Source organism: Emticicia agri (assembly GCF_004168285.1).
Lineage (GTDB): Bacteria > Bacteroidota > Bacteroidia > Cytophagales > Spirosomataceae > Emticicia > Emticicia agri.
The window spans coordinates 1-109908 of sequence record NZ_SEWF01000016.1 but is presented as its reverse complement, the minus strand read 5'-3'; the positions used below and the strand labels follow the sequence as shown (position 1 = coordinate 109908).

Sequence of the window (109908 nt, the reverse complement as noted above, 5' to 3'; positions counted from 1 at the left end):
AGATGCTACTTTAGCTGTATAAGGGTGTTTGGAAAGCATGATAGGCAATGAATCCACCAAAGATACATTATCATAGCAATCATTAAAATTCATTTGATTCATCAAATGGGAAATAATTACCTCAAAATGCCAGTATATTGCATTAATTCGTGCATTATAAGCTTGATATGACGGCAATTTTGGAAACCATGATGACCAATGATTGACCATATAATTATAAGTTGAGCGATGGCTATAATGGCCTTCGAAAATACCACATAGGTAAATCGTTATTGCCTCTTGGTCTGTAAATTCAGGACAATTATTATTGCTCTGTCTTTGGAAATGTAAACTCATGTGCGTATCATAGCACTCACAAACAAGGCTGTAAGTTTGTATTAATTGTAAAGGTCGCATTTTGCAATTTAACAAAATACTCCTTGTTTGTTTCTGATAATTTCAACCCTTGATTCACATTTATATTGGATAGCTAAAGGATGAGCTGTTTACATTCAGCATTGATTTTGAGTAGCAACTTCAAAATCAATGCTTTACAAACTGGTTCCGAATGTGGATATACCTTATGGTACATCAAAAGTTTCAACAAAGGTTGTTGATTATCTTTAACAAAGCAACTCAAGACTTTCAGACAATTGTGAACTTATAATGTCCAGCATAACGATTACCAAAGCTGGTTTTAAAGGATGGCGATAAGCTGACTTTTGCCGAAAGTCTTCTATCTTATCCGGCATGAAACTCATTAAGGATGATTCTATCTGAACTTTTTTGGCAATTTAGTCATATACAAAGACCTCATCAATTCTGCCTACTATTATAGTAGCCGCCGTACAGAGAGGGCGGGTGGATGTTGCACGAGGCGAAACCTTGTCAAATAATGTTTAGTACACTATTCTCTTAAGAAACGCTCTTTATCTTTTCTTTCAGAAACGCTGCTGTGTAGTTATTTTCGAGTTTTACCATGTCTTCGGGTGTGCCTTCAAAAGTCACATAACCACCTTTCTCGCCACCTTCTGGCCCTAAATCAATAATCCAGTCGGCTGATTTAATGATTTCCATATTATGTTCAATGATAATCACAGAATCTCCCTGGTCAACTAAAGCGTTGATGGCTTTCAGCAATTTCTTGATGTCATGAAAATGTAGCCCCGTGGTAGGTTCATCAAATACAAATAAAGTCTTACCCTTATCTGCATTGCCTTTGCTTAAAAAGAAAGCTAATTTCACTCGTTGTGCTTCTCCACCAGACAATGTACTTGACGATTGCCCCAGACCAATATAGCCCAAGCCTACGTCTTGCAGGGGTTGTAGTTTGTCGGCCAATTTAGGGTCGCTCTCTTTAAAGAATGCAATGGCTTCATCAACGGTCATTCCGAGAATATCAGCAATGTCTTTCTCTTTATATTTTACTTCTAATATCTCTTGTTTGAAACGTTTACCCCCACAGCTTTCGCATTTCAGGCGTACATCGGCCATGAATTGCATTTCGATGGTTTGTTCACCTTCTCCCTGACAAGCCTCACAACGTCCGCCATCTACATTAAAAGAGAAAAAAGCAGGTTTATAATCACGGGCTTTTGATAATTGCTGGTCGGCCATTAGTTGACGGATATAATCATAAGCCTTGATATAGGTTACCGGATTTGAACGGGAAGATTTACCAATAGGATTCTGGTCTACCATTTCAATCTGGGTGATTCTGTCTAATGAGCCTGTCAGGTCGCTATATTTTCCGGCTTCTTCGCTGTATTCTCCTTTTAACCGGGCAATAGCAGGGAACAGAATTTTACGTACCAACGTAGATTTGCCTGAACCACTAACCCCTGTAACTACCGTAAGCGTACCAATCGGAAACTTTACATCAACTTCTTTCAAATTATTCTCACGAGCACCTTTAATCTCAATAAAATCAGTAGGTTTTCGTCTTTGTAAAGGCACGGGTACTTGATCTTCTCCGGTCAGGAAGCGGATTGTGTGGCTGCCCTCCGCCTTTTCTGTTTTTTTAATATCCTCCCAACTCCCCTGAAAAATAAGATGCCCGCCTAAAGTTCCTGCTTCCGGGCCTATGTCCACAATTTCGTCGGCAGCTATCATTACTTCTTCTTCATGCTCTACTACTACTACACTGTTGCCCAAGTCTCTCAGCGATTCTAATACGCCTACTAATCGGCGGGTATCTCTTGGGTGCAGACCAATACTTGGTTCGTCAAGAATATACATAGAACCTACCAAAGCACTACCTAAAGAAGTAGCCAGTTTGATACGTTGAAATTCGCCACCTGATAAAGAAGAGGTTAATCGATTCAGGGTTAAATAACCTAAACCTACCCGTTCCATAAAATCAAGACGGCTGTTAATTTCTATCAATATTCTTTTAGAAACTCCTTGCTGATAGTCTGGGAGTTCTAATTTTTTGAAAAACTGTATTACGTCAGAAATAGGCATCAATACAATGTCTGTAATAGATACCCCGCCTATTTTTACATAAGCCGCATCTTTACGCAAACGAGAACCCCGACAATCAGGGCAATCAGTGCGCCCACGATAACGCGAAAGCATGACTCTGTACTGTACTTTATATACCTGACTTTCTACGTCTGCAAAAAAGGCATTCAAGCCCTGAAAATAAGAGTTACCTGTCCAGAGCAAATCTTTTTGTTCCTGAGTCAGGTCCCTGTAAGCCCGATGAATCGGGAAATCGAAGCGTATGCCGTTTCGCAGTAAAGGAGCCAGCCACTCACTCATCCGGTCAGTTCTCCACGGAACAATAGCTCCTTCAAAAATGGAAAGGTTTTTATCAGGAATCACCAGGTCAGGGTCTATGCCTAATATTTTACCAAAACCCTCACAACGCTTGCAGGCCCCGTATGGGTTATTAAATGTAAACAGATTGACACTTGGTTCTTCAAAGGTCATTCCGTCTAATTCAAATTTATCTGAAAAAGTGCGTTTTTCCACACCTACTACGTCTATAATACATTCGCCTTCTCCTTCCAGAAATGCTGTCTGAACTGAGTCTGAAAAACGGAACTGCGTATCTTCATCCTCATGTTTTACGGTATTTCTATCAATCAGAATCTCAATTTTATGTTGATTTTCATCAATCACGTACTCTGCCTCTACTATTTCTTCAATCTGCTTGATTTCTCCATCAATCAACACACGGGTATAGCCTTTTTGAAGCAAAAGGTCTAATTCTTTCTTGATTTTACGATTATCCTTGATTTTTAAGGGAGTCAGTACCATTACTCTGGTACCTTCTGCATGTGAGAGAATAAAATTAACTACATCGGTAACGGTATCTTTTTTTACCTCCCGTCCTGTCTGCGGCGAATAGGTAATACCGATACGGGCAAATAAAAGCTTGAGGTAATCGTAGATTTCGGTAGTAGTACCTACGGTTGAGCGAGGGTTTTTAGTAGCTACTTTTTGCTCAATGGCAATGGCAGGCGATACGCCCTTAATGTATTCAACATCGGGTTTTTCCATGCGCCCTAAAAACTGCCGGGCATACGAGCTCAAACTCTCTACATACATTCGTTGCCCTTCGGCAAAAAGTGTATCAAATGCCAATGATGATTTTCCACTGCCTGATAGTCCCGTTACTACCACTAATTTGTTGCGTGGAATAGCAACATCTATATTTTTTAAATTATTTACTTTTGCTCCTTTGATGATAATGAAATGCTTAGGGTCAAGGCCATCAACATCAGGGTATTTTATAAAGCTACGTGAAGAATTTTCCATGAAGAAAAAGCCTGTTTCCTTACCGGAAGGTCAGGTATTTATATTTGGAGTTTGATAAATGTTATAATAAAACCATACAGGAATTGAGAAGAATGGATTGATACTTATTTGAAGACTAAACATTTATTGAAGTGCAAAAATAATTGTTTTTCGTAGAGACGGGGTAACGACCCACCGAATGCGTTGTGTCTCCAAGGGGCTGTAAATAGCAAAAAACTATCTTTTTGGTTGGAAATATCTTCTTCAATCTGAATGTATTGATGCAGATATGCCCTCGGAGACGCAAAGCATTGGGTCTCTACCAAATTCGACAAATTTTTAAAAACAATTTTTAATCTTACTTAATGTTTAATAATCAATTTATTAACCTCTCAATTACTTAGATAAACCTCATCTATTGTAACCAAATATTGATAGAGATAGTTCTTTATTATTGAGTAATAATTATGCGCTCGGATTTCTCAAAATCGGCACCTTTTATTTTTACAATATAGCTGCCGTTTTCTACACTTCTTAAATCAAGTCCTTTGCGTTCGGTTGTATCAGTAATAGTAAATGTATACGCCAATTTGCCTGCATAAGTGTAAAATTCAAGTATTACATTCTTTAAATTTTCTTTGGTTTCAAGATAAATAAGATCCTGAGCAGGGTTCGGATATAAAGTAATATCGTCCGCCACTAATCTTACCAGTAAAGACTTTGATGAAACAGACTCGCACGTGAGTGTCCGGGTGCCTAACTGGTAAGTTCGCACGACAGAAACCTGATAATTGCCCGCCTCCTGCACCTTTAACGAAGATGCTTGAGTAGCAGTAAGCTTTGTATTCTCCCGAATCCATTGAAACTGGTCTGATGGGCCGAGCATTACATTTTGAGCCTGAAGCGTATAAATGCCGAGTTTATCTAAATCAGGTGTTTTCGGGGTTTCTCTGATATGTACAGTACGTGTATCGGATTCCTGAATACAGCCGAAAGAAGTAATAGCCTTTACCTTAAAGGCATAATCACCCACCGAATCTACTGAGATTTCTTTAGCAATGCTATTATTGCTCCAAAGAACGTTTTCATTCGAATCAGTACTTAATTTGATGGCAGTACCCTGGCATGAAACTGTATCTGGAGAAATAGTAATGCCGGGTTTGGCAGGGAGAGGGTTTATTCTTACACTCACATTATCTGATAATGTTTTACAGCCAAACACATTGGTGGCTTCTACATTAAAATCATAAATTCCTACCGCATCTATCGCAAAATCTTTGGCAGTAGAGGCATTATTCCAGAAGAGGTTATCGTCGCTGTTTACGCTCAGTTGAATAGAGGTGCCTTCACAGACCGAAGCATTGGGTGAAACAGCAATCTGAGGCTTAACAGGTGCAGGATTTATTTTGACTGCTGTGCTATCAGAATTAGCCGAATAACAACCAAATTCATTAAAGCCTTTTACAGAGAAGTGTCCGCTATTACTAACTGTTATTTGGGGTGCGGCCGCTCCTGTACTCCATAAGAAATTTTTAAACTCACTGCCTTCTGCTTTCAGATTAATGCTTGATTTGATATTGGCGCAAAACTCTAACTCTTCGTCATGCGTAATCTGAGGTTTGGTAACCGGATAAATAAAATTAGTGTTCACACTCGGTACCAATAACTGATTACCCTGCAGATCTCTCACTTTTACAGAGTAAGTACCTTTATCCACAGTTATCTGATTTGTGTGAGAACCGTTCGACCAGTTATAATTTGTCAGATTATCCGGCAAGGTCAGTACTGCCTTATTATTGCCATTGCAGGCGAGAGTAATATCTACCGCAGACCTTGCCATTACCGGGGTAGAGCTCACAAAAAAATTATTGTCTAAAGATTTATCCCAGGCTTCAGCCAGCATACTAAGCCCCATATTACCCGGCCCTGCATTATTAAAATGTACAAAATCAGGTCTGTTTGGCTGTAAATCATCAGTAAATGGTCCTGGAAATACATTATTCCCTGCCCGACCGATAACAATATTCTGCCCTTCGATAATTTCAGGATTTGATGGATGCAGATAGGTGACTGAGGTACGGGCCACCGCCCAGCTTAAATTACCACTGAATTGTGCACGGGTAATATCTATGACTGTCTGAAGATTGGAGGCATAATCGGCTGCTTTCAGGCCGAAGAGATTAGGGAAGTTATCTGTTTCACCCTGTAGCCACAATAAAGAGCGCACACCTAACAATGCTCCATAATATTGTAAAGTATTGCGCAGATTGGTATAGGGTAAGAGTTTAGGCAGTACCTGGCCAAATATATTGGTGGTAGGTTTGCCTTCCGCACTTTCGCGCCAGTTACCTACTGAAACGCTTAATTCTCCAGCATTAAAAAACATGATAGGTACATTCAGTCTTCTGGCTAATCTATCTCCCAATTCGCCGTAGCACCAGGCTGTATTTCCTGCAGGGGCTATGTTAACTTCTGCCTCTAAATGAACAAAATTGAGGTTTTCAGGCAGCGGGTCTAAAACAGGACTATTACTGAAATTAACGGCATTTACCCGGTCGTCAGTTGCGCTCAAAACCATGTTGCCAGGTAGTTCTGAAAGGGGAAGGCCTGAAGCATTCGACTGTCCTAAAGCTACAAATACCTCACCGATACCTACTTTGTCAACAGTAATGGTTTGGATGATAGTACCACTTTTTACGGCTCTCACTTCCATCTTGTACCAGCCACCAAAGCCCGGCATTCTTCCGGAAAAATAACCACCCTTTGGGTTTTCTTGTATCGAAATCCAATCCATAGGTGTGCCCAGGCCGTCTGCAACCGGAATCAACCTTGCTTCAATTTTATCAACAGGTTGCGAGTAATTACCTATAATATTAATAAAGCCCAGGTTATCGTTGTTTCTTTGAAAAACAGCCCGGTTGGTAGGAAAAGAAAGTGAAATCTGAGCAAAGGAATGAATAGAAAAAAGAAACACACATAAAGACAAAATATGTTTTCTTCTGAAAACTTTAAACACATTACAGAACATCTTAAACAGTTTTAGCAGGGTTTGGTGCAAATTTAAGATTTTTGAACGACATATTGTCAACCATGTATCATTATTAGTAAATAAATGAGTAGTAAACACAGACTAAATGCCCTAATTTTGCAAAAAAATGATTGAAGAGCATGTTTAAAATTTATGATTCGACCTGCAAAGGCATCTTTTTCAGACATACTGCGTTACATTTTTTCGATGTAGCTGCTGGCTACATCTGCAAAATCTGCCTTGTCTGTCTAAAAAATCTGCGCTTTTCGGTCAGAATAACAAAATTTAACATACTCTAATTGAATATTGGAAACACCATTTGCAGTAATATTTGATATGGACGGTGTCATCTGTGACACGAACCCTCACCACTCACTTGCCTGGAAAGCATTCTTGAAAAAATTTGAGATTGTTGCCACTGAAGACGAGTTTATTGCCCATATGTATGGCAAAAGCAATAGTTACATTCTGAAACACTTTCTTAAAAGAGACGTAATAGGTGATGAGTTTATTGCGATGGAGTTTGAAAAAGAAGCACTTTTCAGACAATTGTATGAACCGGAGGTAATACCAATTGCCGGTTTATTAGCATTTATAGACGACCTGAAAGCGAATGGGGTGAAAACAGGTATTGCTACGTCGGCACCTGTAGAGAACCTTGAGTTAATTCTGAGTAAACTGCCATTGGCAGACAAGATGCAGTCTTTATTATCAAGTTCTGATGTGATACATCATAAGCCTAACCCGGAAGTTTATCTGAAATCAGCGGCTAATCTGGGAGTATTGCCTGAAAACTGTGTTGTTTTTGAAGATTCACATTCGGGCGTATCGGCCGGAAAAGCCGCAGGGGCAAAAGTGGTAGGCGTATTGAGTACCTATAAAAAAGAAGAACTCCCTGTGTGCGATGATTACATTGTGAATTATAAGGAGATGAGTTATGAGAAAATTAAATCATTGTTTGAATCATGAAAATTGAGCATTTGGCCATCTGGGTAAGAGATTTAGAGTTAATGAGAAGTTTTTATGTGAAGTATTTTGAGGGAGAGTCGAACGGGAAGTATCGCAATGATAAGAAAAACTTTGAGTCTTATTTTATCTCTTTTGGTTCGGGAGCAAGATTGGAATTGATGCAAATGCCGGGTATTATAGACACAAAAAATGACGGACATCAACAATTGATAGGTATTACACACTTTGCTGTTTCGGTAGGTAGCAAAGAAAGAGTAGATGAACTGACCAAGGTTTTCAGAAAAGATGCTTTTGAGATTGTGGGCGAACCCAGATGGACAGGTGATGGCTATTATGAGAGTGTGGTATTAGACCCCGAAAAAAACAGAATTGAGATTACGGCTTAAATATCCGGAGAAAATTATTTGACCAAAGAAAGTGTATCATTCCTAAACATACGAGTATTGTATGTGTTTCGTTCATTTCCATTATTTATGTTTAAGCACTTATCCACCTTTTTCTTTCATCGTCAGAGTTTAGCTGTTGCTATGGTTTTTACAGCTATGGGAATTTTGTTTGGTAGTTGGGCCACGCTCATTCCTTTTGTGAAACAGAAATATGCCTTAGACGATGCACAATTGGGTCTCCTCTTATTATGTATGCCTTTAGGCGCAGCAGGCATGAATCCTTTCACTACTGTGCTGATTAACCGCTTTGGTATGCGCAATATGACCTTAGCAGGCCTGGTTTTTATGTCTGTGATATATGCTATGCCCGTAAGCATGGATTACCTGCCCCTGGTAGCTATTAGTTTGTTTCTGGTAGGTATCAGTATTTCTACTACCAATGTGTCTATGAATACCTGCGTTACCAGTTTAGAGCATCAGTATAGTATCAATATTATGTCAACGTGCCACGGCATGTTCAGTGCAGGCTTAATGTTTGGGTCTATTTTAGCCAGTTTTACACAGGGTATGAAAATACCACCTGCCTACCATATGTGGCTATTGGCTATCAGTTTTATCTTTTTGGCGTTTTTTATCCGCCCCACAGTTATCAGTATTCATGAAGAAAAAATAGAAAAAAGCGAAGGCGCAAAGTTTGTGTTTCCGAAAGGAGCTTTATTATTAATGATATTGATAAGCCTGTGTACCAATATTACAGAGGGAACTATGGCCGACTGGACAGCCGTGTATATGAGAGACGTGGTACAAACCCCTGATTATTTCATTGGCTGGGGTCTGGCAGGTTACTCGTTGTGTATGTCAGTCGGGCGTTTTGCCGGAGATGCACTTATTCCTCGTTATGGTGGTAATACAGTATTAAGGGTCGGTGGTATTATTGCTGTAAGCGGTATTATACTGGCTATTCTCTTACCTTATACTATAACAGCCATTATAGGTTTTGCGTTGGTAGGAGCAGGGGTATCATGCGGAGCACCTATTTTATATGGCAGTTCGGCACGGGTGCCGGGTATGGCAAAAGGTGCCGGGTTGGCAACTATGAATACCTTTAGTATGGGAGGATTTCTGGCCGGGCCTGTACTAATCGGCTTTGTTTCCGAAAGTGTAAGCCTGCCATTTGCCTTTGGTTTAATAGCCACATTGGCATTAGTGTGGGTTTTCTTAGTAAATAAAGTGAAATTATATTAAAAAATACCAAATATTTTTTGGCACGCCTGCCTAATGGAATGATATTTGTTTACAAAAAAGTAATTAACAATACACGAAGAGTCTTAGACTAAATTGCACACAAACGTCGACCTGCCCATATAATTTGTAATTACCATTAAATAAAATTTAGAAGATTTCTTTTTTTTTCTAAATTACACTCATTAATTTTATAATCGGAAAACAGAAAAAATAAAGCAGGATTATATGAAAAAAATTATTTACTCTCTGGGAGTATGCCTTGTCGCTACTCAACTACACGCACAGGTATTTAACGGCACTGATTTTTATGTAAGCGAAGGCGCAGTGGTTAGTTTCAATACTGATGTAGTAAATGAAGGGAAACTTACAAACAATGGTAAGATACACTTCCAAAAAAACTTTGACAATTTTAGTTCGGTAAAATCGACAGGTACTGTTGTTTTTGATGGCAGCACACCTCAGGTTTTAAAAAGCTCAAAAGAACTGTCGTTCGGTCAATTGCTATTAGACAACGATTTAAAATTAGAAGCACCTGTTCGTATCGACGAATCGCTTTCATTCCGTAGAGGTATTATTGAGTCTTCTGCACAAAATCCTTTAGTATTTGGCCAGACAGGTAAATACAGTGGTGCTTCAGATTTCTCGCACGTAAAAGGAGTAGTAAGCAAAGAAGGAAATGAAGGTTTTGAATTCCCATTAGGTGATGGTACTAACTTCCGCTCTTTCAAAGTAGCCAGAAGCAACGAAAGCCAAACCCTTACAGCTGCTTACTTATTCAAAAGCCCATTAAATGTATCAGATCAGGTATCAGAAGGTGTTGATGCCCTGAACCAAAGCGAATACTGGTCGTTAAAATCAGAATCTTCAAGAAGTTCTGCACAGGTTTCAGTAAACAGCAAAGCTGATTTAGACGGAATTGCTTTCTTAGATAAAGGCACATGGTCTATGACTGAAGATGCTAACCTTTCGTCAGCAACAAATCTGAAAGACGGTACTCTTTTCACTTTAGCAAAAAGTCGTAACATTCAACCGGGCATTGGTGTATATCCAAACCCAACAGAAGGTGAGTTCTTCCTGAAACTTTCAGGTATGAACGAAAACGAAATGGTTACTGTGGACATCACTAACCAGGACGGTTCTAAAATTATGCACAAAGAAGGTTTTGTAAAAGACCTACGTAAAGCATACTTATTACCTGAAAACCTTCCTGCTACTGAATTAACCGTAAGAGTTATCAGAGAAGGTTCTAAAAAAGCATTATACCAAAAAATGATTTTGAACAAATAATCTGTTCCAGATAATCTGTTCCAGATAATCTGTTCCACAAAATCATTGCATTGAAAATATTTACAGAAAAGCTGCCTTTATTCAAAGGTGGCTTTTTTGTTTTACAAGCAAAGAGTCACAGTAATATCTCCATAAAGCCAATCAACAGCTTTATGCTTGAATATCAACGGAAAAAAACTCCATCAATATCCAACGGAATGACTCCTATCCCGGAAATCTTTTTAGTAAGAATAATTGTTATAGTTTATGGCCGAAAGCTGATTTACGAAAAACACACAAACAAAGCAGTGTAGATATCGGAAAAGCAAGGATTATACAAATGAAAAATATTTGGGGTAATATGCAACCTTTTCAAATTTTTCTCATCTTATTTTAGTACATACATAAACTATACCAAAATCATGAAAAGACTATTCATTTTACTCATCTTTTTTTCGACTACTGTTTTTGCACAAGAATCTAAACGAACTTTTAACGTATCAGGCTTCGATAAGTTAGATATGGGAAGTGCTTTTGTGATTACGGTTACACAAGCCAGCGATTATAAAGTAGATGTAGCAGGACGTGAACAAGACCTGAAAGACTTGGTTGTAAAAGTTTCAAATGGCAAACTAACTATTGGTTATCCGAATAACTGGGGCGGCTGGAAAAACCGTAAAGAGGTATATATTACCATCACTATGCCTAAATTAGTAGAAGTTGATTTCTCAGGTGCCAGCAAATCTAAAGTTTCAGGGTTTACGAGCGAGAGCTTCGATATTAATGTTTCAGGTGCATCGCAGGCTACCTTTGCTATTGATGCTAAAAACCTTTCATTAGATTGTTCAGGCGCATCAGGTGTTACTATTACAGGTGATGGGCAAAAACTAAATGCAGATGTATCAGGCGCTTCAAGTATAAACGCGTATGATTTTAAAGTTTCTACAGCCAATATTGATGCATCGGGTGCGAGTGGAGCAAAGGTATATGTAACCAGTAAAATTGTAGCCGATGCCAGTGGGGCAAGTAATGTACGCTACAAAGGTGGTGCTACCAATGTAGTTACTAATACTTCAGGTGCAGGTTCGGTAAAATCAGCTAATTAATTTTATTTTTTGTAGAGACGCCAGCATGGCGTCTCTACAAAAATGGATTTATTATATTTTTTACATTACTACCTCTTTATCTGTCATAATGGTGAGTACTTCCGTATCCATCAGGCGAGTGGCCAGACCTTGCGTTTTTGGCAATTCATAATGGAAGAAATACTTCATTGTATGAATTTTGCTTTCGTAGAAGTCACTATCATCTGCCCCGATTAACAGTTTTTGTTGTGCTACATCGGCTTGTTTAAGCCACTGCCATGCTACTACATTCAGGCTGAATAACTCCATATAAAGCGTGGCATCAGCTAAGAATCTTTCTATATCTCCGGTTCCGGCAATGCCGAGCAGATGCATGGTTACCTCTTGTAATTGTTTACTGCTTTCTGTGAGCAAGGTTGCATACTTTTTCAGTTCGCTATGTTCCGAAGCCGCCTTAATGGTTTTGCCAACTTCCTGTGCTAACAGTTTCATTGTTTTTCCTCCCGCCATCATTACTTTTCTACCTAATAAATCCTGCGATTGGATTCCCGTTGTCCCTTCATAGATAGGGGTAATGCGCACATCTCTGTAATATTGTTCAACCGGAAAATCTTCTGTAAATCCATAACCACCAAAGCATTGAACCGCATCACTGATAGACTTTACACCATACTCGCAAGGGAAAGTTTTGGCAATAGGTGTCAGCAACTCTACCAGCAAGTGTGCATTTTCTTTTTCTTCGGGGTCATCGCTTGCTTCCGATAAATCGAAGTACTTGGCCGTCTCTAATAATAATGACAAACCACCCTCAACCACCGATTTCTGGAATAACAGCATCCGCTTTACATCAGGGTGTTGGATAATAGGTACCTGCGGCATATCCAAAGCTGTTTTAGCATTAAGCCTACGGCTTTGTGGGCGTTCCTTGGCATATTCTAAAGCCGCATAGTAAGCCGCAGAAGTAATAGAAACCCCAGTGAGTCCTACGCCAATACGAGCCTCATTCATCATCTGAAACATATAATTCAGGCCCTTATGAGGTTCGCCTAAAAGATAGCCGATACAATCGTCGTTTCTATCGCCAAAGCCTAAGTGCATAGCCGGAACACCCTTCTGACCCAATTTATGATAGATGCCCATTGAGGTAATATCATTATCGGTGCCATCAAGTCGGTATTTAGGCACTACAAACAGCGAAATTCCTTTAGTGCCTTTAGGAGCACCTTTGATTCGGGCTAAAAACAAGTGGATAATATTGTCGGTAGCATCGTGGTCGCCAGCCGAAATAAACACTTTCTGTCCTCTGATTTTATAGGTGCCGTCTTCTAAAGGTTCGGCAGAAGAAGTAATATCAGAAAGTGAACTTCCGGCTTGTGGCTCTGTCAGACACATGGTGCCTTGCCATTTACCCGAAATCATGTTTTCGATATAATTTTTCTTCAACTCATCAGAACCAAAGTTGGCAATGAGCCTGGCACCTCCAGCTGTTAAGCCAATATACATCATCCCGTTATTAGCCGACATCAGTATATACCCAACGGCACTTGTAATGGTAAAAGGTATTTGAGCACCACCGTTTTCATAATCGAAATCTGCACCAATAATGCCCGATTCTCCAACGGCCTTTAAGTAATTTTTGATAGACGGATGAACCTTTACTTTTCCATCATGCAGTTCAGGCTGATTTTTATCAACGTCTTTCACAAACGGAAACATTAAATTTTCGGCAATCTGGGTTGCCGCATCAATAGTCATATCAAATGTTTCTCTGTTGTGGTCAGCAAAGTAGCTATGCTGCACCAGTGTTTCTACCTCATGCACTTCATAAAGTAGAAAGTTCACATTTCGTTTACTGAAAAATTTCGTTGCCATGATACTGTTACTGAAAGGTTTTATGGTATTGAATAGAAAACAGGGGTAGGATTTTACATTAATCCTAACATTTTGGCATATTTCATCATAGCACCTGGGTTCGATAGTTTCAACTTACCCATCATCATGGCCATCATCGGGTTCATATCTCCGGTTGCAATTTTCACGAAATCATCAGCATCAGCCTTAATTACACACTCGGCATTGCCTACCAGGCCCTCTTCTAAGTTTGCTTTGCCATCGGCTACGTGCATAGAGTAGTTGGTACCTCCAAAATCAAAATGTAGTGTGGTGTTTACATCACCAATTTCCGATGCGTTTAGTCTTGCTGCGGTATTTTCTAAATATTCTTTTGCCGACATAGTTTGATAGATTTTATTGAAAGGATTTGAATGGCGAATTTAAAGAGAAGATGAATATTATGCAAGCATACTAATTTTTTTATGAAAAATTTGTCATTTTAAGTAAAAAATTAAATATTTGATACTTAAATATTGGTTGTTTCGTAATAGTTTCGTATATCCTTTTAATTGCGAAATAGCTGATAAAAAAGCAAAAATTTTTGCGTGCTAATAATAACCCAAGAAAAAAATCTTTCCATATCGTTACTTTTCCCTAATCATACTGTCAAAATTGAAAAACAAAGCTTTTAAGGTAGTTGCAGATGAGGAGTTGGTTCGCCTGTATATAGAAACCCAACGTAATTTGTATTTTGAAGAACTTTACGATCGCTATGTCGATAAGGTGTACCGGAAATGTCTGTCTTTTGTAAAAAATGAAGCTCAGGCCGAAGATTATACCCACGATATTTTTTTAAGAGTAGTATTAAAGTTAGGTTCATTTAAAGAACATGCCAAGTTTTCTACCTGGTTGTATTCTATCACTTACAATTATTGTATGGATCAGGTAAGGCAGGTAAAACGGCAGGCAGAAGTGGTCTTAGATGAAAACTTTGATTTAGAAGATGATGCCTATGACCTGGAATTGGTAGAAATGCAGACGCAGGGGCTTAAAAAAGCTTTGCAAAAGATTGATGCTGACGAGAAAGCCATTTTACTAATGAAATATCAGGACGATTTCAGTATCAAAGAAATCTCTGAAACTTTAAAAATAACCGAGAGTGCCGTAAAAATGCGCCTGATGCGTACCAAAGAGAAGTTAAAGAAGATTTATGCCGAGAATATTATTTTCTTCCTTATTGTAGTAATAAAAGTTATCTGGTTCTGGAGAAAATAACTACCGGACTATACATTTTAAGATTGTTAAACCTGCTGAAAGATACCATTAGAAGAGAGATTCTTGAAATGTGAAATACGATTTTCTGAAAAATATTTTTTTATGACTGACGATACATTTCAAGATTTTGATGATGATGCTCAAGCCCCCGCGCACCTGAAAGGGATGATTACGGCGGAAATTGACATTGTCAGAGATATAATGCAGGTCGTACAAATGTTTTTAGGAGAAACAATGGTTACGGGGGTAGTTTTATTGCAGGAGTTGGAGAAGAATAAAAAAGACGAAGATAAATAAGAGAAATTTTTGAATGAGATAGTTTATGGATAAAAGAGTACCAAGTTTTGTAGAGACCCTTATGGAGACTTTTAATAACCTTATTAAAAGCTTTATGAGTTTTATATATAATCTGATTGGAGCATTAGCTATATTGATAATAGGGTGGTTGGTAGCTAAAGCAGTAGCGGCTATTACGAAAAAAATGCTTCAGCAGATAGGTGCCGATAGAATAGGTGAAAAACTGACACAGATTGAGCCTATTAAAAGCATGAAGGTAGAAATAAAAATAAGTACCATCATCTCTAAAATTCTTTACTACTTTATTCTGATATTTATTCTGCGTCCGGCGGCAGATACTTTAGGGGTACCTGCTATTTCGGATATGGTGAAACTGCTGGTTGAGTTTATTCCGAAGATGATTTCGGCAGGTATTATGTTGTTTGTAGGGATATGGCTGGCTGATACGCTCCGCAATTTTGTGGTGTCGCTTTGTAAATCTTTTAATATTGCCGCCGGAAAACTGATAGGTACAGCCGTTTTCTTTTTCCTGCTTATCATATTTGTGATTCAGTCTGTAGCGCAGGTAGGTATTAATACAAGCCTGTTGGAGTCGAGTTTTAATCTGTTTATAGGTGGTATTATTTTAGCCTTTGCCATAGGTTACGGCTTTGCCTCTAAAGAAATATTATTGAATATTATCTCTTCATTTTATAGTAAAAACAAGTATAAAGAAGGACAGGTAATAGAAATAGACGGAGTAAAGGGTGAAATTATTGCTATGGATAATACCTCCTTAACCATACAAACACAAGAATCAAAAACAGTATTCCCTTTACAGGTGCTGCAATCAAAGAAAATTGTAATTTTTGACTGATACAAAAATTAAATCCGTGTTCTGTTACTCTTCTCCTATATAACCGTATATATTTGAAGAAATAAGGCTCTTCTTACGTAATTCAAACTGCGCTAATCGTATATGATAATGATTGGGCGTAACGCTTTTAACCTGAAATATCTAACCCGGATTAATCCAATGAGAAAATTTATTCTTATCGCAACACTTATTTTATCAGCTTCTGGCTTATGGGCGCAAAAAAATGATACCCTTAGTTTGAGAAATGCGAAAACACTGGCAGATTCTTTAAAAATCGGCTTCTGGAAACCCCGGAATACACAGTTTGGGATTAACTTTAGTCAGGCCGCTTTTAACAACTGGCAAGGTGGGGGTATCAATAGCTGGTCTATAGGCGCTTTGTTTAATAACAGGGCAGAATATAATAAAAATAAAGGAGCATTTGTAAGCGATATACAGTTTCAGATAGGAACTATCAATAATAAAGGACAAAGAAGAGCCAAGAGTATTGACCGTTTATTTATGGAGGTAAAATATGCGCATAGAATTAATCCTACCATCAACTGGTTTGCAGGGGCTAACTTTTTATCGCAATTTGCTTCGGGGGTGGTTTATGAAAACGATGGCTTGCCTACCGAGCGTAAAAGAACCATCTCAAGTTTTATGGCACCCGGCTATTTGTCAGAAGGAGTAGGGATTGAGTATAAACCGGTTCCTTATTTTGTACTGCAACTGGGAGGGGCTACACTGCGCCAGACATTTGTAGCAAGCGATAAAGTCTTTACCGATTTTACTGAATACAATAAAAAAGACGATGCTTACGGGGTAAAGAAAGGGAAGAAAGTACTATTTGAGACAGGGTTTCAGTTAGTGGCTGCTTTTGATAAAGATATTGCCAAAAATGTGAATCTGAAATTGCGTTACCAGGGTTTTTTAGCCTATACACCTAAACGGGTAGCACCTGAGAAAAATGCAATTGACCATAATATTAACCTGATTGCCACTGCTAAAGTAAATAAATATCTGAACCTGAACTTTACGCTTTTAGGAATCTACGACCGTGACCAGATTGATAAGTTTCAGATAAGTCAGGGATTTGCCGCAGGATTATTGTTTACGCTTTAACAATTTCTCAATAATTTATAAACCCTTTAAACGCCTGAAAATCAATGCTAAAAGAATTTAAAACCTTTATTGCTCAGGGCAATGTCCTTGACTTGGCTATTGGTGTGGTAATTGGTGCTGCCTTCGGCAAAATCACAACTTCTCTCGTAGATGACATCATCATGCCTATTGTAAATGTATTAACTGGTGGTGGCGTTACAGGTGGTATAGTATTAAAAGAAGCCACTGTTGACGCCGCAGGCAAAGCAGTGCCAGCTATTGCTATTAATTATGGCAATTTTCTGAGTGTAGTAATCAACTTTTTTATTATTGCTTTTGTGCTTTTCCTGGTTGTGAAAGCAGCCAATAAAATGAAGCTGACAGAAAATAATCAGATTGGTGTCTAATAATCCTCTTGTATGTGTTGATGCACTTGCAAGAGGTTTTTTAGTCGGCATCCGGCAAAAAACTGATGGTAAAAGAAAACAAACCATACATAATTTGGTTTATCAGAGAAAAATACAGTAAAAATCAGCAGATATAATAGGCAAATAGCCCTAAAATAAATTTTATTGTTTTTCTTTTTCTTTCAAGCATAATTAATTTACATTTGTTATCAGGTTTAATTTTGGGCATGCAAATACCCGATTTTAAATATTTCGTGCTTATATCCTATAATCTTTTTTGCGGTGTTCCGCACAATACGTCATGGAAACGTGGTTAAAAGACAAACTGCGTGGCGACTGGCAAATCTGGTTTATTATCGCCGTGCTTTCGTTATTCAGTGTACTGGTAGTTTATAGCGCCAGTTCTGCTCTTGCTTACAAAAGAGCCGGTGGCAACACCGAAAGTTATCTGCTCTCACATACAATCCATCTTTTATTAGGTCTGGGAGTAATCTGGTGTATGCACCGAATCAATTACACCAATTTTGCCGGTGTTTCAAGGTTATTGCTCTGGATTACGCCTGTCCTCTTGTTGTACACTTATTTCTTTGGTACAACTGTAGGGGGCACCAAACGCTGGATTAATATCTTTGGTATTTCGTTTCAGTCGTCAGACCTGGTGCGTTTAGTACTCATTACCAATCTGGCAGCTATGCTGGCACGCAGACAAAACGTAGAATATAACCCTAAAACCTTATTAGGGTTAATTTTCTGGTGTGGTTTGCTATGTGGTATGCTGGCAGTAACCAATTTCTCAACGGCTGTTATTCTGGGTCTTACCTGCTTCATTATTATGTGGGTTGGGCGTGTACCTGCACGTTATCTGTTTCGTATGGCTGGCTTTGTAATGGGGGCTATTATAATCGTATTAAGTACCAGTATCTTTCTTTATAACAGAGGTGTTGATTTTGGTCGTGGACAAGTGGTATTAGAACGTATAGAAGCGTTTACAAATACTGATTTAAACAGAGACAAAGTAGTTGGTAATGCTGACAGAGACGACACTTATCAGCGAGACCAGGCTATGATTGCCATTGCCAGAGGTGGAGCTATAGGGATAGGCCCCGGGAAAAGTTTTCAGCGTAACTACCTGCCTGAAGCATTTTCTGACTATATCTATGCTATTATTGTAGAAGAATATGGCTTTTTAGGGGCAATTGTTATCATGTTTATGTACCTTTGGCTCTTATACCGGGGACTGAAAAATGTCGAAAATACCAATAGGGCTTTTGGTGGCCTACTCTGTGTAGGGCTTACTTTCAGTATTGTATTTCAGGCATTTGTTCACATGTTTATCAATGTAGGTTTAGGCCCTGTAACCGGACAAACGCTACCCCTGATGAGTATGGGTGGAACCTCTATCTTGTTTACATCGGTAGCCATAGGTATTGTGTTGAGTGTAACCAAGGGCGAACACGACGAGGGTAAGGTAGCTGCTTTAAAATAATAAACCAATTTTCTATTAATAGCTGAATGAGTAAAGGTGCTAAAATAATTATTTCGGGTGGCGGTACAGGTGGGCATATTTATCCCGCAGTGGCAATTGCTAACGAACTGAAAGCAAAAAGCCCTGATACAGAAATCTTATTTGTAGGTGCCGAAGGTAAAATGGAAATGGAAAAAGTACCTAAAGCGGGTTATAAAATTATAGGATTACCCATCGCAGGTATCAATCGTTCTAATATGTTAGCCAATATAGGATTACCTTTTAAACTCATCAGAAGTTTATGGAAAACCTATACGGTTATCAAAAACTTTAAGCCTGATGTGGCTATTGGGGTTGGAGGATATGCCAGTGGACCAACGCTAATAATGGCTAATTTTTTAAAAGTACCAACGCTGATTCAGGAGCAAAACTCTTTTGCCGGAGTGACCAATAAAAATCTGGCAAAAAAAGCCAGAAAAATATGTGTGGCGTATCCGGGTATGGAAAAATTTTTTCCGGCAGAGAAAATTGTAATGACGGGTAATCCGGTAAGAAAAGATATACTCGAAACTGCTTCTAAACGTGAGCAGGCATTAAAGCATTTTGGACTAAGTGATGATAGAAAAGTATTGCTGATTATCGGCGGAAGCCAGGGGGCGAGAACCATTAATGAGTCGATACTGGCAGGCTTGAATGATTTAATTTCTAACGATTTACAAATTATCTGGCAAACTGGTAAATTGTTTATTGACCAGGCAAGGTCGGCAGTAGAGGCTTTACAAACCCAAAGGGTATTTGTAGCTGATTTTATCTATGAGATGGATTTAGCCTATGCCGCTGCTGATTTGGTAGTTTCAAGAGCCGGAGCTTTATCAGTATCTGAGTTATGCCTCACGGCCAAGCCGTCTATTTTAGTGCCTTTTCCGGCTGCTGCTGAAGACCATCAGACCCAGAATGCCCTGAGTCTGGTAAACGTCAATGCGGCTTGGCTGGTAAAAGATGCCGAAGCCAGAGAAAAACTGGTTGATAAAGCAATTGAATTGGCCGAGAATCCGAAAATCATGAACGAATTGAGTCAAAACATCAAGACTTTAGCAAAGCCCAATGCAGGGCAGGAGATTGCCGCAGAAGTCTTACGTTTAATATAGAATTATGAAAATTTTCTTTTCTGAAAACAGAGTTGATTATTCAAATTATACCTTTGATTATGCCATATATTGCTGGAAAGAATCACAGCAAGAGCTACCGGAGATTTATGAAAAAGGGTTTTTGCCTTACACAGGTGATTTGAGCATAGAGGGAGATATTTTTTATCTGGCCAGAAGTTTAAGGGTAGATTTAGACAATTTTGACGATACGTCAGAAAACCGCAGGGTCAATCGTTTAGTGGAACCGTTAAAGGTTGAATTAGAAGTAGTCAAAAAAGAAGACTTTGATTTAAACGACCCAACCTTTGTTGAGTTCTGTCAGGAATATATATCGCAGCGGATCGGTGATGATAACATGAGTATGGAGCGCTGGCAATATATCTTGTCGAGAGAAATAGGAACCCATATTTTTCGTTTTTCATCAGAGGGTAAGTTTTTAGGGTTTATTCTGACAGCCTTAGATAAAGATATATTACACTATTGGTTTGCGTTCTTTGATACTGAATATATGCGTACACATTCGCTGGGCAAATGGATGATGTGGAGAGCCATACGCTGGGCAAAAGATAATGGGCTGAAATATGTGTACCTGGGTACTGCCTATAAACCCGGTGCCTTATACAAAATCAGAGACCACAAAGGACTGGCGTACTATAACGGGTATGAGTGGAGCAAGGACATTGAAAAATTAAAAGAACTTTGCAAAACCGATTTAGAACCCAAAGAAGCCGACCATTTCAAGATGATGGGAGATAAGAATGGGTTTTTGAGGAATCTTTAATTGTGAATGGCGAATGGTGAATTAGCGAATAATTAGGAGTATGCACGCTAATTTCCCATTTATTGAACCAATTATTCGCTAATTCACCATTCACTAATTCACCATTAATCACTAAATCACCGCAGCGGCGGCCGCTCAATAAATTTTACGTGCTAAAGTAAATGGAAAAGAAAGTTAATTTTAAGAAAATAGGCAGATGGGTCATGGCAGGGAGTGCCTTGATTGGGGTTGTCGTATTAATAATATTTTCGAGTAATACCTTTTCGACTGACCGTTGCAAAAAGATCGAGGTGAAGATTAAGAATGCCAACGAGCAGTTTTTTATTGATGCAAAAGAAATTGAAAGCCTGGCTACCAGACAAGGCAGCGACCAGTTGACCGGAAGGCTTTTTGATAAAATAGATTTAAGAGAAATTGAAAAAAGAATACTGAAAAATAAACAAATTAAAAGTTGTCAGGTTTTCAGAGGTATAGAGGGTAATCTGAATATTGATGTTGAACAACATATTCCGGTAGCCCGAATCCTGATGTCAGATGGGCGAGAAGATGTATATACAGACAACGAAGGGTACTTTTTTCCGCTTTCTGAAAGATATTCCGCAAGAATTATATTGCTTTCGGGCGAATATTTCCGAAATTTGCCGAGTTTAAAGCAAAAAGGTCAGGAAAAATTATTAAATTTCATCAATTTAATAAACGAAGACCATTTCTTAAAAGCTCAGTTTACCCAATTAGACATTAACAAAGCCGGCAATATTACCATTGTACCTTTGTTAGGGAAACATATAATTGAGTTTGGAGAAGCTGAAAACATCCAGAATCGATTGAATCGCTTAAAAATATTTTACAAGCAGATTTTACCTGTAAAGGGTTGGGATGCGTTCTCACATATAAGTGTGAAGTATGACGGACAGGTAGTCTGTAAGTAAAGCAGAGGTCGGCATTTATATTTTATGAAAACCTCCATAAAATAATTGTCATGGATAAATGCCTTAAAAAATAACGAGAATGAGTAAAGGCGTAATAGTAGGTATTGACATTGGCAGCACGAAGATTTGTGCCGTTGCTGGCATAATGGACGAGGTCGGGAAAGTAAAAATTCTTGACATCGTGGAAGAACCTACCCAGAGAGGTCGGGTATCTAACGGTACCGTAGTAAATTTAGAGTTTACAGCAAAAGACATTGACCGTATTCTGAATGTTCTCTCTGATAAGGCTGAAATCAATATCCACAATGTTATTGTCAATATTTCAGGCGAGAATGTAGAGGGTAAAGCACATCAGAGTTTTCTGACCAGAGATGATAGCCGTAGTACTATTCGTAAAGAAGAAATAGAAAGATTAGCTGTTGACATTCGTAAGTCTTTTCGTCCGACTGCAGGGAACATTATTATTCATACTTTCCCACAAGAATTTATCGTTGACAGAGCACATGTACCCGATAATCCGATAGGTCGGTTCGGCATTACATTAGGCGGTAATTTCTTTCTGATTTCGACCCCTAATGACCCACATCTGGCACTACGCCGAACGATTGAAAGTGTAGGGGTAAAAGTACAGAATAATCATCGTTTTGTTCCGCTTAAAATCGTTCATACGTTATTTACACCATTGGCCGATGCGATGGCAGTGTTGAGCGAAATAGATAAAAAATTAGGTGTAGCTGTAGTAAATATCGGTGGCGATACTACCGAGATTGCTATTTTTCAGGAGAGTGGTTTACGCCATATTTCAGTAATTCCGTTTGCAGGTAAGAGCATTACCAATGATTTGGTGAAGGCTTTTCAGATATTGCCTGACCATGCTGAAAAACTGAAACTGATTATGGGTGCTATACCGCCAGATGAGGTAGGTAAGAACGACATCATCAAGATTCCGGGAGTTGAAGGCTTACCTGATAAAGAAATAGTGGCGCAAAACGTAAGCATCATTATTGAAGAACGTGTGAAAGAGATTGCCTCAATGGTAATGGCCGAAATCATGCACTCGGGCTATGATGGGCAATTGATAAGCGGCGTAGTACTGACAGGTGGCACGTCAAATATTGCCATGATAAAAGAAGTATTTACCAAAGTAACCAACGGTATGAATATCCGTGTTGGTAATACTATCAGAAATATCGGACAGACAGCTGTGGCTAAAATTGCAGATCCTAAATATGCTACAGTAGTGGGGCTTGTTTTATCAGGGTTTATGCCATTAGACGAGCGTGTACCGGAAGAAGTAATTTGGGGCGATATACCCGAAAGCCAGGTGAGTATCGGAAGCTATAACAATGGCTTTGATACACCTAATAGCAAATTGAACGGCAAAAAAGAAGAACCACCGCAAGAAGAAGAACAGAGTGGAGGAGGCATATTCGGCTGGTTTAAAAAAAAGGTTTCTTCGGCCGGAAAGATTGACATGGGAGATGATAAAAACTATACAAATTAATTAAGAAGTTGTTTGAGTTAATCTTATTGAATTAAAAAAGTCGTTTTTTGTTCAATACTGCGCTTTAAAAATCCCGCTACGGCGGACCGCTCTTTTTTACTTTCAAAATTTAACTCAAACAACTTCTAACAAAACAAGCGTGCAAAATTGAGTATATATTTAAACAATATTTCGTATTTTTGAGTATATATATTATAGTAAACCAAACCATAAAAACTGATAGTTAATAGACGTATTTGCTGCTAAACGATAATGCCAGACCTTTTAAGAATTTATATTCCGCACAGGATTAATCGTTGCGTTTACGCAAGTATTTATGTTGACTAATAACAAACTTTCCTAATCTACATAAATTCTTACTAAAATGTCTCCAGAGCCAGAATTCGAAATTGTTTCGAGCAAAAACAAATTTAAAAACATCATCAAGGTGATTGGTGTTGGGGGTGCAGGCTGTAATGCTGTTAAGCACATGCATCATTTGGGTGTTCGCGATATTGGTTTAGTAATCTGTAACACCGACCAGCAGGCACTGGAATCTGCTCCGTCGGAAATCCGTCGTTTACAGATAGGTATTGAGCTAACCAAGGGCTTAGGAGCAGGTACAGAGGCCAGTATGGGTAAAAAGGCTGCCGAAGAAAGCGAAAAAGCTATTCGGGAAGTACTGAAAGAACCTACAGAAATGGTATTTATTACAGCAGGTATGGGTGGTGGTACCGGTACAGGTGCTGCGCCGGTAATTGCACGTATAGCCAAAGATATGGGTCGCCTTACAGTAGCCGTTGTAACTGACCCTTTTACATTTGAAGGTGAAGAAAAAATCAGACAGGCAAGAGCCGGTATTGAAGAACTGAAGAAATATAGTGATACCGTATTGATTATCAAGAATGAGCGTCTTGAAATGCAATACGGTGATATGGATATTGAAGATGCTTACCATAAAGCCGATGATGTATTGGCCAATGGTGTAAAAAGTATCGCTGAACTCATTACCCGTCCCGGAATTATCAACCTTGACTTTGCCGATGTGAAGAAAGTTTTAGGCGGTGCCGGACAAGCCGTAATGGGTACCGCAGAAGCCGAAGGCGACAAAAGAGCAGAGGAAGCTATTAAGGCCGCCTTGTCTTCTCCTTTGTTAGAAAGCAATGGTATCAGTGGGGCACAAAGGGTATTAGTAAGTATTGCCTATAGTTCAGAGCATAAAATCAAACTCTCTGACCAGACATTGGTTACCAAGTTTATTGAGAGTCAGATTCAGGCAAAGGCTCAATTGTTTAAACATGGTTTTGCTGTGGACGACCAACTCGGCAAGAAAGTGAGGGTAACCATTGTAGCCGCAGGTTTTGACCTTGCCCCAGAGCCTGAAGTTGTAAAAGAAGTAGAGTTTGAAGTGGTAAGAACAAGCACTGTGAAAGGCGAAAAAGTTCAGCAACAGGCAGAGCCAGTTCAGGTTCCAACGCCAATTTCTGTGCCTGAACCTCCTAAAAGAGACGATATGGAGCAAATAAGAACCATGATTCAGCGGTTTATGAGAGAAGGATACCGGAATCCGGCATTAAATAACCCTACTTATTCCCGCAATAATGTTGAGTTACAGGACATCAGAAAACTAAAGCAAAATAGCAAGGTGCTTGAATATGAATTAGATTATTTGCTGAATATGATGGAATCTGCCCGATAATTTTTTTGTTATCATTCTGAATTATTAATATTATCTATTTGGAAGAATTGCTTTTATAGACTGAAATATAATTTCTTAAGAACTTTTAGAGACACCCCAATAGATTAAATATTTCACTATGTGAGAAAATAATCTATTTTTTGTTACAAGCTATTTGTCACTATGACAAATAGCTTGTAACTTGCTCTTTATGCCTTTAAATAAAAAAATAATGAAAAACATATTTATCACTATTATATTTCTGTTTTTTTTCTGTGCTGGATATAGTCAGGTAAAAAGTAAAACAACATCTTCTAAACAAGAAGTAGAGGTAAAGTCAGAAAAGTACGATTTGGGGAATATAGATTTAGTGGCAGTACTTAATTTATCTGTTTCATATGCTAAAGCAGCAATGCAAATCAAAAACTCTCAAGGAGTAATTGGTAAAAGTAATAGTGAAATAAATAGTAAAAGTAATAAAGATGTAATTGAAGAATTATCTGAAATAATTCAAAAACCAAAACCTGAAGACTATTTCCAGTCTACACAGTATCCTTATCTGGTTGATAATAAAGAATTTATAAATATGTTTCTTAACGATTGCTCAAGTTTTGGGAAGGTTCGTACCCAATTTTATTATCGACAAAACATGTTTCCAATAATTTTTACTAAAACAGAAAATTCGGAATTAACCTTTTTGGTAAATTGCATTGCCTACGATAAGATACTTAATACAGTAGAGACAACACCAAGAAAAAGAGCTTCACGTGTGCTTACAAGCATGATAATACCATCTTTAAAGAATTTTAAGTCTGTATTTGCAATTCCACCTATAAAAAACGTTGCTATTACTGTTGTTTATGAATGCAAGAACTTTTTAGAAGATAGGAAGTTCGCTCTTATAAATGATTCTGAATCTATTACTGCTGTTTTTCCCAAAAATCTTTGTGTTGAGTTTTTGTCCGCAAAAATTACAGAGGAAGAACTTATTAAAAAGTCTACTTTTTACATAATAGATAAAGATATGGAAGGCAATGTAAAAAAAGTAGACATTCCAATTGAATAGATGACATAATTGTATGATTTTTCAGTAAACTCTTGTATCAGACCTCTGTTAAAGTAAAATGAATAATGAACTTTTTATAGAACTGTTCGTTATTCATTTTACTTTTTCTGTATTACACCCAAGAGTATTGAATTTATCTTAATTAAACCTATGATATTAGACCGAACCATAGCACCTCCCTCACAGATAATAGAACAGGTGAGCATACCCAAAGCAGAGAAAGTGTTACTTAATAATCAGGTACCTGTGTATATGGTTAAGGCAGGAGAACAACCCGTAGTGCGTCTGGAATTGATTTTTGAAGCAGGAAGCCGCTACGAAAACCATACAGGCGAAGCACATTTTGCTTCTAAAATGCTTTCGGAAGGGACCTCGAGCCATACGGCTACCGAAATCAGTGAACACTTTGACCAGTATGGCGCTTTTTTAGAAATCGGCCATTCGGTTGAGCGGTTAAGTATTACTGTTCATGGGCTTACCAAGCATTTGCCCAAGCTACTACCTTTATTACAGGAAATGATTGCCGATTCGGTAATTCCTGAGAATGAACTACAGGTTCAGAAGAATATTACCTCACAAAACCTCAAAATCAGCCTTGAAAAAAGTTCTTATCTGGCAGGTCAGGTTTTCAGAGAGCAAATTTATGGACTGAATCACCCGTATGGAAAATCTTTAACGCTGGCTTTAATAGAAAGCATTAGCAGAGAAAATGTAAAAGATTTTTACGACAAAAATATCAGGGGTAAATCTTTCAGAGTATTTATTGCAGGTAAATTCGGAGATGAAGAAGTGAATGCTGTAAATCAATATTTAGGGCAAACGCCTTTAGAGCCGCAAAAAGAGAATACTATTACTGACAACCTGACAGAAATAAAGCACCCTGAAAGTGTATTACTGGAGCGTTTAGATAACTTACAATCATCTATTCGGTTGGGTAAACGGATGTTTGGTCGTACTCATCCTGATTTTTTTAAGTTTATTGTTACCAACACCATCTTCGGCGGGTATTTCGGTAGCCGTTTGATGAAAAACATTCGTGAAGATAAAGGCTTTACTTATGGTATTTCGTCGGGATTAGTGCCACAAAGGTATGGTGGGTATCTGGTAATGGGTACCGATGTAAAGAAAGAATTTACCCAACAAACCCTTGATGAAATTGCCAAGGAAATCAGCAGATTACAAACGATACCTGTAGAGCAGGATGAAATGGATACTGCCAAAAACTATATGATTGGTTCGTTGGTAGGTTCGTTGAATACTCCTTTTGAGGTAGCCGACAGACAAAAAATTATACTCTTAGATGAACTATCGCCTGATTTTTATGATAATTATATTCAGAAAGTAAGAGCAGTAACACCTTTAGATGTGATAGAAATGGCTAATACCTACTTCAGACAGGAAGACTTGTGTGAAGTGGTTGTGGGAGGGAAATAACTCCTCACCCTCTAAATCTCCCTCTCCCACGGGAGAGGGGTTGGGGTGAGGGTATTTTCCAAATAATATTTGGTGCAATTTCCTTTTGAGACACCCTCCCTCCCCATTGTTGGGTCGGGGCGACCGTCGTGCGGTTCTTTAGAATCCAACCCCAACAGTCTTGGTCTGAATCCGTAATAAATACATATCGGCTGTGATATACAGCATTGAGCCATCATTTCCCCAGGCGCAATTAGCAGTTGGTACACCTGTTTCTATTCTTCCTATTAATTTCCCTTGTGGGGTCAATATCAATACTCCTCCTGGCCCGGTGGTAAAAATATTTCCTTTTTTATCTACTTTCAAGCCGTCCGGTAAGCCAGGTAAACCTTCTTTTACCATTGGTGTAGCATCAAACAAAATTTTACCTTTACCTACTTTACCATCAGCCAAAACCGGATACGACATAATATATGCTCGATCAGGGTCAGATTGGGCAACATATAGCGTTTTTTCATCTGGTGAAAAAGCCAGTCCATTCGGGCGGGTCAGGTCTTTTATGAGTAATGTTACTGTGCCATTAGTAGCTCTGCGATAAACCCCAAACAATTCGGTTTCTCTCGTAGGGTCTTTGTCTTTTTTCATCAAGCCATAAGGTGGGTCAGTAAAATAGTAATCTCCGTTCGATTTCTGTACTACATCATTAGGGCTGTTGAAACGTTTGCCTGCATAGTTATCAGCTAATGTGCGTTTGCCGCCTACTGTCAGAGGCATCACTGAAATACGGCGGTCGCCATGCTCACAAGATACCAGCATACCCTCTTTATTGATAATCAATCCATTGCTACCCGGTTCATCGCTATATACGCCGACTCCTGTATAGCCCGATGGCTTCAGGAAAGGCTTGGCACCTTCACCCTCTTTCCATTGATAAACAGTATTGGCAGGCACATCAGAAAATAGCAGATAATTGCCATCTTTAACCCATGCCGGACCTTCCGACCAGTCGTATCCTTCACTCAGAATTTCTATTTTGGCATCTTTGTCTATCAGGTTATCTAAAGCGGGGTCAAGGCGATTTACCTTACCAAGGGTTTTTTGTTGGGCTGTTGCGGTATAGCTCATAGTAATGATTGAGGCGAATAATACTAATGTTTTCATACAATAGGCTTTGAATAGGTTCAGTAGCGAAATTAAGGGATTTTTATGAAAATAGTTATGTATCACGATTTTTTAAATCGTCTTTCAATATATATCGGGTATTCAAATAATTAAGTCATTCCCTTCGGGTAATTAAATGGATTGATAAAATTCTGCCGAATTTTGACGATTTGAAAAATCGTGATACAATAATATCTATCTTTGCCTATAAGTGGCTTCAACCACTCCCTATTTTCAACCATAATCTATCAATACTACCATGCGAACCATTTTTCGGATGCGCTACCTGCTCGTGGCAGCAGTAAGTGTATCTTTACTTTCTGCCTACAATTATGACGAAACCCCTGCCCCTGCTATCAAAGTTCCTGCCGGATTCACCACCACTATTATTGGAAGTGAATTAGGTGGGACAAGACATATGGCTGTAACCAGTAAAGGGGGTATTTATGCTAAAATATCTAAACCAAAAGAGGCGAAGGGTATGGTTTACCTCTATGATTCTAATGGTGATGGCAAAATAGATGCACGGAAAGACTTGTTGGATTATAAAGGCACGGGTATTGTCATTAAAGATAACTATCTATATTCGTCGTCTAATACGGGTGTATATCGCTATCAATTAGATGCCAACGGAGAGATTACCAATATTGACAGCCCCGAATTAATCGTAACCGGATTAGTTGCCAAAGGCCGTGACGAATCAAAATCTATCGCTTTAGATAATGCCGATAATATTTATGTAACTGTAGGCTCTTATGATGAAACCTGCAAAGAAAAAGGTACCAACAAAGGTATCTCACCTTGTGCATTACTTGATTCGGTAGGGGGCGTGTGGCGTTTTAAAACCAATAAATTGAACCAGACTTATGGTGATGGCGTAAGATATGCCACCGGATTGAAAAATATTGTGGGTTTAGACTGGAATACCAAATCTAACAAATTGTTTGTGATGATGCATGGTAGAGGCCAATTTCATGAGGCTTTTCCTAATTATTATACACCCGAAATGAGTACTAAACTGCCTGCCGAAACCATGTATGAATTGCATGAAGGCGCAGATGCAGGCTGGCCTTATGTGTATTATGACCAGTTTCAGAAAAAGAAAATCTTATGCCCTGAATACGGTGGTGATGGTAAAAAAACAGGTGGAGAAAAAGCACTGAATCCTTCTGCGGCTTTTCCGGCTCACTTAGGGCCAAATGGCTTGTTGTTTTATACAGGCACTCAGTTTCCTGCTAAATACAGAAATGGGGCTTTCATTGCCTTTCACGGACAATCACCTGAGTTGAAAAAAGGGTATATGGTAGGATTTGTACCTTTCAAAAATGGTAAACCATCCGGCCCCTGGGAGATTTTCGCTGATAACTTTGCAGGTATTGATTTAGCCAAACCAACAGGCCCGGTACAACACCGCCCATGTGGCCTGGCGCAAGGTCCTGACGGTTCAATATATGTTTCAGACGATTTAGGCGGGACTATTTATAAGATTAGTTATAAAGGGGCGAAGTAAGAAACAATCACAACTTTACCTCTTCCGCATCGTCAGAGTGCCTGATATGCGGAAGGGGATAAAACCAACAACAAAGAATATTCTGAAAAGTCTGATTTCGATATTTTATTCACTCCGATAAGCGCAAAAGCCCATTTCTAAAAATAGTCCTACTTTTTCATATCTTTTTTTGCCAAAACATCGGAATTGTGAAAAATGTGTCGTACTTTTGCACCCGAAAAATTAAGGTATAAACCTGTTTTTCAAATCTACATTTAAAAACTCATCAAAATATAATATGGCATCAGTCAGACCAGATGAAGTTTCGGCTATTCTACGTGAACAATTAGCAGGTTCAAAAACCGAAGCGGAACTTGAAGAAATAGGTACTGTGTTACAAATCGGAGACGGTGTAGCACGTATATATGGTTTATCAAAAGTACAAGCCGGGGAATTGCTGGCTTTCGAAAATGGCTTAAAAGCCCTTGCATTGAACCTGGAAGAAGATAACGTAGGTGCGGTACTTTTAGGAGATGCAACAGGTATCAAAGAAGGTGCAACTGTAAAGCGTACCGGCGAAATCGCATCTGTGAAAGTAGGTGACGGTATCGTAGGTCGTGTGGTTAACACACTTGCAGAGCCAATCGATGGTAATGGCCCGATTCAAGGTGAAACTTTTGAAATGCCTGTAGAACGTAAAGCGCCGGGTGTTATCTTCCGTCAGCCTGTAACAGAGCCTCTTCAAACAGGTATTAAAGCGATTGACGCAATGATTCCAATCGGTCGTGGTCAACGTGAGTTAGTAATCGGTGACCGTCAGACAGGTAAAACTGCGGTTTGTATCGATGCTATCATCAACCAGAAAGAATTCTACGATAAAGGTGAACCCGTTTATTGTATCTACGTAGCTTGTGGTCAGAAAGCATCTACCATCAAAGCGGTTGAGCAAACCTTGCGTAAATATGGTGCGATGGATTATACAGTAATCGTAGCTGCCGGTGCATCAGACCCTTCACCCATGCAATTCTTTGCACCATTTACAGGTGCTGCCATTGGTGAGTATTTCCGTGATACTGGTCGTCCTGCATTGGTTGTATATGATGACTTGTCAAAACAAGCGGTTGCTTACCGTGAGGTATCATTATTACTTCGTCGTCCTCCAGGACGTGAAGCGTATCCGGGAGACGTATTCTACTTACATAGCCGTTTGCTGGAGCGTGCCGCTAAAGTTACTGCCAATGATGCGATTGCGCAAAACATGAACGACCTTCCGCCTTCATTGAAAGGTAAAGTAAAAGGTGGTGGTTCGTTAACAGCCCTTCCAATCATTGAAACACAAGCGGGTGACGTTTCTGCTTATATCCCAACTAACGTAATCTCGATTACTGACGGTCAGATATTCCTTGAGTCGAACTTGTTCAATGCAGGTATCCGTCCGGCTATCAACGTAGGTATCTCGGTATCTCGTGTGGGTGGTAACGCTCAGATTAAATCAATGAAAAAAGTAGCAGGTACTCTGAAATTGGATCAGGCGCAGTTCCGTGAATTGGAAGCCTTCGCTAAATTCGGTTCAGACCTTGATGCTGCTACCAAATTGACTATCGAACGTGGTCGTCGTAACCAGGAGATTTTGAAACAAGCACAGTTCTCTCCGGCTGCAGTAGGTGAGCAGGTAGCTATCATTTATGCTTCTATTAATGGTGTACTTGACAAAGTTTCAGTAGCCAGAACGAAAGAGTTTGAAGTTGAATTTATTACCTTGTTGAAAGCACAATATCCTGATGTATTGAAAGGACTTGCTGCAGGTAAATTAGACGATTCAGCTACCGACACTATCAAGAAAGTAGGTAGAGAGTTAGCTCAAAAATATGCTTAATAACATAGAATGAAAAGCGTGTAAAAACGCTTTTTATTCTTAATTATATAGAAAAATGCCTTCATTAAAAGAAGTTAGAAATAGAATTGTCTCGGTAAACTCAACCACGCAGATTACAAAAGCCATGAAAATGGTATCGGCGGCGAAGTTGCGTAGAGCACAAGATGCTATCCTTCAGATGCGTCCGTATGCTACCAAGCTGAACGAACTGATTGCTACTGTATCTGCTAATACAGAAGTAGGTGCTACAAGCCCTTTTACAACGGTACGTCAGGTAGAGAAAGTTCTGGTAGTGGTAGTAACCTCAGACAGAGGACTTTGCGGTGCATTCAATGCAAATATCATTAAAGCAGCTCTGGCTGTGATTAATGAGAAATACCCTACACAGGCAGCTAAAGGCAATGTAGAAATTCTGGCGTTAGGAAAGAAAGGTGGAGAGGCATTACAACGTCGTAGTTTCAAAGTGAATGATACTTATATGAGTATTTTTCAGAACCTGAACTTTGCGCATGCCCGTTCGGCTGCTGAAGCCATCATGACTGCTTTTTCAGAAGGCAAGTATGATGTAGTTGAACTGGTTTACAACGAATTCAAAAACGTGGCTACACAGATTCTTCGTGTTGACCAGATGTTGCCATTAGTAGATAAGAAAGCAGATGCTTCAAAAGCCAGCAAAATCGATTATATTTTTGAGCCTTCGGAAGAGGAGATTGTATTGGAGTTGATACCAAAGGCCATTAAAATGCAATTGTATAAAGCGGTATTAGAATCGAATGCTTCTGAGCACGGCGCCCGTATGACAGCAATGGACAAAGCAACTGACAATGCCAATGAATTGCTTCGTGCATTGAAAATTGAATATAACCGTAGTCGTCAGGCCGCCATCACCAAAGAGATTCTGGAGATTGTAGGCGGTGCCGAGGCTTTGAAAGGAGATTAATCTCTTTCAATAGATATAAAAAAGGGGCGAATCGAAAGATTGGCCCCTTTTAATTGAGTGATTTAGTGAATGAGCGATTTAGTGATTATTGAATTGACTTAATTACAAATCTTCGCCTGTGCAAAGGATTTCTCTACATCTCCGTCACACTCATCACGCCAAGGCTTTCAAATAATTTTTGCCAGTAATGCGTAACAGTCGGGTTATTTTCTTTAGACGAACTCGTAGGTTCAAAAGGAAGAATCATTGATATTTCCGGGCTGCTTAGCTGGTAATTTTTCAACTTTTCAGCATCTGCTGTGGCCCATGCTTCTGCTTCGGCATCGTCTTTAGGCGGACGTATCTGAAAATCTCTGCCGTTTTTTACGCTCTCAACCATATCACTCAGGTAATAAACTCGTACATCACCAGGATTTTCTGATAATTTGGCTATTACAGGGATACTTGCTGTAATATTGGTTTCAAGGTTGGAGGCATTGTCATTCTGCGCTTGCAGACGATTCAATGATTGCTGGATAACAAAGTTTCTTTCTTTGCGGATAGATAAATCATAAGAGGTTTTAATAGCCTCTAAATCGGTAGCATTTACCCCTTCTGTATCTTCCATCTCGGTACGACAAACCAATGACAGGGTACGGGCTTTAGAGGTATTCTCGTGGATATAATATATCTGGTAAGTATCACCTGCTTTTCTGAAATTCTGCTCAATGATAGAAGTGAGCGCCTGTTGATACTTATTGGCAACAAACGGTTTCTGCACATCAACACTGGCAGTTTTATCAATAAAAATCAATGTATGGATGCTCGGACTATTGGCTTGATTATCAGTTTTTTGGGCTTCTTTTTCTCCGCAAGAGAAAAGTGCCGATGAGAGAAAAAAGGAAGTAGCGATTAAATAAACAAAATTGCTCTTTTTCATCAAAATTGAGTTATGTTCTTAGATAGGAACGGAATACAGAACCTTGAACGTAAATTTGAGAACAAAATTATGAAATCAATACTTCAATTGTAACTTTTTTCTATAAATGGTGTCGGCAGGCATATTTTTCTGCCAATAAGGATTTTGAATGGTGGCTTTTAACACTGCTCTTGATGTTAATGTCTTGTTATGCGCACGATAACTCTCTTCCCAGCCTACAATTTTATGTGGGAAATTCTTCTCAAATATGATTCTCAGACTTCTTTTACTTTCAATATAATTCACCCGATAGTCAAACAACGAGTCTCCTCTGAAAGTTGAATCGCCTTTATAGGGTTCCAATGTTACATCGGCAATAGCCGGAGCCGCTTTTTCTCGCCTTAAACGCAAAGAACCTAAACTGGGTATCAAAATAACTTTACCTATGGGCAGTTGCTGACAAGGTACTAAACGGATACGTGTCCATAACTCGTCTTCTAAAATAGCCTTATCTATGTGGTAATCGTCTTCAATCTCTTCTTCAAAATAAGATTTGCCCAATACTTGATAGCCATTATGACGAAAGTTTAGCTGCAAGAAAGTCTGTCCGCTCCAATCCTGATTGGTATTGGAAACCTTTAGCGTAGAGGTGATGTCTTGCGTCTGAACGGGCGTAAAAACAGAAGTGTACATAGAAAAATCGTGAACACCCGTTACGAATCGCTTGATGAAATTGAGTTTCAGTACTTTTACTGCTTTTTCTTTGGCGTCTGATTCCAGTTTTACATGCTTGTCTTTACGGAAATCTTCGGTATTGAATACCATGATAGCCTCACCATCATTCAGGTTGCCGAATTGTGCCTGTTTCAGACTATAACTGCTGATTTCGGCGATGTCAGCATGCCAGTATTTCTTAAAATTCTCATTATCGCAAAGCTGTGATTGTTTGTCTGATTCTTTTTTATTGCAAGAGGACCATAGGAAAACACCTGCAAGGAAGCACATATACTTCATAAATTGTAATTTTTGAAAGCATCTTTCAAATTTAATTAATACCCTGTATTGGCTTAATTAAATCTCGTATTTGAAAGATAGGGGTCGTTAACTGAGTTATATTATTTTTTGCCTTTCCAACTTACCAGAAATACTCCTGTCAGTACCAAAATCGTGCCTACGATTTGTTCCAGCCAGATAGGTTCTTGCAAAAATAGAGTTGCTAAAATTATGGTAAAAATAGGGCCTATACTTGCAATGATTGAAGCATTACCGGAACCGATACGCTTGATACCTGCCGAGAACATAAAGGTTGGCAAAACCGTAGAAAAGATAGCCATTGATAAAGCAATAACGTAAACCTGAGCTGGAAATTGAAAAATAGCTAATCTATTATAAAAAAAACTGTGTATCAGCGTAGGTACCAGTGCAGCTAACATAGCCCAGGAGGTGAAGCGGGTTATACCTAATTTATTGACTAACTTTTCGCTTCCGACCAGATAAAATGAATAAGTAAAACCGCTCAGAATCACAAGGAAAGCACCTAAAGCAATATTTTTCTGCTGATGTACCTCAAAGTGCTTCATAAAAGCTACAAAGATACCTGCATAGGTAATCAGAAGGGCTACCCATTGTAATCTGCTTACTTTTCTTTTAATTAAAAAAGCGTTAATTAATAATACAAAAGTAGGATATATAAATAATAAAATCCGCTCCAGACTGGCAGAAATATATTCAAGTCCTAAGAAATTAACATAAGCTGATACATAGTACCCAATAAAGCCGATAAAGGCTACATAGAGCCATCGCCTTTTGGCAAAGATAGGATGAGACTCTTCTTTATATCTTTTACGAAGAATAATAAACAAATAGAAAGGAGCAGAAAACAAAAACCTTAATGATAATAGCGAGATAGAATCAATGCCATATTGATAGGCAGACTTAATAAAAATACCTTTTAAAGCAAAACCAAAAGCCGCCCCAAAAATCAAAAATGCGCCAATCAAGTACTTTGTGCGGTCTGTCATAAAAAATAAATCCTCTTATGGTTTTCAAAAAGGTAAAAATGATAGCTTTGTTTTTATTTTTTACACACCGCTTACCCATTTAGTTCGTCAGTATTTGAAAAGTTAAATTTTTTATTGTTATTGTTAAAAATTATTGTATAATTCACTCATCGGAATAGATTAAATTAATTAACCCACATGGTAACGTCCAAAAAACTTAGAAAAGAATCAGAAGAAACTGTTAGTATTCAGCCCCGAGAGCAAAAGAAGCCTTTATTGATGGAAATAGCGTGGGAGGTGTGTAATCAGGTTGGTGGAATTTATACGGTTATTCGCTCAAAGGTGCCTTCAATGGTAGAAGAATGGGGTGAGAATTATTGTTTGATTGGTCCCTATTTTCAGAATACTGCTATGGTTGAATTTGAACCGATTGAAGATTTGGAAGAATCTTATTTTGGCAGAATTGTGAAAAGAATGCAGGAAATGGGCTATGAAGTACATTATGGCCGATGGCTCGTAACAGGCAAACCCAGAATTGTTTTATTGGACTTTAAGAACCTATTATATAAAAGCAATGACCTGAAACATAATTTATGGAACCGCCATCAGATTTCGACACTGAATGCAGAAGCGCTGGTTGACCAGGTAATTGTTTTGGGTGAAATGATAAGAGTATTTCTGACAGAGTTTGGCGAAACTTATGGGCATAAAAACGATGTAGTGGCGCATTTCCATGAGTGGATGGTAGCATCGGCTCTGATAGATATTCGTACAGATAACGTACCGATTTCAACGGTATTTACTACGCATGCTACCATGCTTGGGCGTTATATAGCAGGTAATGAACCTGATTTCTATGAAAAACTACGCTACTATAACTGGGAATATGAAGCACAACATTATGGGGTAGAAGCACAGGCTAAAATTGAGCGTTTTGCCGCTCAGAAATGCCATGTACTCACAACCGTAAGTGATGTAACAGCTAAAGAATGTGAAGTGTTTTTTGGTCGTACCTGTGATTTGATTTTACCAAATGGCCTGAATGTAACCCGTTTTGCAGCCACGCACGAGTTTCAGAACCTGCATTTAAAGTATAAAGAAAAAATCCATCAGTTTGTGATGGGACATTTTTTCCAGAGCTATTCATGGGATTTAGACAATACCCTTTATTTCTTTACTTCAGGACGTTACGAGTTCAGAAATAAAGGCTATGATTTGACTCTGGAGGCCTTAAAAAGGCTCAACTTCAAGATTGTGCAGGCAGGGCTTGATACAACCATTGTGATGTTTATTATCACTAAAAATCCTGTCTATTCTATTAATCCTGAAGTTCTGCAGTCAAGGGCGGTGATGGAAGAGATAAGAGAAACCTGTGAGGCCATAGAAAAGCAGGTAGGGGAGCATTTATTCCACTCGTCTGCTTCAGATGAAAACCATAATCTGCCTGACCTGAATGAGTTTGTAGATGAATACTGGCGATTAAGATTACGCCGCACGATTCAGACCTGGAAAACCAAGAAACTGCCACATACAGTTACCCATTTGCTGAAACAGGAAGATGATATTACGAATTATCTGAAATACACCAACTTGCTGAACCATCAGCAGGATCGTGTGAAATTTGTGTATCATCCCGACTTTATTTCGCCTACCAATCCATTATTCGGTATGGAATACAGCCAGTTTGTAAGAGGTTGTCACTTAGGTGTTTTCCCAAGTTATTATGAACCCTGGGGTTATACACCCTTAGAATGTGTTGTACGTGGGATTCCAACCGTTACAAGCGATTTATCAGGTTTTGGAGACTTTATGATTCAGTTGATGAAAGATTATGAAAGCGTAGGGGTATATGTGGTAGATCGTAAAGAAAAAAGCTATGATGAAGCCGCTGACCAATTGGCCGACATCATGTTCAATTTTGTAACCATGAATCGTCGTGATCGTATCATGCAACGGAATCGTGTAGAAAATATCTCTGAGATATTTGACTGGACAAACCTGCGTTCGTATTATGATACGGCACATGACCTGGCATTGAAACGCAAAGGTGTTACCAGATTATAAGTCATTAAAAAAGGGAAGACTTTAAAATCTTCCCTTTTTGCTTTTATACCTTATGTTCTATTATTTCACTGCTTCGTCTACCCACTTGGTCATTTCCTGTAGCACTAATTCGCTTGAACCCATAAAGCCGGTACTTTTGAATTTGATTTTCCCTTCTTTATCTATACAGAATTTGGCCGGAATTCCATTTACGCCATAGTTAAGGGCAACAACACCGCCCATATCCAGAATAACCGGGAAAGTATTGAAACCTCTCTGATTAACAAAGTTGCTAACCGTTGATTTCCATTGGCTTTGGTCAACTCTTTCAAAGGTGTTTACAAACAGGAATTGTACATTCGGATTGTTTTTGTATTTTTCCATTGCTTGTTTCATGCCCGGAAAAGACATAATACAAGGCCCACACCAGGTAGCCCAGAAATCAAGAATCACTACTTTTCCTTTCAGTTCTGATAGTTTTACATTTTTGCCGGATAAATCTACTAACGAAAAGTCAGGTGCTTCTGAACCTACTGAACCTGCGCTTCTGCGTTTTACATCTTCTATAAAGAGTTTAGCAAAAAAATGGTTCTGCCCTTCTTTTTGCAATTGCTCCGCAGTTTTGGCAAAAATTTCGTAATCTTTTTCAGGATTTAGAAAATTGTTGATAGCAATTAAACCCGCCAAAGAAGTACCTAAGTCTGCTATGATAGGTTTAATTGTATTATGATATTTTTCTTCAGCAGCCATATACTGGGCTTGCAGTTCTTTTTTCTTCTTGTCGTCTTTCTTAATAGCATCAAACTGCTCTTGCAAAGTAGTTTGTGTCTGACGGAATTTCTGTGCCTCGGCAACTATCTGATTAAATTTAGCCATGGCAGGTGAGCCATCAACACTGAATGTAGCCGCTTTGTCTGGCGTGCTTACACCATCTGCTATTACATTAAGATTTTCGCCACCATCTAAAATTAAACCAATTACCTGCTGATTGGCGATATTTACCTGATAAATTCCCGGTTCAGCAATATTACCTTTAAGCGAAAAAGTCTTGTCGGCAGCAATACTTACCGAATCTATTTTCATCGGAATATTTCTGTCGTTCATTTTTTCAAGGTAAACTTTACCCGATACCAGATTATTCAGTTTACCTTTTATAGTAAAAGGTTTTCCATCGGTAGCGGTTGCTTTTGTTTCAGTGCTTGCATTCTGTGGCTGAGACTGGCAAGCTAAGCCAAAGGCCAGAAAGCATATAGCAAAAAGAGATTGTTTCATATATGTGTTATTCAATTATTCAATAATTCAGGCAGAATGGCTTATTTTAAGGCTTCTATCAATAACTGATTGGTTAGTTTTGGGTCAGCAGTTCCTTTTGATTTTTTCATTACTTCCCCAACAAACATGCCAATCAAACCTTTTTTGCCACTCTTAAATTCTTTTACTTTATCAGGGTAAGCAGACAGAACCTCGTTGATTAACGTCTGCAAGGTGTCTGTATTGCTTTGCTGAATCAAATTGTTCGATTCAGCTAAAGATAACGCAGTTTGGTTCGGGTTATCTAATAATAACGGAAACAGTTTTTGTGCGGCCGTAGAACTGCTTATCTTGTTTTCATCAACCAGTTTAATCAACTCCGCTAACTGATTAGGCTTTAGGGGTAACTCATTGATTTCTATATTTTTTTCGTTCAGATATCCTTTAATAGTAGAGGTAAGCCAGTTGGCAATAGCTCTATGGTTTTGCGTAAACTTAGCTGTTTCCAGAAAATAACCGGCTATATCTTTGTTATCTGTAAGCACTACTGCATGCTCATCTAAAATACCGTATTCTTGTGTAAACTGTCTGAACAATTCGTGGGGCAAGGCAGGCATTTGTGCTTTTACAGCGTGTAGCCATTCATCAGAAATGCTGATAGGTGCTAAATCCGGTTCAGGAAAATAACGATAATCGTTCATGGTTTCTTTCACACGCATGCCGTACGTTTCACCATTATCAGCATCAAACATACGGGTTTCCTGAATAATCTCTTCGCCTGCTTCTACCATTCTCACTTGTCGCTTAAACTCAAACTCTACCGCCCTTTGCAGGTTACGGATAGAATTCATGTTTTTTACCTCTACTTTTGTTCCTAACTTCTCTGTACCTACCGGACGAATCGAAATATTCAAATCTGCCCGCATAGAGCCCTCTTCCATATTACCGTCGCAGATATCTAAATAACGAACTATCTTTCTTATTTCGGTCAGGTAAGCTCCGGCTTCTTCAGCACTTTTCATACAAGGCTCCGATACAATCTCAATCAGCGGCGTGCCTGCTCTGTTGTAATCGAGGCGTGTATAAGCACTTTCGCCCTCATGCACCGACTTCCCGGCGTCTTCTTCTAAATGTATATGGTGTAGTTCAAGAAATCTTTCTTTAAAGTGCTTGCCATCTTTCAGGCGTACAGTTACACCACCGCCTTTACAAATCGGGTATTTATCCTGCGATACCTGATACCCTTTCGGCAGGTCGGGATAAAAATAATTTTTGCGGTCAAAATAATTATTTCTGTTTATTTCACAGCCACAGGCAAGCCCCATTCTGATAGCATATTCTACGGCTTTTTTATTCAATTTTGGTAAAACACCAGGGTGTCCTAATGTAATAACACTAATATTGGTATTTGGCTCGCTGCCAAACTGGTTAGAATCTGAAGCAAAAATTTTACTTTCAGTAGAAAGCTGGCAATGTACTTCTAATCCTATAACAATTTCGTATTGCATGAAATGAGGTTAAAATATTAGGGGCTTTTACTTATCCAGGCCCGGTCTCACAAATTTACGAGCATTAGGGAAATCTTTTTCTATTTGTCGGCGTAGTTTTTCAAGCTGAAACAATATTCTGGTAATCTTATTTACTTTTTCCGGAAAATGCACTTGTAGCACCAGCCATGCCGCCAGACTCCTGTCTATACTCACAAGCGTTAGTTTGGCTTTGCCATTGTAATAATCTACCATAAAATCGCTCAGGTCTTCTTCAAAAAACAATTGGCAGGCATTGCGTATTTTAATATAAATAAGACTCTGATACCAGTTAATTACTTCAAAAGCATCTTCTATCTGTAATAATGCTTCTTCTGCCTCTTCAACCGAAATAATTCCTTTATTCAATTCATTCTGAAACTCAACACCTTTGCCACGCATAAAACCCTGTTCTTCTTTCAGAAACGAACCATATAAGTATGTATATTCTTTGGCTGCCCTTACATTCCAATGCTTATCGGCTTCTTTGTGTGGGTCAACTGTATGAGTTTCTTTATCTGCCTCACTTGCCACTTCTTCCCAACTCATGCCTTTGTCTTCAATAATCTGCTTAATCAAATCAGTTGTCTGTTGAAGAACCTCTGTCAGGTTATCGCCTGTATTTGTTTCACTTTTATCCTCTTCCTTGTACTTCCGCATCGCAAAATTCATACATTTATCAGTAAAGGCACAGCGCTCACACCAACTATCACAATAGTTGTAAATCCCGTCTATAAAATCAGGATTCTTCAGAAACTTCAGAAAATCTTTAGGCGTCTGACCGCTCATTTTCAAACCTTTATTTAACAACAAATGAAATTTACTTCAAACTTAAAGCTATTTTTCAAGAAGTTCAAACCCTAAAGTACTAAGTCTAAACTTCAATAAAACCGTTTATCCATTTCTTGTGGCAGGCATACAGGATTGTTTCGTAAGATTGTCTTATCAAAACTTGTATAAAGCCTTTTAAGTTTCATCGAATTGGTTCTTAGAAATGAAAAATATTTTCCTTATGAAATTTGCTAAAACCTTATTACCTACCCTATCGCTGCTATTACTGGTTAATGTTTTTGTTCAGGCACAACAGTCGTCTGCCGTTACCACAAGTGCCAATACTAACCCGGCAGATAAAATAGGCTTACAAGAGGCCGTAGATGTGGCCTTAAAGAACAACCTTTCTATCAAACAAAGTGGCCTGACAGTAGAAAGCAACCTGAATACTTATGAGCAATCTAAGTGGACAAGATACCCGAATCTGAACGGAAGTGCCAATCTGAACTTGTTTTCGGGACGTAACATTAACCCCTATACCAACGGTATCATTACCAACACGGTTGGGTCAAATGGTTTTGGTCTTTCATCAGGGGTTACTATTTTTGATGGTTACCAGACCCGTAACAACATAGCTTTAAACCAGACCAATGTTGAAATAGCAAAGTTAGATTTACAAGCTATGAAAAACACAATTACGCTGAATGTAGTAGTGGCATATCTGAATATACTCTCGCAGGAAGACCTTTTAGCTATTTCTCAAAGACAGGTAGAGGTGTCAAGAATACAACTGGAACGCACACAAAAAATGGTAAATGCAGGGTCTGTACCTGAAACCAACCTTTTTGATATTCAGGCACAGTTGGCTAATGATGAAGTACAGGTAGTAAATGCCGAGAATGCCATTATATCGGCTAAGTTGACTTTGAAACAATTGTTAAATATAGCTGCTGATAGAAATGTTGATGTAGTAAGAATAGAAGTGCCAAACCCAAACATAGCCGCTTATCCTAATTCTTCTAATGAAGTATATGAAGTAGCACAGAGTTTTCTGGCTGATGTGCAGGCGGCTGATATGCGTATAAAGGCGGCACAAAAAGCAGTGGATATTGCCAAAGGATTAAAATATCCGGTGGTTTCTGCTTTTGCCAATGCCAATACTTCTACGACTACTGCCGCAGAAAAAGTATTGGTAACACAAAAAATTGTTGAGACAGAAGCAGGGTACGTAGATGTAGGAGGGGTGCGTTATCCGGTTATTGCTTTACTGCCAACCTCCACGGCTACGAGCGAGAAAATTGGTTATTTCCGTCAGTTAGGGGGCAACGTAAACCTCTCAGCAGGGATAAGTGCCAGAATCCCGATTTTCAATGGCTATAACGCTAAATACCGTACAACCGGAGCAACTATCCAACAAAAACAGGCAGAAGTTCAGGCCGAAAACGTGCGTTTACGTTTGCGTCAGGATATTGAAACAGCGTATGTAAACATGAGCAATTCGGCAAAAAGATATTCGGCTTTAGGCAATCAGGTTCGTGCTTTAGAAGAATCTTACAGAGCCGCAGAGTCTAAGTTTAATGTAGGCTCACTCAACTCGTTAGATTATAGCATTTCTAAAACTAATCTGGACCGTGCCAGAGCCAATCAGATTCAGGCAAAGTATGACTATATTTTCAGAATCAAGATTTTAGATTATTATCAGAACAAACCACTTAATTTCTAAGCCTTTCACCTTTTAGTTGGCATAGAACTATTTACTTACCTTATTACTAATTGTATACAAATTTATTTTCTCAATGAAAAAATCAAATAGAATCTGGTGGATTTTGGGCGGTGTAGTAGCCCTACTTGTAATATTTCTATTCGTTGCAAAATCGGCAGGTTGGATAGGTAAAGAAAAACCTACTGAAGTTGAATTTGTAAAAGTAGGAAAAACAGATATTATTGAAACAGTTTCGGCTTCGGGTAAAATCCAACCGGAAGTTGAAGTAAAAATAACACCTGACGTACCCGGTGAGATTATTGGTTTATATGTAAAAGAGGGCGATTCTGTAAAAAAAGGACAATTATTGTTGAAAGTTCAACCTGAAAACTATATTTCAATCACACAACGGGCCGAAGCGGTTGTTAACCAATCAAAGGCAACTACAGAACAGGCAAAGTCTGCGATTGCACAGTCGGAAGCACGACAGATAAGAGCACAGGCTGAATATGACCGTCAGAAAAGACTATTTGATGATAAAGTAATTTCGGCTTCTGACTTAGAAATTGCCGAAACTAACCTTAAAGTAGCTAAACAAGATGTAGCTGCGGCTAAAGCTAACCTGGAGGCATCTACCTTTAGTATCAGAAGTGCAGAGGCCGGATTAAAAGATGCTTCTGAAAACCTGCGTAAAACAAGTATTTATGCACCAATGAACGGTATTGTATCCAAACTGGCGGTAGAATTAGGAGAAAGAGTGGTGGGTACCTCACAAATGGCAGGTACCGAAATGCTTCGCATTGCCAATCTGAACAATATGGAGGTAAGAATCAACGTAAACGAAAACGATATAGTAAGAGTAAGTTTAGGTGATACTGCCAATATTGATGTAGATTCATACTCATTAACAGGGAAGAAATTTAAAGGCATTGTAACTCAGATTGCCAATACAGCGAATGGCACTGGCGGAACGTTAGCTGCTGCATCGGCTGCTACTGATGCCGTAACAGAATTTGAAGTGAGAATCAGAATTCTACCTGAATCATACCGTGATTTGATAGACAGACAAGCAAAAAAAGTATATCCGTTTAAACCGGGTATGACTGCAACGGTTGATATTATTACCGAGAAAAAAGAGAGAGTGCTGAGTGTACCTATTGCGGCAGTAACTACGCGTGATGGTAGTAACGAAGAGAAAAAAGACCAGCAAGGCCCACCAAGTGAAGGCGTAGCCTCAACCGAAGAACCAAAAGCCAAGAAAAAAGAAGCACCTAAAGAAGTAGTATTTGTAGCCGGAGCCGACAGTAAAGTAAAAATACGTGAAGTAAAAACAGGTATAACAGATACCGCTGCCGGAACCATTGAAATTAAAGATGGCTTGAAAGAGGGTGAAGAAATTGTTTCAGGGCCGTTTATTGCCGTATCAAAAAAACTGAAAGAGGGTGATGTAGTTGCCAAAAAAATAGAGCCGAAAGACAAGGGTAAGAAGAATTAATTTTAGCTATAAACATCAGACAAAAGACTGCCGGAAAGCAGTCTTTTTGTTTTTTCAAGGCTTTTGGTTTATTTAGCACCATGAACTAAATCCTTTCAGGTAAAACTATGAAAATAACGATTATAGGAGGCGGCAGTTGGGCAACGGCTATTATTAAGATTTTAAGTGAGGGTAATGTACATATTAAATGGTGGATGCGGAATAGCGAAGATGTAGAGTATATCAAAAAGCTACACCATAATAAAAATTATCTGAGCAGCGTAGAGATTCACCCCTCAAAAGTAAAGCCTTATACCAACTTAAAAGAAGCCTTACGTGATACCGAATGGATAGTACTGGCCGTTCCGGCGGCTTTTCTTTCAGATGCACTGAAGAGCATCAATAAAAACCATCTGCAAGGCAAAAAGGTTATCTCGGCTATTAAAGGTATGATTCCGGCAACCAACCAGTTGGTAACCGACTGGATAGAGCAGACCTATGAGGTACCAGCGCATGATATTGGGGTTATTGCAGGGCCTTGTCATGCCGAAGAAGTAGCTTTAGAAAAGCATTCTTACCTCACCATTGCTTCTCCTAATCTGGTATTGGCAAATGATTTTGCCAACTTACTACGTTGCCGTTTTGTGAGTACATCGGCATTAGCCGATTTATATGGCGTGGAGTATTCGGCAGTAATGAAAAATATTGTCGCCTTAGCCTGTGGTATTACACATGGATTAGGCGGTGGAGACAATTTTCAGGCAGTAATGGTATCAAATGCCATGCAGGAAATCTGTCGGGTAGTAGATGTGATAGACCCTATGAAACGGGATTTGAGTGCATCGGCATATCTCGGTGATTTACTGGTAACTGCTTATTCTCAGTTCAGCCGTAACCGTACTTTTGGTAATATGGTAGGGCGGGGCTATAGTGTGAAAGCTGCACAACTGGAAATGAATATGGTAGCTGAAGGCTATTATGCCGTAAAATGTATTTACGAAATGCTGAAAGGTTATGAAATAGACATACCTATTACTAATTTTACCTACCAGATACTTTATCAGAATGCACCTCTGAAAAAAGAGTTTGAAGATTTGAAAGAGAAATTGAAATAATCTCAAATCATCTATTCATAACAAAGAAGTGTATGAAAGTAAAACGCCTGATTTTAGATATTGAAAAAGAAAACACTACTTTTTATGAAGAAATGGAACATCCGGCTTTAAATGATGTTTTGGTGAGTATTGATAGATTGAATGGAGAAGATATTACAATGCTGAATCTTTCATGCGAAGAAGAGAATCATCTTTTATGTGTGGGAGGTGGGAAAGAAGATTATATTCTTTTTATTACTTTTGACAATGAAAATTTTGATTCATTATGCGATGAGAGCAAAAGCAGCCTGAAAGAAAAAGAACTAATCGTAGGTGGGCAACTGGGTGAGTATGCTGAAAATCTTTGTAATAGTAAGGCTGATGTAATGAAGGCAGTTGCGTATTTTTATAAAACCGGAAAACCTAATCCTGCTTTGTCGTGGATTAAAGAATGATTATTTTTAAATTTACTTTTCTGAATGAAGCCTGTACAAAGTGTTTAAATGCAATACCTGATTTTAATGAATATATAACCTTTTGAATTTCACACTTATGCCTACGTACGAACAAGTATTCGAAAACAATCAACAATGGTTGACCGAAAAAACCAGAACAAATAAAGACTTTTTTAAAGAACTTGCCAAAGGGCAAAATCCTGAATACCTGTATATAGGTTGTAGCGACAGCCGTGTTACAGCCGAAGAACTGATGGGAGCAGGCCCGGGTGAGGTTTTTGTACACCGGAACATAGCCAATTTAGTGAATGCTACAGATTTAAACGTAATGGCGGTTATTAACTATGCTGTGCGCCATCTTGGTGTAAAGCACGTAGTTGTGTGCGGACACTATGGTTGTGGAGGGGTGAAAGCTGCTATGCAACCGGTAGATATGGGGATTCTGAACCCTTGGTTAAGAAATATCAGAGATGTGTACAGATTGCATAAAGATGAACTGAATGCCATTGAAAAGGAAGAAGACCGCTACAACCGTTTGATTGAACTGAATGTACAGGAGCAATGTTTCAATGTAATTAAATTGGCCAGTGTTCAGCAGGAGTACAAGAAAAAGGGGTTCCCTATTGTACACGGTTGGGTATTTGACATCAAAACAGGAAACTTAATAGATTTGAAACTTGATTTTGATAAATTACTGAAAGATATAGAGGAGATTTATTCTTTAGGATAATAAAGATGAAATAGAGGGGGTATGACAAACCCCCTCTGTTGATTATACCTTATCTAAAAACCTCGTTACCAGAAAAACCACTCCTGACATAATGCCTTGCACGGTAGTAAGTACTCCTAAACTCATATTTGCTTTATCGCCTATACCATCGGTCATAAAATGATGGATACTTACACTAATAGAAACGATAATAATACCGCAGAGAACGGCTGTAATAATGCTCTTCATAAACCCTGAAATCTTAGGGTTTTTTCTCAACAAATAAATACATCTGATGGATAAAAAGAGGGGTAAAAGGCAGATGATGACTGCGTAAGCTATTTCCATATTTTATAAAAAACTCTTGATTCTGGCTGCTGTTTCTGCTAATTGCTCTTGCGAGAGTTTCAGTTTATTGTTAAAATTCATATCACTCATGCTATTCATCGGTATCAGATGTACGTGTGCATGAGGTACTTCCAGACCAATCACAGCTACACCCACACGTTTACACGGCACGGCTTTACTGATGGCAGGTTCTATTTGTTTGGCAAACTGCATTAAGCCTGTATAGAGTTCGTCATCTAAATCGAAAAGATAATCTATTTCTTTTTTGGGAATAACTAATGTATGACCTACTGCACATGGAAAGACATCAAGAAATGCGAGGAAATCGTCTGTTTCCGCAATTTTATGAGAGGGAATGTCTCCTGCTACTATTTTTGAAAAGATAGAGGGCATAGTGTATGATTGATAAATTTGGGCGCAAGGTAATAAATTTTACTTTCGGTTCTGAGAAAAAATTACTTTAGCAAGTCTTCCAATGCCTCTTTAATTGAAGTGAACTGATAAGAAAACGACAGTTCTTCTGAAACTCTTTTGTTTTTTATATAACTACCTCCCAGAACCACGACAGACATTTCGCCAAAGAGTAGTTTCAACACAAACGCCGGAACATTGGGCGCCCATAAAGGTTTTTTCAAGACACCTGCCGCCACTCTGGTTATTTCTTCATTGCGCACAGGGTCGGGCGCTACGGCATTGTAGGCACCCTGCATTTTTTCGTCTTCAACGGCCTGTAAATATAACTGGCACATATCATCAATGTGTATCCACGACATCCATTGTTTGCCGGTACCTAAGGGCGAACCTATGCCCATTTTAACAGGTTTTATCAGTTGAGCCAAAGCTCCTCCTTTTTCGCTTAATACAATACCTGTGCGAAGACTCACTACTCTCTCAGCCTGCGTAAATTTTTCTGCTTCTTCTTCCCAGATTTTAGTGCAGGTTGCCAGAAAATCATTACCTGCGGGGCTATTTTCATCTAATCTTGCTTCTCCGGTATCGCCACCATAATAACCTGTGGCCGAGGCAGATATAAAGGCTTTCAGTTTTATTTTCTGTTCTTTCAGATGTTTATTCAGTAACTGAATAGGTTTTACACGTGAATCTATGATTTCCTGCTTACGCTTGTCGGTCCAGCGTTTATCGGCAATTCCGGCACCTGCCAGATGAATAATATAGTCAGTATTTTTGAGGGCATCATCGTCTATGAGTCCTTTTTCAGTGTCCCAAAGATAGACTTTTACATCAGGTACATTTACTTTTTCACGGCTTAGCAAAGAAACCTTATGGCCTTTACTTAATAAAAGTTGTGTCAGATGCTTACCAATAAGCCCTGTGCCACCGGTGATTAAAATATTCACGCCTTCATAGGAATTAGTTGTAGTCTTAAAACATAAAAATTTATGCAAATGTTTCTATCAATTTCCTGACTCTGATAGAATAGCTAAATCATGATTGGTGCAATCATCTCTTTTCTTTTACAAAATAACCCAAGACAACTGGTAGTATTATTTTTCAAAATCTCACTACCTTTGGTTATCGTTTACCTGACCCATGCCCTAAGCACTTTAAACTCATGACCAAAGCATCACCGCAAGACTATATTAAGCTGCATCTGATTGTTATTATTTTAGGTTTTACGGCCATTTTGGGTCGCCTTACTGATGTTTCAGCTTTGGGAGTAGTGTTTTATCGAACTTTTTTAGCTTCATTGGGAATGTTTGTCGTGGCAAAAATTCAGAAGAAGCATATTCTTATTCCGTTTAGAGAAAGTTTGCCTTTATTAGGCGTAGGTGCTATTATATCACTGCACTGGATGTGTTTCTTTGGCTCTGCAAGAGCTTCTACCATTGCTATCAGTCTGGTAACTTTTTCGGTTACTTCTTTCTTTACAAGTATTCTGGAACCTCTCGTTAAAAAAACAAAAATCAGCTGGATTGAGGTATTATTGGGCGTTCTTGTAGTAGCAGGGATGTACTTTGTATTCAAATTTGAGTATCAGTACCTGACAGGGATTATTATTGGCATTATAGCAGCTTTTTTAGCTACTGTTTTTTCGGTAATGAATGCACAGCTTGCCCAGAAATATGAGGCACAAACCATTACTTTTTACGAAATGGCAGGAGCTTTTGTTGCCTCATGGGTGTTTATTCCTATTATTGTTTATGCCGCACCTGATACCCATTTTCAATTAATTCCAAGCGCTAAAGACTGGATATGGATAGCTATTTTGGGTCTGGTATGCACGGTATATCCTTACAATGAAATGGTAAAGCTGTTGAAGAAAATATCGGCTTTTACGCTTAATCTTTCAATCAATATGGAGCCTATCTATGGTATCCTGCTGGCTTATTTCATCTTTGGAGAAAAAGAACGCATGACTACCGGTTTTTATATAGGCGGAGTACTGATATTGCTATCAGTGATTCTCCACCCGTTTTTGAAGCCAGCGAAAGGATAAGGAATGAAACGTTAATTCCCAACCCGACTTTCTTCTTCATTTCGGGTGTTTTGTCTGATTTTATAGCCTGATTTTCCGAAATTATAGGTGAGTGAAAAAACTACACGCTGATTACCCCCCCAGTGTGAAAACTCATTGTCGATGATACTTTTTTCTCTGAAAATCAACTGAAGGTAGTTGTTATTAAAGATGTCATAAAAATTCAGTCTGGTATTCAGTTTGCCTTTTAGCCACGTTTTCTGTAAACCTAAATCTACGTAGTAAATAGGTTTAAAAATATAGAGTCCATTCCCTCTTTTTGAGACATAGTAATAGTAAATATCAAACGTAAAATCTTTAGCAAGTGTAAAAATCTGACTACCATTAATCATAAAGTTTGTAATCGGAATTTCATACACTACTCCATGATAAGGTGTTTGTTCCATTCTATAATACAAGCCCAGATTATGAGTCATACGCCACCATTTTTTTACGCTAACAGACCAGTTAGTTTCGAGCGTAGCAAAATCATTATAAGGTAGATTGGTACCTAAATATTCTAAGACATTCGTAACCCGATTATACTCAGGGTAACGAGCCATCGGGTCAACTTCCCGGCCTATATTCAGCAAAGTATAGAAGTTCTTTTTTGTGTAAGTAATGCTTATTTGTTTGGTAGTAGAAGGCAGTAAATAAGGATTCCCAATCCAGTAATTCAAAGGACTCAAATAGAATCTAAAGGGATTTAATGCGTCAAAAGTAGGGCGTGTCATGCGATGGGTATAAGCCGCTGTAATTTGTTGCTCATGAGCTAAAGGATAAGACAAGTTGATACTTGGCAGCCATCTCAAATACTGCCGTTCTGTGATTTGCTTGCTCGTAATGGCGTTGGCAATGCTATGGGTATGCTCTGCCCGTAAGCCTATCTTATAGCTGAGTTTACCCCATTTATGCCCATATATCAGATAAGCTGCGGAGATGTATTCATCATAATGAAAATTGTTGCTTCGGCTCAGGTCAAGTACAAATATGTTATCTTTAGTAAGGGTATCATATCTAAGGGCGTTTTTAGTGGCAATGGAGGCAAACTTGGCTCCGACCTCTAAACGACCTTTGCCTATATTACTGATAAAATCTGTCTGAACAGAACGGATAGAAATATTGTTGACTAAATCAGTTTTCCAGTAATTCAGCAAATTTCCGTTAAGCGTCTGGGTATTCTGAATATCTTCTGTTCTTGCATTATTTACCTGCGAAAGAATGCCTAATACATGTAATTCATTTTTACCCATACGGGCATCATAACTTAGATTGACACCATAATTGGCTTGCGTTGGTTTATAATTGTTGATACTATGGATATTCGACAACACCATTTCATCGGTTGAATTGGTGAAATGTAGGGTATTATCAGCCCAGGCCTTTCTATTCAATTGAGTTGTGCGCAGTATCAGGCCAAGATTATGATTCTTTTTCAGGTGATAATCGGCCTCAAACTGAAGATTGAGGTTATCGTGCATGGTCTTCTGCCAGGTGTCTGTTCGCATAATATTGGTATTGGCCTGATGTTGCAATGCCCGGTAACGATAAACTGTAGCACCCGTCTGATAACCTATTCTGGCAGTATAAGCTATCTTGGGGGTGTTATAGTTTAGGGTCAGGTTATTGTTATTATAAGTATATACCCCTTGTTGCAGATTACCCACATAGTTGCCTACCCAGCCTAATGCTTTATCACGTTGTAGCCTGATATCGATAATAGCCTTGTATTCGGCATCATATTTGCCTGATGGATTGGCGATAATTTCAATAGAAGCAACCATTTCGGGGGTAAGGCTATTCAGGTAGTTTCGTAGCTGCTCTACACTCATAGGCATAGGTTTGCCATCTATAAAAATGGTAGGAACTATCCCCCCAGACATTGAAAGGCTACCATCGTTATTAATTTGGATACCGGGCATTTTCTTCAATATATCAAAACCATTGGTTGAAGTATGAAAGAGTTTATTATCGGCTATATTTACAATCAGTTTTTCGTCAGCCTGTTGTAGCTGTATTTTATCTGCCCTTACATTTACTTCATTCAACACCTGATTATCGGTTGTTAATACAATCTCATTTAATTGTAAAGCAGATGAAGCAGACTTGTCTATTACGATAGTCTGATAGTGTTTTTGATACTCAACAGAAGAAAAGAGTAAGAGGTAACTACCTTCAGACACAGCTAATAGTCGGAAAATACCTGTTGAATCGGTAGTACTTCCTTTCACTAAGGCTGAGTCTTTTGCAGCAAGCAAAGAAACATTTACAAAAGGAATGCCTTGTTTTGATACATTGTCAATGACTTTCCCGGAAATAGTACTCTGGCCAAATGAAACTGAATAAACAAGAAAAAATAGAATAGTGGCAAGCGATAATTTAGACATGAGATATACATTTAAACAAATAACATGTCAAATGTAATTTTTGAAGAAAGAAGCGTAGTTCGGAGTTTATGATTCAGGAGTACGGAATTATAAAACCGAACTCGTATAAATTTTTAGCTGGCTGTAATGAGTTGATATTTAGTAAGTTATGAAGTGATGCTTTTTTCGGCCTTTTCTTTGTAAAGCATCGGCGTTGTATATCTGAGTTTTTTGAAAGTTGTATAAAAAGTAGATTTAGAGTTAAACCCTACCTCATAACCGATGGCTTCTAAGGTAAGATTTGGCTGCTCAATAATCATTTTGCAGGCTTCGTTAATGCGGTACTCGTTGATGTAGGTTGAAAAACTTTTGCCTAAATTATAATTCAATAATTGTGATAGCTGATGCCCCGAAATATTAATTCTTTTCGATAAATCATTCAATTTGAGGTCAGGGTCTTTGTAGAGTTCCTGTGTTTGTAATAGTTGCTCTAATTTCTGCACCAATGCAGTAGCCTGTTCATCTCCGATTTTTTTATTGGCATATTTGTCCTGAGGGCTGAATATCTGCATGTCCATTTTTTCTTTTTTCAATAAGAACAGGATGCTGATATATAGAATAAAGGTAAATGAGAGTGGGCCAATTATGTAAAAAAATCCAGGAATATTAGTAAGAGAGAGAAAATAGCTGATAAAGATAATAGTGTTGCCTGTGAAAAGTAATAGCTGAAACTGTTCGGGTAGATTTAACTTTTCTTCTTTATTGAAAAGCTTTATAAATACTTCTTTCATTTTAATACCTGCCGCAACTGTATAAACAAACCATTGTAGGTAAATGAACCTGATAAATTGACCCCATAAGGCCGGATATTCCTCATACGTAAATAAAACGCCTATCGGAACAATGATGGCAAGATGAAGGGCAAAATTCAGTTTCCAGTACTTAGGAATTTTAACAATATGCTCACGGATAGATTTAATGAGGTAAAAGAGCGTGGGTCCAATGAAGAAACAGGCAGATAAGCCGATTTGTAAATAAGTTTTGGCTAAATCGGGCTTGAAAATCAGAAATACTGATTTACCGACCCTGATACTGAGGCATAACAATAATAAACCTAATAATAATGCGGTAAAAGTCCTGGTTTTCTTGAAAAACAAAAAATAAGCAGCTAAAAGCAGACTGTTAAAAACACCTAACCCACTAAAAAAAAATAGTATGTCTTGCCTGATGTTCATATTTCCCGGAATTTTAGCATAGCTTTTCTCTACAAAAATATCTAAAATACATAAAGCAAGTCTTAAAACAAGGCACTTTTTTCAAATGAATTCTTGTGTATGATTAAGAAACAAAAAAGGTCTTTCAGAAAACCCTGAAAGACCTTTTTTGCACGTAAATCTGATAATTATTTTTTACCATAACGTTTGTTGAATTTATCAACACGTCCGGCTGTATCAAGCAATACATTTTTACCAGTATAGAATGGGTGTGAGTTTGAACTAACCTCCACTTTGTAAACCGGGTATTCGTTACCATCTTCCCATACAATATTTTCTTTCGTATTAACACAAGAGCGTGTTAAGAATTTGTAGTCCGACGATAAATCCCAGAAAACAACTGGTCTATAATTTGGATGAATATCTTTTTTCATTGCTGTATTTGTATTGAACTTCTTAAAATCGCTAAAACGGGTTGCAAAATTAGAAATATTTAATCAAAAAACAAAGTTTATATACAAAATAATGCGTCAATACCTATATTTTTTTCATTAGTTATAGCAAGTTTTTATTTCGGCTCTGAAAACCGCCTGATTATCTACCTGAAACCCTGCTCCTAAAATAACCGCATTACCGGCCTCATAACTGATATTTGACGGAGTAAATATCTTATTAGTGGCGTTGATGGTCTCTCCGGCTTTTTTAATAAGCGTAGCTCCTGTATAATTATCATCAGGGCTTACTAAAGTTAATGCACTTGAGGTAATACTGATGGTAGTACCATTAGAATTGCTATTGATGGTAGGGTTAGTAGAAACAACCCTGATTTTATACTGATTACCTGCTATAACGTTGGCAGGAATAGTACAAGCAACATTTCCGGCATTATTGGACGTACCAATCACTACAGGGTTATCGAATGAACTGTATAAGTCTGATAATTGCACTTCAAACTGGTTGCCCGGTGCAAATGTGCCTGTGGTAGAAAAATTAACATTAAAAGTATTAGAACCACCTGCACAGAGTGAATTAACGTCAAAGGTTGGGGTAGCAATACTTACATTACCGGCAACGATGCTGAAATTAATAACAGTAGGGCCATAAGTAATGCTGCCCTGTGCGTTAGCCTGATTATAACCTGTTACGGTAAGGGTATAATTACCCACAGGTAAATGACGCCCTAAGACATTGTTGCCTGTATTGTTAAAGAGGGCATAGATAGGGACACTTTCAATAGTTTCATGATTCTGAAATGGAGCAGGGCCTTGTAAAAGCATTCTGAAACTCTCGATAGTTACAGACTCACAGATAGGGTTAATCACAATAGAGGTTTCTTCAGGCACTTGTGCAATCACCATATTATTAACTAATGGAAACTTGTAATCAAACGGATTGCCTGCCAGTACATAATCAAAATCTACTACTTTACTACAAGGATTGCTATCACTTACTGATACGAGGGTAGTAGCACTTGCCGAACAGGAATTTTGTGTAACAGTTACGGTATAAGTTCCTGCCATAGCAAGAGTAGCATTGGGGATAGTAGCCGGATTATTGCTACTACTGAAAGCATTCGGGCCTGCCCAGCTATAGGTACTACCTCCGGTGGCTGTTAGCTGAATAGTTTGCCCTACATCATAAGGACCTGTATTGCTGGCTGTAGCGGCAATGGTAGTAACAGTAATGGTGGCAGGAGTAGCATTGGCTTCGGTACAAGACCCATTTTTTACTACAGCTCTGAATTGCGTAGTTTGTGTCAGATTCGAATAATTCTGTGTGGTAGTAGTATTGTTGATAGTGGTAATGGTAGCAAAATTGTTGACAGACGATTCCCATCTGAGAATAGTACCTGTATGCCCCGATAAAGTTAAGGTACCGCTGTTGTTGCCCGCACAGGCATTTGTATTCCCATTTACTGTACCTGCCTGTGTTACACAGCCCGGAACAATAGTCAAGGTAGCAGGTTTACGAATGCTTGTCTGACAACTTAATCCGCTACCTGCGCAATTAGCTTCGGCATAATACGTATAGGTGCCGGGGCTGGTATTAGTTGGAATATACTCATTACCTGTGCCTACCTGTGTGCCATTAGATGGGCTATCCCACCAGGTTATAGTACTGGCTACTCCTGTACCATTGGTATAAACCGTAACAGAAAACCCTTCTACACACAGAGGGTCTGCCGCCGCATCATCGTTGGCTATCAGTTTCCATACACCATTAGGATTTCTTCCATCTAATAAACTCAGACTTTGAGCCGGATTAAATGTGCCCGACGCAGGAATAGTGCCTAATACGGCGCCGCCGTCTTCAAATACAGTAGTAACGGTACCTACATAACTTCCCGAAAATGAATAAGTATTGGCATTAAGCAGATTAATAGTGGTATTATCTGGCGCTATTAACTTGAATGATACCTCATCATTAAACGGATTATTACTACCACCAGTAGTTCCGCAATCGTTGATGGTTCCACCGCTTCTTTTACGCCACCTGATGGACACTCTTGTGAGTAAAATAGTGCCGTTTATTCCGGTAACTGTTGCAGTGGGGTCAGGACCATTTTTATTGCCATTGTCATAACCTATGGTAGGCCCCGCATAAGTAGCGGTTTGATGAGGATGGCAGTTGCTACTGGCCTGTAGCCCGTTTCCGGTTGTGATGACTGTTCCCTGACTAATGGTTTTGCTGACAGTAGTGGGTGCAGGAACGCCTAATTTGGCAGTGGCTCTGATAGCTATAGAAGACAAGGTACAATTGATATTGGTAATAGCTACTGAATAAAGCCCAGATTCTTTAACTATCAGGCGAGCTTGTGTTTGATTGGGTAAGTCAGTACCGTTTCTTTTCCATTGAAAAGTATAGCCTGAAGCATTGTTGGCATCAAAAATTACAGAATCTCCTTCGCAAAAAGTAGTGGCTCGGGTAATGGTAACATTGACTGGCGGACAGTTAGGGTTCAGGGTGCTTAAAACAGCCGCATCGGCTCTAATAAGGCCATTGCCGGTTGCATAATCAAAACCTGTGTCAAAGCCTGGTGTGGTAGTGTCGTCCATATCCACGCATGAATTTATCAGGGCTGTTTTTATGCCGCCCGGAGTCAGGCTGGGATTCCCCTGTAACATCAGACCTGCCACCGCCGCTGCATGAGGAGCAGAAGCAGATGTGCCGTTAAAATTGGGCTTGCCATCATTTTCATAGTCATATCCGGCAATGAAAAAAGAGGTATTGGCATTATCAGGGGCCACTATTTCGGGTTTTTGTCTGATAATGGGAGTCGGAAGCAAATCACCCGAGATAGACCTGTAAATGGGCGTACCACCACGAGAAGTATAGGACTCAGCAACAGGAGGATTCACCCCATAGGCAGGTGTTTTGTCATAACTGGCAGCCCCTACTGCAATGGTATTAGTAGCATTATGATGCCCTATGATGGTTGACGCTTTAATACCTGCGACAGTAGTGGGAGTAACAGCCCAGCTTAATCCACGAAAACCTATGAATTTTATATTTCTGGGGTTAGTTCCGCCTTTTTTAGTAATCAGAATATAGGCCGTACCTGAACCATTTATACCGAATAATTCTGCCGGGTCAGCACCAATATTGCTATCTATACTGGAAGCTACTACCTGATAACCATTCCCATTGTTTATAAGCAAATAAATATTAAGGTCGGAGCTTGCACCGAGTGAGCCATTTCCCGTACTGAAATAAGGGTCGTCCCACTCCAAGGTTAGCGTCATTCCGCCTATCACCTGAATAGGCAGATAATATAAAGGGTTGCCAGTAGTGCCGAAATTATGGGCGGTTTCAGTACTATTTGAGAACGGCTGAAAAGTCGATGCCAGATAGGGGGCTTCGTAAGAACTATTGCTTGAATTTCCTGCCGAAGAATAGTACGATACGCCATAGTTGGCGGTTACTTCATCAACCGCCTGTGCAATTAAGCCATCCTGAAAGAAAGGCTCAAGCAGATAGGTGATGTCATCAACAATAATTTTACAGCCTGCCGCCGCCAGGGCTCTGATGCCATTGGCAAAGTCAGCTTCACCATTGAAAGCAGAATAATAATACAACTGGGCTCCCGGAGCTACATCGTGTATAATTTCTATCATGGCTCTACCTTCATCTGCGCCACCACTTAACGACTCGCTCAAAACTGTTACAGGCGTAGTAAATCCATCAGGATTGCCTGTGCCCGGTAATTCTCCGGCAATTACACCTGCATTGGCTCCTCCTAACAAATCATAACTATCAGAAAGAACGCCTATTTTTACACCTGTGCCGTTAAGCCCTGTTATCTGGCGTGCAATACCCGAGCGTTGGGCAGAGTCGCCCTGAGACATAACCGGCCCCGAATTATTAAGCGGTTTTATGACAGGCTGAATCCATGAAATATTTTTTGCTGTTTCGGTTAATCCTGTAATTTTATCTATTTCTACCCAGCAGGTAACTCTTTTTTTAGAGGCACTTATCATTTCAACTGCCGCAGCGTTGAGTTCTTTCTGCAAGGCGGCTATATCAGCTTTAGCAATTACATCAACTAAGATTTTTTCATGCTGGTCTTTAAACTGATATAGATTGTAATTATTGAGAGAGCGACTATCAAGCAGTTGATTATTAGCAGCTAATACAGCAATTTGTGCTAACCCTAATTTTAATTTCGAATTTGCAGCAGGAGGCGTAAAGCTTATCTGTTGTGCCTTGCCTGAAAAAGGAGAAATGCCTAAGGCAAGTATGATAAGTTGTAGAAGTTTTTTCATAGGTACCGACAAATGAATAAGAAAACAAAATTGGAGATTTAACAGCAAGAAAACAATATAGTTTTCCTTAATTGATTCTGTGGTAAAAGAAGTCTTATGTTTAATAAAAGCTGTATTTATCTGGTTGCTGGTAGCGCTGGCATAGATATTTCTGATAAACCGTAACGTCAGAGCTATTTTTTATTGCCGATGTAATATATTTCTTTATCTCAATTATTTTATGAAAACAACAGCCTTGGTTTTTAATGTTCTTTGGGTGCTTGCCCTGGTACCTGCTATTATGATGGCCATGATGTCGCCCATGATGTTCGATGCCCCGGGTTCAGAAAAAAACACACTGCTCTGGGTAATTTTATGGGCCACATTTTTATTGCCGGTATTAATTCTGATTACACAGATTTTTGCCTGGATAAAGTTCTTTTCCGGTAATTATCCTTTGTCGTTAAGAATAGGATTTATTCCGCTGATTGATGTGGCCTTTATATTTTTCTTATACCTCATACTCGGAAGTAAATAAAGCCATCGGGTTAATTATTGGCTGAATCTGGTACGACAGGTTTGGTAGAAACAATTTTGTATTTAGCTCAGTACCTCTCGTAGCACCTGTAAAGATTTAATGTCGCCGAAATCTTCTACATGCAACTGATAGAATAAAATAATCACTTCCAGTAAATGATTCCGTGCCCCTCGACTCATCGGAATCGGTGTCTGATAATCTGCGACAATCAGGCTGTTCATCAGGGCTTTATAGTCTGAATCAAACGGAATGATGATATTCGCTTCACGAAACTGGGTCATAATTTCGTTAGCATCCTGCGGAGAAAATCCTAAAAAGAAAGTATATTTCAATAAAAAAATCAGGTGAAAATTCTCGAAATGCTGCTCGGTTTCATCGAGGAATACAAAAGAATGATAAAGAAAATCGAATAAGACCTGATTTTCGTTGCTTTCTTTCAGCGTTTTATTCAGTATTTCATCTAAAAACATAGCAATGCTTGACTTATATACGTCATAAGGCAAGGTTTTGAACGGATAGGCCGATTTGATTTCGGAAATACGATGAATCTCTTTTTTATCGTCATGATACAAAACTAAATCCAGCAAAGTGAGTGGCTGAAAAAGGGCAATCCTGTTTTTGCCTTTACTGCTTCTTACGCCATTTTCTATATATGATTGTATACCAAATTTTTCTGTATAAATTTTGGTAATGATAGACGTCTCACGGTAACGAATATAATTAATGACTATTCCCCGGGTTTTGTGAAGCATGGTATAGTAGAAAAATAAATAAAAGAAGCCATAAGGCATCAATAAAATGCCAGTAGATGCTGATTAACCGCAGTTTTAACTGGTTAGGAGGATTTACGCTATAAACATAAGAATCTACATATTCCATGCGTTTAAAGGCGTCGTTATTAGCCACAGCCAACGCAATAATACCACCTAAAGCATGAGCCAGATGTAAACCGGATAAAATATAAATAAACATCCCTCCGGTACTGTTGCTCATGGTTATTCCTTTCATAAACATCTGTCGCCACCCCCAGGCTTGTAAAACCATAAAAGCTATGCCACACAACAAAGTCAGACTGATATTTAGCCGATAACTGCGAAATCTTTCTTGCCTGAATGCCTTATTGGCCCAATGAAGTGTTGAGCTACTTGTTAAGATTATACAGGTACTTGCCCAGAATACCCCAGGTATTTTCAGGGTAATGGGCTGATTACTGACTTCTTTAGTAATAAAAACGAGAATAATGAAAAAAAATACCAGACTACTTCCCACAATGCTTAGATAAAGCATGAATGAAAATGGTTCACGGCGTTTTGTTAATTCTTTCAGCATTCTCTTTGGTAGTCTTACATCAGTTTAAATAACCCTGCCAGATAGCAAAGTCAGGAAATTTTACTTTTAAGTCTTTTTCTGTTTCAAAAATACCATAGACAGTAGAACCGGAGCCTGTCATAGAAGCATAGAGGGCACCTTGTTCATACAGTATTTTTTTAGTGGCTGCAATGGTCGGATATTTCCATAACAAATTTTCTTCAAAATCGTTTTTAATAATGCCCTCCCATTTATTTAACGGTAATTTTAATGCTTCTTTTAGCGGTATTTCAGCTTTTTTTGGTATTACTCCGGCATAAGCTTCGGCGGTTGAAATATGAATTGACGGATTAACCAGTACGATAAATTTATCTTTTAAATTTAATGAAAATTCTTCAAATTCGTCTCCTTTATTGAAACAAAATACCGGACGATTTTCAATAAAAAAAGCGCAGTCTGAACCTAACTGACGTGCATATTGCTGTAAATCGGCAGTGCTTAAGCCTAATTCAAAAATTTCGTTGAGTATCTTCAGCGCAAAAGCTCCATCAGCCGAGCCACCCCCTAATCCGGCACCCATAGGTATTACTTTATGCAAATGAAAATGAGCAGATTGCTTACTCATTTCCGGGTGATTATTAGCTAAGAGATGATAGGCCTTTAGGCAAAGATTACTATTCTCGCTGCCCGGAATTGGCAGGCCTGTACTCTGAAAATGAAACTGTGGAGCGTGTACAATTTCTAAAGCATCGCACCAGTTTACAGGATAAAAAACAGACTCAATGTTGTGGAATCCATCAGGGCGTTTTTCAGTAATAGTAAGCCCTATATTTATTTTAGCGTTTGGGAAAGTAAGCATCTGTCAGACAATAAAAAATCAAAGTTAGCAGCCTCAATTTAAATTACAGCAAATCATTTTTTGTTTTTCAAAAAGTGCCTATATTTCTTGAAATTTTACCCTTAAACTACTTACTAATCATGAAAACTGTCAAACTACTGGCCTTATTACTGGCTACCACTTTTTTATCAGCAGGCTGCGGAAGTAAAGACGAAGAAGAAAAGAAAGAAGAACCTAAAACTGCGGTAGAAGCTTTAGAGAACATTGCACAAGAAGCCGAGAAAATGTCGAAAGATGGCCCCACTGAAGTAGTAGATGCCAAAGTGTTGAAAGAATTGCTCCCTGCCGATGCTGACGGATTGCCTCGTACTGAGGCATCGAGTGAGAAAACAGGTGCCATGGGCTTTAAGGTATCAACTGCTAATGGAAAATACCGGGAAGGAGATAGCTCAATAGAGGTAAGCATTGTAGATGTGGCCGGCACCGGAGCTATTATGGGTATGGCTGCCTGGGCAATGGTAGATGTAGATAAAGAGAATGAATCGGGCTATGAAAAAACAACTACCTATAAAGACCACAAGGCATTTGAAAAATACAGCAATACTAACAAAGACGGTGAACTGGCAGTGCTACTTGCCAATCGTTTTGTGGTGAGTGTAAAAGGCAATAATGTGTCTATGGATAAAATCAAGGCAACCCTTGAAGATATTGATTTAGGAAAACTGTCTGCTATGAAATAACGCTTATCTTCTGGCACTTAGCAACTTAGCTATTGTGCGACCAGGACCCGAAAAATTATTCTTAACTATTGAGAACTTCTACCGAGGCTCCCGGCGTTAGTTATTTACCTTAGTTTCTAATTTTGTTTCTGAATGTCGTCTCATCATATTGTTAGAGAAAAACAAGAACCTGCATTGATTATTGCCAATGGTGAAGCATGCAGTTTTGAGTTGTTGGGACACTTGCTGGAGTGGAGTCCTTTCGTGGTTGTTTTAGACCAGGCTATTTATCGGGTAATTGAATTAGGTATTAAAGTTGATGTACTTTTAGGCGATTTTGATGTTAACATTGACTTAACAGAAATCGAGAAAAGTCAATATCCGATTGAGGTTATTCATACGCCTGACCAGGAAAAAACGGATTTGGAGAAAGCCTTCGATATGTTGATAAGTCGGGGGTTCCCTGCCGTGAATGTAGTATGGGCAACAGGGCGCAGAGCCGACCATTCTATCAGTAATATGACCAATATTGTACGTTACAAAAGTAAACTTCGGGTCGTTCTAATAGACGATTATTCAGTAATATACCCCTTATTACCTACCCCAAACACCTTTGAGAAGTGGTTTACGAAAGGTTCACCCATCTCTTTGATACCTGTTGGTACTGTTGAAGGCATACGAACAGAAAATTTACTATATAAGCTTGATAATGAATCACTTATGCTCGGTTATAGGACAGGAAGCAGTAATGAAGCAGCCGAAGACGGAATTGTCAGGATTTCTTACGAAAAAGGTGATCTTCTGCTGATGGAATGTCATGATTAAGGAAGGAATTTTCAATGTGGATAACTTTTTCAGAATTTTCTTTTTTTTCTGAAAATTAAATATTTACATTTGTCAACCAAAACCTTACTATACACTACGTAAATTTTTACTAAGAAAACCTATTAAGAGTTGTGTACAACTTTGTGGATAACTTTTTAATTTGATTTTTTCTACCTTCCTCAATACTAACTGTTTGATTATTAGGTCTTAACATTTTCTTAATATTAGACTTTTTTACTGTTGCTAAAATGGTATAGAAGTACGGTTTTTTCAACCCTTAAGATTTTGTTAATTTTACACAACTGTCTTGAATACCAAACCATGTATTCAGGTCTTTGTGAAAACCTGAAAGACGAGTTCTGACTGCTTTACAACCCAAAAAATTAAACCCAAAAAGTGACTGGCGGTCACCATAACTATAAATAATTTTATGTTGCTGTATATTGAAACTAAGTACAGACCATACGTGCGTGGTCTAAAAAATATTTTTTCGAATCCAAACCCCTTACTGACTGCCTTATGTATGTAATCAAACGAGACGGACGCCGCGAGTCGGTGAAGTTCGACAAAATTACTGCTCGTATTGAGCGTTTATGCTATGGCCTTGAGCCGGCATTTGTCCAACCCGTTGAAGTAGCCATGAAAGTTGTAGCAGGTATTTATGATGGAGTTAGTACCTCAGAATTAGATAACCTTGCTGCGGAAACCGCCGCTTCGATGACCACCAAGCACCCTGATTATGCTATTTTAGCTGCCCGGATTGCTATTTCTAATCTCCACAAAAACACTTTGAAGTCTTTTTCAGGGACAATGAAAATGCTGTATCAGTATGTTGACCCTAAAACAGCTCAAAATGCGTCATTAATTGCCAAAGAAACATGGAAAGTAATTCAGAAACACGCAGCCACGCTTGATTCTGCTATTATTTACGACAGAGACTTTGGTTATGACTATTTTGGTTACAAAACCCTTGAAAAATCGTATTTACTTAAGCTCAATGGCAAAATCGTTGAACGTCCGCAACACATGTTGATGCGTGTGGCTGTGGGTATTCATGGCGATGATATTGACCGCGTGCTTGAGACTTACGAATTGCTTTCTGAACGTTGGTTTACACATGCCACGCCTACATTATTTAATGCAGGTACACCTAAACCTCAACTTTCGTCGTGTTTCTTATTGACGATGAAAGATGACAGCATTACGGGTATTTATGATACGCTTCGCCAAACTGCTCAGATTTCACAATCGGCTGGTGGAATCGGTCTGGCAATCCATAATGTTCGTGCAACAGGTTCTTACATTAAAGGTACTAACGGCACATCTAATGGTATTGTGCCTATGTTGCGAGTTTTCAATGATACTGCCCGTTATGTTGACCAAGGCGGTGGCAAACGCAAAGGTTCATTTGCTATCTACATTGAACCGTGGCATGCCGATATTTTTGAGTTTTTAGAGTTAAAGAAAAATCATGGAAAGGAAGAACTACGTGCTCGCGATTTGTTCTACGCTCTCTGGATTTCTGACTTATTTATGAAACGCGTTGAGGCCAACGATACATGGTCGTTGTTCTGCCCTAACGAAGCGCCGGGTCTGTCAGAATGTTACGGAGAAGAATTTGAAAGATTATATCAAAAATACGAGACCGAAGGTAAAGCTCGTAAAACCATTAAAGCTCAGGACTTGTGGTTTGCCATCATGGAGTCGCAGGTAGAAACAGGTACACCATACATGCTCTACAAAGATGCGGCTAATCAGAAATCAAATCAAAAGAACTTAGGTACAATCAAGTCGTCAAATCTATGTACTGAAATTATTGAGTACACAGCACCAGACGAAGTAGCTGTTTGTAACCTGGCATCTATTGCATTACCAAAATACATTGTAAAAGATGCTAAATCGGGCTTTTTGAAATTTGACCATCAGAAATTATACGAAGTTACGAAGGTAATTACCCGTAACCTCAATAAAGTAATTGATGTCAACTACTATCCTGTTCCGGAAGCAGAAAAAAGCAATCTTCGTCACCGTCCGATTGGTTTGGGTGTACAAGGATTAGCTGATGCGCTGATTGTGTTAAGAATGCCTTTTGAGTCTGACGAAGCCCGTCGATTGAATAAAGATATTTTTGAGACTATCTACTATGCTGCTATGGAAGCATCGATGGAGTTGGCAGTGAAAGAAGGACCTTATGCTACATGGGAGGGTTCTCCTATCTCAAAAGGTATCTTCCAGTTCGACATGTGGGGTGTTTCACCTGACTCAGGTCGTTGGAACTGGGAAGAACTTCGCGAGAAAGTGCAGCAGAATGGTGTGCGTAACTCGCTTTTGGTGGCTCCGATGCCAACGGCATCAACCAGCCAGATATTGGGCAACAACGAATGTTTTGAGCCTTATACTTCAAACATCTATACCCGCCGTGTATTGTCGGGTGAGTTTGTGGTAGTAAACAAACATTTGTTAAAAGACTTGGTAAAAATTGGTCTTTGGAACGATACCATGAAAAACAAGTTGATTGCTGCCAATGGCTCGGTACAGGCTATTCCTGAAATCCCGCAGAATTTGAAAGATATTTACAAAACTGCCTGGGAAATCAAGCAAAAAACTATTATTGATATGGCTGCTGACCGTGGCGCTTACATCTGCCAGAGTCAGTCTTTAAATATCTTCATGGAAAATGCTAACTTCGGTAAACTTACTTCTATGCACTTCTACGCATGGAAAGCAGGTTTGAAAACCGGTATGTATTACCTACGCACCAAAGCCGCTACTGATGCTGTGAAATTTACAGTAGACAGACAAGCGATTGCAGAGGTAGTACCGGCCGTTACAACCGTAGAAGAAAAACCATTAGATTATGCTAAATATGCCGAAGAACAAACGGCAAAAGTAGCATCTGCCGCAACTTTTAATAGTGATGAAGAGTATCAATACGCTGCCATGCAATGCTCACTCGACGACCCTGAAGGTTGCGAGATGTGTGGCTCATAGGGATTCCGACTTTCTTTCTTTCTTAATCTTTCACGAAAAAACCACCCCAAAAGGGTGGTTTTTGCTATTAATAATACCTCTCCCGAAACCACTTCTTCAAAGCCTTATACTCTGCATTATCTTTGGCCTTAAACCAGAGTTCTTTAAATACCTGTGCGGCCTGTGCTTTTTCGTTGGTTAGAGCGTCTTTTTCCTGGGGCAGTATGGGGTTATCCTTAAACTTGCTGCCACTTGAATACGGATATTCGACCGCTTCTTCTCTTGGCGTTTCCTGAGCATATTTTTGTCCGCTGGCATGATTGGCATAGCGACGGGCACGGGTAAAACCCATTTGCAGGTATTTGCGAGCCATATCTGCTCCTACAAAATCTTTTTCTTTCAGGTATTCTTCAAATAGCTTATAAATAGCCTTGCTTGATTCCTTGGCCACTTCTACTGTTTTAAATCGCCATAAGGGCAGTATTTCAGACTTATACGGCTCTACCAGCAAAACTCCCTGCTCACCTACACCAATCCGATAGAGTTCCGGGTTTTTTCTGAAATCAGTTTTTTTAAAATCTAAGTTGTAGTTGAATTTATTCATAGTCTGAGAATTTACTCAACTATGATAACCATGAATAAGTTTGAATGTTTTAGCCTTTAGAATCAGGTGCCTTATTTCTCAGAAAACTTGTCAGAATCATAGGTAGAAAAAGCGATTTTGCCAAAATCTTTCTCTGTTTCAATGGTTGTTTTTATCTTTTCCGGGTCAGATGCATGAAAGCTTTCATAGCCTTGTTTATATAAATACCAGTCGCTAAGTAGAGGATTATATTTGAAAGTAGTAGTTACTCCCCATCTCCAGGCACTTCCGCCATAATGTTCAATAGAAAAATATCCTTTCTTTATCACAACTCGTACGAAAGGGTCACTCATCATTCCACCACAACTGAAACATAAAACGGCCTTGTCATTGCGGGTAACAACCTTATAGGAATTATCGGCTTGACCAAGCAATAATAACAGAGGTCTTGGCGTAGGATGTTCTATTATATCAGAAGTTTCTTCTTCATTTGGCTGTTTAAGAACCAGTACTATATCTATATACGGGTCACGATTTAAATCCCCCAAAGCCGAATCAAGCAATACATATCCTTTAGGAATATATGAGGCTAGTTGAGAAGAATCAATTGAAGAAAACAGATTCTTAGAAGTTTTTTTCTTCTCTTTAGATTCCTGTAGCTTATTAGCCACAGACTCAGCAGTCTTTTCTTTTTTATAACAAGACCAGCAAATAATAATGAAACTCAACAAAATAAATATTCTATACATGCCACAGATTATTTTAGCACAATATAATTGAATAATTGCTTGGGTTATATTTACTATTGAGTTTTTTGTATAGCCTATGCCTTTCTCAACCCAAAATCATACCGCTCGTGCACAATCCGTTTCAGAATTCCTAATTGCCCACAATGCCACATGGTATGCTTAATGTTCCAGTCAATGGCTTCAAATCTGGTTCTGGCAATAGGGTGGGGCATGGGTGTAGGTACTAAAGGTTTTTCGAGTTCATCGGGAGTCAATGATTGAATAATGCTGACTGATTTTTGCGCTATCAATTCCAGATGCTGTTTTAAATCGTCCGGCTTTGTTTTGCCAGTGGAAACATGTGCTGAGGTATTATGAAAAAGCTGAGAATAGTCCTTCATAGGGATTTGCTGCAATATATCCATCTGATGACCGACTGTTACCATAATGGTATGGTAATAATAACTGATAACCAGATGCCCTATCTGCCAGGTTATGCTTGATTCCACTACTTCGGGAATAATATCCCATTGTTCATCAGGTATCGTATAAATTAATTTATTTGCCCAATCATAAGCTCCTCTGGTTTGCTTTACCAATAATTCAATCTGATTCATTTGTTTTAGGTTTTATGTGCTTTTACACAAACTTACTCACTCAAACGAGGCGTTTGCATTGACTTAGGTCAATAAAGTGTGTTTACTAATCTTCCTTCTGATTCGGCTGATGGTTTCGGGTTTTACGTGCAAATAAGAAGCAAGCATATATTGTGGAATACGTTGAGCGAGGTCTGGTCGTTGGGCAAGCATTTTTTCATAACGTTCTTGTGCAGATTCAAGCAATAAAGATTGAATCCTGTCATGTGCCCGCAGGAATAACTTCTCATTCATCATCCGGCTCATTCGTTCAATGAATGGATATTGATTCCCTAATTTCTCTAAACTTTGTCTGGTAATAGTATGTACAATACACGGTTCAAGCGTCCGGATTTCCTTTTGTGAGGGTGATTGTGTCAGGAAACTATAGTAGTTGGTGATAAAGCCATTTTCAAAACCAAACTCATCTATTATCTCTTCGCCGTCTTTGTTATAAACGCATACCATCAATCCTTTTTCTATCAGGCCTACTACATGGCATATTTCTCCCTCAGCGATAAAAACTTCGTTTTTCTGTAATTCTTTTCTCTTGAATTCAGATAGAAAAATCTCGGCTTCCTCGCTGCTTATGGCAAAAAGTATCTGGATTTGTTGTTTGAGTTTTTCCAATGGTTAATAAGGTTTAAACCTTTAAAACTAACTATCTGGTCTTAATCTACCAAAGGTATATCCAACCTAAGTGCAGGATTTTCAGTCATAAAAGAAAATGAATTTCCATGCTAAGGTACTTTCTTCTTTTCTTTTACAATTGCCTGACTGTACAAACAATTTTTGCGCAGCAGCAAATTACTGATTTTCCGAATGAGAAAATGCTAACCCCCAGCAGTTTTCAGTATTGCGGGCAGGTAAATGACAAAGTGGTGTTTCTTGCCTATAGACCTGAATACAATTCGTCTGCTCTTTGGGTATTCGATGGAACGCAGAAAGGTACCATTTTAATAAAGGATACGGAGAAACCTAATTACTCGTTCAGTAATTTTGTTTCTTATGATAATCAACTCTACTTTTTGGTGAATAATGAATTAAAAAGAGAAGTATGGAAAACTGACGGTACCGTAGAAAATACAAAGAAGATATTTGAGTCAGATTCGCTCAAAGCAATGCATATTGTTCAGGATAAATTATTAATTGTTTTACATGGGAAACAATTCTACGAAGAAGTAAAATTTGCGTTGTTGAATGAAGCAGATGAGGTGAAAATATGGGAGAATAGTGCCTGGTATTACACTATTTTTGATGATAAAATTCATTATCTCTCATACAATACCCCTAAATACGCACAATTGAAAGTATATGATGGTAAAGTAAAAACCGTAACAGGACTTCTGAAAGATAAACCTTACTTTTCTGGGCCTATCAAATATCAGGAGCACTTTTATTATTATTTGTATGGTCGGGATCAGGGCGAAAAGAAAATTCTCATTTCAGACCTGCAAAATCCTGAGAAAAACCAATTGTATGATTGGACTGACCATTCAGATGGTTTCGGGATATTCGTTAATGACACTGCCCAATCACTGCATTTAATAAAATATCTTCAAGGGCATCTTCAGATTTATAAGGTTAGTAAAAGCAATACTTTGATAGAAATAGTAAACATACCCAATAGTACTATTACTACTACATTCTCTTACTATTTTGGTCAGGTACAAAACCCGGTTCTTTATAATGATAACCTTGTTTTTACTACTGTGTATGGAGCAGAAGGAGGGACTCATGATTTTCGGATACATAAGTACAACATTAAAGAAAATACCCATAAATATAGTGAGAACCTTGTGTCTAAATTTATTTGGGATGTTAAAATAACTCCCCGAAATGGTGATGTCTATGAATTGGATGGATGGAATTACAATTGTTTGTACGATTTCAGTAAGAATCAATTATATGGCTGTGTGAACTTTTCTTCTACCAATGATTCCTATTCACGTGTTCAGGTTCAAACAAAAACGGAGACCTTTGAACTTTCCGATAACCTTTATCTTATTAATCAATATAAGAAAACACCCCTGCTTCAAACACAAACTTTGAATAACCCCCTGATTACACAATTCTATTATCAGGATACACTCAATAATCAGCTACTTTTCTGGACATATAATAAGACAAAAAAAGCAAATCAGGTATGGGAAAGTGATGGCTTAAAGACTAATCTGATTTTTGAGTATGAAAACAACGATATATATAATACCGGACTGTGTATTGAAAAGAGATTATTGCGCTCACTTATTTTTTCTGTATATGATAGTAAAGAAATTAGAATCTTTAAAACCAATGGAACAATAGAAGGATCAAAGCAACTGATACACTTGGAAAGTATTAATTATTACTTGATAAACCCTGCTGGCAACGACAAACTGGTAATATATCGGATTGATTCGAAGGATAAAATAAAAAATAGTATAGTACAGAAGCTAGTGGTAATTAATATAGAAACCGAAGAACTGAAGATAATTGATGTATCTGCTCTGGCAAGATGCCAGGTGTTTGCTACTACTTCAGGTATTTATGTTACCAACCATAATGACCTTGGTGAGTACACCTCGTTTTATGTCTTAAACAATGGTAAATTAGAAGATATAACAGTTAAGCTCAAGGGAAATGGAACTGTCAGGAATTTATATACCTACGCCAATAAATTATACTATCTGCATACTGTAGAAGATACCTACAGAGAAATCAGATATATTGATAGTTTAATGCATATCAGAATTTTATATAAAGATATTAACAGCTTTTTTATTGATAATAAATTCCTATTTATCTCCAATAAGATGGGTTGGGTAATAGCTGATTTAGATTCAGGAGATACAGATATAATTAAGCAGGAGTATGATTTTTTCCTGGGGAATATTAGTTATCAGTATGAAAAACTGATTTTTTTTAATAACACCAATCTGTATATATTTAATAAAGATTTCAACAAACAGGATGTTTTTGTCGGAGATAAAATACGAAGCTTGCAAATAGTAAAGAACGGCGTTTTTATCATTACTAATAATAACAATTCGATAGTATCGAAGTTATGGTTTTACAATTTCAAAACCGGCATACTGAAAGAAATTATAAAGGAAGAAGATGATATATCTATTGAACTTGTAGATGAAGAACTAATATTTATAAGAGATAAAAGAGGTGCTAAAATGCGGGCGTGGAGCGCCATACATGAACGCTTTATAATGCTACCTGATGGGATAAACCAGAAAGTTTCAATTGTAGGAGATATAATAATAGTCACGAAAATATCTGACTACAATAATGTTTATGTCTTGGTAAGACATGATTCAGTTTTCGAAGAAAAGTATAAACTGAACAACCAGTATTATAAAACTAATACCATAGTTAAAACACCTACTTCTTTCTATCTTTCTTATTATGAATTTCAGAAAGGACAAGAACTGGTTTGCCTGACTAAAGATTCTATTGAGTATCTGCCTGAAATCGTAAAAGGAAGAGAGGGAATAGAACCGTTTAGTATCTTCAATTTTAAAAATAATATATATGTTGTGGCCTCAACCTATACCTACGGAACACAAATATGGAGAATTAATCAGAGTTCAGACGAAGCAACGCCTCAAGACAAGTTAAAAATGCAGAGTGAACCAGAACCTGAAAAAATTAACATCTACCCAAATCCCACACAAGGCGTTTTAACTATTGAAGCCGCAAGCTTTTCGGATATACAATTGTTTCAATTGGATGGTAAACAAGTTTTAAATACTAAGACAACAAATGCTACCACAACGCTTGATATAAGTAGCTTACAACAGGGGATATATCTGCTTAGAATCTTTAATGAAAAAGGAGTTTTTACCAAGAAAATTGTAAAATTCTAACCCCTGCTAATCTTTTACAGTACCTGTAACGCATTGAAAGAGAGACTGGCCTAAACCATTCCAGACAACTCCCCAGAATGATTTAGTAGGGTCACGGGTAAGATTCACATTTCCTGTGACGAGTTTGCCACTCTTACGTGGGTTAGAGTCTTTTAGTATCAGATTATTGATTATAAAAGTAGGCAGAGGTTTTCGCTTGAATATGCCTAATAACCGCTTTCTGGGTTCTCCTTTTTTCTCTTCCAACTGGTCGTCCTGTACTTTCAGAAGAGTGGCTTTCAGGTTATCATAATACAAGGTACCTGTACCTGTTACCCGATTGTCATCACCTTTTAGCTTAAACACATATTTACTTATCTGAAGAGACTGGATACTTACTTTAGCCAGAGCAATTGTAATCTTATTAATGGAAGTACCTTCAAAATAGCCTAATTGTCCTTGAACAGTAAAATCTCCCTTTTCAGAAGGTGTATTAAAAGTAAAATGCACATCAAGGCTTCCTTTATTCATAAAATACGTATGAAAATCTGCGCTACAGACAGGGTTTTTCAGAAGCGGAAGGGTATCATTGGTGGCATTGTATATTGTGCCTTTTATTCTTTCAAAACTGATATAGCCTGTGAGTCTGGCTTCAGGGTCAAACTCAGAATAAGTAACTTTTACATCGCTTATCTGAACAGTGTCAATTTTTAGCTTAATATCCAGCTTTTTTAACATTTGGTGAGGATATTCACCTACTTTGTTCCGTTTTTTTCTTGGATACCTTTTATCATTAAATACCCTTACGAATCCTCCTTTAATACTCATCTGAGGCGCATACAATTTATTGTCAGGAAATAGCATTTCCGGTTGAATACCTTTTATGATAATATTCTGGAATAGGACTTCTGCACGATCTCGTCCGCCTGATATTTTACCAAAAGTCATGTTATCTGCTCTTGGCTTCAAATGGTATTCATCTACTTTTAGCTGCCTGTTTCTCAATGAAAAAACGACATTTCTGAAAAGATTATCATTCAACTGATTTTTATCAGGCAGTGTAATGTCTTTAATGATGAAAGTATAATCGTCGGCATAATAGATTTTCTGTGTCGATTTATCAGATAATGAATCTAATACAATATTGGTAATTTCGACATAGACATTCTTAATGACATTTGTTTTGGGTTTCTTAAACTCCTGATTTTCGTAAGTAAAGTCAACATCATTTAACAAAACCCGATCAATTTTTAATGACTTGACAAACTTTGAAATCAATTGATAAGGGGTTTTTCTTTCAACAGAATCAATGGACTTGTTATAAGGCTGGCTTTTATGCAAAACAGTAATCGTGGGTTTATCAATGTTTACCATCCCCATATCTAAGATTTTAGTAAAAATGACCGATAGTGGATAAACACCTGTGAGTTTTACTGTGGGCACATGAATCTTCAGTAAATCGTCAGGAGCTTTTTTGATGGCGTGTAGCCTGTTGTAGATAAGCGTATCGGGCAAGAAATCTACGTCAGAAATAACAATATTGCCTAAAGTGGGATTATAGGTAATATCTGAAAATGAAATACGGTATAAACTGTTAGTGGCTTTCGATACCCCCTTTTCGATACGACTGGTTACTATGGGTTTAAGAAAGAAAAAGCCAACGATGGTCAAAATAATCAGCAGAATTAAAATGCTACTTATGATTCCAATTGTAATTTTCTGCCATCGGTGTCTGATTTTCATAGTGGTTGTGAAATTTATAGAAATGTGCCATACACTATTGGTATGGCACCAGATTTCTTAGTCTTGTGAAAGTACAAGAGCGCTATAAGGACCTACACATATTTCGCCCATAAGCGTATCATTGTCAGCAGTTACATCAACTTCGGTACATTCTGTATGTGTAAAGTCTGGTTCGTATGATTGAGAATCTCCGTTAAAGCGTACCAGCCATTTTCCTTCAGATGGGAACTTGATAGGATAATTTAAAATAGTCTCATGCGAGAAATTCATCACTACAACCGTTGTATCTCTGCTACCACCCTGATGCCATCTCTGGAAAGCAATCAGTTTTTTATCGTGGTCTAATGCCAGAATTTCAGTATGCTGCCCCATTAATCCGGCTGAAACACCTGTAAGATTTCTGCGTAGATGAATCATATCTTTATACATATCAGAGATACCCGACAATTTCTTCAAACGTCCCCAGTCTAAAGGCTCAGTATCCTGAAACCAGCTATCCTGCTGAATGGTTTGCCCTTGAAAAATCATAGGTATTCCCGGCGAAGTCAATACCATTACAGCGCCCAAGGTAGCTTTTTTGCGTGCATACCAACCGGTAGCATTACCCGGCTCTACTTCTTCTGCTACTCTGGCTTTGCCGTTAGCTACTTCATCATGTGATTCTGTGAATATCACCCGTCGCATGGCATCATCGCTATATCTTCTCAATAGGGCAGATGCCACTAAATTCATGTCCACATATTCGTCAGAGGCTTGTGTCAATACATTACGCAGTGGGTGTACAAAGTCAGCATCCCACTGTGAGCCATAACCTAAACCACCTGTCTGTACCTGGTCAGTAATAAAATGCTGTCCGTGCATATCTTCTGCTACAACCAACGCATTCGGGAATCTCTCTCTGACTTCACTATTAATCCAGCGTATCATATTCAAACCCTCCTGCAAATCGTTGGAAGGATTACCATCGGCATGTACATTTCTTATATAAGGTACCATATCCATACGCAGTCCATCTACTTTGTAATCTTCCAGCCACATAATAGCATTATCTTTGATATAACGTCCTACCTCAGGGCGTTCGTAGTCCGGGCGTGTATCTCCCCACGGAGTTGTCGAACGCCAGTCATTATAAAAATAAATACCGCCTTTGCCGTTTTCGTTCCAGCCGTCAAATTGCCACAAATCCAAATCAGATGGGCCAAAGTGGTTATAAACTACGTCGAGTATGACTGCTATACCTAATTTATGTGCTTCTTTGATAAAGTCTTTGAAAGCCCTTGGTCCGCCGTATTCGGTTTCAATGGCATAAGGATGCGCAGGGTTATAACCCCACGAAACGTCTCCGGCAAACTCGAAAGGAGGCATTATTTCGACCGCATTGATACCCAGCCCTTTCAGGTAAGGCAATTTCTTGATTGCATCATGAAAAGTACCTACTTTCTTGGGGTTGCTACGATTAAAAGTACCAATATGGAGTTCGTAGATAACAATTTCATTCCACGACGGCATCTGAAAAGCAACATCTTCCCAGTCATAGGCTTTCGGATTATATACAACCGAATTCCCTACCGAATTAGTTACCTGTCGGGCGTAAGGGTCATTTTTGTAAAGATTTAATTCGCCATTTTTAATAAAAAATTTGTATTGGTCTCCTTCTTTTGCATTTTCTACATTTACTCCCCAGCAGCCACCTTCTCCGGCAATCAGCGGGTTTGCTCCCTCGTTCCATTCATTAAAATCACCAACTACCGATACATAGTCTGCATGTGGTGCCCATACTCTGAAAAAAACTCCGTGTTCGTGGGGGGTAGCTCCCATTCCATTAATGTAAATTTCGGTCTGATTTTCTACATTTCTCATATTATAGCAGATGTTTGTGTCTAGCTATAGATTAAAAATCTATGCCATTAACAAAAGCCGATTGCTGGGAAAAAAAATCTACATTCTACCTTTTAGTAATTGCTATTCTTTAATAATTCTTTAATTTTGGCTGTAGTAAAATTCCCCACTATATAGAAAATACGTATTCAAATCAAGGAATTCCAATGTCAGAATTGGCAAAAAAAGAACCTGTTTTTACTACTGATTTTAATCTTTCTTTATTTATCCTGTACGGGTGTATCAGGAGGAAATTATTGTTGGTAATAAGCCTGTTTTTTCTAACGTATCTCACACATGCCCAAACCCGCCCAAGACCCGAAATTAATCTGGATGCGTTTGTACAAAGGATTTTTCCTTTGCAGCAGGAAAATATTAATTATGAAGACCTATACGAAAGCCTGTTTCAACTCTATCAGAATCCAATTGATTTAAATACAGCTACTTACGAAGAACTTTCTTCTTTATACGTTTTATCAGTTATACAAATCAAAAACCTGATTGCACACCGTACACAATACGGCGATTTATTGAGTATTTATGAATTGCAGGCCATAACAGGTTTTGATTTGAATACCATTCAGCAATTACTGCCTTTTGTAGAGGTCAGACAAAAATTCACTACAAGCGCTTTAACACCTGATTTAAACAAGGCTACCGACCATTACCTGATTTTGCGTAGTAGCCAGACCTTAGAAAAAAGTAAAGGCTTTATAGAAGATAAATACCCCGGTTCGCCACAACAATTATATATGCGTTATCGGTTAAGTAGCCCCAGAGATTTTCAGATAGGATTGACCGCTGAAAAAGATGCAGGCGAAAAAAATTACCTTGATTTTTACAGTTTTCATGTACAACTAAAAAACAAAGGTCGTCTGAAAAACCTTGTATTAGGCGATTATCAGGTACAGTTCGGACAAGGGCTGGTATTGGGTGCAGGATTCTTTTTAGGTAAAGGCAGTGAGGCCGTAACAACCATCAGGCGTAGCAACATGGGTATCCGCCCTTATGGTTCGTTATTAGAGGGAGGCTATTTCAGAGGTGCCGCTGCCACTTATCAAATCGGGCAGGTTGATGTAACAGCCTTTTATTCATTTACCAAACGAGACGCCAGTATTGATGAAACAGATGGAGAAAGAGAAGAATATTTCAGTTCTATTCTTACATCGGGCTACCATAGAACAGAAACCGAATTAGCCCGAAAAAATCAACTGACCGAGCAGAATACAGGCGCAAATGCCACTTTTCGATTCAGAAATGGCTATATAGGAGCTACCCTGCTGCATACCCAGTTTGATGCAATACTGATGCGCCGGCCAAGGCTCTACAATAAATTTGAATTTACAGGTAAGCAGCATACAGTAGCAAGTACCAATTTTAGCTATACCTGGCAAAACTTCAATTTTTTCGGCGAAGCCGCCCGAAGCAGTAGCGGTGGGGTAGGATTGACAGGTGGCTGGGTGGCTGCTCTGAGCAAACAGGTAGAATGGGCAATGCACCTGAGATACTACGACAAAAATTTTCATAGTTTTTACAGCAACGCCCTCGCTGAAGGTAGCCGGAATATTAACGAACAAGGAGTATACTGGGGCTTAAAATATTCGCCTAAAAAGAACCTTACTTTCAGCGGATTCTATGATAGATTCCGGTTCCCCTGGTTGAAATATCTGGTTGATGCCCCTTCCCGTGGATATGATTATCTGTTAAGAGCTTCTTATCAGATTAATAGCAGAGCTTTGTTATATGCACAATACCATGCTGAACACAAAGGCAAAAACTTGCCCAATAATACTACCCCTACTGATATTGTAGTAACTATAGTCAGGGAAAATGTACTAACTAATTTTGATTATAGGGTTAGTCATAATCTTCAATTACAAAGCCGGGTGCAGGTGAATACTTTCCAATATGAAGGGCGAACTAAATCGGTAGGATATGCCATTATGCAGGATATAGAAGGTTCTGTTAAGAGATTATACTTAAAAGGTAGAATCGCTTATTTTTCTACTGACGATTATGATTCAAGGATTTATGCCTTTGAGAATACAGTATTGTATGCCGTTTCTTTTCCTGCCTATTCTGGTAGAGGTACAAGGGTTTATCTGATTGGCAGGTATGCGGTTAACCAACACTTGGATTTATGGATACGCTATGCCCGCACTCAACTAAAAAATCAGAACAGCATTGGTAGTGGAAACGACCTTATAGAGGGCAATCATAAATCGGATATTAATTTACAGGTGAGGTATAAGTTTTAATATTTGCTGTGTGGTAAAAGAATTTTACTTAATTTGCATAAAATTACTCATAAACATTTCATTAAGGCGGAATATGTCCACCAGTCTTCTTCAAATCTACTCGTAAGAGTCAGGCTTCTTCAAGCTTCTCACGCTCGCTTATAAGCGAACGCTCTTTTTCTATTGTCTGATTTTTTATTTGAAGAAAAACAATGAATCAATATATTTCGGGTGTTGTCGAAAACAACACGACTTTGTTGCAATGCCCCATTTGTAACAAGGATTTTGAGAACCATGCTATACAACTGGTATGCATAAACAACCATAAATTTGATATTGCCCGCCATAATTATATTAACCTTTTTCATAAGGCAGTTAAGAGTCATTATCATAAAAATCTGTTTCAGGCACGTAGCCATCTGATAGAAAATGGCTTTTTTCAGGCCCTGGAATCAGTGCTTGTAAGGCTATTAATGGCAGAGTCAGAACGCAAAACTTCCTTAACTATCCTTGATATAGGCTGCGGAGATGGAACCTTGTTTTCTAATACACTACTTTCGCTGAGGTGGGATAAAAGGCAGGTAAATAGCTTTGGAATTGACATCACCAAAGAGGGCATTCAATGGGCAAGTAAACACTATAGTAAGACAACCTGGTTAGTAGGTGATTTGGCTCATCTGCCTTTTAAAGATCACTCGGTAGATGTAATTCTCAATACCCTTTCACCTGCCAATTATCAGGAGTTTAAACGGGTTTTGAAACCCGATGGGATAGCTATAAAAACCATCCCTGATGTTACTTATTTAGAAGAGTTGCGTCTGCTTCTGAATAAAAGTCCCTATTCTAATGCAAAAGTCACCAGCCTTTTTTTAGAACAAATGCAACTTTGTAAGCAAATACAGGTCTCTGACAAAAAATGTCTGACTGATGAGGAAAAAGCAGAGGTATGGCAAATGTCACCCTTAGCCTGGGGAAATCAACTGACAGCGGAAAACATCAGGCAAATGGATACAATAAGCATTAATTTGCAGGTATTGGTTGGACACACGAAATGAGAGATTCGTAGCTGCACACCAGATAAAAGTGTGCAGCTACACTCATCAACAAGCACATTCAATATTTTCCCCCATTACAGCTTTAGTCCCTTCAGTAGCATAACCATCAAATTTCCACCATTCAAGGCCGCCCATGAGTTCCCTTACATTAAAGCCTAAACGAGCCATATTCAATGCTCCTTTGGTAGATGCATTGCAGCCGATACCGTCGCAATAGGTCACATAAATAACGTCTCGGTCAAGGTGTTGGGTGGTGATCTCATTCATTTCCCGATGGGGAATATTAATAGCTGTCGGGATATGTTCTACTTCATAGCCAAACGGTTTTCGGGTATCAAGGGCTACTATTTTTTCTCCTTTATTTAAGGCATCGAATAAATCTGATGGATCCATTTCATAAGCCAGTTTATCTTCGTAATGTTTGATTTGTGCATTCATATTATTATGTTTTGTTTTTGTGATTGACTGTGCAAAACTACAAGGCAACCGAAAGCAAGAAAAATGAAAAGAATTGATACGTTTCATCAATTCTTTTCATATAAATCTGATGTCTAAATTTTGTTAATTTGCTTTCTATTCATGAATCAGGTTATGGAAATCAGACATTTAAGGCTCATTAAGGCAATTGTAGAAGAGGGTAGCATTACCAGGGCTATCGATAAACTGCATTTAACCCAGTCGGCATTGAGCCACCAGCTCAAAGAAGCTGAATATCAGTTGGGGACAAAGATTTTTTTGCGTACCAACAAAAAACTGATTCTTACGCAAGCAGGAGAAAAGCTCTACCAGACTGCCAAAGAGATCATTGATAAACTGTCGGATACTGAAAAAGAAATCAAGCAACTGGTATATGGCGAAATCGGTGAAATCAGAATCAGTACCGAATGCTATTCGGGTTACCATTGGTTGCCCTCGGTAATGAAACAATTCCAGAAACTTTATCCAAACATCGATTTGAAGATTGTAATGGAGGCCACACATTATCCACTGCAAAAACTATTAGCTAATGCACTTGATATTGCCATTGTGAGCGACCCTCTAAAAGATAATACGATTAAATACCTGGAGCTTTTTCAGGACGAAATGATGATGGTGGTCTCTGAAAACCATGCTTGGGCAAATAAGAAATTCGTAGTGGCCGAAGACTTTACAAACGAGCATTTGCTTATACATTCATTACCATTGGAAACCGTCACAGTGCATCAATTCTTGCTGGCACCTGCTAATTTGAGCCCGAAGAAAATTACCCCTCTGCCATTGACAGAAGCCTCAATAGAAATGGTAAAGGCAGATATGGGTATTATGTCAATGGCTAATTGGGCATTGAAGCCATACCTGAAAGATACAAGCCTGAAAGCAATTAAAATCGGGAAGAATGGCTTAAAACGAAAACATTATGTAGCTATTATGAATAACAGAACCTATCCGCAATACTTTCATCATTTTATAGAGTTTTTGCAGACTGAAATTAGCCTCCAATGGAATACCAGATAAGAGTTATTCAAGCTCAAGACTTGTCTGCCTTAGTAGAATTGTGCCGCAAACATGCTGAATTTGAACAGGCAAGTTTCAACCCAATCAACAAGGAAAAACTATTAGCCAAGGCACTCTTCACTGAAAACCCAAAGCTATTTTGTTGGGTAGTGGAAAAAAATCAGCAATTAGCAGGCTATGCCTCTTACACTTTCGATTATTCAACCTGGGATGCAGGTATGTTTCTATATCTTGATTGTTTGTACTTGGAACCCGAATGCAGAGGCTTGGGCATTGGCGAGGAAATCATGCAAAAACTCAAAGCAATTGCCCAACAAAACAACTGTGTGAATATCCAATGGCAAACGCCTGATTTTAATTTGAGAGCGATAAAGTTTTATGAGCGTATGGGTGGAGTCAGGAAGAATAAGATGAGGTTTTTATGGGATATATGAAGAAATTAAGCTTGGTCTAAATCAAAATTTTCTATCTTTAAGCAATACTTGCGAAAAGCTATAAATAATTGCAAAACAACAAAATGCAGCAAAGAGAACAACTCATACAACACTACATTGAATCTTATAACAACTTTGATGTTGACGGAATGTTGAAAAATTTAGATGAAAATGTTCAGTTTGAAAATATCTCAGGCGGAGAAGTGAACCTTAGCATTAAAAGCTTATCTGCTTTCAGACAGCAAGCTGAAAACGCTAAAGCCTTTTTCTCTTCCCGAAAACAGACTATCAAAAATTTCCAACATGAGGCAAATCAGACGGAAATAGAAATTGACTACCATGCTGTTTTAGCCATTGATTTGTCTGATGTTTTGAAAAAAGGCGATGTACTCGACCTGAAAGGAAAGTCTGTTTTTAAGTTTGCAGAGGCAAAAATTATAGCCATTACCGATATTAGCTAATACCATGACAACAAAGCCTACACAAAAAGAAAAAGCACTAAAACTCTATGCTTTACACCATACAGGAAAATTGTTGATTTTACCCAATATCTGGGATTCATTAGGGGCACTTCTCTTAGAAAGTCTGGAATTTTCGGCCATAGCTACGGCCAGTGCTTCGGTGGCATACGCAAACGGATATAATGATGGTGAACAATTACCTTTTAGTGATGTATTAATCCGGCTGAAACAAATTGCTAATAGTGTAGAAGTTCCGGTAACGGCTGATATTGAAAGTGCTTACGCTGCTACAGACGCACAATTGCGTGAGCATATAGCACTACTTTTAGACACCGGAATTGTGGGCATTAACATTGAAGATACCAATACTGATACCCATAGTATTTATTCTATTGAAGAGCAATGCCATAGAATCAGCATCATTCGGGAAGTTGCACAGGAAAGAGACATTCCGCTTTTTATCAATGCCCGTACAGATGTACTGATTCATGGTAATTTATTTCCTGGGGAAGAGGCAAAACTTGAAGAAATAATCAAGAGAGGTTTAGCCTATAAAGAAGCAGGTGCAGGGTGTTTTTATCCGATTCTGATGAAAAAAGAAGAAGATTTAAAGCAACTGGTAGCAGCTATAGATTTCCCGATTAATGTGCTGACATTCCCCGGTATTCCATCATTGAAAACACTTGAAGAAATAGGAGTTGCCAGAGTAAGTTTAGGCCCGAATTACCTGAAATTAGCCCTTAAAACCATGAAAGACATGGCTTTGAAATTGAAAAACTATGAGGGGCTTACCGAGATTATTACCAATGATGTAACCAGCGATTATGTGAAGGGATTGGTGAATAAGGAAAAGTAAACAGAACAATTGATTTAGAAATTGTTTGAGCTAAATTTTACTACCACTGCTAAAAGACTATGGCTGAAGAAGATGACCCTATCTCTATAAAACAGAAGTTTGATGGATATACTTTCCTGCTTGCTGTTTTCTCTCTATTGAGTCTCTATCTTTTTGATAATTATTTTTCAACTACAGAAACGGCTAAGAATGCCTTAATGAGATATAAAGCAGTTGTTGAAAAAGCACCTGAACTGCAAATTACATCGTCGGGCAGGTCTAAAAGATATTATGTAGCATTTAAAATCAGAGGGTCAGAAAGAAGTGGAAATTGATGAGCATGCGGCTTTTAAAATGCAGGAGTTTATTGATGAAGTAAGAAGCGGAGATACGGTTATTATAAGAACACATTTTCGTTCACTTACCGAAGAAAATAATAAAATAAGATTAGGTTCAAGCGCTGACATCATAGGTATTTCTAAAGACGGAAAAGAATATATTGATTATGAAATCTATTACCGGAGGCAAAAAAGACTCAAACTCTCCTGGTTTTTTTGTGCTGTATGAGGTAGCCTTTGCTCACCTTATTTCAGAGAAGCAAAAAATCCGCCTGAAATATTTGGTAAAAAGCTAAGGTTTAAGGATACATTGATTTTTGGCGGAATGATTATTTTCTTCTTGACGAATTTTCTCTTGGTGTGAGTGCATAACTGAAAATTCTTGTTTATCAATGGTTGGTTTCTACAGTTGGCATAGAGTTTTTGCTATTACTGGCAGAAAAATGATTTATCAACACAATTGATTAAAATTATGGAAACTACACACAAAAAAACAAAGAAGAATACCAAGGATGTGTATTCTAATGCCACAAATGATGATTTCTCGGGAACACAAGGGAAAGAGTATGCAGGTAACAGAAGCTCAGAGGCAACTATTAATAATCCCGGTAGTGTAACACGCACAAGAGGGTTAAAATCAGATACGAATGCCAAAACAACCGGAGCCCGTTCAGACAACAGGCTTTAGTAACTGATACCAGCAAAAACGCGATTCAGCACTTGCCATAATTGAATAATAAAATACGAATTGGTCGGTTTTTAAAATATAGAATCTATGTTCGATATTAACTGGTTCCATGACTTTATTTGTTTAATTGTGTGATAAGCTTTATCGCGTTTTTGTTTTTTATCAGATTTATCACAAGGCATTTTGAACAAACAAATAGCCTTATTAATAATCTATAAAAAACTATACCAAAACTACTTCTGAACGTTTAATTAATTGTTTTTACACAAAAAAACTATTAAATAGCGCTTGTTTTCCAAAAACACAATGCTTCCGAAGAGCTACTATTATACGTGTGTTTATTCTTCCTCATCATTATTTTATCTGTTGATATTCTGCTACAAAATGGGCTTTTTTCTAACTGTATTTTGGCGGGTATGATTTTGCAGGATTTTATTCTGAAGTTTCATAGCGGGATTATCAGTTTTATGAAACAAACTGTATCAGATATAGTTTAATAACTAATAGTAGAAAATACTTAAAGAAGTGCTTATATGAAAACCAAGGCTGTAATTTTATTAGCAAGTAGTGCTTTTCTTTTAAACGCCTGTATAGGTCCTAAAACGTGTTTATATTATGTGAGTTTCACCAACAAATCAAGTGAGCCTGTGCAATTTGGATGGGGAAGCCGCTCTGGCGGAAAAATAAAAATGGTAGAAGTAAAAGATCAGAATACCATTGATTTTAGTTTCTGGACTGATGAAATGCCTTTAGGGAGTTTTCCGCAAGATGGCGATTCTGTGGTGGTTATCTTAGGCAATGGCAAAAAAATTATTGATGTAAAGCAATGTGAAATATTGAACGGAGAAATTAACTGTCAGCAGGACGCCCGGAGTTTTTTTAACCCTAAAGCCTATTCGAGATACCAAAATAGTATGCTTAACAGAAGTTGTGGAGGCGTAGAGTATGTATTTACAGATACTGATGCCATGCGGGCGAGGTAAAAGTGACTTTAAGCATGAAGAAGAAGTTGCAAATAGTATTTTTGATAGAAATTATCAAAATAAGTCTGTTGTCCACTTGAAAAATAAACTAAACGTTAAGATAGACTAATAAGTAATTTTTACCGATAAATACCAATATAAGTAAAATTACGAATTAGGGATTTTGTCTTACAGTATTTATAGATAAACCCTTTGATTTAGATTTTTTTCGTTTGGCCAAAAAAATACTAAATGCTTTTTGTTCTTCTTCTAAAGGTACAGTGCCACTAAATTCTATATCTGAATGGTCTAAAATTTTAAAATTAATTTTTGTTTTCATCTTTAAAGTATTTTTTAATTAAAGTAACTGCCTCTGGGGTATCTATAAACATATAATTTCCCTTAAATTGTTTTGCACCTAATGTTTTTTCATAATAGTGAATTAATCTCGTTTTCGAAATAAATGAAACAATGCCTTCGAATCCCAATTCAAGTGATTTTTTACAAGCAAAGGCAATTAAATTTCCAGCTACTCCTGCATATAATTTTTCAGCACCCTTATTAAAGAAGGAATTTTCTATAAGGTGCATAAAAACATGATCGCTCTTTTTTCTATCGAAATTAGTCCATGAATGACTCCTGGATTTTCTTCTGTAACTAACTTATATATTTCTCTTTCTGAAAATGCTAACTCCTTATTCCAGTTAAATACCCATTTATTTGCTGAAAACCCTTTTTCTCTTTTTTTGAATGATAAAATTAAAGTAGCGAATACTTCACCTGATATAGTATTTTCAATAGAGTTGGTTAGTTTATCTATTTCGATATCTATTCCTTTCATTTAAAATAATGATGATATATACCATAAATTTAGAAAAATTATCTAACATAATCACTTATTTAGAATTTACTCGAATAATTAGGTGGTGTCAATATTAATTTTACCAAATACCGATTAACTTTCAATAACTTAAAACCTTTAACTATAAACACCAGCATGAATAAAGTTTTATCTATTTTATTTTTTCTGTTATATACTACTTCCTATGCACAAACGACCAGACTCTGGACAGAGCAGGACCGGAAGTATCTGCTTGATAATTTAGAGCGTACCAAAACAGAAATAATTGCAGAAACGAAAAATCTGACATTGGCTCAGTGGGCGTTTAAAGAAACACCCGATAAATGGTCTATCGGACAGGTATTAGAGCATTTAGGTTTGTATGAAAGGATATTTGAACAAGAGGCTGACATTATGCTTAGTTCTAAGCCCGAACCTGAACTCAATGCTACTGCTAAACCTGATAGTGTCTATTTAAGTTGGATGGGAGATCCTAATCCGCATAAGGCTGAAAGAAATGCTGAACCTTTGGGCTTGATGAAAGGAGAAGATAACCTCAAATTTTTTCTTTTTGGCCGGGAAAATATCATTCAGTTTGTAAAGGGCACTACTTATGACCTGAAAGCGCATTATACTTTTCGTTGGGGAGATGAGAAAAGAAGAAGTATTCATGCCTTGATGGTTGTTCATTTCGGGCATACAGACAGGCATCTTCGTCAGATTCAGAAAATAAAAAACAATCCGGGTTTTCCGAAATAACAGGCTGTTTTCCTGACTGATAACTTTTTTACCTGAGTTATTTATAGCGTACGATAAAGGCATCTGTATTATCAGAACAAATTGTATAGATTTGGCAAATATCCGGTTACTAACAAAATATACTAATGAAAAAAGCTATTGTATCCATACTTTGCACTTTCTGGGTTAGTCATTCATTTGCCTACAACGCCCCACCCAACAAAAAACTTACCATTGCTATCAATAAAAATGTTGAACTCTTGGGTTTAGCCTACTTTATTGGTTTTGAGGGAGTAGATATTGAGACTAAAACAATTACTATAGACAGCAAAAAAATACCTAAAAAAGACTGGCATAACTACGGATACTTTATTTATGAAAAATATAAAAAGTTTGCGGCTAACGAAAGCCTGCTCAATAGCTTTACAGTAGCCGACCATCTGTGGTTAGACTACATCATTGCCTTGTTGGTACAGGTAGAAGATTTTCCGAATGCCAGACTCACAGATGCCATTGCTGAATCGTATTATATCAATTTTTCTAAAACCAGAAATCTGAAAGAGGCCAAAGAGAATGTAACTATTTTTTTAGGCGGACTTAATTCTTTTTATACCCAAATCAATTTCAATCAATACCTGATTGATTCGAAAGCATATTACGATAAAGCGCTTGAAGAAGTAAGAAGCGGACTTCCCCAGACAGACTTTATCAGTAAGATGGAAGAATTTTATAAAAATAGCTTTGAAACTTACACTTTAGTGCCGAGCCTTACTATACCCAAAGGAATGGGTTTTGGAGCAAGGTATTCTTCTGCTGGAAAAACGCATATTTTTAATGTATTTGGAGGAATTGATTTTCAGCAGTTTTTAAATACTGATGAGTTGAAAATGGGATTCACAGATAAACAACGATTAAGAGAACTGAGTGTACACGAATTTGGCCATTCGTTTGTAAACCCAAGTATAGATAAACTGCCGGAAAAAATAATAACAGATACAGAACTATTGTTGGAACCCATGAGATTAGCGATGTCTGACCAGGGTTATAATACCTGGCGAGCGAGTTTATATGAGCATTTTGTGAGGGCAGGAGAGATTATTATAGCAGAAAAATTAGGCGATAAATTGGGTGCTGAAAACCTACTGGAACAATATGTCGAAGAAAGACAATTCAGATATATTCCAACTATTCTGATAGAACTAAGGAAATATGACGCAGGGCAATATAAATCGTATGACGAAACGGTGCTGGAAGCTATGAAAGAGATTGAAAAGACCAGATAGTCTCAGACCATCAGAAATAATTACCTTATAATAAATACTACTTTTATGAAAAACATAAGCCTGTATGGCATCTACCCAAAAGAAAACCTTGCAAATAAACTCTGCGTATATTAATAATTACCCAATTTCGTATAGTTATCTACTGGTATAAATTTTTTATGGGATTATTAAATCCATTTAACTTTTAAAATAAGTTAGCCATGAAAAATCACATCACAGAGAATGTTAAACATAATGGGGCTAAACTAAGAAAACTACTTATAAACGGTTTGAGAGATATGCTTTGGGCAGAAAGAAAATTGGTGAAATCGTTGCCCAAATTAGCCAGGTCGGCTACATCAGAGGACTTGCAGGTAGTTTTTGAAACCCATTTGACAGAGACGCAAACACATATAAACAGGCTTGAAAGAGTATTTAAAATGATTGGTGAGCCTGTTAAAACTAAAAAATGTATGGCCATGATAGGCCTGTTAAACGAATGCAATGAAATAATTGATTCGACAGAAGAGTATAGTACTGTACGAGACTGGGGATTAATTTTTGCATCCCAGAAAGTAGAACACTATGAAATTGCTTCGTATGGTACGCTAAGAACTATTGCAAAGATTTTGAGACATGGAAATGCAGCAGAACTTTTGCAGATGACATTAGATGAAGAAATACAGGCCAATCGTAAACTGAATGATCTGGCAGAAGCCTATATCTATATGGAGGCACTCATGGATTAAAATCCTGAGTGATAGGCTATCATAAAATTGATACAAAAATAAACCTTGCCGGGTCGGCAAGGTTTATTTTTTATAGAAAGTAGCTATTTTTAATTTAATTATGCCTTATTGATTTCGTCTAACTCTTTTTCTTTTACTTTAGCTTCTAAACCCTCTTTTTTAATGCCGATTCGGATATTAAAAAACAGACTCATGTAAATATTAGCTATCCATACCAAAGAAAAAATAGCAATCAGGTAACCACGCCAGTCAGTAAATAGTAGCTGATAATCGGTAATGATAATAAAAAGAATACTTACATAAAAGCTAAAGCAGTATTCACATGTGAAAATATAAAAGAATTTCCTTTGGATTAGCCTTTTGGCGGTTTCACTTTGGTTTTTGCAATATTCTCTTGGTTCTCTGAAAATCTCTTCGTGGGTAACAGTCCATGCAACACAAGAAACAGGTATTGCTAATACAAAGAGCCAGATAATTTGTGTGTAAAGTGCCATATTTTGAGAAGATTAAGCATATTTCTTTGAATGAAGAAAAAAACTATGTTCCATATTTTTTTGAGGAATTTTTTCCCCAAAAATTACAAAAAAATTAAAATAGCTGTTTTACCCTTTCTAAAAATTACTAATTGTCTGCTAAATTACGCACGTATTAGCTGAAATTTAGTGTTTTTACTTGGCAAAATAAGGGTTTTCCCTCTATTATCGTTGGTTTAATCATGCTATTTTTGTTGTCTATACTGCTGATTTATACCATAAAATATAAACGCGTTAGGTATGAAAAAAATAATTGTCAGTATTCTACTCATATTTTTTATAGTGGGTTGCGGTTTGAAACAAACTATAAAGGATACAGCTCAGGACCTTACTAATAATACAGTTGCTCTGATAGACGATGCCATTGATGAGATTACACATGAGTCAGAGTCATGGCAGGCTACTTTGCAGGAACTAAGTGATAACCTTACTGATGAAGCCCAAAGTACAATACGTAACGAAGTGCAAAACCTTGCTACGAGGACCATAGCTGCCGCAGGGTCAGAGATCCGTTGTAATGTAGACTTTTTAGGAGCAAGGGTGGTGCAGGCTTTACAGAGAATCAAGGCCGAGTTACTGAATAAACCGATTCCACAACGGAATCCTGCCATTTGTCAGGTAATACCAACAGCCATTGATATGAACCTGACACCTAACCGAAGAAACAAAGTGGATATTTCTGGCTACGATTTTGACAATCAACCGCTGAAATTATACCTGATAACGAATGACAACCAACGCACTGATGTTACGCACGCCATTAACAGATTATCACATTATCATCTGGTTTTGAATTTGGGCAGCAATGGCGTTTTGTTAAACGAAACCAGTAGCAGACTTGTATTAGAATATAAGGATAGCCAGATGTCTTCTATTGCCATTACACAACCTGTTACTCCTGACTGTAAAGAAGAAGAAATCTCTTTCTCGCCGGATATAATTACCTATATGCCTACCCATACCCGTGGCGACAGAGACTACGGTGGTCATGGACCTGCCATTACAGCAAGGGTAAATATCTATGTTGACAATAATACCATAAAAGCAAAAATTTATATGAGAGCCAGAGAAACCAAGAGCGATTGGTCAACTGCTGATGGCTCGGGTGTTTTTACTATTTACACAGCACCCTCAAAAAGAAGAATTTTAACAATTGTAAGCGATAAAGAAACCAGTACAAATTATATAGATAGTGGCCACGCTGAAGATTTTTTTGAAAAAGGGAGCGGAGAACTCGTTAAGAGATTTGCATTTGTAGGCGATACTGACGGCGACGAAGCCGGAACCCGTACCAGAGTAAAGGTTACTTTTAACCGGGTGGTGGTAAAACTGAAAGAAATAGGCAATTGTAAAGAATAATTTTTTGAAGAAACGCAACTTATTTACGTGCAGGAATATCAAATAAAATAAGTGTCTTCGGTTTAGATGCCCTGAAATGATTTGTTGAGAACATTTCAGGGTTTTCTTTTGGCCATTCAATAGAAATACAGGGCAGTTGGATACATTAAATTAGATAGTAAGACTTATTTCTGCCAGATTTATTGTAAAATTTAAATTGTATCTGAAATGACTTTATTCTGGATTTTCTGGGGGATTGATGCTATAGTGGCTCTGATAGCTTTATATTTTTTCTTTATCGGTTTATCAGATGGTTCAGTATCATCTTTTAATATAGGTATGTGGGTTGTATTATTAATTGTATTGGCAGCACTATTGTTAGGCACACTGGCTCTGAAATCTGCAGGCAATCTGTCTTTGGCAAAAATTTTAGCAGGGCTTTTAGCTGTTCCTGCCTTATTATGTTTGTTGTTTTTTCTTGTCGTGATAGTTTCCGGTGAAAAATGGAATTGAGTTAGTACTTAATCTGGCTTTCGAAAATAGGTTTTAAACTGTGTCAAATAAAGTTTTAGCAAATTTATAGCTTTACTTAAACACAGTTTTTTGGGGTGCAACTAATCAAGACTTCGAGCAGGTCGCTGCTGCGATTCAAGGCTTTCAATGCCATTAGGCATGCTATTTCACCCGCACATATTTTTCAATATTCAGCCTTTCTATGCCCTGGCTTTCTATTTTCTCAATACCTCTTTGTATTAGCGTATCGTTTTTGATTTCTACAGTAAAAGGAAAATCATGCCCTTCCCATTCTCTGGCATTACAATATTCCAGATGCTCGGTATAAGTATTATCTTTCAGGGTATAGGTACCAGCCCCAGCCGAAAAAGCGGCAGTTGTTGAATCTTTGCCATGATTCAGGTCATGGTTGGTAAAGCTGAAATGCGTATCGTTAATGATTTTAATGAAAGATAAACCCTTTGTGTAATCGGTTACAGTGGTATCGCCCTTTTCAATGAGCGTCCCTGACAGTAATTTCCATGTTCCTACAAGCGGTAGTTTATCGGTATTTTCTGTTTTAGTCTCTTTTGTGCATGCAGCTACAATAGTCATAATGACTATCAAAAAAGCTATTCTTCTGAAGTATTGGTTAATCATGATTTTATAATAATTGAGGTTGCACCCGAAAGCTAACAGATTTACAGATGTAGAGCAAATTTATTTGAATACGCTATCAAACAGGTACTTCAATAAAATTTTCTGAGGTCTTATAGGCCTTCGTTTGCATATCCGAAACCTATGCGCTAATTTTAATCGGTTACCTGAAACACTAAAGAAAACTTTTATGAAAACGACTGAATATCCTATCGAAATACCTCTAAGCAAACAAAAACTGATTCTTTTACTGCTAAGTGCTATTGCTTTTGTAGCCATTGGTATATGGTTTGTTGCCAAACCCGAATCATTTAAAAACGGTCTTCTGGGCAACCCTACTATTGTTTTAAGTATAGGCATTTTGTCTATTGTAGTTTTTGGGCTTGCTGCTTTTGTGATGGCTAAAAAATTAGCTGACAATGCCCCCGGACTAATTATTGATAAAACAGGTATTACCGACAATTCTACGGGCGTTCCGGCAGGGCATATTCCCTGGAGCGATATTAAAGAAATCAAAACCAGCAAAGTATTTAGCCAGAAATTTCTGGTAATCATGGTTAGTAAGCCGGAAGACTACATTAATAGGCAAGGTAGCACGGCCGCAAAGAAAGGCGTAGAAGCCAATTATAAAATTTCCGGTTCACCGGTCAATATCCCCTCATCTACCCTTAAATATAATTTTGATGAGTTAGAAGTGCTTTTGAAAGCAGAATTCGCAAAAAATAAGGGCAAATAACCGGATTTTTTGTGGAAAAACTTTGCTTAAGAGTTTTTCCATTCAACATTTTCAGATAAGGTCAATATCTTCTTCTTTCTTCGCATTTATTGGACACAATCTTGAGATAGTGTAAAAATCTCATTTTAATTTCCTATTTTTGGTTCAATAAACTATACCTACCTATGACAACTGACCGCAGAAGATTCTTAAAGAATCTGAGTAAAACTACTATTGGAGCTGCTACCATAGCTGCTACGCCACTCACCGGAATTCAGGCCGCTTCTACCTCAAACACCGCCGCCAATGTTGTAAATGTCGGGCTTATTGGTGTGCGTGGTATGGGCTGGGCAGATTTACATTCTTTTCTGAAAAATGCAGATACCAAATGTATTGCCCTATGTGATGTAGATGCTGATTTGCTGGCACAAAGAGCCGCCGAAATAGAAAAAAAATTTGGCAATAAACCACAAACCTTTAGCGACCACCGGGAATTGCTGAAAGTGAAAGACCTGCAAGCCGTTATGATAGGTACTCCTGACCATTGGCACTGTTTGCAGGTATGTGATGCCTGCGCCGCCGGAAAAGATATATATGTAGAAAAACCAATTTCGCTAAACCCGGAAGAAGCTGACCTGATGGTGAAAATGGTAAGAAAACATAATAGAATAGTACAGGTAGGGCAATGGCAGCGCAGCGACAGACACTGGATAGATGCCCTGAAAGAGTTGAAATCGGGGTCAATCGGAAAAGTAAGACAAGTGAAAGCCTGGGCAGATGTAAATTATGGCCGTGATTTTGCGATAGTACCTGATACAGAAGCACCTAAAGGAGTGGATTATGACCGATGGTTAGGACCTGCCCCGAAAAGACCTTTCAACAAAAACAGATTTCATGGTTCTTTCCGCTATTTCTGGGATTATGCAGGTGGATTGATGACCGACTGGGGTGTGCATATGCTGGATATGGTACTGGCCGGAATGAATGCCAAAAATCCTAAATCGGTAATGGCTATCGGAGGTAAATTAGCTTTTCCGAATGATGCGGCCGAAACACCGGATACACTGACCACTGTTTATGATTTCGGTGATTTCAGCCTGGTTTGGGAGCAATTTATGGCGATGGGTACTTCGCCTTATTTAGAAGATGTCAGCGAGCCGGGTGTGGCATTTATCGGAGAGAAAGGGATTTTAGCTATTAACCGAGTTCACTGGAAGATTATACCATTAGAAGACAATGGCAGGTATCTGATGAATCCGATGCCAACCCGCAGAAGTTGGGATTCAGGTTTAGATGCCCATACCAAAAACTGGTTAGAATGTATCAGAGACCGGAAAGACCCTAATTGTACGATAGAAATGGGTAGAGATACCGCAGTGGTAGCACAATTGGGTAATATAGCTTACCGAACAGGCAAAAAATTAGATTGGGATGCTGATAAACGTCAGTTTAAAAATGATGCTGAAAGTAATAAATTATTGAAAGCCAATTATCGTGCACCCTGGGAATTGCCGAAGGTTTAATCGGGAATAAGCACAAAGAAAAGGTACGTTTATGATTGCGTACCTTTTGTATTTTCAGTTCAATTTCCTAATCTATACCATCTGCCCCATACAAATAATTTCAGAACATATTTTTGAATTGAAATAAAAAAATGCCTAATTTTGATAGTAGGTATAAAACTATAGTATAAGGCTATATTGTGAGGCCTGATGAAGAAAATCCATACTTATAATTTATACCGCCCAAATTCATCTGAACCTAAAATCTGCCCTGTTTAAGCATCTTATTATTATCAGCTAAACCCGGATAATGCCGAAAACTATTGTCTTCCTTATTGATGATGATTTAGACGATCAGGAAATTTTTTCATTTATTCTATCAGACTCTTCTTCTGAGGTAGTATGTGTATTTGCAGACGATGGACTGGATGCGCTGGAGAAATTACAAGATGTTTCGTTTAAGCCTCAAATAATTTTTATTGATTTTAATATGCCTCGTCTGAATGGTCTGGAGACATTGAAAGAAATTAAAAAAATTAAACATCTTTCTGATACCCCTGTGTATATGTATTCTACCTCTAACGAAAGTTCTATTGTAGAAGCAAGTAAAATAGCAGGTGCTACAGGTTTTATTAAAAAACATATTGATACCGATATAGCCAAACAAGAGTTTCAAAATATTATTGCAAAGCTCAACTTGTAAAAAAAAAGTTTATGTCAGACAAAAGAATCCATGAGTTCCTGGCCGGGGGTGGAGAAATGGGTGAACGTATTCGTAATTACGACTGGAGTCAAACGTCATTGGGTAGCCCGGAGCATTGGCCGCAGGAATTAAAAACCTGTGTCCGTATCATGCTTAGTTCGCAACAACCTATCTGGATTGGTTGGGGCAAAGAGCTTATCAAACTCTATAACGATACTTATATTGATATTGTACGTGGCAAACACCCTGTTGCATTGGGCCAACCTGCCTCTGTTGTCTGGAAAGATATATGGAAAGACATAAGCCCCTTACTTTCAAAAGCCATGCTGAAAGATGAAGGCACTTATGTTGAGTCACAGTTATTGATTATGCACCGGAGTGGTTTTCCGGAAGAAACCTACTATACATTCTCGTACACTCCTGTATTAGGCGATGATGACAAGCCTGCCGGGATTATCTGCTACAACACCACCGATACTGAAAGAATCATTAATGAGCGTTCGTTGAAAACTTTACAGCAATTAGACAGCCTTGTACAGAAAAAAACTGAAAAAGAAGTGTACATACAGGCAGCAAAAGCTGTTGAGTTTAATAAATGGGATTTCCCCTTTGCTCTGATTTATAAAATAAATGATACAGGCGATACCGGAGAATTGGTAGCCACAGCCGGATTTGAAGAAAAACACCCCACCTTACCGGATATTGTTGAGGTAACGAAACCAACCATAAACAATGAAAGTTTTTGCAGGGCAGTTACTGAAAACCGACTGGTAGAATCATATAATAATGGCCGTTGGGGTGATTTACCCAAAGGCGCATGGGATGTGGTTCCTCATCAATTTCTTCATGTACCTATCAAAGGTGCCAATAAAAAATTTCCTTTGGCGATTCTGAGTATAGGTCTGAATCCTTACAGGCAATTTGACGAGGTTTATAAAAACTTTATCCAGTTAACAGCCGACCAGATTTCTTTAGGGGTAAATAATGCCCTTGCTTATGAAGAAGAACGCAAACGTGCGCAGGTATTAGAAGAACTTGATAAAGCTAAAACCCTGTTTTTCTCCAATATCAGCCATGAGTTTCGCACACCTATTACGTTGATGCTCGGACCTTTAGAAGAACTACTTAATAAGCCTGATATTCACCTGAGCCCTTACGAAAGGCAACATGTAGAAGTAACTCACCGCAATGCCCTACGCTTATTAAAATTAGTGAATACCCTACTTGATTTCAGCCGGATTGAGAGTGGTAGGCATCAGGCTCACTTTGTACCAACCAATTTGCCTGATTATACCAAAAACCTGGCTTCTAATTTCCGTTCAGTGATAGAAAAAGCAGGTTTAGGGTTAGTTGTTGATGAAGGGAAGTTCAGCAAGCCTGTGTATGTAGATAAACAGATGTGGGAAAAGATTGTATTCAATCTGTTGTCAAATGCGTTTAAATACACGCTTCAAGGCACTATTACGCTTAAAATATATGCTGAAGGGCAACAGGCAATGCTAAGTGTAGAAGATACAGGTGTGGGGATTCCGGCTAAAGAATTACCACATATGTTTGACCGTTTTCATCGGGTACAGAATACCGCCGGACGTACACACGAGGGTACAGGTATTGGTCTGTCGTTGGTGAAAGAACTGGTTCAACTGCATAAAGGAGAAATAAAGGTAGAAAGTAAGGAAGGCGTTGGAACTAAATTTACGGTAAGTATTCCCTTGGGTAAAACCCATTTACCTAATGGGCAAATACAAGAAACAGCCGATTTTACCGAAGCCATTTCAAATTTGTATATTGATGAAGCTACCTCTTTTCTGCACAATAAAACTGATAAGTCAATAATTGAGCAGCATAGCTTTGATGCAAGTCTGGCAACTATTCTAATTGTTGACGACAATGTAGATATGCGGCATCATATTGAGTCGATTATTAGCACAAAATATAACACGCTTACAGCAGGAAACGGAAAGGAAGCCCTGCAATTGATAGAACAAAATACCCTTGACCTGATTTTAAGCGATGTAATGATGCCCGTAATGGACGGTATTGAATTACTGAAAGCGGTAAAAAACGACTGTAAAATAGCACATATTCCGGTAATTCTGATTACTGCCCGGGCAGGAGAGGAATCGAGAATAGAGGGTTATGAAACCGGAGCCGATGATTACATGACCAAGCCTTTTTCGGCCAATGAGTTATTGTCAAGGGTAAAATCTCAATTAAAAATTGCTCATACCCGCCAGGAGGTCGAACAGCGTTTAAGAGGTTTTTTAATGCAGGCTCCTGCGGCTATTGCTATCCTTGAAGGCCCTGAACATGTATTCAGTTTAACCAATGCCCAATTTCAGCAATTGATTGGACGCCAGGCTGAAGAGATGTTAGGGTATAGTTTAAAACAACTATTTCCAGAGTTTGAAGGGCAGGGCATCTATGAAATTTTCTCTTACGTATATAACAGCGGTGAACCTTTTGCGGCCAATGAATTTTTTGCTTCTTTTTTATATAAAGGCAAGCCCCGTTCAGGTTATTGGGATTTTGTGATTTATCCTATCAAGAACGAAAATGGCATCATTAACGAGCTGATGGTGCATGTAATTGAATCAACTGCCCAAGTAGAAGCCCGCAGAAAAGTAGAGTCGAGTGAAAGACAGTTCAGAAATGTATTGGTACAATCACCAAGTATATTTCTGCTTCTGAAAGGACCGGATATGGTCATTACTTTTGTCAATGAGCCCTTGCTTGCTTCATGGGGAAAAACCAGCGATATAGTCGGTAATAAATTATTAGAAGTATTACCGGAGTTGAGAGGGCAGAATTTTCCTATATTATTGCAAGAGGTATATGAAACTGGCGAGGTACGTTACGGCAATGAAGAAAAGGCAAGCATTATCAAAGATGGCCAAATCAAAGATATTTATTATAACTATGTCTATCAACCCATCTATGATTTAGACAATAGTATTTCAGGCATTACGGTAATGGCTACCGATATTACCGAACAAGTATCGGCTCGTAAAAGAGTAGAAGCCAGTGAAGAGCAGTTCAGGACATTAGCAGAAACATTGCCTCAATTGGTATGGATGACGGATGCCCGGGGAAACCAACAGTATGCCTCCGGTCGCTGGGTGGAATATACAGGGCATGAATCATCGCCGGAAAACTGGGTAAAAACGCTGCATCCGGAAGATTTTGAAAGAATGTTTCAGGCCTGGAACCATAGCCTCAATACAGGTAATATTTATAAAATTGAGCTACGTCTGAAAAGCAAAACCGGAGAATATCGTTGGCATTACGGGCAAGGCGAACCCATCAGAAACGAGCAGGGAGAAATTATTAACTGGATTGGTAATTTCATGGATATTCATGAGCAAAAACTCTTTACTGAAAAATTAGAAACCATTGTTAAAGAACGAACTATCGAGCTTATAGAAAAAAATACAGCACTCGAAAATTCAGAATCGTTCCTGCAACAATTAATCGATTCTTCGGTAGAGTTTATTCTGGTAATTGATAAAGACTTTCAAATCATTACTGTTAATAAGCGATTTGAAGAAGAAATCAAGAAGAAAAGAGAAGATATTTATGGTAAGCATTTATTTGAATTTAATCCCAAAGCAAAAGGGACAGAAGAACACGACGCTATTTTAAGCGCACTAAAAGGTGAAACAGTTCATTTCAACAAAAGAAGGGCTATTGCTTTAGATAATTACTTTATAGATACCTATTTCATCCCGTTAAAAATTCAGAATAAGATAGAAGGGGTAATTATTATGTCGAGAGATGTAACCGATATTGTACATTCTGAAATGATGCTCGAAGAAAAGAATAAAGCACTTGAAAACACCAACAAAGAGCTTGAATCGTTTAATTATATTGCCAGCCACGATTTACAGGAACCTTTGCGAAAAATCAGAACTTTTATTCATCTGATTGAAAAAAGTGGTTTTGAAAGCGAAAGTAGCAGAAAATACTTCGAAAAAATCAACTCTTCTGCCCAGCGCATGAGCGATTTGATTCAGTCAGTCCTTACCTATAGTCGCTTGTCAAAAACGGGTGAAGACTTTACAGAAACCGATTTGAATAAGATACTGGCAGATGTACAAACTGACTTTGAATTGTTGATAAAAGAAAAAAATGCGACCATTAAAAGTGGCAACTTGCCTACTATCAAAGCCAATAATTTACAGATAAACCAACTTTTCTCCAATCTGATTAGCAATTCATTGAAATTTTCAACAGAAAAACCAAAGATTAGTATTTCTTCAAAAATAGAAAAAGGGAAGCAGGTAAATAGCCTGGCTGACCCCAAACAATCGTTTGCACACCTGATTTTCAAAGATAATGGGATTGGTTTTCCGGAAGAGTTTAAAGAGAAAATCTTTAATCTTTTCCAACGTCTGCACGGCAAATCTGAGTATTCGGGTACAGGTATCGGCCTAAGTATCGTGAAGAAAATAGTTGAACAACACAAAGGCTATATCTCTGCCGAATCAAAAGACGGTGAAGGAGCTACGTTTCATATATGGCTGCCAGTTGGGTGAATGAGTGATTGAAGGATTAATTATTATAAACTATAAATGTTTTGCTATATGAAAAAAGTTATTTCCTACACTTGCCTTGCAGTGTTATGCACTTTTATGTTAAGCTGTGAAAGTGAATCCAAACCCGAGGACGTTAAAGTAGTTGAGAAAGCCATTGAAGAGACCGATGTTTATGAAAGATATGGAAGTAGTCCTGATATTCTTGGTAATATATATGAAGAACTCCTTAAAACAGATACAGTATTAGCTAAATTAGAAGGAACTACAAACTTACTGTTGTGGGAGAAGGATAGACTTGAGAAGCCTTTCAAGTTATACGATCGTAAGAATAATATTTACTATGAAAATGCTAAGGCTGTTGTAGAGAACATTAATGATTCTCTTCTAAAAAAAAATACGCCTCTATAATCCAGAAAAGTCTGGAAAATTATCATGGTAAAACAAGGGAATTAAGAGATATTGTTGATAATCATGACTTAAAAGTGCAAAAAATTGAAGAATTAAGGTCTATTTTAAAACTTACTAAAACTTTGGTCTATATAGAAAAGTATCAGGATAAAGCTAAGCCTAACAAAGATACTTTACTTACTATAGATAAAGAATTAGATGTTAAAATCAAAGAAATTCAGAAATTCATACCCATTAGTCAGTGAATTATCTGTTTTCTACCTAAACTATCAACTATAACATGGATCCCCTCAACTGGTTATTGGTTTCTCAACGCCTGCAAGCATTAGCACAAACCGGATTGGCCTATACAGAGAGTGTCTATGACCGTGAACGTTACGAAGAAATCAATACCATTGGTCAGCAGATTTTAGCACAGCTAAGTAATGTAGCTATTGAGCATATTGTTCAGCTTTTTCCTGATGAAATAGGGTACCGGACACCCAAAGTAGATATACGGGCAATTATTTTTCGTGGTACTGATGAACTGTTGATGGTGCAGGAAAAAATAGATAATAACCGCTGGACAGTACCCGGAGGCTGGGCAGACATAGGCTATACCCCATTTGAAGTAGCCGAAAAAGAAGTATGGGAAGAAACAGGATTGAAAGTAAAAGCGACAAGGCTCTTAGCAGTATTCGATAAGAAAATGCACCCACACCCCTACCAACCCTGGTATGTATATAAGTTTTTCATTCTATGCGAGGTAACAGGTGGTCAATTACTGGCGCAAACCAGCGAAACTTCAGGTACAGCCTGGATACCTCAAAAAGAATTAGCTGAGTTATCTCTTTCTACCGATAGAGCTACTTATTCGCAATTAGCAAAGATGTTTGAGTTTCATTCAAATCCAGATTTACCTGCTTTGTGTGATTAATAGCCAAAAGGCCATATAGTAACAGCTAAACTTAACGTTTCATCATATTCTCTTTTTTTGTCGAAGCACAAAGGGGAGTAGAACCGATAGTAAATTTAATAACTATAACAAATTAGATGGAAATATATCTGATATGATGATGCTACAACCGAGAGTCGAAATCTTACACGAAAAGAAACTTATAGGCAAGCACTTGGCTATGTCTTTTGCTGACAATAAGACCAGAGAATTATGGCGGAGTTTTATACCATACCGAAAAGAGATAACAAACGCCGTTGGCAGTGAACTTTATTCATTGCAACTCTATTCGCCTGCGTTTTTCAGTCCATTCAATCCTCATGAACTCTTTGAAAAATGGGCAGCCGTTGAGGTAACTGATTTTGATGCCATTCCAGAGGGAATGGAAGCCTTTACGCTAACGAGGGGATTATATGCGGTATTTCTGCATAAAGGCTCCAGTACTGATAACAGTACATTTCAATACATATTCAGCAGTTGGCTACCTGATTCGGAGTATATGCTTGATGACCGCCCGCACTTTGAACTATTGGGTACTAAATACAAAAATGCTGACCCAAATTCGGAGGAGATATGGGTACCTGTACGACTCAAGTTTTAGTTATTCAATTTTTGGATTCAATCTGATATTTGCAAGAATCAATCATGAACGAAAACCTAAAGGGGTAAGCGAGGTTTGTTTCTTAAAGAAGTTGGAAAAATGTGCTACTTCTTCAAATCCTAAAGAATAGGCAATCTCTGACACATTCCAGTCGGTTTGTTTTAATAAGATTTTAGCTTCTCTGATAATCCTGCCGCTAATCAGGTCGGTGGTAGTTTTACCTGTATTTTCTTTTAGTACTTTATTCAGATGATTTACATGCACAGCAAGCCTGTCGGCATAATCTTTGGCCGTGCGCAGGTTTAGTTTTTGCTGTGGCGACTCTATCGGGAACTGGCGTTCTAATAATTCGATGAACAAAGAAGAAACACGGGCAGAGGCATTGTGGCTTGTATAAAGGGCTGTAACAGGTTGCAGTTTTTGTCCGAAGTGAATCAGTTCTAATACATAATTTCGTATTAAGTCATATTTATATACATAGTCAGAAGATAATTCTTTGTGCATTTTTCTGAATATATAGTTAATATCTTCTACTTCGCCTTCTGATAATTGAAATACCGGATAGCCACCTGATTTAAAAATGGGAAGATCGTCTAATACGACCCCACTCTTATTCTTCATTAAAAACTCCTCGGTAAATACACAGAAGTGGCCCGCCTGATTGGTATCTTCAGGCACATAGTGGTAAGGTATTTTGGGCGAAGCAAACAGCAAGGCATTCTTTTCAATATGAATCACCTTATCAGCATACTCAGCCTTGTTTCTACCCCTGATGAGGCTGATTTTATAGTAGGCGCGTCGGTTATAGGGCATTACAGGTTTTTCTCTGTATTGTCTGGTGAACTCTTCTATATTAAATACATTAAAATGCCCGATTTCCCGGCTGTAATCTCTCGGTAAAAGAGAGATAACTTCGCCATCGTCATTTTTGTAGCTTGTTTGTTTATAAAACTCTTCTATTGAAACTGTTTCCATACACTTGTTGTAAAAATCAAATAGATATTCATTTCAAATATATAGCAGTAATGAATAAAACATTGCAAAATGTGCTTAAAATTTCGCTTCCATAATTATTCTTTTAAACGGATAAAATACCGGAGAATTCGGAAAACGCTCTTTTAGACGTGCTTTATAAGCATCTATAAACTGCTCTTTTATAGCTCCGCTCAATCTTTCTGTATAAGGTATGAGTGCCGTGCCTGAAACCCAATCAAATAGTGCCTCAGAATCTTTTAACACAAGCGGGTAAATTTTTTCAAAAACGGTCATTTGCTGGCTGCCATTTTCAAAAAGAATCTGGGCATATCTGTCTATGGTTAATACAGGCGTGTTTCTTTTCCAGTTATCTAAAGCAGCGCAAAAGGGTTCTTCGGCAGCTAATTCATCTAAAATAAGGTTAGATAGATTCTGTTTCTGGTCAGGCAACTGAATCACCAGTTGCCCGCCGGGTTTTATCATAGAAATTATCCTGGGCAGTAATGCTTCATGATGGTAAACCCATTGAATAGCCGCATTTGAAAAAACCAAATCCCATTTAGTGTTTTCAGTTGCCTGTTCTTCAATGCTTTTCAAGGCAAATTTTAACCATTCATTTTCAAAAGCCTTTGAGTCATTCAGCATTTCCGGTGAAGAGTCGATGCCTACTACGTTTGATTCCGGTAAAGCATCGGCTAATTTTCTTGTCAGTTCTCCTGTGCCACAACCCAAGTCTATGACATCAATTCGTTTTCTGATTTCTATTAAATTCAGACAATCATAAAACGGAGCAAATCTTTCTGACTTGAACTTATTGTAGGTATCCGGATTCCATGCCATATTTCTCTTTGTTAATAGTGTGTTATTTTATAATGCAAATTACAAAGGAAAAAGATTTAAGAATTTAAAACCTAAACATATTTCAGACCCTTAATACTGATATTTAGTGATGGACAATTGAATAAATTTAAAAAAAATCTATACCTTTGATTTCTCCTAAACATGAAAGTTTTACCTGATATTTTTCAGTATATAAACCTTACCCACTTGACTTGATTAACCCTTGTCCATTATGAGTAAAAAACGTTCCGCACCTCTTCCGAAGGTTCCGCAAGATTTCACAATAGTTGGTTTGGGAGCTTCTGCCGGAGGAGTTGAGGCTTTTCAGAAATTTGTTGCTGCTATTCCCAAAAACTCAGGCATGGCCTATGTGCTGGTATTACATTTACCTCCAGACCATGAAAGCCTTTTACCTGAAATATTTTCTAATTATACTGATATTCCTGTACTGGAGATAAGCGATGAGGTCAGTATAAAACCTGACCACATTTATACTATTCCTAAAAATAAAATATTAATCACTGGCGATGGCGTATTAAAGTTATTACCCCGTGACAATGAAAATCCGGTAGTGTACTCCATTGATATATTCTTTCATTCATTAGGTGAAATTTATCAAAACAATGCCGTTGGCATCGTACTTTCGGGTATGGGTACAGATGGCACCTTAGGCTTACAAGCCATTAAAAAATGTGGGGGTATTACCCTTGTCCAGGAACCCGAATCAGCTAACTTTCCAGGAATGCCACAGAATGCCATTGAGGCTCAAACGGTAGATTTTGTTCTGAAAGTCGAAAAAATACCCGAACAATTGATCAAACTTCAACAGTTGGTCAATAAAAACTATCCTGATGAAGAAGACAAGGCTATTCCCCGTAGTTATGAAGAAGTTTTAAAGCAGATTATCTTTCTTGTTCGTCAGCATAAAGGCATTGATTTCAGCTATTATAAGGAATCTACCTTACGCAGAAGAATTGCCCGCCGGATGGGGCTTTGTCGTTGCGAAGACGTAACAGAATATTATGAATTTCTGAAAACCAATAAAGAAGAATTAGAGTTACTGCTGAAAGATTTTCTTATTCCGGTAACCTCTTTTTTTCGTGATTCTAAAACTTTTCAGTCGTTAAGCGAGCGTGTATATCCGCATTTATTGGAGAGTAAATTAAGCCAGAGTACTATACGGGTATGGGTGGCAGGGTGTTCATCGGGCGAAGAAGCCTATTCTATTGCCATCAGCCTACACGATTTTTTAGCTCGCACAGCTCCTGAAATAAAAATTCAGGTTTTTGCTACAGATATTTCTGAAAGTAACATCGCCAAAGCCCGGTCGGGCACATACAATGCGCTGGACGTACAGGGTATTCCACCGCATTTATTAGAGCGGTATTTCATTAAATTAGATAATAGTACTTATCAGATAAACAAAACTGTTAGAAATAGCTGTGTTTTTGCCGTACACAACTTTCTGAAAGACCCTCCTTTTTCAAAAATTGATTTAGTTTCGTGCCGGAATGTACTTATTTATATGACTACATTTTTGCAGAAAAAGGCTCTTACTACTTTTCATTATGCACTCAAAGAAAAAGGGGTATTGTGGCTGGGTAAATCTGAAACTGCCAATGTAGTATCAGATTTGTTTACATTAATCAGTAATCATGATAAATTCTTTAGCCGGAAATATACAATCAGTCATTTTACACAAGATTCGCCCGAAAGTATGGACGAGACAAAAAACCATAAACCCGATACAATCCATACACCTCTGATAAGTCAGACTGATTTTCAGAAGAACGCTGATGATATATTATTAAATCATTATACACCACCTTGTGTAATTGTAAGTGACCAGAATGATATTATTCATTTCAGGGGCGATACCTCCTTATTTTTTATGCCATCGCCAGGCAAAGCCAGCCTAAATATACTGAAAATGGTTCGCAAAGAACTGGCTTTTGATTTACGTAACCTGTTGCACAAGGCACATGTTGAAAAAGAGACTGTAACCAAAGAAAATATACTGGTTAAACACGGTAGCGAATCTTATCTGGTATCTATAGAAGTAATTCCTTTGCTCCAGTCGGTGGCCTTGCATTTTCTGATTGTATTTAATAAAAGGGCTATTTTACCGGTAGAACCGGAATCCTATAAAAGAGGGACTACCAAGGCCAAAAAGAGTCTGGCAGAATTACATATTGAACAATTAGAAAAAGAATTAGCACAGATACGGCAGGATATTCTGAATATTACAGAAAGTCAGGAGGCTGCCAATGAAGAATTGCAGAATGCTAATGAAGAACTACTGAGCAGTAGTGAAGAATTACAAACCCTTAACGAAGAATTAGAGACTTCAAAAGAAGAATTACAGTCTGGCAATGAGGAACTGATTAGCATGAATCAGGAACTCATTAACCGTCAGGAACACCTGAGCCGCACGCAAGCCCAATTAGAAGACCTTAACAAAAAACTCATTATTCAGAATAAAGCCTTTGAGGGTGCACAGGTTAGCTCAAAAATGGGAAGTATGACCTGGAATCTGCAAAACGATGAGTTTACTTATTCTGATAACCTTTTCCGTATTTTTGGGTATAAGCCTAAAGAATTTACACCTACTGTAAAGAAACTGAAAAGTTTTGTACACCCCGACGACCTGCCGGAATTAGAGAAAATCAGTAAGAAGTTTTTGGTAAAGAAAAAGATTAGTGAGCTATCATTTAGAGCCTATACCAAAGATGGCTCTCTCAAGTATATCAAAGGTACAGGTGGTATCTTGAATTTGGGTGCAGAAACTATGTTAGTAGCCAGTTTGCAGGATGTAACCGAAGATGTTCTACTAAACAGAAATCTGCAATTACGTGAAGCACAGCTATCAGAATCGCAGCGCATAGGCAAAATAGGTAGCTGGGAAATTGACTTTACGACAAATACCATTCAGTGGTCAGACGAGAACTATCGTCTATATGGCTATAAACCCAAAGAAATTGTGATTGATTTCAATACTTTTGGAAATGTGCATCCCGATGATATTGAGATACTTGGTAATGCGATAGAAAAATCAAGAACAACCGGAGAACCTTTTGAGGCTGAGTATCGTCGGTATGATAAGCAGGGTGTATTAAGATATATTTACTCTAAGGGCGATGTGCGCAAAGATAAAAAAGGCGTTGCCACGGGTATGCTTTGCATCAGTATTGATTTAACAGAGTTGAGAGTAAAAGAACAGAAATTGCTGGAGACTTTCCAACAGCTTGAAAGCAAAAATATAGAATTAGAACATAGTAATGCCGAATTAGCTTCGTTCAGCTATATTGCCTCTCATGATTTAGGTGACCCATTGTATAAGATTGAGGCATTTACAGAGCGTATTTTGCTTAAAGAAGAATTATCTGACACCGCCAAAGATTATTTCTCTCGCATTGTCAGGTCAACGCAGCGCATGAAGAGTTTACTGGCAGATCTGCTGAACTTTTCACGCATGACAACCGATGAAGCCATCTTTGCTAAAACCGACCTGAATTTATTGTTAGAAGATGCCAAACAAAGCCTTAGCGAAAGAATTGATGAGAAAAAGGCGGTTATTGAATCTGACGTGTTGCCAACAATCAATATTATTCCTACACAGTTTTATCAGTTATTTTCCAATATTATTTCCAATTCAATTAAGTATAGTAAGGCTGATGTTCCGCCACGTATCACCATTAAAGTCAGCCGGATGTCAGGCGACGAGATACGTGATGCAAGAGCTATTAATAATAAAAAATACTGGAAACTGAGCTTTACTGATAATGGTATAGGTTTTGAACAACAATATGAGCATAAGATATTTGAGCTATTCCAACGCCTGCACGGAAAAACAGAATATTCGGGTACAGGCATTGGCCTGACTATCTGCCGCAAGGTGGTGCAGAATCACGAAGGTCTTATAGAGGTTTTTGGTAGGCCCAACAATGGCGCTACTTTTAATGTATATATACCCGATAGAGAAGTAGAAACCAAGTAGAGGTAATACTTGCTATGTATTAACCGCTGATTATCTTCTGAGCCATTCCAGCAGAAAACAGCAGAGTAATGATGCTGCTTATGAATTAGCTCCTGAACTTAAGTTGCACCTGTTTACTGGTTCATTTTAGGGGTATCAGCACTTCGATATTTTTAGCCATAAACCTCCCGGTATTATTAATATTGCACTTTACTTTTATAACGGATTTCCGTAATTGACTGCTTTTGCAATTGACCATAGCTTTGTAAGAAATTAATTGCCTGATACTAAACCGGGCATTATTGAATTTTAAATTTTTAAGCTATGAAAAAACTTGCCTTTATTCTGATTTGTATTTCTTCTTTTAGTTTTGGACAATCTATTGAAATAACACCAGTTTCTTCGCTGAATTCGCCAGCTTCCATTATTAAAAAAAGCGGGCTTGGATTTGAACATTCAGGCGATAATGGAGCTGTAAGGGTAGGTACGTACGCAAGTAATGTAGATGCTTTTATTCAGACACACTCGAATCATCCTTTAAAATTTGCTACTAATAACAGATTCCAGCAGTTAATCATTAATACCGATGGAAAAGTGGGTATAATGGGAGGGATACCCGATTATTGGTTAGATGTAAGAGGTCGGGCAAGAATAATGCATGGCAATGGTGAAACAGCGGGTATCTGGTATAATAAATCTAACAATGAGGAAGGTGCATTTGCCGGGATGTATAATAATGATATTTTTGGCCTTTTTGGTATGGGTACGGTATCAAACTGGAAATTCGGTTTTGATATGGTCAATAATAAAATGGGAATTGGTATGATGACACCCAAACATCCTTTAACTTTTGCGAATACTGTAGGAGACAAAATTTCTTTATGGGGCGGTAGTAATGCTGATACCGATAATCACTACGGAATAGGGATTCAGGTGGCTGCCCTTCAGTTGTATGTACCTGATGCAAGCACTAATATTCTTTTTGGCACAGGCAGAAGTAGTGCCTTTACCGAAAGAGTCAGAATAACAGGGGCCGGAAATGTTGGCATTGGTACAGATAATCCGCAGGATAAATTAGATGTTAGTGGTAATATAAGGTCATCAAGTCTGGCAGGTGCAAATATAGGGTATCTTGGAAGTGATAATAATGGTACAATTATGAAAATGGCTCCTGTGGCATTTTCAGTAAAGAATTTCGGAGGAGAATCTCTCACAGTACCCGGTTCAGGCTTTACAACTATACCATTTGGTACTGAAGAATATGACTATGGAAGTTTTTATAGTACGACAGATAATAATTTTACTGCACCCAGAAACGGTATTTATCATTTTGATGCTGTTGTTGGATGGAAAGCTACTACCTCTACAACCGGCCAATATAGCCTTTATATGTATCTGAATGGGAGTCTTCATACCACTGTGCGGGAGAAAATATTCGCTAATACGCAAACAACCATGAATCTGTCAATAGACATAAAAATGAATGCCGGGCAAAAAGTGCACTTAGTAGTGGCACAGAATTCAGGAGCCGACCAACATATCCTGCTGACAGCTTATGATACCAGATTTTCAGGGCATTTTGTGATGCCGTTTTAAAACTCCGGTAAATGCTCAGGAAAATTTTCAGAAGATAGACATAAAATGCCATTGATTAGTATTTAACAGGTGATTTACGTATTTTCGGAGCATTATATTCGAAAAATCAACCTACACCTATGAAACACTATCTCTGTACATTTATACTGCTGATAAGCGCATATATAGCCAGTGCAGCTATTGTCAGGGAAATTAATTCTCCCGACCAGTCCATTCGTCTGTCAGTTAATGTAGCCGATAAATTAGCTTATAGTATTTCTTATAAAAATCAGCTATTGGTTGCTCCATCGGAAATTGATATGATTTTATCAGATGGAAAGAAATTGTCAGACGGATTAGCCAATCCTGTATTTTCACAGCGTAGCAATAAAAGCATCATCATTTCGCCTGTACCCGAAAAAAGAAAACAGATTCCTGATGAATACAATGAGCTGACCTTGAGTTTCCCTAATTCATTTGGCGTAATATTCAGAGTTTATAATGATGGAGTAGCTTATAGAATTACGACCAGCTTCAAAGATGACATTCTGGTAAAAAATGAAGTGGCAGATTTTTATTTCCCCACAAATCATCAAGTATATTTCCCGAAAGTAGTGCCTGATGCCAAAATGGATAAATATCACACCAGTTTTGAAGAACTCTACACTATTCAGGCAATGGATAGTATTTCTGCCAATGATTTATTCTTTACTCCTGTATTGATAGCTCCCGAACAATCACCAAAAGTAGCCATTACCGAATCAGATTTGGAAGATTACCCGGGAATGTTTTTAGTGGGCACCATGAGTAATGCTCTGCGGGGGAATTTTGCACCGTATCCGGCAGAAGAAACAGAATCAAAGGAGTTATATTCTTTAAAATACGTAACCAAGCGAGCAGATTATATCGCCAAAACCAAAGGGAACCGGGTTTTCCCCTGGCGGGTCTTAATGATTGCCCCACAAGACAAAAACCTGCCTGCCAACGACCTCGTTTATAGATTAGCCTCTCCATCAAGAGTGGCAGATGTATCGTGGGTAAAACCGGGTAAGGCAACCGATGAGTGGATAATTACTTCTAATATTTTCAACGTGCCTTTCAAGAGTGGTATCAATACTGAAACCTATCTGTATTATATCGATTTTGCGAAACGCTTTGGTTTCGAACGTATCATGATGGACGCCGGATGGAGCGATAATAATGACCTCTTTAAAATCACGCCTGAAATTGATATGCAGAAGATTACGAGCTATGCAAAAAGCAAAGGAGTAAAAATTAGTATGTGGACATTGGCTCTGACTTTAGAAAAGCAATTAGAACCTGCCTTAGACCAGTTTAATCAATGGGGAGTAGATTTTATCATGACAGATTTTATAAACAGAGACGACCAAAAGGCCGTACAACTATTTTATAGAATTGCCGAAGCCTGCGCCCGTCATAAAATCATGCTCATGTTTCATGGTGCTTTTAAGCCTGCGGGCTTTAACCGGACTTTTCCTCATGCCGTAGCACGTGAAGCAGTATTAGGCTCTGAATACAATATCTGGAGCAATAAGGTAACACCTGAGCATAATTTAAGGTTGCCCTTTATCAGAATGCTGGCAGGGCCGCTTGACTACGAGCCGGGTATGCTGAACAATGCCACTGTGCAAGGTTTTAAGGCACATGCCGAGAATGTAATGTCAATGACTACCCGAACGCAACAACTGGCGATGTTTGTGATTTATGAAAGCCCTATCCAGTTTTTTGCGGGCAATCCCTCACAGGGACTAATGGAACCGAATTTTATGGAGTTTTTAGGAGGTATTCCTACAGTCTGGGATGATACCAAAGTACTTGATGCCAAGTTAGGTGATTATATCGTAACAGCCCGTAAGAAAGACAAAACATGGTATATAGCTGCCATGACTGATGCTACTGCCTGTGATTTGACCGTACCGCTTGATTTTTTAGAAGCAGGAACCTATACTGCTACCGTTTGCAAAGATGGCGTAAATGCCGATAAATACCCTGCTGACTATAACCTATCTACGGCTGTACTTACCAAAAAAGATATACTAAAAATTCATTTAGCACCCGGTGGAGGGTATGTGATTAAGTTGGTGAAGAAGTGAGGGTTTAAATAACTTATAAAAACGTATATTTGTGCCAATAAATAAAAGAACATGGCTGTATGGTTATTAGTGTGGGGGCGTAACCCTTATGATTTAAGTGATGAAAAAGTAGTAGAGGAATTAAAAGAAAGGATAAAAAAAAGTTGAATTGAACTTTGATTTTTTAGCCTATTTTTCTTTAGTAAACCCTCTCCTTAACTATGACTCTGATGAAAATGCTCAGTATTTCGGACCTGAATTCATTGAAGGAATCAATACATATTACGAAAAAAAGCAGGGTAAGTTCTTGAATAAAGAAAATCAGGTAAAAAAATATAATCCTGATAATTGGGAAATTGACGAAACTGAAGGCAAGTGGTTACGTTTTACTTACTATTTTGATGAATTAGAGACTATTAATGATAAAGGCATCGCTGATTCATTCAGGTTTTTTATAAGTAACGTGAATTCGATGTTTATTTAATGATGAAAGTAGCTGGTTTAGTCTCATAAAAGCAATATGCAATTAGTCCACCAAAAGTATGAGCCATAGCATTGATAGGATTTCTATGTCTGGTATGATCTATGTCAAAAACAGTCATTAGAATGTCATTGACAGATTCTATCAAAGCCCGTTTTTTTAGGTTGATTTTGTCTTTTATTTTCATCAGTTTATTTTTCATATTTTTTCTGACTTTAGTAATCAATAAAAGCCCTCTGAGATAGTATTGTTCAAAGAGTTTAGTTAGATATCCTTTATCACCAAAGCATTGTCCTTTTAGACCATCAAACATATAATTCATAAGTCTGTCATCATTATCAGAGATATTGGCTGGTGTAAGGGCGAAATTAATAATTTGACCTAATTCATTGATTATCAGGTGGGTTTTTAGTCCATAGAACCAACCAGTAGAAGATTTTCCACGACCAGCAAACCCTACAAAGACTTTATTTGAATGAATTCGTCTATTATCACAAACGGGCATTTTCTTACTATCAATAAAATAATTACCCGTCCTAATAGAAAACAAAGAAAGGTATTTTAAGAACATTTGTAATCTCAGAGTCTGATAGGGAATTAATTCAATAAAACGATTATATGAAGGTATTTTAGGGAAATCTTTCACTAAAACATTCCTTACTAAATCTTGATAATAGTACTGAAAGCATTTATATCCTGAATAATGATAGAATATAATAAGTGTCAAAATTTCACTATCACTTAAGGTACTTAAGGGTTGGTTTTGGTTTGCAGGTACCCCCCTTTTTGCTAACCAATTATCAAATAATTGACAGAAATCATCGCATCTCACAAAGATTTCAATTAGCTTATTTTCATTATATTGCATAAGAATTGGGGTGATTTTTGAGGTTTATGGACGGGA

96 protein-coding genes and 1 pseudogene are annotated in these 109908 nt (G+C 38.1%); 60 read left to right on the top strand and 37 right to left on the bottom strand.

What is annotated here, in order from left to right; all coding sequences use genetic code 11:
* The 3 genes and pseudogenes from EWM59_RS12840 to EWM59_RS12830 form a co-directional block, all read right to left on the bottom strand.
* Positions 1 to 336, bottom strand: a pseudogene (locus tag EWM59_RS12840) (hypothetical protein); the annotation flags it as partial.
* 558 nt (positions 337 to 894) lie between these two features.
* Complete coding sequence (gene uvrA, locus EWM59_RS12835) at positions 895 to 3744, bottom strand: excinuclease ABC subunit UvrA (protein WP_130021379.1); 2850 nt, start codon at positions 3742 to 3744, stop codon at positions 895 to 897.
* Between the two features lie 430 nt (positions 3745 to 4174).
* The gene (locus tag EWM59_RS12830; RefSeq protein ID WP_130021378.1) at positions 4175 to 6751 is read right to left on the bottom strand and encodes a T9SS type A sorting domain-containing protein; all 2577 of its coding nucleotides are present in this window, start codon (positions 6749 to 6751) and stop codon (positions 4175 to 4177) included.
* Positions 6752 to 7057: 306 nt separating this feature from the next.
* Between EWM59_RS12830 and EWM59_RS12825 the strand changes: the two genes are divergently transcribed.
* From EWM59_RS12825 to EWM59_RS12805, 5 genes are all read left to right on the top strand, one after another.
* The gene (locus tag EWM59_RS12825; RefSeq protein WP_229239352.1) at positions 7058 to 7720 is read left to right on the top strand and encodes an HAD family hydrolase; all 663 of its coding nucleotides are present in this window, start codon (positions 7058 to 7060) and stop codon (positions 7718 to 7720) included.
* A complete protein-coding gene (locus EWM59_RS12820; RefSeq protein WP_130021377.1) occupies positions 7717 to 8106 on the top strand; it encodes a VOC family protein in 390 nt (129 codons plus the stop codon). The genes EWM59_RS12825 and EWM59_RS12820 overlap by 4 nt, the downstream gene beginning before the upstream one ends.
* An 87-nt stretch (positions 8107 to 8193) precedes the next feature.
* The gene (locus tag EWM59_RS12815; RefSeq protein ID WP_130021376.1) at positions 8194 to 9351 is read left to right on the top strand and encodes an MFS transporter; all 1158 of its coding nucleotides are present in this window, start codon (positions 8194 to 8196) and stop codon (positions 9349 to 9351) included.
* Positions 9352 to 9576: 225 nt separating this feature from the next.
* Entirely contained in the window at positions 9577 to 10638 is a 1062-nt protein-coding gene (locus tag EWM59_RS12810; RefSeq protein ID WP_130021375.1) for a T9SS type A sorting domain-containing protein, read from the top strand.
* Between the two features lie 401 nt (positions 10639 to 11039).
* Positions 11040 to 11723 carry a head GIN domain-containing protein gene (locus EWM59_RS12805; protein WP_130021374.1) on the top strand — a complete coding sequence of 228 codons (684 nt, stop codon included), beginning with the start codon at positions 11040 to 11042 and terminating at the stop codon, positions 11721 to 11723.
* Positions 11724 to 11783: 60 nt separating this feature from the next.
* Here the strand turns inward: EWM59_RS12805 and EWM59_RS12800 are convergent, their stop codons facing one another.
* The gene (locus tag EWM59_RS12800; RefSeq protein WP_130021373.1) at positions 11784 to 13574 is read right to left on the bottom strand and encodes an acyl-CoA dehydrogenase family protein; all 1791 of its coding nucleotides are present in this window, start codon (positions 13572 to 13574) and stop codon (positions 11784 to 11786) included.
* 53 nt (positions 13575 to 13627) lie between these two features.
* Complete coding sequence (locus EWM59_RS12795; RefSeq protein WP_374755946.1) at positions 13628 to 13948, bottom strand: SCP2 sterol-binding domain-containing protein; 321 nt, start codon at positions 13946 to 13948, stop codon at positions 13628 to 13630.
* Positions 13949 to 14207: 259 nt separating this feature from the next.
* On the opposite strand from EWM59_RS12795, the gene EWM59_RS12790 reads away from it, so the two are divergent.
* The 13 genes from EWM59_RS12790 (at position 14208) to EWM59_RS12730 (ending at position 27437) form a co-directional block, all read left to right on the top strand.
* Positions 14208 to 14810 (top strand): RNA polymerase sigma factor, encoded by a 603-nt coding sequence (locus EWM59_RS12790; protein WP_130021371.1) that lies wholly within the window; start codon positions 14208 to 14210, stop codon positions 14808 to 14810.
* A 102-nt stretch (positions 14811 to 14912) separates the two neighbouring features.
* Positions 14913 to 15107, top strand: coding sequence for a hypothetical protein (locus EWM59_RS12785; RefSeq protein ID WP_130021370.1), 195 nt, complete (start codon positions 14913 to 14915; stop codon positions 15105 to 15107).
* A 25-nt stretch (positions 15108 to 15132) separates the two neighbouring features.
* Complete coding sequence (locus tag EWM59_RS12780) at positions 15133 to 15963, top strand: mechanosensitive ion channel family protein (protein ID WP_130021369.1); 831 nt, start codon at positions 15133 to 15135, stop codon at positions 15961 to 15963.
* A gap of 159 nt (positions 15964 to 16122) precedes the next feature.
* Positions 16123 to 17067 carry a DUF3078 domain-containing protein gene (locus EWM59_RS12775; protein WP_165372169.1) on the top strand — a complete coding sequence of 315 codons (945 nt, stop codon included), beginning with the start codon at positions 16123 to 16125 and terminating at the stop codon, positions 17065 to 17067.
* Positions 17068 to 17111: 44 nt separating this feature from the next.
* Positions 17112 to 17453, top strand: a complete 342-nt coding sequence (mscL, locus tag EWM59_RS12770; protein ID WP_130021367.1) for a large conductance mechanosensitive channel protein MscL — start codon at positions 17112 to 17114, stop codon at positions 17451 to 17453.
* Positions 17454 to 17754: 301 nt separating this feature from the next.
* Entirely contained in the window at positions 17755 to 18939 is a 1185-nt protein-coding gene (locus tag EWM59_RS12765) for an FtsW/RodA/SpoVE family cell cycle protein (RefSeq protein ID WP_130021366.1), read from the top strand.
* Between the two features lie 26 nt (positions 18940 to 18965).
* Positions 18966 to 20066 carry an undecaprenyldiphospho-muramoylpentapeptide beta-N-acetylglucosaminyltransferase gene (gene murG, locus EWM59_RS12760; protein ID WP_130021365.1) on the top strand — a complete coding sequence of 367 codons (1101 nt, stop codon included), beginning with the start codon at positions 18966 to 18968 and terminating at the stop codon, positions 20064 to 20066.
* Between the two features lie 4 nt (positions 20067 to 20070).
* Positions 20071 to 20847, top strand: a complete 777-nt coding sequence (locus EWM59_RS12755) for a GNAT family N-acetyltransferase (RefSeq protein ID WP_130021364.1) — start codon at positions 20071 to 20073, stop codon at positions 20845 to 20847.
* A gap of 161 nt (positions 20848 to 21008) precedes the next feature.
* Positions 21009 to 21776 carry a cell division protein FtsQ/DivIB gene (locus EWM59_RS12750; RefSeq protein ID WP_130021363.1) on the top strand — a complete coding sequence of 256 codons (768 nt, stop codon included), beginning with the start codon at positions 21009 to 21011 and terminating at the stop codon, positions 21774 to 21776.
* Between the two features lie 79 nt (positions 21777 to 21855).
* Positions 21856 to 23280, top strand: coding sequence for a cell division protein FtsA (gene ftsA, locus EWM59_RS12745; protein WP_130021362.1), 1425 nt, complete (start codon positions 21856 to 21858; stop codon positions 23278 to 23280).
* A 364-nt stretch (positions 23281 to 23644) separates the two neighbouring features.
* Positions 23645 to 24958, top strand: coding sequence for a cell division protein FtsZ (ftsZ, locus tag EWM59_RS12740; RefSeq protein WP_130021361.1), 1314 nt, complete (start codon positions 23645 to 23647; stop codon positions 24956 to 24958).
* A 211-nt stretch (positions 24959 to 25169) separates the two neighbouring features.
* Positions 25170 to 26003, top strand: coding sequence for a hypothetical protein (locus EWM59_RS12735; protein ID WP_130021360.1), 834 nt, complete (start codon positions 25170 to 25172; stop codon positions 26001 to 26003).
* Positions 26004 to 26153: 150 nt separating this feature from the next.
* The gene (locus EWM59_RS12730; RefSeq protein ID WP_130021359.1) at positions 26154 to 27437 is read left to right on the top strand and encodes a M16 family metallopeptidase; all 1284 of its coding nucleotides are present in this window, start codon (positions 26154 to 26156) and stop codon (positions 27435 to 27437) included.
* A 138-nt stretch (positions 27438 to 27575) separates the two neighbouring features.
* Here the strand turns inward: EWM59_RS12730 and EWM59_RS12725 are convergent, their stop codons facing one another.
* The gene (locus EWM59_RS12725; protein WP_130021358.1) at positions 27576 to 28577 is read right to left on the bottom strand and encodes an SMP-30/gluconolactonase/LRE family protein; all 1002 of its coding nucleotides are present in this window, start codon (positions 28575 to 28577) and stop codon (positions 27576 to 27578) included.
* Positions 28578 to 28836: 259 nt separating this feature from the next.
* Here EWM59_RS12725 and EWM59_RS12720 point away from each other — a divergent pair, with 259 nt between their 5' ends.
* From EWM59_RS12720 to atpG, 3 genes are all read left to right on the top strand, one after another.
* On the top strand, positions 28837 to 30087 hold the full coding sequence (locus EWM59_RS12720) for a PQQ-dependent sugar dehydrogenase (protein ID WP_130021357.1): 1251 nt from the start codon (positions 28837 to 28839) through the stop codon (positions 30085 to 30087).
* A gap of 277 nt (positions 30088 to 30364) precedes the next feature.
* Entirely contained in the window at positions 30365 to 31942 is a 1578-nt protein-coding gene (gene atpA, locus EWM59_RS12715; RefSeq protein WP_130021356.1) for a F0F1 ATP synthase subunit alpha, read from the top strand.
* A gap of 55 nt (positions 31943 to 31997) precedes the next feature.
* Positions 31998 to 32882, top strand: coding sequence for an ATP synthase F1 subunit gamma (atpG, locus tag EWM59_RS12710; protein WP_130021355.1), 885 nt, complete (start codon positions 31998 to 32000; stop codon positions 32880 to 32882).
* A 133-nt stretch (positions 32883 to 33015) separates the two neighbouring features.
* Here the strand turns inward: atpG and EWM59_RS12705 are convergent, their stop codons facing one another.
* From EWM59_RS12705 to EWM59_RS12695, 3 genes are all read right to left on the bottom strand, one after another.
* Positions 33016 to 33801, bottom strand: a complete 786-nt coding sequence (locus EWM59_RS12705; RefSeq protein ID WP_165372168.1) for a hypothetical protein — start codon at positions 33799 to 33801, stop codon at positions 33016 to 33018.
* Positions 33802 to 33876: 75 nt separating this feature from the next.
* A complete protein-coding gene (locus EWM59_RS12700; protein ID WP_130021354.1) occupies positions 33877 to 34794 on the bottom strand; it encodes a hypothetical protein in 918 nt (305 codons plus the stop codon).
* Positions 34795 to 34895: 101 nt separating this feature from the next.
* A complete protein-coding gene (locus tag EWM59_RS12695; RefSeq protein WP_130021353.1) occupies positions 34896 to 35801 on the bottom strand; it encodes a DMT family transporter in 906 nt (301 codons plus the stop codon).
* Between the two features lie 177 nt (positions 35802 to 35978).
* On the opposite strand from EWM59_RS12695, the gene EWM59_RS12690 reads away from it, so the two are divergent.
* Complete coding sequence (locus EWM59_RS12690; protein ID WP_130021352.1) at positions 35979 to 37844, top strand: glycogen/starch synthase; 1866 nt, start codon at positions 35979 to 35981, stop codon at positions 37842 to 37844.
* A 60-nt stretch (positions 37845 to 37904) separates the two neighbouring features.
* On the opposite strand, the gene EWM59_RS12685 is transcribed toward EWM59_RS12690, so the two are convergent.
* The 3 genes from EWM59_RS12685 to EWM59_RS12675 are packed head-to-tail and all read right to left on the bottom strand — an operon-like array spanning position 37905 to position 41389.
* Entirely contained in the window at positions 37905 to 39095 is a 1191-nt protein-coding gene (locus EWM59_RS12685) for a redoxin domain-containing protein (RefSeq protein WP_130021351.1), read from the bottom strand.
* Positions 39096 to 39136: 41 nt separating this feature from the next.
* A complete protein-coding gene (gene gatB / locus EWM59_RS12680; RefSeq protein WP_130021350.1) occupies positions 39137 to 40582 on the bottom strand; it encodes an Asp-tRNA(Asn)/Glu-tRNA(Gln) amidotransferase subunit GatB in 1446 nt (481 codons plus the stop codon).
* 27 nt (positions 40583 to 40609) lie between these two features.
* On the bottom strand, positions 40610 to 41389 hold the full coding sequence (locus EWM59_RS12675; protein ID WP_130021349.1) for a hypothetical protein: 780 nt from the start codon (positions 41387 to 41389) through the stop codon (positions 40610 to 40612).
* Positions 41390 to 41612: 223 nt separating this feature from the next.
* On the opposite strand from EWM59_RS12675, the gene EWM59_RS12670 reads away from it, so the two are divergent.
* The 5 genes from EWM59_RS12670 to EWM59_RS12650 all read left to right on the top strand — a co-directional run bounded on the left by EWM59_RS12670 (position 41613) and on the right by EWM59_RS12650 (position 46826).
* Complete coding sequence (locus EWM59_RS12670) at positions 41613 to 43094, top strand: TolC family protein (protein WP_165372167.1); 1482 nt, start codon at positions 41613 to 41615, stop codon at positions 43092 to 43094.
* 73 nt (positions 43095 to 43167) lie between these two features.
* The gene (locus EWM59_RS12665) at positions 43168 to 44568 is read left to right on the top strand and encodes an efflux RND transporter periplasmic adaptor subunit (RefSeq protein WP_130021347.1); all 1401 of its coding nucleotides are present in this window, start codon (positions 43168 to 43170) and stop codon (positions 44566 to 44568) included.
* Positions 44569 to 44675: 107 nt separating this feature from the next.
* Positions 44676 to 45662, top strand: coding sequence for an NAD(P)H-dependent glycerol-3-phosphate dehydrogenase (locus tag EWM59_RS12660; protein ID WP_130021346.1), 987 nt, complete (start codon positions 44676 to 44678; stop codon positions 45660 to 45662).
* A 32-nt stretch (positions 45663 to 45694) separates the two neighbouring features.
* Complete coding sequence (locus EWM59_RS12655; RefSeq protein WP_130021345.1) at positions 45695 to 46096, top strand: hypothetical protein; 402 nt, start codon at positions 45695 to 45697, stop codon at positions 46094 to 46096.
* Between the two features lie 97 nt (positions 46097 to 46193).
* The gene (locus EWM59_RS12650) at positions 46194 to 46826 is read left to right on the top strand and encodes a carbonic anhydrase (RefSeq protein WP_130021344.1); all 633 of its coding nucleotides are present in this window, start codon (positions 46194 to 46196) and stop codon (positions 46824 to 46826) included.
* Positions 46827 to 46868: 42 nt separating this feature from the next.
* Here the strand turns inward: EWM59_RS12650 and EWM59_RS12645 are convergent, their stop codons facing one another.
* The 3 genes from EWM59_RS12645 to EWM59_RS12635 all read right to left on the bottom strand — a co-directional run bounded on the left by EWM59_RS12645 (position 46869) and on the right by EWM59_RS12635 (position 48511).
* Positions 46869 to 47054, bottom strand: a complete 186-nt coding sequence (locus EWM59_RS12645; RefSeq protein WP_130021343.1) for a hypothetical protein — start codon at positions 47052 to 47054, stop codon at positions 46869 to 46871.
* 102 nt (positions 47055 to 47156) lie between these two features.
* Positions 47157 to 47546, bottom strand: a complete 390-nt coding sequence (locus EWM59_RS12640; RefSeq protein ID WP_130021342.1) for an HIT family protein — start codon at positions 47544 to 47546, stop codon at positions 47157 to 47159.
* A 62-nt stretch (positions 47547 to 47608) separates the two neighbouring features.
* Positions 47609 to 48511 carry a TIGR01777 family oxidoreductase gene (locus EWM59_RS12635; protein ID WP_130021341.1) on the bottom strand — a complete coding sequence of 301 codons (903 nt, stop codon included), beginning with the start codon at positions 48509 to 48511 and terminating at the stop codon, positions 47609 to 47611.
* Positions 48512 to 48726: 215 nt separating this feature from the next.
* Here EWM59_RS12635 and EWM59_RS12630 point away from each other — a divergent pair, with 215 nt between their 5' ends.
* The gene (locus EWM59_RS12630; RefSeq protein WP_130021340.1) at positions 48727 to 49611 is read left to right on the top strand and encodes a DMT family transporter; all 885 of its coding nucleotides are present in this window, start codon (positions 48727 to 48729) and stop codon (positions 49609 to 49611) included.
* Between the two features lie 11 nt (positions 49612 to 49622).
* Here the strand turns inward: EWM59_RS12630 and EWM59_RS12625 are convergent, their stop codons facing one another.
* The 4 genes from EWM59_RS12625 to EWM59_RS12610 all read right to left on the bottom strand — a co-directional run bounded on the left by EWM59_RS12625 (position 49623) and on the right by EWM59_RS12610 (position 57972).
* Positions 49623 to 52016, bottom strand: a complete 2394-nt coding sequence (locus tag EWM59_RS12625) for an outer membrane beta-barrel protein (protein ID WP_130021339.1) — start codon at positions 52014 to 52016, stop codon at positions 49623 to 49625.
* A gap of 146 nt (positions 52017 to 52162) precedes the next feature.
* Positions 52163 to 53230: an AraC family transcriptional regulator gene (locus EWM59_RS12620; RefSeq protein ID WP_130021338.1), complete on the bottom strand. Its 1068-nt coding sequence runs from the start codon at positions 53228 to 53230 to the stop codon at positions 52163 to 52165.
* A gap of 167 nt (positions 53231 to 53397) precedes the next feature.
* Entirely contained in the window at positions 53398 to 53643 is a 246-nt protein-coding gene (locus EWM59_RS12615) for a type B 50S ribosomal protein L31 (protein ID WP_130021337.1), read from the bottom strand.
* Between the two features lie 117 nt (positions 53644 to 53760).
* The gene (locus EWM59_RS12610; protein ID WP_130021336.1) at positions 53761 to 57972 is read right to left on the bottom strand and encodes a DUF8696 domain-containing protein; all 4212 of its coding nucleotides are present in this window, start codon (positions 57970 to 57972) and stop codon (positions 53761 to 53763) included.
* A 220-nt stretch (positions 57973 to 58192) separates the two neighbouring features.
* On the opposite strand from EWM59_RS12610, the gene EWM59_RS12605 reads away from it, so the two are divergent.
* A complete protein-coding gene (locus EWM59_RS12605) occupies positions 58193 to 58489 on the top strand; it encodes a hypothetical protein (RefSeq protein WP_130021335.1) in 297 nt (98 codons plus the stop codon).
* A 62-nt stretch (positions 58490 to 58551) separates the two neighbouring features.
* On the opposite strand, the gene recO is transcribed toward EWM59_RS12605, so the two are convergent.
* The 3 genes from recO to ispE are packed head-to-tail and all read right to left on the bottom strand — an operon-like array spanning position 58552 to position 60656.
* Positions 58552 to 59241, bottom strand: coding sequence for a DNA repair protein RecO (gene recO / locus EWM59_RS12600; protein ID WP_130021334.1), 690 nt, complete (start codon positions 59239 to 59241; stop codon positions 58552 to 58554).
* Positions 59210 to 59818 (bottom strand): cytochrome c oxidase subunit 3, encoded by a 609-nt coding sequence (locus tag EWM59_RS12595; protein WP_165372166.1) that lies wholly within the window; start codon positions 59816 to 59818, stop codon positions 59210 to 59212. The genes recO and EWM59_RS12595 overlap by 32 nt, the downstream gene beginning before the upstream one ends.
* 19 nt (positions 59819 to 59837) lie before the next feature.
* Positions 59838 to 60656 (bottom strand): 4-(cytidine 5'-diphospho)-2-C-methyl-D-erythritol kinase, encoded by an 819-nt coding sequence (ispE, locus tag EWM59_RS12590; protein ID WP_130021333.1) that lies wholly within the window; start codon positions 60654 to 60656, stop codon positions 59838 to 59840.
* Between the two features lie 119 nt (positions 60657 to 60775).
* Between ispE and EWM59_RS12585 the strand changes: the two genes are divergently transcribed.
* The 3 genes from EWM59_RS12585 (at position 60776) to EWM59_RS12575 (ending at position 65170) form a co-directional block, all read left to right on the top strand.
* Positions 60776 to 61375, top strand: coding sequence for a transposase (locus EWM59_RS12585; RefSeq protein ID WP_130021332.1), 600 nt, complete (start codon positions 60776 to 60778; stop codon positions 61373 to 61375).
* 132 nt (positions 61376 to 61507) lie between these two features.
* Entirely contained in the window at positions 61508 to 62179 is a 672-nt protein-coding gene (locus EWM59_RS12580; RefSeq protein ID WP_130021331.1) for a thiamine diphosphokinase, read from the top strand.
* A 519-nt stretch (positions 62180 to 62698) separates the two neighbouring features.
* Positions 62699 to 65170, top strand: a complete 2472-nt coding sequence (locus tag EWM59_RS12575) for a ribonucleoside-diphosphate reductase subunit alpha (RefSeq protein ID WP_130021330.1) — start codon at positions 62699 to 62701, stop codon at positions 65168 to 65170.
* 67 nt (positions 65171 to 65237) lie between these two features.
* Here the strand turns inward: EWM59_RS12575 and EWM59_RS12570 are convergent, their stop codons facing one another.
* From EWM59_RS12570 to EWM59_RS12555, 4 genes are all read right to left on the bottom strand, one after another.
* Positions 65238 to 65753 (bottom strand): DUF4385 domain-containing protein, encoded by a 516-nt coding sequence (locus EWM59_RS12570; RefSeq protein ID WP_130021329.1) that lies wholly within the window; start codon positions 65751 to 65753, stop codon positions 65238 to 65240.
* A gap of 71 nt (positions 65754 to 65824) precedes the next feature.
* Positions 65825 to 66481: a hypothetical protein gene (locus EWM59_RS12565; protein WP_130021328.1), complete on the bottom strand. Its 657-nt coding sequence runs from the start codon at positions 66479 to 66481 to the stop codon at positions 65825 to 65827.
* 74 nt (positions 66482 to 66555) lie between these two features.
* Positions 66556 to 67077 (bottom strand): DinB family protein, encoded by a 522-nt coding sequence (locus tag EWM59_RS12560; RefSeq protein WP_130021327.1) that lies wholly within the window; start codon positions 67075 to 67077, stop codon positions 66556 to 66558.
* 63 nt (positions 67078 to 67140) lie between these two features.
* On the bottom strand, positions 67141 to 67725 hold the full coding sequence (locus EWM59_RS12555; protein ID WP_130021326.1) for a Crp/Fnr family transcriptional regulator: 585 nt from the start codon (positions 67723 to 67725) through the stop codon (positions 67141 to 67143).
* Between the two features lie 107 nt (positions 67726 to 67832).
* On the opposite strand from EWM59_RS12555, the gene EWM59_RS12550 reads away from it, so the two are divergent.
* The gene (locus tag EWM59_RS12550; RefSeq protein ID WP_130021325.1) at positions 67833 to 70952 is read left to right on the top strand and encodes a T9SS type A sorting domain-containing protein; all 3120 of its coding nucleotides are present in this window, start codon (positions 67833 to 67835) and stop codon (positions 70950 to 70952) included.
* A 6-nt stretch (positions 70953 to 70958) separates the two neighbouring features.
* Here the strand turns inward: EWM59_RS12550 and EWM59_RS12545 are convergent, their stop codons facing one another.
* Positions 70959 to 72674 carry a hypothetical protein gene (locus EWM59_RS12545; protein ID WP_130021324.1) on the bottom strand — a complete coding sequence of 572 codons (1716 nt, stop codon included), beginning with the start codon at positions 72672 to 72674 and terminating at the stop codon, positions 70959 to 70961.
* Positions 72675 to 72731: 57 nt separating this feature from the next.
* Positions 72732 to 74534, bottom strand: a complete 1803-nt coding sequence (locus EWM59_RS12540) for an alpha-amylase family glycosyl hydrolase (RefSeq protein ID WP_130021323.1) — start codon at positions 74532 to 74534, stop codon at positions 72732 to 72734.
* Positions 74535 to 74719: 185 nt separating this feature from the next.
* Between EWM59_RS12540 and EWM59_RS12535 the strand changes: the two genes are divergently transcribed.
* Positions 74720 to 76810 carry a helix-hairpin-helix domain-containing protein gene (locus EWM59_RS12535; protein ID WP_130021322.1) on the top strand — a complete coding sequence of 697 codons (2091 nt, stop codon included), beginning with the start codon at positions 74720 to 74722 and terminating at the stop codon, positions 76808 to 76810.
* A 191-nt stretch (positions 76811 to 77001) separates the two neighbouring features.
* Complete coding sequence (locus EWM59_RS12530) at positions 77002 to 77844, top strand: methyltransferase domain-containing protein (RefSeq protein WP_130021321.1); 843 nt, start codon at positions 77002 to 77004, stop codon at positions 77842 to 77844.
* Positions 77845 to 77889: 45 nt separating this feature from the next.
* On the opposite strand, the gene EWM59_RS12525 is transcribed toward EWM59_RS12530, so the two are convergent.
* On the bottom strand, positions 77890 to 78282 hold the full coding sequence (locus EWM59_RS12525) for a rhodanese-like domain-containing protein (RefSeq protein WP_130021320.1): 393 nt from the start codon (positions 78280 to 78282) through the stop codon (positions 77890 to 77892).
* A gap of 141 nt (positions 78283 to 78423) precedes the next feature.
* Here EWM59_RS12525 and EWM59_RS12520 point away from each other — a divergent pair, with 141 nt between their 5' ends.
* From EWM59_RS12520 to EWM59_RS12485, 8 genes are all read left to right on the top strand, one after another.
* On the top strand, positions 78424 to 79338 hold the full coding sequence (locus EWM59_RS12520; RefSeq protein ID WP_229239350.1) for a LysR family transcriptional regulator: 915 nt from the start codon (positions 78424 to 78426) through the stop codon (positions 79336 to 79338).
* Positions 79323 to 79772, top strand: coding sequence for a GNAT family N-acetyltransferase (locus EWM59_RS12515; protein ID WP_130021319.1), 450 nt, complete (start codon positions 79323 to 79325; stop codon positions 79770 to 79772). Before EWM59_RS12520 ends, EWM59_RS12515 begins: the two co-directional genes overlap by 16 nt.
* Before the next feature lie 83 nt (positions 79773 to 79855).
* Positions 79856 to 80233, top strand: coding sequence for a nuclear transport factor 2 family protein (locus tag EWM59_RS12510; RefSeq protein ID WP_130021318.1), 378 nt, complete (start codon positions 79856 to 79858; stop codon positions 80231 to 80233).
* Positions 80234 to 80237: 4 nt separating this feature from the next.
* Positions 80238 to 81089, top strand: coding sequence for an isocitrate lyase/PEP mutase family protein (locus EWM59_RS12505; RefSeq protein WP_130021317.1), 852 nt, complete (start codon positions 80238 to 80240; stop codon positions 81087 to 81089).
* A gap of 59 nt (positions 81090 to 81148) precedes the next feature.
* On the top strand, positions 81149 to 81403 hold the full coding sequence (locus EWM59_RS12500; protein ID WP_130021316.1) for a hypothetical protein: 255 nt from the start codon (positions 81149 to 81151) through the stop codon (positions 81401 to 81403).
* On the top strand, positions 81393 to 81635 hold the full coding sequence (locus EWM59_RS12495; protein ID WP_130021315.1) for a hypothetical protein: 243 nt from the start codon (positions 81393 to 81395) through the stop codon (positions 81633 to 81635). Before EWM59_RS12500 ends, EWM59_RS12495 begins: the two co-directional genes overlap by 11 nt.
* A 243-nt stretch (positions 81636 to 81878) precedes the next feature.
* Positions 81879 to 82094 carry a hypothetical protein gene (locus EWM59_RS12490; protein ID WP_130021314.1) on the top strand — a complete coding sequence of 72 codons (216 nt, stop codon included), beginning with the start codon at positions 81879 to 81881 and terminating at the stop codon, positions 82092 to 82094.
* Positions 82095 to 82627: 533 nt separating this feature from the next.
* Positions 82628 to 83077: a hypothetical protein gene (locus EWM59_RS12485; RefSeq protein WP_130021313.1), complete on the top strand. Its 450-nt coding sequence runs from the start codon at positions 82628 to 82630 to the stop codon at positions 83075 to 83077.
* A gap of 154 nt (positions 83078 to 83231) precedes the next feature.
* Here the strand turns inward: EWM59_RS12485 and EWM59_RS27620 are convergent, their stop codons facing one another.
* From EWM59_RS27620 to EWM59_RS28390, 3 genes are read right to left on the bottom strand one after another with little or no spacing between them, the layout of a single operon-like run.
* The gene (locus EWM59_RS27620) at positions 83232 to 83396 is read right to left on the bottom strand and encodes a hypothetical protein (protein ID WP_165372165.1); all 165 of its coding nucleotides are present in this window, start codon (positions 83394 to 83396) and stop codon (positions 83232 to 83234) included.
* Complete coding sequence (locus tag EWM59_RS28395; RefSeq protein WP_229239349.1) at positions 83380 to 83646, bottom strand: hypothetical protein; 267 nt, start codon at positions 83644 to 83646, stop codon at positions 83380 to 83382. Before EWM59_RS28395 ends, EWM59_RS27620 begins: the two co-directional genes overlap by 17 nt.
* Positions 83634 to 83897: a hypothetical protein gene (locus EWM59_RS28390; RefSeq protein WP_229239348.1), complete on the bottom strand. Its 264-nt coding sequence runs from the start codon at positions 83895 to 83897 to the stop codon at positions 83634 to 83636. The genes EWM59_RS28395 and EWM59_RS28390 overlap by 13 nt, the downstream gene beginning before the upstream one ends.
* 156 nt (positions 83898 to 84053) lie before the next feature.
* Between EWM59_RS28390 and EWM59_RS12475 the strand changes: the two genes are divergently transcribed.
* The 3 genes from EWM59_RS12475 (at position 84054) to EWM59_RS12465 (ending at position 86646) form a co-directional block, all read left to right on the top strand.
* On the top strand, positions 84054 to 84656 hold the full coding sequence (locus tag EWM59_RS12475) for a DinB family protein (RefSeq protein WP_130021312.1): 603 nt from the start codon (positions 84054 to 84056) through the stop codon (positions 84654 to 84656).
* Positions 84657 to 84781: 125 nt separating this feature from the next.
* On the top strand, positions 84782 to 85918 hold the full coding sequence (locus tag EWM59_RS12470) for a DUF4932 domain-containing protein (protein ID WP_130021311.1): 1137 nt from the start codon (positions 84782 to 84784) through the stop codon (positions 85916 to 85918).
* Between the two features lie 200 nt (positions 85919 to 86118).
* A complete protein-coding gene (locus tag EWM59_RS12465) occupies positions 86119 to 86646 on the top strand; it encodes a ferritin-like domain-containing protein (protein WP_130021310.1) in 528 nt (175 codons plus the stop codon).
* A gap of 98 nt (positions 86647 to 86744) precedes the next feature.
* On the opposite strand, the gene EWM59_RS12460 is transcribed toward EWM59_RS12465, so the two are convergent.
* Positions 86745 to 87140: a hypothetical protein gene (locus tag EWM59_RS12460; RefSeq protein ID WP_130021309.1), complete on the bottom strand. Its 396-nt coding sequence runs from the start codon at positions 87138 to 87140 to the stop codon at positions 86745 to 86747.
* Positions 87141 to 87419: 279 nt separating this feature from the next.
* Between EWM59_RS12460 and EWM59_RS12455 the strand changes: the two genes are divergently transcribed.
* Complete coding sequence (locus tag EWM59_RS12455; RefSeq protein WP_130021308.1) at positions 87420 to 88538, top strand: hypothetical protein; 1119 nt, start codon at positions 87420 to 87422, stop codon at positions 88536 to 88538.
* A gap of 207 nt (positions 88539 to 88745) precedes the next feature.
* The gene (locus tag EWM59_RS12450) at positions 88746 to 89030 is read left to right on the top strand and encodes an osmoprotectant transporter permease (RefSeq protein WP_130021307.1); all 285 of its coding nucleotides are present in this window, start codon (positions 88746 to 88748) and stop codon (positions 89028 to 89030) included.
* 162 nt (positions 89031 to 89192) lie between these two features.
* On the opposite strand, the gene EWM59_RS12445 is transcribed toward EWM59_RS12450, so the two are convergent.
* Complete coding sequence (locus EWM59_RS12445; RefSeq protein ID WP_130021381.1) at positions 89193 to 89624, bottom strand: DUF4488 domain-containing protein; 432 nt, start codon at positions 89622 to 89624, stop codon at positions 89193 to 89195.
* 232 nt (positions 89625 to 89856) lie between these two features.
* Between EWM59_RS12445 and EWM59_RS12440 the strand changes: the two genes are divergently transcribed.
* The 8 genes from EWM59_RS12440 to EWM59_RS12410 all read left to right on the top strand — a co-directional run bounded on the left by EWM59_RS12440 (position 89857) and on the right by EWM59_RS12410 (position 99064).
* A complete protein-coding gene (locus EWM59_RS12440; RefSeq protein WP_130021306.1) occupies positions 89857 to 90402 on the top strand; it encodes an STM3941 family protein in 546 nt (181 codons plus the stop codon).
* A gap of 164 nt (positions 90403 to 90566) precedes the next feature.
* Entirely contained in the window at positions 90567 to 91904 is a 1338-nt protein-coding gene (locus EWM59_RS12435) for a Gfo/Idh/MocA family protein (protein ID WP_130021305.1), read from the top strand.
* 289 nt (positions 91905 to 92193) lie between these two features.
* A complete protein-coding gene (locus tag EWM59_RS12430; protein ID WP_130021304.1) occupies positions 92194 to 92586 on the top strand; it encodes a response regulator in 393 nt (130 codons plus the stop codon).
* A gap of 11 nt (positions 92587 to 92597) precedes the next feature.
* Entirely contained in the window at positions 92598 to 97121 is a 4524-nt protein-coding gene (locus EWM59_RS12425; RefSeq protein ID WP_130021303.1) for an ATP-binding protein, read from the top strand.
* Between the two features lie 48 nt (positions 97122 to 97169).
* Positions 97170 to 97529 carry a hypothetical protein gene (locus EWM59_RS12420; protein WP_130021302.1) on the top strand — a complete coding sequence of 120 codons (360 nt, stop codon included), beginning with the start codon at positions 97170 to 97172 and terminating at the stop codon, positions 97527 to 97529.
* Between the two features lie 122 nt (positions 97530 to 97651).
* Complete coding sequence (locus EWM59_RS28570) at positions 97652 to 97774, top strand: hypothetical protein (protein WP_262709273.1); 123 nt, start codon at positions 97652 to 97654, stop codon at positions 97772 to 97774.
* A 35-nt stretch (positions 97775 to 97809) separates the two neighbouring features.
* Positions 97810 to 98445, top strand: coding sequence for an NUDIX hydrolase (locus tag EWM59_RS12415; RefSeq protein ID WP_130021301.1), 636 nt, complete (start codon positions 97810 to 97812; stop codon positions 98443 to 98445).
* A gap of 133 nt (positions 98446 to 98578) precedes the next feature.
* Positions 98579 to 99064 (top strand): GyrI-like domain-containing protein, encoded by a 486-nt coding sequence (locus tag EWM59_RS12410; RefSeq protein WP_310587853.1) that lies wholly within the window; start codon positions 98579 to 98581, stop codon positions 99062 to 99064.
* A gap of 42 nt (positions 99065 to 99106) precedes the next feature.
* On the opposite strand, the gene EWM59_RS12405 is transcribed toward EWM59_RS12410, so the two are convergent.
* Positions 99107 to 100039 (bottom strand): helix-turn-helix domain-containing protein, encoded by a 933-nt coding sequence (locus EWM59_RS12405; protein ID WP_130021300.1) that lies wholly within the window; start codon positions 100037 to 100039, stop codon positions 99107 to 99109.
* Positions 100040 to 100114: 75 nt separating this feature from the next.
* Entirely contained in the window at positions 100115 to 100879 is a 765-nt protein-coding gene (locus EWM59_RS12400) for a methyltransferase domain-containing protein (RefSeq protein WP_130021299.1), read from the bottom strand.
* A 232-nt stretch (positions 100880 to 101111) separates the two neighbouring features.
* On the opposite strand from EWM59_RS12400, the gene EWM59_RS12395 reads away from it, so the two are divergent.
* The 4 genes from EWM59_RS12395 (at position 101112) to EWM59_RS12380 (ending at position 109007) form a co-directional block, all read left to right on the top strand.
* On the top strand, positions 101112 to 104876 hold the full coding sequence (locus EWM59_RS12395) for a CheR family methyltransferase (protein ID WP_130021298.1): 3765 nt from the start codon (positions 101112 to 101114) through the stop codon (positions 104874 to 104876).
* A gap of 303 nt (positions 104877 to 105179) precedes the next feature.
* The gene (locus EWM59_RS12390; protein ID WP_130021297.1) at positions 105180 to 106451 is read left to right on the top strand and encodes a C1q-like domain-containing protein; all 1272 of its coding nucleotides are present in this window, start codon (positions 105180 to 105182) and stop codon (positions 106449 to 106451) included.
* 119 nt (positions 106452 to 106570) lie between these two features.
* Entirely contained in the window at positions 106571 to 108544 is a 1974-nt protein-coding gene (locus EWM59_RS12385; RefSeq protein ID WP_130021296.1) for a glycoside hydrolase family 97 protein, read from the top strand.
* A 148-nt stretch (positions 108545 to 108692) separates the two neighbouring features.
* A complete protein-coding gene (locus tag EWM59_RS12380) occupies positions 108693 to 109007 on the top strand; it encodes a hypothetical protein (protein WP_130021295.1) in 315 nt (104 codons plus the stop codon).
* On the opposite strand, the gene EWM59_RS12375 is transcribed toward EWM59_RS12380, so the two are convergent.
* Complete coding sequence (locus tag EWM59_RS12375; protein ID WP_229239262.1) at positions 109000 to 109872, bottom strand: IS982 family transposase; 873 nt, start codon at positions 109870 to 109872, stop codon at positions 109000 to 109002. The genes EWM59_RS12380 and EWM59_RS12375 overlap by 8 nt on opposite strands.
* Positions 109873 to 109908 lie beyond the last annotated feature (36 nt).

Bases quoted from the DNA above. Each gene is read 5' to 3' on its own strand.
- EWM59_RS12400 (WP_130021299.1), bottom strand. From the start codon at position 100,879: ATGGCATGGAATCCGGATACCTACAATAAGTTCAAGTCAGAAAGATTT.
- EWM59_RS12705 (WP_165372168.1), bottom strand. From the start codon at position 33,801: ATGAAAAAGAGCAATTTTGTTTATTTAATCGCTACTTCCTTTTTTCTC.
- EWM59_RS12780 (WP_130021369.1), top strand. From the start codon at position 15,133: ATGGATAAAAGAGTACCAAGTTTTGTAGAGACCCTTATGGAGACTTTT.
- EWM59_RS12700 (WP_130021354.1), bottom strand. From the start codon at position 34,794: ATGAAGTATATGTGCTTCCTTGCAGGTGTTTTCCTATGGTCCTCTTGC.
- EWM59_RS12525 (WP_130021320.1), bottom strand. From the start codon at position 78,282: ATGAATGCACAAATCAAACATTACGAAGATAAACTGGCTTATGAAATG.
- EWM59_RS12500 (WP_130021316.1), top strand. From the start codon at position 81,149: ATGGCTGAAGAAGATGACCCTATCTCTATAAAACAGAAGTTTGATGGA.
- EWM59_RS12690 (WP_130021352.1), top strand. From the start codon at position 35,979: ATGGTAACGTCCAAAAAACTTAGAAAAGAATCAGAAGAAACTGTTAGT.
- EWM59_RS12645 (WP_130021343.1), bottom strand. From the start codon at position 47,054: ATGAAGAGCATTATTACAGCCGTTCTCTGCGGTATTATTATCGTTTCT.
- EWM59_RS12565 (WP_130021328.1), bottom strand. From the start codon at position 66,481: ATGTATAGAATATTTATTTTGTTGAGTTTCATTATTATTTGCTGGTCT.
- EWM59_RS12535 (WP_130021322.1), top strand. From the start codon at position 74,720: ATGTCAGAATTGGCAAAAAAAGAACCTGTTTTTACTACTGATTTTAAT.
- EWM59_RS12615 (WP_130021337.1), bottom strand. From the start codon at position 53,643: ATGAAAAAAGATATTCATCCAAATTATAGACCAGTTGTTTTCTGGGAT.
- EWM59_RS12465 (WP_130021310.1), top strand. From the start codon at position 86,119: ATGAAAAATCACATCACAGAGAATGTTAAACATAATGGGGCTAAACTA.
- EWM59_RS12550 (WP_130021325.1), top strand. From the start codon at position 67,833: ATGCTAAGGTACTTTCTTCTTTTCTTTTACAATTGCCTGACTGTACAA.
- EWM59_RS12440 (WP_130021306.1), top strand. From the start codon at position 89,857: ATGAAAACGACTGAATATCCTATCGAAATACCTCTAAGCAAACAAAAA.
- EWM59_RS12830 (WP_130021378.1), bottom strand. From the start codon at position 6,751: ATGTTCTGTAATGTGTTTAAAGTTTTCAGAAGAAAACATATTTTGTCT.
- EWM59_RS12385 (WP_130021296.1), top strand. From the start codon at position 106,571: ATGAAACACTATCTCTGTACATTTATACTGCTGATAAGCGCATATATA.
- EWM59_RS12430 (WP_130021304.1), top strand. From the start codon at position 92,194: ATGCCGAAAACTATTGTCTTCCTTATTGATGATGATTTAGACGATCAG.
- EWM59_RS12775 (WP_165372169.1), top strand. From the start codon at position 16,123: ATGAGAAAATTTATTCTTATCGCAACACTTATTTTATCAGCTTCTGGC.
- EWM59_RS12485 (WP_130021313.1), top strand. From the start codon at position 82,628: ATGAAAACCAAGGCTGTAATTTTATTAGCAAGTAGTGCTTTTCTTTTA.
- EWM59_RS12580 (WP_130021331.1), top strand. From the start codon at position 61,508: ATGTCGTCTCATCATATTGTTAGAGAAAAACAAGAACCTGCATTGATT.
- EWM59_RS12405 (WP_130021300.1), bottom strand. From the start codon at position 100,039: ATGGAAACAGTTTCAATAGAAGAGTTTTATAAACAAACAAGCTACAAA.
- EWM59_RS12395 (WP_130021298.1), top strand. From the start codon at position 101,112: ATGAGTAAAAAACGTTCCGCACCTCTTCCGAAGGTTCCGCAAGATTTC.
- EWM59_RS12655 (WP_130021345.1), top strand. From the start codon at position 45,695: ATGAAAGTAAAACGCCTGATTTTAGATATTGAAAAAGAAAACACTACT.
- EWM59_RS12785 (WP_130021370.1), top strand. From the start codon at position 14,913: ATGACTGACGATACATTTCAAGATTTTGATGATGATGCTCAAGCCCCC.
- EWM59_RS27620 (WP_165372165.1), bottom strand. From the start codon at position 83,396: ATGAAAACAAAAATTAATTTTAAAATTTTAGACCATTCAGATATAGAA.
- EWM59_RS28395 (WP_229239349.1), bottom strand. From the start codon at position 83,646: ATGCACCTTATAGAAAATTCCTTCTTTAATAAGGGTGCTGAAAAATTA.
- EWM59_RS12435 (WP_130021305.1), top strand. From the start codon at position 90,567: ATGACAACTGACCGCAGAAGATTCTTAAAGAATCTGAGTAAAACTACT.
- EWM59_RS12815 (WP_130021376.1), top strand. From the start codon at position 8,194: ATGTTTAAGCACTTATCCACCTTTTTCTTTCATCGTCAGAGTTTAGCT.
- EWM59_RS12410 (WP_310587853.1), top strand. From the start codon at position 98,579: ATGATGATGCTACAACCGAGAGTCGAAATCTTACACGAAAAGAAACTT.
- EWM59_RS12625 (WP_130021339.1), bottom strand. From the start codon at position 52,016: ATGTCTAAATTATCGCTTGCCACTATTCTATTTTTTCTTGTTTATTCA.
- EWM59_RS12820 (WP_130021377.1), top strand. From the start codon at position 7,717: ATGAAAATTGAGCATTTGGCCATCTGGGTAAGAGATTTAGAGTTAATG.
- murG (WP_130021365.1), top strand. From the start codon at position 18,966: ATGAGTAAAGGTGCTAAAATAATTATTTCGGGTGGCGGTACAGGTGGG.
- EWM59_RS12520 (WP_229239350.1), top strand. From the start codon at position 78,424: ATGAATCAGGTTATGGAAATCAGACATTTAAGGCTCATTAAGGCAATT.
- EWM59_RS12665 (WP_130021347.1), top strand. From the start codon at position 43,168: ATGAAAAAATCAAATAGAATCTGGTGGATTTTGGGCGGTGTAGTAGCC.
- EWM59_RS12450 (WP_130021307.1), top strand. From the start codon at position 88,746: ATGACTTTATTCTGGATTTTCTGGGGGATTGATGCTATAGTGGCTCTG.
- EWM59_RS28390 (WP_229239348.1), bottom strand. From the start codon at position 83,897: ATGAAAGGAATAGATATCGAAATAGATAAACTAACCAACTCTATTGAA.
- EWM59_RS12560 (WP_130021327.1), bottom strand. From the start codon at position 67,077: ATGAATCAGATTGAATTATTGGTAAAGCAAACCAGAGGAGCTTATGAT.
- EWM59_RS12470 (WP_130021311.1), top strand. From the start codon at position 84,782: ATGAAAAAAGCTATTGTATCCATACTTTGCACTTTCTGGGTTAGTCAT.
- EWM59_RS12685 (WP_130021351.1), bottom strand. From the start codon at position 39,095: ATGAAACAATCTCTTTTTGCTATATGCTTTCTGGCCTTTGGCTTAGCT.
- EWM59_RS12750 (WP_130021363.1), top strand. From the start codon at position 21,009: ATGGAAAAGAAAGTTAATTTTAAGAAAATAGGCAGATGGGTCATGGCA.
- EWM59_RS12735 (WP_130021360.1), top strand. From the start codon at position 25,170: ATGAAAAACATATTTATCACTATTATATTTCTGTTTTTTTTCTGTGCT.
- EWM59_RS12730 (WP_130021359.1), top strand. From the start codon at position 26,154: ATGATATTAGACCGAACCATAGCACCTCCCTCACAGATAATAGAACAG.
- EWM59_RS12575 (WP_130021330.1), top strand. From the start codon at position 62,699: ATGTATGTAATCAAACGAGACGGACGCCGCGAGTCGGTGAAGTTCGAC.
- EWM59_RS12420 (WP_130021302.1), top strand. From the start codon at position 97,170: ATGAAAAAAGTTATTTCCTACACTTGCCTTGCAGTGTTATGCACTTTT.
- atpA (WP_130021356.1), top strand. From the start codon at position 30,365: ATGGCATCAGTCAGACCAGATGAAGTTTCGGCTATTCTACGTGAACAA.
- EWM59_RS12630 (WP_130021340.1), top strand. From the start codon at position 48,727: ATGACCAAAGCATCACCGCAAGACTATATTAAGCTGCATCTGATTGTT.
- EWM59_RS12505 (WP_130021317.1), top strand. From the start codon at position 80,238: ATGACAACAAAGCCTACACAAAAAGAAAAAGCACTAAAACTCTATGCT.
- ftsZ (WP_130021361.1), top strand. From the start codon at position 23,645: ATGTCTCCAGAGCCAGAATTCGAAATTGTTTCGAGCAAAAACAAATTT.
- EWM59_RS12605 (WP_130021335.1), top strand. From the start codon at position 58,193: ATGAAAACAACAGCCTTGGTTTTTAATGTTCTTTGGGTGCTTGCCCTG.
- EWM59_RS12800 (WP_130021373.1), bottom strand. From the start codon at position 13,574: ATGGCAACGAAATTTTTCAGTAAACGAAATGTGAACTTTCTACTTTAT.
- EWM59_RS12695 (WP_130021353.1), bottom strand. From the start codon at position 35,801: ATGACAGACCGCACAAAGTACTTGATTGGCGCATTTTTGATTTTTGGG.
- EWM59_RS12490 (WP_130021314.1), top strand. From the start codon at position 81,879: ATGGAAACTACACACAAAAAAACAAAGAAGAATACCAAGGATGTGTAT.
- EWM59_RS12670 (WP_165372167.1), top strand. From the start codon at position 41,613: ATGAAATTTGCTAAAACCTTATTACCTACCCTATCGCTGCTATTACTG.
- EWM59_RS12540 (WP_130021323.1), bottom strand. From the start codon at position 74,534: ATGAGAAATGTAGAAAATCAGACCGAAATTTACATTAATGGAATGGGA.
- EWM59_RS12415 (WP_130021301.1), top strand. From the start codon at position 97,810: ATGGATCCCCTCAACTGGTTATTGGTTTCTCAACGCCTGCAAGCATTA.
- EWM59_RS12650 (WP_130021344.1), top strand. From the start codon at position 46,194: ATGCCTACGTACGAACAAGTATTCGAAAACAATCAACAATGGTTGACC.
- gatB (WP_130021350.1), bottom strand. From the start codon at position 40,582: ATGCAATACGAAATTGTTATAGGATTAGAAGTACATTGCCAGCTTTCT.
- EWM59_RS12765 (WP_130021366.1), top strand. From the start codon at position 17,755: ATGGAAACGTGGTTAAAAGACAAACTGCGTGGCGACTGGCAAATCTGG.
- ftsA (WP_130021362.1), top strand. From the start codon at position 21,856: ATGAGTAAAGGCGTAATAGTAGGTATTGACATTGGCAGCACGAAGATT.
- EWM59_RS12660 (WP_130021346.1), top strand. From the start codon at position 44,676: ATGAAAATAACGATTATAGGAGGCGGCAGTTGGGCAACGGCTATTATT.
- EWM59_RS12570 (WP_130021329.1), bottom strand. From the start codon at position 65,753: ATGAATAAATTCAACTACAACTTAGATTTTAAAAAAACTGATTTCAGA.
- EWM59_RS12530 (WP_130021321.1), top strand. From the start codon at position 77,002: ATGAATCAATATATTTCGGGTGTTGTCGAAAACAACACGACTTTGTTG.
- EWM59_RS12455 (WP_130021308.1), top strand. From the start codon at position 87,420: ATGAAAAAAATAATTGTCAGTATTCTACTCATATTTTTTATAGTGGGT.
- EWM59_RS12515 (WP_130021319.1), top strand. From the start codon at position 79,323: ATGGAATACCAGATAAGAGTTATTCAAGCTCAAGACTTGTCTGCCTTA.
- EWM59_RS12510 (WP_130021318.1), top strand. From the start codon at position 79,856: ATGCAGCAAAGAGAACAACTCATACAACACTACATTGAATCTTATAAC.
- EWM59_RS12610 (WP_130021336.1), bottom strand. From the start codon at position 57,972: ATGAAAAAACTTCTACAACTTATCATACTTGCCTTAGGCATTTCTCCT.
- recO (WP_130021334.1), bottom strand. From the start codon at position 59,241: ATGCTTCACAAAACCCGGGGAATAGTCATTAATTATATTCGTTACCGT.
- EWM59_RS12585 (WP_130021332.1), top strand. From the start codon at position 60,776: ATGAAAACTGTCAAACTACTGGCCTTATTACTGGCTACCACTTTTTTA.
- ispE (WP_130021333.1), bottom strand. From the start codon at position 60,656: ATGCTTACTTTCCCAAACGCTAAAATAAATATAGGGCTTACTATTACT.
- uvrA (WP_130021379.1), bottom strand. From the start codon at position 3,744: ATGGAAAATTCTTCACGTAGCTTTATAAAATACCCTGATGTTGATGGC.
- EWM59_RS12620 (WP_130021338.1), bottom strand. From the start codon at position 53,230: ATGAACATCAGGCAAGACATACTATTTTTTTTTAGTGGGTTAGGTGTT.
- EWM59_RS12595 (WP_165372166.1), bottom strand. From the start codon at position 59,818: ATGCTGAAAGAATTAACAAAACGCCGTGAACCATTTTCATTCATGCTT.
- EWM59_RS12545 (WP_130021324.1), bottom strand. From the start codon at position 72,674: ATGAAAATCAGACACCGATGGCAGAAAATTACAATTGGAATCATAAGT.
- EWM59_RS12445 (WP_130021381.1), bottom strand. From the start codon at position 89,624: ATGACTATTGTAGCTGCATGCACAAAAGAGACTAAAACAGAAAATACC.
- EWM59_RS12425 (WP_130021303.1), top strand. From the start codon at position 92,598: ATGTCAGACAAAAGAATCCATGAGTTCCTGGCCGGGGGTGGAGAAATG.
- EWM59_RS12725 (WP_130021358.1), bottom strand. From the start codon at position 28,577: ATGAAAACATTAGTATTATTCGCCTCAATCATTACTATGAGCTATACC.
- EWM59_RS12675 (WP_130021349.1), bottom strand. From the start codon at position 41,389: ATGAGCGGTCAGACGCCTAAAGATTTTCTGAAGTTTCTGAAGAATCCT.
- EWM59_RS12805 (WP_130021374.1), top strand. From the start codon at position 11,040: ATGAAAAGACTATTCATTTTACTCATCTTTTTTTCGACTACTGTTTTT.
- EWM59_RS12390 (WP_130021297.1), top strand. From the start codon at position 105,180: ATGAAAAAACTTGCCTTTATTCTGATTTGTATTTCTTCTTTTAGTTTT.
- atpG (WP_130021355.1), top strand. From the start codon at position 31,998: ATGCCTTCATTAAAAGAAGTTAGAAATAGAATTGTCTCGGTAAACTCA.
- EWM59_RS12475 (WP_130021312.1), top strand. From the start codon at position 84,054: ATGAATAAAGTTTTATCTATTTTATTTTTTCTGTTATATACTACTTCC.
- EWM59_RS12720 (WP_130021357.1), top strand. From the start codon at position 28,837: ATGCGAACCATTTTTCGGATGCGCTACCTGCTCGTGGCAGCAGTAAGT.
- EWM59_RS12810 (WP_130021375.1), top strand. From the start codon at position 9,577: ATGAAAAAAATTATTTACTCTCTGGGAGTATGCCTTGTCGCTACTCAA.
- mscL (WP_130021367.1), top strand. From the start codon at position 17,112: ATGCTAAAAGAATTTAAAACCTTTATTGCTCAGGGCAATGTCCTTGAC.
- EWM59_RS12755 (WP_130021364.1), top strand. From the start codon at position 20,071: ATGAAAATTTTCTTTTCTGAAAACAGAGTTGATTATTCAAATTATACC.
- EWM59_RS12460 (WP_130021309.1), bottom strand. From the start codon at position 87,140: ATGGCACTTTACACACAAATTATCTGGCTCTTTGTATTAGCAATACCT.
- EWM59_RS12375 (WP_229239262.1), bottom strand. From the start codon at position 109,872: ATGCAATATAATGAAAATAAGCTAATTGAAATCTTTGTGAGATGCGAT.
- EWM59_RS12640 (WP_130021342.1), bottom strand. From the start codon at position 47,546: ATGCCCTCTATCTTTTCAAAAATAGTAGCAGGAGACATTCCCTCTCAT.